Origin of the sequence: Citrobacter sp. H12-3-2 (assembly GCF_009649895.1) — a bacterium.
In the GTDB taxonomy this organism is placed as follows: Bacteria; Pseudomonadota; Gammaproteobacteria; order Enterobacterales; family Enterobacteriaceae; genus Citrobacter; species Citrobacter portucalensis.
The window spans coordinates 3,742,349-3,857,691 of the sequence record NZ_CP045837.1 but is presented as its reverse complement, the minus strand read 5'-3'; the positions used below and the strand labels follow the sequence as shown (position 1 = coordinate 3,857,691).

Here is a 115,343-nt window from a genome sequence, read left to right as displayed (position 1 = left end):
ACTATCGTAATAAGTGCATTGTTGGCTAGCGTCAGTCTGGCGATGATACTGCATACCGCGTGGCAGATGCGGAAGAAACGTACGACGCTAAACCCACTGCATGCAGAGAAATCGACCACACTTGTTACTGGCGGATGTTATGCCTGGAGCCGCAATCCAATCTATCTTGGAATGAGTGGACTCCAGTTAGCTTTTTCTCTCTACGTTGGTAGCCTGATTGGAATATTGGCTGCACCGCTGTTTATACTGGTGGTTGCCAGATTACATATTGATTTTGAAGAGGAACAACTGCGAAAACATTTCGGGCCGGAATGGATACGCTATGAGCAGCGTGTTCGCCGCTGGTTATAGAATTCCCTTGCCGCGAACAAGGACGCCTGTGACGACACGATTCGTGCGTAATTGAATCCGGATGATGCAAAAATAGGCGTTTGATTCGCAAGGCCATTGACGCATCGCCCGGTTAGTTTTAACCTTCTACCCCGTGTTCACATTCGTGGGCATGTCCTTATCAGGGCCGATATAGCTCAGTTGGTAGAGCAGCGCATTCGTAATGCGAAGGTCGTAGGTTCGACTCCTATTATCGGCACCATTTCAAACTCTTCCCAGGTCTACCGAAATCAACGCAAACCCCGTTTACTGCGGTTTTCAGTGCGCATCTTATTTTTTCCGGGTAACCTGCACCACGTTCTTCGCATCGCCATTCTTGGTTGGTAGTTCAGAGGTCGTTAATCAGGCCTCGTCGAAATGGCTGATAATATCGAGCGGCCCTGTGCCAGGGCCGATTCATTTACTGAGCAGATTCAGCAGGATGTAAATGCAATACGCTTCAACCCCTCTACCGCTTTTTCGAGGTAGGCGCGTGGACATCCCATGTTCAGGCGGATAAAACCATTTCCAGCAGGACCAAAGCCATTTCCCATTGAAGGCGCAATACCGGCAACATCAAGCATTACCCATTTGAGCTGCTCATCATCCAGTCCAAGCGCTTTGCAATCTATCCACAGTAGATACGTTGCCTGGGAAGGAACAACCCGAGCCCATGGGAGATATTCATCAATTTGTTGAATAAACCAGCGTCGATTTTCAGCCAGATAGCCAAGTAAATCGTCTAACCATGGTGCACCATGTTGCCATGCAGCCGTACTCGCCTCGACGGATAGCGCATTGAATACATCCAGTCCATGCGCATCCAGACGGCGTAAAAAGTGTTCACGCAATGCCGGTGCCGGTATCAGAAAATTAGCAATACGCAATGTCGACAAACCAAACGTTTTACTGGCTGAAGTGGCTGAAATTACACGTGAATGCCAGCGTTCTCCCAGATGCAGAACTGAAGTAAATTGTTCTCCAGGAAGCAATAAATCTGCCCATATCTCATCAGACAGCAACGTTACATCATAGGTCTCGCATAGCGTAAGTAGCTGTTCCAGCTCCTGTGCAGACCAACAACGACCGGTTGGATTATGCGGATTACATAAAATCATCAACGGCGGACGTTCAGTCCGGAATAACATTTCCAGGTGAGCAAAATCCATTTGATAACCGGTAGCCGGGTCCTCATACAACGGAGTTTCCAGCAGCTGTCTGCCGTTCAGAGAGATAATTTTAGCGAATGAGCCATAATAAGGCCCCTGAACGACCACGCCTTCACCGGGTTGACTTAGCATTTGTACGAGTAGCGATAATCCCGGAACAACACCTTCAATACTGCAGATCCACTCTTGCTTGATTTCCAGCTGATGCCGGGTTGAGAACCATGAAATTAATGAATCAAAGTAGCTTTGTGGTCGTTCGCTGTAACCAAAAATACCGTGCCCGACGCGGTGAGTTAAAGCCTCCTGAACAGCGGGCGGGCAAGTAAAGTCAAAATCAGACACCCACATTGGCAACAGTTGATGTGTATCCTCGCCGAAATATCGCGCCATAAAGTCCCATTTCAACGAGGCGGTATCGTGACGATCGATAATCTTATTAAAATCCATTACATGCTCTCCCTATTCTGCTGCCGTAATATTTTTTTCTGTTTCTGCCACTGATGGCGCCTTCGCAATACCGATTCCCGTGAAACCGTAAATCAAGGCGAAGAAGATTGCGGCATAGCACTGAATCGCCCATGGCAATAAATCCAGCGTGCTCACTCCTAATGTCGTGGCCATATAAACTCCGGCAGCGGTCCACGGCAACAACGGCTCAATGACGGTGCCAGCGTCTTCAATGGTGCGGGACAGATTTTTGGTATCCAGTCCCATACGTCGATATGCGTCTTTAAACAGTTCAGCTGGAACCAGAAGAGCCAGCTTGCCGTCGCTTGTCGCTCCGGTCACCAGAAGGGTGGTACCAATGGTTGCCGCAATTAACTGACCGACACTGTGAATGACCGTCAGTAAGCGGTTAATGATAATGTTGAGTGCGCCGGTTAACGTTAAGGCACCGGCAAAAGAGAATGCGCAAAATACCAGAAGGATAGTGCTCATCATTGAGAACATTCCGCCGCGGTTCAGCAGGCGCGGAACATCAGCAATAATGCCCTCACTCCCTTGCGGGAACATAGTAATGTTGAATCCATCTATAAAGGCATCCAGTCCCTGCTTGATGCTGAGTCCTTGCATGACAACGCCCAGAATCAGGGCTAATACGCATGCACTCAGCATTAAAGGAATGACCGGCTTTTTACGAATCGCGCCCCACAACACAATAACCGGTGGCAAAATCAGAATGATATTGAAGTGGTATAGCGACTCCAGAGCGTTGACAATATCGGTAACCCGTTGCGGCGTGGCGACCTCGCCCAGCATATTGCTGTGGCCGGCAATAAGATAAACCACGGCGGCAAGCAGAAAGCTGGGAATGGTGGTCCATAATAAGTGCTGGATATGCTCGAAAAGGGTGGTATCTGCAACAATGGCCGCAAAGTTGGTGGAGTCTGACAGCGGCGATATCTTGTCACCGAAGTAAGCGCCAGAAACAACGGCACCTGCCGCTGCTGCCATCGAAACATCCAGTCCGGCGGCAACGCCCATCAATGCTACGCCAACCGTTCCGGCGGAACCCCAGGAGGTTCCGGTACACACCGATACGACGCTGGTCAAAAAGAACGCGGCGATGAGAATGTATTCGGGGCTGATGAGTTTAAGTCCCCAGTACACCATATAAGGGATGGTGCCGCTGAACATCCATGTACCAATCAGACCGCCGACACAGATAAGAATCATGATAACCGGCATTGCTTTGGCGAGTTTATCAACCACCGAATTAATGATGTCTTCCCAGCAATACCCTTGCCACCAGGCCATACCCGCGGCGACTGCAGCAGAACATAGCAACAAAGGCTCAATACGTAGCCCCATGATGCCGTAGCCAATAATTAACAGCAGTAGCATGGCTAAAATAGGGATTACTGCCAGTCCAAATGAGAGTGTTTTTTTCTGATTTTGAGAGGCATTCATTCATGAATCTCCAGTCTGTAAGGTCGCTCAAGAGTAGAGAACACCCTTTTGCCTGACTGTGATCGCTCATTGGCCCTCATGTAAGCGATTACATGAAAACGTTAAACTTGAAGTCGATCACAATTCAGGGGCTTGACGATTTACGCATTGATTTCAGAGAGAGGGGGGAAGAACAGAATCGCGGATCACTAAATCCGCAGTGAAACTATTCACGCTGGGACGCTGAGTTGCGCCCTTAAAAAGCTGTATCGCCAGCTGCGAAGCGCAGCGAGCCATGCGCTCAACGGGATAATGCATTGTTGTGAGTGCGGGGTAGAGATAGCGGGCCATCACCACATCATCAAATCCAACGATCGAAAGCTGCTGCGGAAGTGTAATTCCCTGCTGATGGAGGATGCGCATAATCCCGGCGGCCATTACATCATTAAATGTCACCGCTGCGGTGAAAGGAATGCCGCAATTAAGCAACTGATGTGCAGCGCGTTCGCCACCTTCTTCATTAAAGGGCACGCTAATCACCCAGTTTTTATCTGGCGTAATGCCATATTCGGCCAGCGCCTGGCGATAGCCTTCCAGCCGCTCACGGCGATCGATAATCGGTAAATCACTTGTCACGCAGGCAATACAACGGTGCCCCTGTTCCAGGAGATGTAGCGTGGCTGTTTTAGCTGCCTGACTATTTTCCAGCCACACGCAGCGATTGGCCATCCCGGCAATATAGCGGTTCACGACCACCATGGCAGGAAAATGAGCGGCATATCTCAACAGTTCCTTTTCAGAAAGCCTACTGGCATGGACCACAATAGCTTCACAGCCCTGGTTTATCAGGAAATCGAGTCCTGATTTTTCCATTCCTTCATCGTGGCCACCGCTGCATACCATCAGCCGAAATTGCTGCTGGCGTGATACTTCTTCCACGCCTCGGGCAAGCCTGGCAAAAAAGGGATCGGCAAGGTTGCCGGTCAATAACCCGAGCATGTCACCGCTGCGTTTCGCTAATGCAATAGCGGCGGCATTGCGATGATAGTTCAGTTCGCGCATGGCTTTTTCAACACGCTCACGCGTCACGGGTTCAACCCATGCGGTTTGATTAATAACACGTGAAACTGTTGCGGTGGACACTCCCGCTAACTCTGCAACATCCTTTATCGTTGCCATGCTGGCTCTTTACCTTTTTGATTCTTAAGAATTTGCTTATCGCTGGGTCTTTTCCTTATCTTATTCAGGTTGGGGGGATTTGTCACCGAGACATCCTCTGAGTATATCTACTCAGAGGCTTATTTTTAGTACTGAATAATTAAATACTATCCTGAGTATTATTATCCTTACATACGATATTCGATCATCCCGCTCTTTTGGGCCACCCAGTCATACAGACGTTGTCCACGGAGATTGGTTTCATGCGTATGCCAGTATAATCTTGACGCGTGGTGTTTTTTGGCTTGTTGTTGGACATACTCGATAAGCTGTTTACCGATATGTTGACCACGTACCTCTTCGCTAATAAATAAATCTTCGAGATAGCAATAGTTGGATTCTGCCCATGTTGAACGGTGAAAGAGATAATGCACCAGTCCCACTATTTTTCCATCATATTTGGCAACAGCACAATAAACAGGTTCGCTCGGGGTAAGGAAACGCTCCCACGTTAATTTTGTTACTTCATCTGAAATTTTAGTGCGATAAAATGTTTGATAGTTTATCCATAAAGGAAGCCAGCAGGCGTAGTCTTTTTGTTCTGCACTTTCAATAGTAACGGTATTCATGTTAGTCATATATATCCTGATATTTTATACGAGTAATGTGTTAGTATGATGATACTAAGAACTTTATAAATTCTCGTAAAGAGACACTTTCGATATATTGATAGGATCCACTTTTAGTATAAAGGTTAATACAATGAAGAAAAACAATGCGCCTTTATTTCAAGGATTTGTTTTAGGAAAAGGCGCGGTTAAGGAGCAGGTTTACCACATCCTCCGCGATCACATCCTCGAAGGGCGATTGCCGCCAGGAACAAAAATGCCGTCAACCAGGGCATTGTCCGAGATGATGTCAATTTCACGAAACTCAGCGATCGCCGGTTATGACAGGCTATTAGATGAAGGGTATATCCAGACCCGTAAAGGGTCTGGAACATATGTCTCACATAATATTCCGGATCGGAGTATCAGCAATAGCTATCCAAAGATGGCGTCGGGGGGCGTCGTCTCGCCTGATGAACAGGTTCACAGCCGAAATAATCCTGTTCGCGATTTGTGGTCAAATGAGTATGAAGGGCGCGGCATGAACCGCCTATTTGCGGTTGGTGTCGGGTGTACGGATCTCTTCCCGCATGCGTTATGGGGAAAGCTACTGCAACGTGTCTGGAGACAATCCCGGCATCAACTGGGCGCTCACACTCATCCTTGCGGGTACTTTCCATTGAGAAAAGCGGTTTGCCGCTACATTAAAACAACGCGTGGAGTGAACTGTAACGAAGAACAGATAATCATCGTAAATGGTATTCAACAGGCATTGAACATTACTGCACGAGCATTGCTGTCGGCAGGAAGTGACGTTTGGCTGGACGACCCGGGTTACAAAGGCGCCCGCGGAGCCTTCATGTCAGTTGGCGCGATGGTGAGGCCAGTACCGGTAGATAGCGAGGGAATGAACGTCCGCTATGGTATTGATCATTTTCCTGACGCTAAGCTGGCCTATGTCGTCCCGTCGGATCAATATCCATTAAGTGGAACGTTGTGTTTATCCCGACGTTTTGAGTTGCTGGAATGGGCGAAGTCGAATCAGGCATGGATATTTGAAGATGACTATAATAGCGAGTTCCGTTATGCCGACCGTTCTTTACAAGCTCTGCAAGGATTAGATCAGAATCAACGCGTAATCTACGCCGGAACATTTTCTAAAATGATGTACCCGGAATTCCGTTTAGGTTTTTTAGTTGTCCCGCCGGGTTTACAAGAACAGATTATGGTGACGAAATATTTTTCCGATCTTGGCACCAGTTATCTTGAACAGGCTGTGATGGCGAATTTTATTGAGGATGGTCACTATGCCAGTCATGTGCGCCGAATTCGTAAGGCATGCTATGAAAGAAGAACTGCGCTGGTCAATGCTATTCAAGAATACCTGGCTGATAAAATGATTGTGCAGCCTTCTGACTCTGGCGTCCATATTGTGTGCTGGCTACAAAACGGATTAACCGGAAATGAAGTTGAGGAGCAAGCCAGATTACTAGGGATGGGAATACTATCACTAAGTCGTTATTACCAGAGAGATGTATCACGACAGGGGATTTTGATTGGTTTTGCAAATCATCCGGTAGAGGCAATTGTTGATGGGATTCGCCGTTTGGCTCAGGTTATTTAAATTAAAATTTATTCCGCTCTTAGCATTAATGCAGTAAATACGTTTCTTTCGCTACGGGCAAAAATATAGCGCCTGTTTTTTGTACAATTAAAGAGTGTGGATCCGTTAAAAACACGCATTGTGGTTCTTTTGGGCCGCTCAGTTTGATCATACCCTGCGCTGGTTTAGTTCTGTTTTGTAAGAGGTACAGATATGCCGGGCGTCTTTAATCAATTCCAACAACCCGTAGGTATGACTTTGTCTGACTGGAAAGGCGCACCCTTTCCACAGGCTCAGCAAATTACAGGTCGCTATTGTAAGCTTGAACGCATTAACACCGAACGTCATGCAAAAGAGTTGTATGAAGCGTACTGCGAAGCAAGCGATTGTCGCGACTGGACATATCTGGCGGTCGGGCCTTTTGAAACTTTTGATGCCTTCCTGGTTTATTTAAAAAACATGGAAGAACAGACAGATCCGATGCATTTTGCCGTGATCGATTTAACCAGTATGAAACCTGTTGGGACGTTTGCTCTTATGCGGATTGATCCCGCAAATGGTGTGATTGAGGTAGGGCATGTTTCTTACTCAGTACGCATGAAACGCACACGAATTTCAACGGAAGTCATCTCATTGCTTTTAAAGTACGTTTTTGAGGATCTGGGCTATCGCCGCTTTGAATGGAAATGTGATGCCTTCAATGCGCCTTCCCGTAGGGCGGCAGAGCGCTTTGGCTTCAGTTTTGAAGGTATATTTCGGCAGGCTATCGTTACCCGTGGACGAAATCGTGATACCGCATGGTACTCAATCATCGACGGCGAGTACCCGACACTTCGACCTGCCTACGATCTGTGGCTCGATGAGGGTAATTTCGATAGCCAGGGACGGCAGATTCGGCGCCTTGGCGAACTGATGGAAAGGGGATAAAAAAGCTCCCCGAATAAACCGGGGAGCCAGAAAGCGTAGCGCACGCGCAGTATTATTTCTGCCGCGACTCCAGCCAGACCAGTGCCAGCGTGGAGAGTGCGCACATCAGCAGAATGCCGACAAACCAAAACAGATACCACATCGTACGGTCCTCCCTAGTAAAGTTCGTGATTGTGGCGGCGGATCGTTTCTACATTGATTCGTCCCAGCATTTTGTAATAACTCCACACGGTATAAAGCAGAACGATCGGTAGAAAAATCAGCACAATAACCAGCATGATACTGAGCGTCATCTGGCTGGAGGTACTGTCCCACACCGTCAGGCTAGAGAGCGGATACGCGCTTGAAGGCATCACAAACGGAAACAGGGTGATTCCGGCGGTGAAGATCACGCAGGCCTGGGTCAGTGAAGCGCACAGAAATCCCCATACGGCCCGACGTTGCCCGCAGGCATAGATCGCGAGCATCGGGAACATCATGCCAAGCAGCGGAATAATTAACAGCAGTGGTGACTGATAAAAGTGCGCCATCCACGCGCCCGGTGAGGTCGTTACCATTTTTAATAGCGGGTTGGAAGGACCATTCGGATCCTGGCTAAGTAGCACATAGCCGTCGATCCCCGTCCATAGCCAGTAACCGGCTAACAGAAAGCAGAGCACGACCAGCATTGCGCTACGACGGGTAGCAGAGAGCGCGCGTTGGTGAAGAATGCCGTCGGTCTTCAACTGGAGCCACACGCCCCCTTGCAGAATAACCAGCATCAGGCTTAATGCGCCGCACAGCAGCGCAAAGGGTGAGAGTAATTGCCAGAAAGTGCCCAGGTATTGCACATGAAGCTGTGGTGTGAAGATAAAAGGCACGCCCAGGAACAGGTTGCCGAACGCGACGCCGAAGATAACAGGAGGGACCAGGCTCCCGATAACCAACCCGGTGTCCCACATAGCACGCCAGTGCGCATTGGCTATTTTGCCGCGATAATCAAAGGCCAACGGGCGAAAGAAAAGAGCACACAGCACCAGGATCATCGCTACATAAAACCCCGAAAATGCGGCGGCATAGACCCGCGGCCAGGCCGCGAATAATGCACCGCCCGCCAGAATGAGCCACACCTGGTTACCTTCCCAGTGCGCCCCGACGCTATTAATCAACACCCGACGCTCATCATCGTTTCGCGCGATCAGCGGTAACAGGCAGCCGACCCCCATATCAAACCCGTCAGTGACCATAAAGGCCACCAGAATGATGCCAATCAGCAGCCACCAAATGAGCCGCAACGTTTCATAATCCAACATGATTGTCTCCTTTATCCCTGTTGTTGCGTTGGTTGCTGGTTATGCATTGCATCTGGACCAAGGCGCGCGTATTTCTGCATCAGGTAGACCTCAGCAATTAAAAACAGGGTGTAAAGCGTGAGAATTAGCCCCATCGAGAAGGCCAGTTGGCCTGCGCTCAGCGCGGAGTGGGCGTACCATGTCGGCAAAATATCCTGAATCGCCCACGGCTGGCGGCCAAACTCCGTCATAAACCAGCCAGTTTCGATGGCAATCCATGGTAGCGGCAGGCTCCACAGCGTCATGCGCAGTACCCAGCGATGCTGGTCGATACGCCAGCGTAAGGTCTGTATCAACGCAATCGCCATCACCAGTAGCAGCAGCGAACCGCAAGCAATCATGATGCGAAAGCTCCAGAACACGGGGGCCACTTGCGGAATGGCGCCGCGTTGCGCGGCCTGATATTGCGCTGGCGTAACGTGGTTCATGTCAGGCGCGTAGTTCGCCAGCAGGATGCCGTAACCCAGATCTTTCTCCACAGCGTGAAAAGCGTTCAGTACCTGAGGCGTTCGGTTACCTTTGGCAATTTCCTGCATCAGTAACCATGCCTCCCGGCCTCGCTGCAGGCGTGGGAGCGCGTCCGCCATCAGATTTTTGAGTCCTGGAACCGGGGTATCTAACGAGTGAGTCGCCAGGATACCCAGCAGGGCCGGTATCTTCACGGCAAAGGCGTTACGCTCTTGCTCCTGCTGCGGCCAGGCGATGACATGAAAGGGCGCGGGGGCCGGTTCGGTTTGCCATTCGCCCTCCATTGCCGCCAGTTTTACCGGCTGGAGCTGGGCGACCTCATAGGCTGAGCTATCACCCAGTTGTAGCGTGCCGAGGATAGCCAGCGTGCCAAAGACGGAACCCACCGCGAAGGAGCGCCGGGCGAACTCGCGATTGCGACCACGCAGCAAATACCAGGCGCTGATGGACATCACAAACATGGCGCCGGTGACATAACCGGACATCACGGTATGCACAAATTTCACCTGGCTGACGGGGTTAAAGACCAGCTCGCTAAAGCTGGTCATCTCCATGCGCAGGGTATCAATATTAAAGTGAGCGCCAGTTGGATATTGCATCCAGCCGTTGGCGTTGAGGATCCACAGGGCCGAGATGTTAGAGCCAAACGCAACCAGCCAGGTCACCAGTAAATGCTGATACTTGTTTAAGCACTGCCAGCCAAAAAAGAACAGCCCCACGAAGGTGGATTCAAGAAAGAAAGCCATCAGGGCTTCCATCGCCAGCGGGGCACCGAAAATATCACCCACATAGTTGGAATAAAGCGACCAGTTAGTACCGAACTGAAACTCCATGGTCAGGCCGGTTGCCACGCCGAGCGCAAAGTTAATACCGAATAGCTTTCCCCAGAAACGCGTCATGTCGCGGTAGACTGTTTTGCCGGTCACCACGAACAGGGTTTCCATGATGGCCAGCAAAAAAATCAGCCCCAGCGTCAGGGGAACAAACAGAAAATGGTACAGCGCGGTCAGCGCAAACTGCCAGCGCGATAAGTCAATGACGTCCCACATGCGAACTCCATCAGGCATTAGAGAGTGAATAGGTAAGGAAGAAAACGCCAGACCCGCAGTAGAAAAGTACGCGGGTCTAAAGAGGGGGATCAGGCAGGCGGGCCGGATGCCAGCCAGCCGCAGACTTCATCCAGGCGCTCGAGCGAGTCGAGCAGATCTTCCGGTGCGGCCAACACCAGTTCCGGCAACGGACAGATCTCATAACTCTCAAGCAGAAGCCCTTTCAGGGTATCCAGACAGCGAACATGCCAGACATGGCGCAGCGCCGTGGCGTCGATTTGGCTCTCGCCGTAGCCGATGGTGCGGATTTGAATGTGTCCTTCGCCGCACAGGCAGGCGAGGAACAGGCGATCCGCGTCGCTAATCGGCAGTTGGGTGAGATTAATGCTATGGGGTTGCGCTGCCGGATCGCGCACGTGCGCCAGCAGTTCCTGGGCCAGCGTCAGGCCATTCATCAACCCATCTATAGGCGGAGGCAGCAGGCTATCGTCCGGCAGCGTATTGATTGTTGCCGCCTGCCACAGCGCCCGTGGCGCGCTACCTGCTTCCAGATGTTCCTGCCATTGCCCCTTGTCATTCTGACAACGCACCCGCCAGATACCGCAGAAAATCGACTCCTGAATCTCGCTCGCCCTGCCGTCAGCATGCTGAATGCGCACGGAAACTTCGCCTTCGCCGAGTAGCGTATTCAGAAAGGTGAGATCGTCTGCATTGAGCGCGGATAAATCCCATCCCAGCACATCCTGTTTGGCGGGAATTCTCTGGGTGAGCTGGTGGCGCACATCGGCTAACAATGCCATCACCGCCGGGCTGTGCGGACAGTTTTCCAGTGTTGCCATGCTGGGGTCGCTGTTGACCTGGCAGGTGAGGGGCAAGGGGTTCATGCTGAAGCTGTCATCACCCGGCTGCGTTCCTGGCCCCAGCAGATGAAAAAAGGAATCGCTCATCATGCAGACTCCGGCGGTATACGTTCTTCAACGAGGGGACGCATCAGGTTGAGCAAGTCGGCCCACGGGTGGATACCGCTGAGAATGCCGCGCAGCTCACCTTGGGTAAACACCAGGGTAGCCGGAAAACGGAACACGCCAAAGCGATCGCCGATCTCCTCGCTGTGTTCAAGATCCGCCATAGCGATGTGCCAGTCAAACTGGGGAAACTCGCGGAGCAACTCGGCAATCATGACCGGGTTATCGCTGACTTCCGGTGTACGGCGAGGATCGCTACTGAGCAGGACCACGCCATCACCCACGCGGGTTATCCAGTCATCCAGTTCAGATGCGCTCAGCAGTTGCCAGCCCTTAGCCAGCATTCGCTGCCATAGCGCAGAAAACGGTTGGTCATTCAACATGTTAATTATCTCTCCAGCGTTACGCGATACTGGCGAATACGCACGCCTTCATAGTTTTCCATCGACAGGCAGTCATAGTTCAGGCAACGCGTTTCATCGCTTGTCTGTGGCGCAATGCCCCACGCGGCCAGTTGCGTAAGCGCGGCCTGTTCTGCCGCCGGGAGCTGAGCGCGCGCGATGTCGGTCAGGCTGCCGCCATAGTCGTCCAGCTGTACCGGCTGTAGTCCCACCAGAGCGATGTGCGCGGGGAGATGGCCGCGAATATCCGCCAGAGCCAGCACTTCAGAGAAGCTGTTCTGATGCAGACTCATTTTTTTAGCGCTGAGGTAACTCGGGACTTTGTCTCCGGCGTAAGTTTGCAGGGTTCCCGGCTCAAGCCCGTAGTCGATGGCGTCAAGCAGCAGCAAATGGCTGGCCTGCTCAACGTAGCCCAGCAGATTCAGTCCCTGCGTGCCGCCGTCAACAATCTCTACCGATTCTGGCCAGTGATAATGGGCGTACAGGCGCTCAGCGAGGCGAATACCAAACCCTTCATCTGCCCACAGCAGGTTGCCTAAGCCCATCACGATGACGTTAGGTTCGCTCATGACGCCTCCTTATCGTGCTGACCCTTGGGAAACTTATGGCTACGAAAGCCGTTAATCATGGTTGAGATGACGGTCTCGTCAGACATGATGTCCTCACGAATCGCCATATACACATGGCCTACGATGAAGGCGGCGATGAACCACATCCCTAACCGATGCCAACTGTGGATATCGAGAGAGTTCCCGCCGGTCCAGTAGAAAAACTCTGTCACATAGCGGAAAGGGGTAAAAATGGCGTACTGGCTATGTTCGCTGTATAAGGCAAAACCTGTGAGGATCATAAAAACGGAAAGCAGGAAATAACCGCACATCGCCGCCTGTGCGATGGGGTTATGACCGATATCATCTCCCGGTTTTTTTTCCAGAAACAGATACCAACGCACCACAGAATACGCACCCTGCCACCAACTGCGCCGCCAGACCGGCACGATAAACAGTTCGCGTGAATAGCGGTTACCGACGAAGGCCCAGTAAATGCGCATCAGCAGTATCACCGTGAACACCATGGCGGCGGCGAAATGCACCAGCCGAATGTCGCCCATATAGAACAGATAAGTGGCCTCACCGCTGACCGATGGCAGCGGTCGGCCAATGAAGTATCCGGTCACCATCAACACCAACATGCAGCCCACCGTCAGCCAGTGCCACAAGCGTACTGGCGCTTCAAACACATAGTGGCTGGTGGCGGTATCACGCGCCTCCCCGACGCGTGGGGATGTTTTTCCAGTCATCGTTCCGTTCCTTAACGCTTAGCGAACCTGGACGGCGATAAGCTCGCTGCCGTCGTCGCCGAGTACGTGGGTTGAACATGCCAGGCAGGGGTCGAAGCTGTGCAAGGTGCGCAGGATCTCCAACGGTTGATCCGGTATCGCCATTTGGGTGCCCATCAGCGCCGCCTCGTAAGCGCCAATTTGTCCCTTTGGATCGCGCGGGCTGGCATTCCAGGTGGTCGGCACCACGCATTGATACAGGTCGATCTTCTGGTCACGAATCGATGCCCAGTGGCCTAATGCTCCGCGCGGCGCTTCGGTAAAACCGATCCCGCGACAGTGCTGCGGCCAGCTTTCAGGCTCCCACTTTTCGGTATTTGCGGTAGCCAGATTGCCGTTTTTCAGGTTGGTCATCAGCTTGTCGAAGAAATATTGCAGCTTGCTCACGGCCCACTGCGCTTCGTGCGCGCGGCACAGAATACGTCCCAGCGTTGATTGCATACCCGACAGCGGCAGCTTGAGGGCGGACATCATGCGATCCACGGATTCAATCGTGGCGGCATCCCCTTTGTGATAGGCAATCAGCGTACGCGCCAACGGCCCAACTTCCATAGCGTGTCCCCGCCAGCGCGGGGCTTTAATCCACGAATAGCGTTCCTGTTCGTTGAGCTGCTTGATATCGGTATCGCTGCCTTTGACATCGCCCGGGTTGTACCAGGGTTCAGTAATCCCTTCGAACGGGTGGCGACCTAATTGATCGTCCGGATAACGATACCAGGCATGATCGACAAACTCCTGAATTTGCTGCTGATCGTTCAGGTCCACCGGCATGACGTTGTTAAAATCACCGTTAATCACCGCGCCGCCAGGCATCAATAGGCTCTTCGCGCTGAAGTCATTGGCGATATCCGGGAACGCGCCGTAGCTTAAGACGCACTTATCAGAAAGCCCGGTGCCAATCTGGCTCCAGGGTTTATTGAACTGGCCGATAGCCAGCGCGTCAGGCACCATGACGTTGTTGATGAAATCAGCGGTGCGGGTGATGATCGACTGCACCAGGTTCAGGCGTTCCATATCGACTGCGCCTACCGCGCCGCTCTGATCGATATTGATAGCGCACGGCATCCCGCCGACAATCCAGTTCGGATGCGGATTCTTACCGCCAAACACCGTATGGATTTTGATGATCTCGCGCTGAAAATCGAGCGCTTCCAGATAGTGGGCAAAGCCCATCAGGTTGGCCTCTGGCGACAGCTTGTACTGCGGATGTCCCCAATAACCGTTGCGGAAAATCCCCAACTGACCGCCTTCGACAAATTTCTTCAGGCGATTTTGAACGTCAAAGAAGTAGCCTGGAGAAGACATCGGCCAGGCTGAAAGGCTTTGTGCCAACTGCGATGTGGCGCGCGGGTCTGCTTTCAGTGCATTCAGCACGTCAATCCAGTCCATTCCGGCTAACTGGTAAAAATGCACCAGATGGTCGTGGCACCACAGCGTCGCCAGCATAATATTGCGAATGATGTTGGCGTTGTCGGGCACCTTTATGCCAATAGCGTCCTCAATGGCATAGACCGAGGCGAGCGCATGTACGCCGGTGCACACTCCGCAAATTCGTTCGACAAATGCCCAGGCATCGCGCGGGTCGCGCCCCTGTAGAATGATCTCCAGCCCGCGGAACATAGTGCCGCAGGAAACTGCGTTGGTGATGATGTTCTGCTCATTAATGTTCACTTCACAACGCATATGGCCTTCAATGCGCGTGATGGGGTCGACAACCAGGCGGCGACCGGCATTATTGACCGTATATCCCTGGGTTTGATACGAATTGCTCATGCCTGTTTATCCTTATTGTCTGGAGACTGTTGTCCGGCGTCGGCTAGTTGCTGTTTGTGGCGGTTGTGTTGATTGACGGCGCTGGCGACTGCGTGAACACCGACACCGGCCGCCACGACGCCTAGCGCGGTGAGGCCCACGGTATCGGCGGTTGAATGCGTCCCCATTTGTGGAATATCAACCACGCGGCTGTAGAACGAACCGCGATCCCAGAAGCCGTTTTCCGAACATCCCAGACAACCGTGGCCGGACTGGATGGGGAAAGAAACGCCACCATTCCAGCGGGTGGTGGAACAGGCGTTATAGGTGGTTGGCCCTTTGCAGCCCATTTTGTACAGGCAATAGCCTTTGCGGGCGGCGTCATCGTCCCAACTCTCAACGAACTCCCCGGCGTCAAAGTGGGCGCGGCGGTAGCATTTATCGTGAATACGCTGACCATAGAACATCAGCGGACGACCCAGACGATCGAGTTCAGGCAAACGATCAAATGTCACCATGTAGGTAATGATGGCGCTCATGACATCCGGAATCGGCGGGCAGCCGGGCACTTTCACGATCGGCTTATCGGTGATCACCTTATCGATCGGCGTAGCCTGGGTAGGGTTAGGCCGGGCAGCCTGCACGCAGCCCCAGGAGGCGCAGGTTCCCCAGGCGATAATCGCGCTGGCTCCTGCTGCGGCTCGTTTTAACTTTTCAATAAAAGGGCGCCCGCTGCTGATGCAAAACATCCCTTGCTCGCCCAGCGGAGGGTTGCCTTCGACGGCCAGAATGTAGCGGCCATGGTACTGGCGCAAAATGTCTTCAAATACCTCTTCGGCCTGCGTTCCGGCGGCGGCCATCAGCGTGTCGTCGTAATCGAGGGAAATCAGGGAGAGGATGACGTCTTTGGCAAGTGGGTGAGAGGAGCGGATAAATGATTCGGTGCAGCAGGTGCATTCCAGCCCGTGGATCCAGACTACCGGGATCCGGGGTTTGTTCTCTAGCGCCCAGGCAATTCTGGGCGTCATTCCGGCTCCCAACCCCAGCGATGTAGCCGCGAGGCTACAATATTTGAGAAAACTGCGTCTGCTTACGCCTTTGCGGCGCATCGCCTGATAAAAGGTCTCCTCGTTATTCGTATTCATAACACGCGTTTCTTCCCCCGTTGAGTTCTGGCGCATGCCGCCAGCGATATCTAAAAAAGCGTATCCGATCGGAAGGGAGAAACAATGCAAAGAGTGTGGTTATGTCCTATTGCGATATTTTCGTACCTGTTATCTGTTTTTCGCTTTCCAGGAATAAAAAAACGCACAGGGGGGATCGCCCTGTGCGTCGGGTTTATCGCGGAAGAACTTAAACCCCAAGGCGATCGCGTAAGCTGTAATATGCCGCCCCCATGGCGGTAAACGGAATGCGCAGGCTGCGGCCTCCCGGGAACGGGTAGTGCGGCAGGTTGGCGAACGCGTCAAAGCGCTCGGCATCCCCGCGCAGCAGTTCGGAAATCAGGCGTCCTGCCAGGTGAGTACAGGTCACGCCGTGGCCGCTGTAGCCCTGCATATAGTAAATGTTGGTATCAAGACGGCCGAACTGCGGCATACGAGACAGCGTTAACAGGAAATTACCGGTCCAGCGGTAATCAATTTTTACCCCCTGCAATTGCGGGAAGGTCTTCAGCAGTTTCGGCATTACCAGACGCTCAATATCGTCCGGATCACGAGCGCCGTAGACCACACCACCGCCGTACAGCAGGCGGTTATCCCCGGTCAGACGGTAGTAATCGAGCAGGTAGTTACAATCTTCCACACAGTAGTTTTTCGGGATCAGCGAGCGCGCCATCTCCGCCGACAGCGGTTCGGTGGTTAACACCTGCGTGCCGCACGGCATGCTGCTTTTTGCCAGCGCAGGTTCCAGTTTGTCACCGAGATAGGCGTTGCCCGCGACGATCACAAAGCGGGCCGTCACCTGGCCTTTTTCAGTGCTGACCACCGCCGGGCTGGTGTGCTGAATACGGGTGACTGGCGACTGTTCGTAGACGCGTCCGCCGTTCAGAGGAATGGCGTTAGCTTCGCCAATCGCCAGGTTCAGCGGGTGAATATGACCACCGCTGTGGTCGAGCAGCGCGCCGACATAACGATCGCTGCTGACTTCGCGACGAATTTCACTGCTGTCTAACAGTTCAAGCTGCGTGTTGCCGTAGCGTTCCCAGTTCGACTTCTGCTCTTCCAGCGTTTCCATCTGTTTGTGGTTCAGCGCTACAAACAGCCCGCCGGGACGATAGTCGCATTCGATCTGATAACGCTTGATGCGTTCGCGGATGATATTGCCGCCTTCAAACATCATTCCACCGAGCATTTTAGCGGCGTCCGGGCCATAGGTACGTTCGATGACGTCGATATCGCGACTGTAGGAGTTCACCAACTGACCGCCGTTACGTCCGCTGGCCCCGAAACCAATACGCGCGGATTCCAGTAGCACCACGTCATAACCCATTTCCGCTAAATGCAGGGCGGAGGAGAGTCCGGTATAACCACCGCCCACGACGCAAACATCACAGCTTACCGATTCGCTAAGGGGCGGAAACGGTTCGTACTGATTGGCGCTTGCGGCGTAATAACTGCTGGTATGTTCAGTCATGATTAAGACTCCAGGGAGATCCAGATGGTTTTCAGTTCGCTAAATTTTTCCAGCGCATGCAGGGATTTATCGCGTCCGTTACCGCTTTGCTTATAACCGCCGAACGGCACGGTCATATCACCGTCGTTGTAGTTATTCACGAAGACTGAGCCGGCTTTCAGGCGACGGCTCATACGATGGGCGCGCGACAAATCGCGGGTCCAGACCGCGGCGCCGAGGCCGTAGTCACTGTCGTTAGCCAGCGCCAGAGCTTCGGCTTCGCTGCTAAAACGGGTGACGACCAGTACCGGGCCGAAGATTTCATCACGGCTAACGTGGGCCTGCGGTGCGGTATCGACAAAAATCGTCGGGCCGATAGCGGCGGGATGTACGTGGCTGCGGCCATCCAGCGCCAGCGTGCCTTGCGCTTCACCGTCGCGAATAAACGTGTCTACGGTGTCGGCATGCGCATTGTCGATAAGCGTGCCCATCGTGGTTTCCGGATCCAGCGGGTTGCCAGGCTGCCAGTTTTTCGCCTGCTCTTTCAGCAGCGCGATAAATTCGTCGGCAATACTCTCTTCCAGCAGCAGGCGCGTACCGGCGATACAAACCTGGCCCTGGTTATAGAAGATACCTGCCGCTGCATTAGCGGCGGCTTTCGGCAGATCCGGGCAGTCGGCAAACACGATATTGGCGCTTTTACCTCCGGCCTCCAGCCAGACGCGTTTCATGTTGCTGTCGCCAGCATCTTTGAGCAGTTGCTTGCCGGTACGAGTCGAGCCGGTAAAGGTGATCACATCAACATCCGGATGTTGTGACAACGCCTGACCCGCTTCGTGACCATACCCGCTAACAACGCTGAGAACGCCATCGGGCAAACCTGCTTTTTTAGCCAGCGCAGCCAGGCGAATGGCGGTCAGCGGTGATTTCTCCGAGGGTTTGAGGATCACGCTGTTACCCGCAGCCAGTGCCGGGCCGAGTTTCCAGCAGGCCAGCAGCAGAGGAAAATTCCACGGTACGATGGCGGCAATCACGCCCACCGGTTCGCGCACAATCAGTGCCAGATCGTTCACCGAGGTAGTGGCAACTTCGCCATAGACTTTATCTATAGCTTCGGCATACCAGCGGATGGCGCGCGCCGCGCCGGGAATATCATCACGCAGGCTATGGCGAATCGGTTTACCGGTATCGAGCGTTTCCAGTAGCGCCAGCTCCTCGTGATGCTGCTCCATTAAATCGGCGAGTTTGTGCAGTACCGCTTTGCGCTCTGCGGGTGATGCTTGCGACCAGTCTCCGCGTTCAAAGACGGTACGGGCTGCGGTGACCGCGCGGTCCACATCCGCTTTTTTACCGCGGGCGACTTTAGCCAGAGGACGTTGTCCTGCCGGATCCAGCGTAATAAAGGTTTCGTTATCAGCGGCGGCACAATATTCGCCGTTAATAAATAAACGGGTCTCTGGTGAATAATGGCTGGCTTTCTCACGCCAATATTTAAGATTCTGAAAGTTCATAGCTACTCCTTTTATATCAATAAGATAAAGTTCGTTGCTGATCTTTTTCAGGCAAAATCAGGCTGCACGATGCCCCAGGGATGTACCCTGTTAATGCGCGTTATTTAAGAAGGCCTGAGAAACTCAGGCCGCTACTTATTAGAAAGTGGTGGGAGTGTGGGCACTGATGATGCGGCAGATCCCTGCCGAGGTGTTGCTGAAGCTGTGTGGTATGCCGGTGTTAATGGCATAGCTTTGCCCTGCAACAAGAGGATACGTTTGACCGTTGATGGTCAGTATCACTTCACCTTCCAGTATTGTGCCAATCTCTTCACCCTGATGTTTAATTCTCTCCCCGGTTGTCGTGCCTGGCTGATAGGTTTCAAACATCATTGCCAGCGTACGATTCGGATTTCCGTTGTGTACCAGCTTCATGGATACTCCCTGACTCCCGATCTCAATCAAATCATCCTGATTGATAACCACCTGCGGTTCGTCAGGCTTTTCCGGTTCCGCGAAGAACTCGGAGAGCGACAGCCCATATACTTTCAATAGCTTTTGCAGCGTACTGATGGCAGGACTGACTTTATCCTGCTCTATGGTGCTGATGGCGCTATGCGTTAACCCAGACAGTTCGGCGGCACGACGCTGCGAAAGACCCAATTGCTGGCGGATCTCTGACAAACGTTTACCCGGCGCCAGGCCGTCATCGCTCATAATTGCATTTCCTTAACTGTAGTGGTCAGAGTCGCTGTTTTTCAGCGAGGTGGTTCTGACAAGCGGTGATAAAACCTTCAAGTAACAAACGCGACAGGGCGTATTCGCTACTGTTCCATTCCGGGTGCCACTGCACGCCGAGCGCGAAAGGATGGTCATAGACGCTGGCAGCTTCCACTAATCCATCCTGCGAGCGTGCTTCCACGCGCAGCTGCGGGCCAAGGGTTTTTGCGCCCTGACCATGCAAGGAGTTGACCCAAAACGTGCTGCAACCTGGTATTAACTGAGATAGCAATCCTCCCTGTTGAACCTGGACTTCATGAGATGGTGCATATTGCTGCTCCACCGGGAGTTCCGCATCTTCACGATGTTCCAGGAACTGTGAGTGATCGCACAGGCGACGATACAGAGTCCCGCCAGTGGCGACAACTAATTCCTGCAAGCCCCGGCAGATGGCGAAAATGGGAATGCGCCTTTCGAGCCCGGCGGTAATTAGCGCCATGCTCAGAAGATCACGCCCGGGATCGGCGTCAGACTCATCGCCATTTTCACCATAGAGGTGCGGCTGCACATTGCTTGGGCTTCCTGGCAGGAAGATACCGTCCAGTTTCGGTAACAGCGCGTTCAACAATTCGGGTTCCGCAAGCGCATGGGGAAGCGCTATCGGTAATCCTCCGGCATTTAATACCGCATTCAGGTACTTTTCTTGCAGAGTCTGGGTCTGGTGACCCTTAAGCCTGTTCCTACACATCACTACACCAATAACTGGCTTGTCAAATATATTGCCCATGATCGACCTCACGTTTTGGAATAAATTATTGCCAAACGGTTCCTTGTTGTGCCATTCCGTTCATTATTTTCTCAATCTAGCAGCGGAATAACCTTCTAGCAAACTTAATTTAACATTTGACAAACAATTTGTTTGCATCCAGAGTCGAAGGGTGGACATTATATTTAACAGTCAAATCACAGAACAGCTTACCAGGCCAACGGCGGTGAATCATGGAAACCAATATCGTAGAAGTTGAGAATTTTGTTCAGCATTCTGAAGAGAGACGAAGTAGCGCGTTTGCGCGCGAAGTTAAGCAATATCTGGAACGCTATCCTAATACGCAGTATGTGGATGTGTTGTTAACCGACCTTAATGGCTGTTTTCGCGGTAAGCGCCTTCCCGTTGCGGGATTGCATAAGTTAGAGAAAGGCTGCTATTTCCCGGCATCCGTTTTCGCGATGGATATTCTGGGCAATGTGGTCGAAGAGGCGGGATTAGGCCAGGAGCTTGGCGAACCCGATCGGACCTGTGTACCCGTGGCAGGTACGTTAACCCCTTCGGCTGCCGATCCGGAATTTATGGCGCAGATGATGCTGACGATGCTGGATGAAGATGGCGCTCCCTTTGACGTTGAGCCGCGGAACGTACTAAACCGACTCTGGCAGAAACTTCGCCAGCGCGGTCTGTTCCCCGTCGTAGCGGTAGAGCTGGAGTTCTATTTACTCGATCGTAAGCGTGACCCCGAAGGTTATCTGCAGCCGCCATGCGCGCCGGGAACGGACGATCGTAATACCCAAAGTCAGGTTTATTCGGTTGATAACCTGAACCACTTTGCGGATGTGCTGAACGATATCGATGAACTGGCCCGTTTACAGCTGATCCCGGCTGACGGCGCGGTGGCTGAAGCCTCTCCTGGGCAGTTTGAAATCAACCTCTACCATACCGACAACGTGCTCGACGCCTGCGATGACGCGCTGGCGCTGAAACGTCTGGTACGGCTGGTGGCGGAGAAACATAAGATGCATGCCACTTTTATGGCAAAACCTTATGAGGAGCATGCCGGTAGCGGGATGCATATCCACATCAGCGTAATGAATAACAAAGGTGAGAACGTGCTGGCTGATGCGAATGGCGATGATTCCGCGTTATTAAAGCGTGCGCTTGCCGGGATGATTGATCTGATGCCCGCATCAATGGCGCTGCTGGCACCGAATGTGAACTCCTATCGCCGCTTCCAGCCGGGGATGTATGTTCCGACCCAGGCGTCCTGGGGGCACAACAATCGTACGGTGGCGCTGCGTATTCCCTGCGGCGACCGTGATAACCATCGGGTTGAATATCGCGTAGCGGGGGCTGATGCCAACCCGTATCTGGTGATGTCGACCATCCTGGCGGGGATCCTTCACGGTCTGGATAACGAACTGCCGTTACAAGAAGAAGTGGAGGGTAACGGTCTGGAGCAGGAAGGGCTGCCGTTCCCGATTCGCCAGAGCGATGCGCTGTGGGAGTTTATGCAAAATGACAGTCTGCGTGAACTATTGGGTGAGCGGTTTAGCCATGTGTATCACGCCTGTAAAAACGATGAGCTTATCCAGTTTGAACGTCTGATTACCGACACTGAAATTGAGTGGATGCTGAAAAACGCCTGACCGTTGTACAGGTCATTGAAAAGAAGTCGCATCATGCGGGCTGAGCGGAGCCAGCCCGTAAAAATTGCAGGAATACCTGCCATTTCCCGGATGTCGCGTAATGGAGCGCGGGCGACAACGGGTCTTCAGATAACCGACAGAGTTTGTGACGAGGAAATGTGATGATGCCAATGTTTAAAAACCCGCCCCGCGTGAGTATTCATGGCTCCCGCAGTAAATACGGACCGCATCTGTGCCGTACCCCATTGACGCCTTTTTTATGCCATTCCTCCCCGACACGACCCAGGTCTGCTGTACCCACGTTTCGAACGCAGATCTGGACTCGTAGCGGGGAGGAAAACTATGTCGACTAACTCTTCTGCGGATCATTCTGCCCAGCCGGGCAAAGCACAGCTGCGTAAATCCCTGAAGCTGTGGCAGGTGGTGGTGATGGGGCTTGCCTATCTCACGCCGATGACGGTGTTTGACACCTTTGGCATTGTTTCGGGTATTAGCAATGGCCATGTTCCGGCCTCCTACCTGCTGGCCCTGGCGGGAGTACTGTTTACCGCCATCAGTTATGGAAAGCTGGTGCGCCAGTTTCCACAGGCCGGTTCGGCTTATACCTATGCGCAAAAAGCGATCAACCCGCATGTCGGGTTTATGGTCGGCTGGTCGTCACTGCTTGACTACCTTTTCCTGCCGATGATTAACGTACTATTGGCGAAAATTTACCTTTCCGCGCTGTTCCCGGGGGTTGCGCCATGGATTTGGGTGGTGATGTTCGTCGCGATCCTCACCGCGGCCAATCTGAAAAGCGTTAATCTGGTAGCGAACTTCAATGCGCTTTTTGTACTGGTGCAGGTGGCGATCATCGTGGTGTTCATTTTCCTCGTGGTGCAGGGGCTGCACAAAGGGGAAGGGGTTGGGACCGTCTGGTCGCTGCAACCGTTTTTCAGCCAGAATGCGCATTTGATCCCGATTATCACCGGGGCGACCATTGTCTGCTTCTCGTTTCTCGGCTTTGACGCGGTGACGACCCTATCTGAAGAGACACCGGATGCTGCGCGCACCATTCCAAAAGCTATTTTTCTTACCGCGCTGTACGGTGGGCTGATCTTCATTGCTGCCTCGTTCTTTATGCAACTGTTCTTCCCGGACATTAGCCGATTCAAAGACCCGGATGCGGCGCTACCGGAGATTGCGCTATACGTCGGCGGCAAGCTGTTCCAGTCTATTTTCCTGTGTACCACCTTTGTGAATACGCTGGCTTCAGGTCTGGCGTCGCATGCCAGCGTTTCGCGTCTGCTGTACGTGATGGGCCGCGATAACGTCTTCCCGGAGAAGTACTTTGGTTATGTCCATCCCAAATGGCGTACTCCCGCGTTGAACGTCATCATGGTCGGGATTGTGGCGCTGTCGGCCCTGTTTTTTGACCTGGTGACTGCCACGGCGTTGATTAACTTTGGTGCGTTGGTGGCCTTTACGTTCGTTAATCTCTCCGTGTTTAACCACTTCTGGCGTCGTGAAGGACGCAAGCATACCTGGCAGGAGAAGCTGCACTATCTGGTATTGCCAATGGTCGGTGCCGCCACGGTTGCCGTACTGTGGGTGAATCTTGAGGTGACATCGCTGACGCTGGGTCTGGTATGGGCCGGCGTTGGGCTGGTGTATCTTGCCTGGCTGACCGGACGTTTTCGCAAACCGCCGCCGCAGTTTGACGCCGCGAAATCTGAGCGCGCCTGGGAGTGATGGAAGCTGAATAGGCCGTAGCATTCGGCTGAGTTGAGGTAAAAATGAAACACGGTATGTCGCGGCAAACGGTCGCGGCATACCTGCTTTAATTAAAGTCCCGCTTGTTTTAGGGAATAAAAAAACCGGCACGGGAGCCGGTAAGTAAATCAATGTAGGAATATAATTATTATTATAATTACTGAATTATAATTCAGCCAACTCAATAGGAACGGGTTTCCCTATATGGTATCCCTGTAACCAACCAATACCCATCGTAATTAGCATCTTTTCAATTTCCTCATTTTCAACAAACTCAGCGACTACTTCCATGTTTTTGAGTTTTGCTACTTCGCAGAAGGATCTGACGGCGCATCGACTAAATTCATCGGTCAGTATGTTACGGATGAAGGAACCATCAATTTTCAGAATATCTGCGTCTAACGTTCGTAGTCGTGAATAGCTTGATGCTCCTGTGCCAAAATCATCAATAGCAATTTTAGAACCGGCTTTACGTAGTGCTCTCAGAACATCAGTGACATTAGCGTTGTCAATAATATCTGATTCAATAACTTCAAATATTATACGTTCAGGTGTTATTGAGTATTTTCTGAACAATGTAAAAACATTATCAAGAAAATCAATTTTATTAAGCGAGTCAGGCGTCAGATTAATGGAGAAGTGACTGTTTGGGTCAGATTTCTGCCGTGACTGTATAAAACGAAATGTTTGCTCTATAACAGTGATATCCAGCGCAGGAAGTAATCCTGCCTCGCGAGCAACCGGTAGGATGGTGTCTGGAAAGATTAACTTGCCATCAACCATTTTTATCCGAATAAGTATCTCGTGATAACGTGTCAGTCCCGTGGTTGAAACGATCGGCTGAACAACCAGCATCGTTGATACGATGGGTTGAGCCATAAGCTCAAACGACTTTCTGTCAATTGCCTTTTGCAACATATGACGAATGACAGCCTGGCTGACAATTTTATCACCTGGCACTTGCGGGCTGAGTAACAACGGTTGCCCCTGCATTAACGAGATGTAGCTTTGGGTATTAAGATGCTTAATTGCTTGAGATAAATTTTTAATCAGGTTTTTCTCGGTGGTATACGCCACACCACAAGATAGCCCTAATTGGTAGTCCTTCCAGATAAAACGAAAAGAGTTTAGGTCTTTGTAGAGATCAGGAATGTCAGGGACAGCATTAAGGCGAAGAATTATTCCATGACCTGGTGCGTAATAAATGTCACCTGTACCCTTAATCAATTTACGTACATATGCACTTAGCGCTTTTACAAATTCAAAACGGAATTCTATTCCGTGAGTTTGCTCCAGCGTATTCAACTCTGTACAACGGATGTAACACAAGCACTCTGTTGCGTGTTTACGGATGTCCATTTGCAGGGCCTGAAAGTTAGGCAGTCCGGTGTTAGGCTCTGATCTAAAAAGTTGTTTGAGGCGGCGGAGATATTTTCGGTTATGAACCACAAGTACACCGGTAACAACAATCGTAATAGAAAAGACAAACACTATCGTGGAGGAAATCACGAGACTATGTACATAATTATTATAGTTAGCAGGTGGAATATAACTGTTTATATAATATCCCAACAGGATGAGCATTGTTACCCATACAGGGGATATCAAAGCATGGCCAATACAGATCACTCCCCATAGCATTACTGGAAGTAACCACAGTAATGAATAGTCTGTAAATATAAGAATATCCTCTCTGATGACGATCAAAGCGGACATAATGCACAGTAACAGCACCAGCCATAATACTTGATACAGAATAGGAGGGCCGGATTTTATCAGCGCCTTTACTTGTCTAATGTATAGAATGCACCATGCAGGATTTTGAACGCTTCTAAGCAACAGATAACAAAAAGGGATGCCAGTCAGGCAAGAGTTCATCAGCCACTGTAAGTTAATTAATGTTTGTAGTGTAAAAAGGTTTGCGATCGATGCAGAGGCTGTGTTCGATTGGAACCAGTGATCAATTGAGATGAATAGTAAGGCGTTGCAACACACGAGCCAGACAATACGCAGGGTTGTAAGCTGGCTACGACCAAAGCTAACCGCGCCTCGTTTGCCTGTCGAGAAAAAGTAGAGTGTCTGGCTAATGAGTGCAGCCAGTAGCTGAGCCGTTAGTGTGAATACCGAAGATAAAGAGTAAGAGTAAAGCGCATACAAGAAAAAGGCAGCCAAAATTGGCAGCGCCTTTTGCCGGTATAAAACCAGCAGTGCAGAAATGAGAGGTAAAGTGAGATCGTAAAAATGCAGTGTTATACCCGCAACATCCTCTTGCTTACTGAGATGACCTGCGACCAGCTGTAATGCAAAAAACGCGATGCCGACACAAAAATAGTCTCTAATTGTATTAATGAAATTTATATTTTCCGCTTTTCTTAGCAATATCATCATTCGCAATTCTCAGTGAGTTATCACCGTTCTCGATTTAAGTCATCTACTTAAAACAGGTTAGACTAGAGGTTCGAAATGTGTATTTTTGGATGTTTTCGCTAATTGAAAACCATTCTAAAATATGTTATGTGAATTTTTTAAAAGTAACCCTCGATAATTTCACTGTGTTTCACAACGCAGGGGAGAACAATCTTTGTGGCTATACTGATAATAAAAGTTCTGTCATTAGTCATTATTTAAGACAGAATATACGATCGATAATAACGATCAATATAGATCTTTTGATAGATTTTATCGATAGGTTTGGTAGATCATAAATACCATGAAAGATCGATGAAAGCTATTAAAGTGTTATCTTTTAATGGTATTTATTTCATAAATGTTAATTAAGTGCTTTGTTTATTAAAATTTAACCTACGGAGGCATCTTTCTAAGGGAATCATTCTGTTATTGTCAGGAAAGTGAGTTTCCCCACCTTCCCACAACACACTCAATTGTTAATCATTAACGAGGCTGCTGCTGTGTCGCGCAGTGAATACCGCCGCCACCGGCAGCGATACCGTCGATATTCAACTGAATAATTTCACGATCGGCAAACAGCTCCTGCAAAATAGCATGGGTATTACGATCGGTGCGCTTATCGCCAAATTGCGGTGCAATGATGGCATCATTACACAGATAAAAATTGATATACCCCGCGGCGAAATCATCGCTCGCATAAGTCTGGCGGATGGTAGAAGGTCCTTCCAGCGTGACTACCTCCAACCGTCGGCCTTTGGCATCCGTGGCGGCCCGTAATATGTCCAGATGACGTCGAGTGATCGCGTAATCAAAGGATGACGGATCCTGCTCAAGACCCGCCACCACCGTACCCGGATGCGTGAATCGGGCGTAAAAATCTGTATGGCCGTCGGTAATATCCTTGCCGGTAATACCCGGCAACCAGATGATTTTCTCCAGACCTAGCAGTCGCTTTAGTTCTTCTTCGCATTCGGCTTTGCTGACGCCAGGATTACGGTTGGAGTTAAGCACGCAGCTCTCGGTGATGATTGCTGTACCTTCACCATCTACCTCAATACCGCCACCTTCCAGAGTCAGCACCGAGCGGATAAACTCAGCATGAACGTAATCAGTAACAAATTCAGCCACATCGGCATCTCGTTCGTGCTCTTGCTTATTGCCCCAGCCGTTGAAATTAAATCCCACTCCGCCGAGCGCGCCGCTAGCGCTTTTCACAAATACCGGCCCGGTGTCGCGGATCCACAGATCGTCTATTGGGTGAACCAGAAGATTGACTGACGGCCCGCACAGACGCGCGGCGAGCTCGCTGTCTTCTTCGCGTACTAACATATTCACGGGTTCAAATGCGGCGATGGTTTTGGCAACTAACGCCAGGTTTTCCTGCACCACCGGTAGCAGATGAGGCTCCCAGATCTCCGCACTGGCACCAAACGCCATCCAGGTTGCCGCATGCGGTGCGCCTTCATCAGGCATTTGCCAGCGGCGGTTCTCTGTCGCGCGGGCAAATTGGCTAAAGCTGAAGCCCGTCATACCAGCGAGTAGCATACTCGTTGAAGTCACCAGGCCTTGTCTGACGAATGAACGTCTTGTCATCATAGGATTAACCTTTGCGTAATTTTACCTGATATCAGGTGAATAAAATAATAATAGATAATAAATATTCTGCGTATTTTAAATATTGAATAATAAATAAAGTGATCGCGGGTAAATTTCACGCGAAATATAGCACAGGAGATATACGTTGCAATCTCTTAGTTTTATATAATGAGTGAAACTGGCGACTATTAAAATTTCTCAACTATATATTTATATATAATTTATATTTATCAGCATGAACATATGGCACGCTGTTAGCTCTGAGCCCCGTCTGACGGGCCTTGCCGTGGATTGTGATCTGGCCGATTGTTCTGTTGTATTTATTAATGACATGAACCGTGTGGACTATAGTAAAGATGGCCGTTATTTCTCATCATTAATAACCGTGAGTGGGGGATGTGAATGAAGAAGATACTGATGCTGGTCGGAGATTATGTCGAAGATTATGAAACGATGGTGCCTTTTCAGGCTTTGCAAATGCTTGGGCATCGTGTGGATGCCGTCTGTCCGGATAAAAGTCAGGGTGACTACGTTCAAACCGCCATTCACGATTTTGATGGGGCGCAGACATACAGTGAAAAGCCGGGGCATCGTTTTACGTTAAATGCGAATTTTGCCGAGGCGCGGGCCGCCGATTACGACGCACTGTTGATCCCCGGCGGGCGTGCTCCGGAATATCTTCGACTGAATCCGGATGTCATTAAGCTGGTGCAAGATTTCAACACTGCCGGTAAGCCTATCGCCGCAGTTTGTCATGGGCCCCAACTGTTAGCGGCGGCGGGGGTGTTAGAAAACCGGACCTGTAGCGCTTATCCGGCCTGTGCGCCCGAGGTTCGTCTGAGCGGTGGACATTATGCCGATATTGGCATTGATCAGGCCCACGTTGATGGCAATCTGGTGACGGCACCAGCATGGCCCGCGCATCCGCAATGGTTAGCTAAATTTGTTGAAGTATTAATGAAGTAAGCGATGATGCGATGAAAAAGTCGGTATAACCTGCCAGGCTATACCGACTGCATTTATTACCTCTGCATGAGTGCGAACACGCCCCACCCGATATATTCCCGGGTGAATGCAACGTGGCGGACTGGTGAACTTCTCAGTTGCTCTCTGACTTCGGCGGCAAACTCATCGTCCGGATTTGCCTCCAGCCACCGGCGCATTGTCAACCATTTTGCCGCCTCGTATCTGTCCCAACCTTCCTGGTCAGCCAGTACCATTTCCACCACGTCATAACCGAGCAGGTCGAAAGACGAAACGAGTTCTGGCAGAGAAAGAAAATCGGCTACTGAAGCCGCGCCGCAAGCCATAGCGATCTCCTCCGTTGCGGGCATCTGACGCCAGTACGGTTCGCCGATGAGCAGGATCCCGCCTGGTTTGAGACTTTGTTCCAGCTGTTTGATCGTTCCGGCAACGCCGCCGGCAATCCAGGTTGCACCAACGCAGGCGGCAATATCGAATTTTTCTTCGGCGATATAACCTGTTGCATCGGCATGAATAAAACGCACGTGCTCAGTGACGCCCAATTCACTTGCCCGCAGGGTGGCTTGCTCACTGAATAACTGGCTCATATCGATACCAACGCCGGAAATTCCATGATCGCGTGCCCAGGTGCACAACATCTCGCCCGAGCCGCTGCCGAGATCCAGGATGCGGGTTCCTGGGGGCATCCGTAAAACCTGACCTAACGTCGCATATTTTTGCGCGGTGAACGGATTATGAATGCGATGTGCGCTTTCGCTGATCGTAAAAATCTTCGGGATATCCATCTCTCTCTCCTTAGCGATTATCCAGTTGGGCGCGAACGTTGTTCAGCCCGGTGGTATTGATGCGGTAGGGCTGACCATTAACGGATTTGATCAGCTTTTTCGTTCTGAGTTTTTTGAATACGTCGAGCGTGCAGTCGCAGAGCAGTAACCCTTCGCGGCTATAGCATTCGACGGAAATGACGCGACCAGACGCATCGCGGACGTGAGCAATACGGCCACCTTTGGCGAGAACGTGTAAGGTACGTTGTTCCTGACGGGATAAATTCATACTGGAAAACCTGTTTAATCATCATGTGCAAAACGTGCAAACACACAGCGGTGTCCGCATTCGATTTCGGCGCATTGATAACCAGTCCGGCCTGAAAAGGTCGGTAAGCTGATTATCTGATGATTACATTCTCCAGCATCAAAGCCTCGGGTTGAGTTGATAGGTATTTACCTGCTGAATCATACCAGCCTGGGCGAGTAGGGGAATCGTTCTGTCGGGAAAATGTGATCTATGACGAAAAATTGCGTTTAGCTTATTTTATAATTTTTTAACTCTCGTTAGCTGAGCAGTGTATGGATATATTAAATTTATTGAATATTCAGACATCATCAGTAGCGGCATTGTCCGTAATGATGTGTTGTGAGTCCCACTTGCGTCATACTATAGATTAGTGATATTTAATTTTTCCCTATCCTAATTTTGTTTTATTTGATAAACATGTCTTTATTATAAAAAGGATTTTTAATGGTGTTTACTTTTAATTCTTTTTAGGAATTTTCTTAACGTCGTGAAGTGTGTATACTCAATCCAGCAAGAAGCTCTTCTGTTATCATCAAAACTATAAAAATGTCCTTAACACCCGTATTACCTCTGCCCTGAATCTCTTCTCAGGGGAGAGGTTTTTTTTGCCTGTGTATAATTTTGATAATCGTCATATATAGATAATTTAATATTATTGTTCTTGTTGTTTTGCATTAGTGATGACGACAGGTTTTGTTCTGTGAACCATACGGTAATGTTGAAATAGTATCGCTATGAATCTATTTCATGGTGAATAGTATGATTTCATCTTTATTTATATGGGTATTATATAGTTTTTCTTATAACTATCTGTTTTTAAGCGTTATGTTAATTTTCGCTTTTGAAGTAATTGTGATTTTGTTCACGGATTTTAGTGCGTTAAGTGGCTATTTGTAGAGAGGTGCAAACGGTTGCATGTTGCTGTTACAGCATTTGTTCATTAAAAAAATATAGCGATGGTATGTCTTGTGTCGGTATCGGGGGCAAGAATCTAAATGATTTTTATTATCCCTTAGACATACGAATTCAGTTTATGACTTCTGTTAGCTTAACACCATGGAAAATGTAGTAAAAACAGACAGGGAATATGATTTTATCAATCAAAAGGAGTTTTTAATCACTGGTATAATTACTGGCCTTTTTTATCTTCCTTTATATAAATCGTTGTCGTAACACCCATAAAATCAGCGTTCTGGGATGAGCGCTGATTTTATTTTGTTCTCAGATTATTCAACCCACGCTGTATGCAGGTCTTCTCTTGCAGTACCTCGTAAATGATACATTAAAGGATCTCCTGGAATGGATATTGTTGAACGCTTTATTAACTACACGAAAATCAATACCACGACCTCAAGGGAAAATGGTGCTAATGGGATAATGCCTTCTTCACCTGGTCAAATGGAACTGGCAAAACTACTTGCAGTAGAACTTGAAGCATTAGGAATGGAAAACATTGAGGTCAGGGATACTGCTATTGTGACCGCGACCTTACCTGGAAATACCGATGACACCATCCCTGTCGTTTCCTTTTTTGGTCATCTGGATACCAGCGCAGAACAGACCGCGGACACAAATGCGCAACGTCTTCACTACAGCGGTGGGGATTTGTGTCTGAACAAGGAGCTGAATATTTATCTGCGTGAAAGTGAATTTCCGGAACTGAAAAATTATATCGGTGATGACCTGCTGGTGACGGATGGTACCAGTCTGCTAGGGGCTGATGATAAAGCCGCCATCGCCGCGATTATGAATGCCCTGGAGTACCTTGTAGCGCATCCGGAGATTAAGCATGGGCCGGTGAAGGTCGGTTTTGTTCCTGATGAAGAGCAGGGATTACGGGGAGCAAAAGCGTTTGATGTTGCGGCGTTTGGCGCTGATTTTGGCTATACCCTGGACTGCTGCGGCATTGGAGAGTTTGTCTATGAGAACTGGAACGCGGGTGATGCGGAAATCATCTTTACCGGCCAGTCCGCGCACCCTATGTCGGCCAAAGGTAAGCTGAAGAACTCTCTGCTGATGGCGCATAAGTTTATTGCGATGCTGCCCGGTGGAGAGGCGCCTGAGTATACGGAAGGACGCGAAGGGTATTACTGGGTAAAACAGCTTCAGGGCAACAGCGCCCGTACGGTACTTAAGCTGGATATCCGGGATTTTACCGAAGAAGGGTATAAGGCGCGTATGGCATATATCCGCCAGCTTGCCGTCAGCACCTGCGCGCTGTGGGGAGAAAACAGCGTGGTCTGTCATTTAACCGATCGCTATGCCAATGTGTTCAATAGCTTGCAGGGCGATGCACACTACCCGATTGATATTGCGTTACGCGCGTATCAGAAGTGTGGCATTACCCCGCAACCTGTCGCCATGCGTGGTGGGTATGATGGCGCAGTGCTATCGCAGAAAGGACTGCCTTGCCCGAATATTTTTACCGGTGCTCATAACTTTCATTCAATTTATGAATATCTACCGGTGCGTTCACTGCGAGCCGCCAGCGATGTGGTGGTAGCGGTCATTGAGGAAACCTTTGCTGAGTTCGCGCAGAGGAGAGCTCAGTCATGATTCAGGTGTTAATTGCCCTACTGGTTATCGTGGTGGTCGCGCGTCTGATACTGAAAGGTTATCGCGCTGAACCCGTGCTGTTCATTGCGGGCCTGGTGTTGATGATTTGTACGGCGTTAACCGGATGGGGTTCTGTATTACCGAAGGGCGTTGCCAGTACGGGGATTTCATTTCTCGATCCTTTCGAGGTGATGCGCGATCTCTTTAGTACGCGTGCTGCCGATCTCGGCCTGATGATTATGGCGCTCATGGGATTTGCGCATTACATGGATCATATCGGGGCAAATGAAGCGGTTGTGCGGGTCGTGACGAAGCCTTTGCGCGCGCTGCGTTCGCCCTATGTGCTTCTATTTTTCTCCTATCTGCTCGCCAGCCTCCTGCAGTTGGCCATCCCATCCGCTACCGGGCTTGCCGTGTTGCTGATGGGGACGATGTTCCCCATTATGCTGGGGTTAGGGCTTTCTGCGGCCTCGGCTGCTGGGGTTATTGCCACCTCGCTTGGTGTGGCGTATACCCCGACGGCCATCGATGCTATCAGGGGATCTAAAGCGGTCAATATGGATGTGGTGGAATACGTTGTTTACCACCAGGGACCCGCAGCGCTGGCAACCGTGCTGGTCGTCGGCGTCTGCCATTTCTTCTGGCAGCGGCATTGCGACCGTAAAGCGGGGACGCTTCCACGGGAAATCGGTAGCGCTGAGGTGACTGATTCAGGAAAAGCCCCGGCTTTTTATGCGCTGCTCCCGATGCTTCCGATATTGATGGCGGTGGGATCATCGGAAATGTTCGTCAGTGGTATTAACCTGAATATTATCACCATTGTGCTCATTTCAATGGCTGTCTGCATGTTGATTGAGTGGCTGCGGGTGCGTGATTTAAAGTCAGTATGCGAAGGATTCAGCCATTTCCTTAAAGGCATGGGCACCGCCTTTACCGGGGTGGTTGGGCTACTGGTTGCGGCAGGTGTTTTTGCTCACGGGATTAAAGTTATTGGTGCCATTGATCAATTAATCCTGATGGCGGAGCACGTGGGATTACCTCCATTTGCTATGGCGGTGGTGTTTGCGCTGGTGACGCTGGCGGCAGCAATTATTATGGGATCGGGTAATGCGCCATTCCTTGCTTTCGTTGAGCTGATCCCGCAAATCGCGGCAAGTATGGGCGCTAACGCTGTTGCCATGATCCTGCCGATGCAACAGGCATCACATATGGGGCGGGCAATTTCACCGGTTTCCGGCGTGGTGATTGCCGTTTCCAGTGGGGCGAAAATAACGCCATTTGATGTGGTTAAACGTACCGCCGTACCGTTGATTGTGGGCTTTGTAACGCATACCCTGATCATCGGTATTTTCTATTAACTTCGTCTGTAATAAGCAAACTTCCGGCATTGCTGAATGCCCGGTAGTTTGCTTTTTCTGTTTACAGGTCTCATCACAAAAGGTGATATTGATTACTGGTGATTATTATTAACCTTTATCTTTATCGCATTATTCTTATTAGTTATTGTTGAGCCACCCCGGATTAATGATTAATAAGTATGATGTATTATATTTGCACGTTTATTACATAGAGATAAGTTAATCTGGATCATATTTTGGCGATTTTAGTTGTAGTAATTTTTTAATAGAGTAATACAAGAATGACGTGGAATAACAATGATAATTTATTTGGGCAGGTTTAAGTGGTAAGGGATTCTGGAAGAGTTAGTACGTTACGACATCATTATCAGGATGATCTGGAAGCCTTTACCTGGAGTGCGTTAGTCGCAATTGGTATTGCAATAAAGGATCATAAAATCTACTCTAAAATGTCAGAGCATCTATTCATTATGCATTGGCTGGCTATTGCCAAAAAAAGAAAGATATTTTCGAAGAGCATTGTCAGTGAGCTTCAGTGGTTAATTGATGAGGGGAAGAAAAAAAGCCTCAATGCACAACTTAAATTTAAAATAGAATATTTGTACGCCACATCGAGTGGTGATGTGACAATGCAAAACGACTATTTTAAATTTACTCACACGATTGAAGTGTTGAGAAATAATGGATGGGAGAGCTTTCTGCTCACTCCGGAGAAGTGGCAAGGCCTTCATGAAAGTATTAAGGTCAGAAAAGGTGACTTTATTTTTATGGATGACACCCGGCTTCAGGAGTGCTTTGGCGTGCAGGGCGAGATAGTCAAACCTTTCTGTATTCGAGTGTACGGCGATATTGAGTTTGCAAAGTTAACGTTCATCAAACATAACCTGCCGGTTGAATTTGTGAAACATATTTCGAATGAGTTTTATTACTTCAATTTTCTTTCTGATAAGTAATGCTTAACTGATATGGGGGACAAATTTCTGTTTGTTCAAAGAGTGTATTGATCTACCTGTGAAGTTATCGGATATATACCACGCGCAAAGGACAGCGAATGTTTACTCGAAAGTTAGTGATTACAACCGAATGGATAAGGTTGTCGGATACGCCAGACAATGTATCCATTTCTTTTCGGGGCGTTCTTGAGATCGGTGAAAGCACGGTTGTGCCAGATGGCAACACACCTCTACTTCGCTTAGAAAATGAAATGGCACCTGTCGCCGTTGATGCATTGTCATGGGTGAGGGTGCCAGTTGAACGCCAGGAAAATGTTATCGTCTATATTTTCTGACTCCTGGTTTATAAATCCATTAATAATGTTAATGTCGATTTGTTCTTATTTTATTCCTCCCGGTGCAAGATGAGATGTCTGGCTGAACAATCTGTCGGGGATCACATCGCGGGTGAGAGCATTTGTAGCGCGTGTACATTATAAATAATGCCAAACACCGCCACCGCGAGCAGAAACAGGGAGGAGATAAAAACGCTGCGTCTGGCAAACCGCTCTGGCATCCAGCGTTTGAAAACCATGATGTAAAAAGACAGCACCGTAACATCAAAAATAACCCATACCAGCGTTAGCGTCACAATGCTGGTGGTGAAATCTTGCGTAATGGCAATGAACTGGGGAAAAAACGCTACGAAAAACAAAATGTCCTTTGGGTTAGCGACCCCTGTCAGAAATCCATGGATAAGCCCGCTGTTATCGCGTTTTGGCGCGCACAGTCCGGGGTTTGAGTCCCTGGCCCGCAGGCCGTTAATCGCCATCACACCGATATACAACGATCCCACAAGACCCAGTACGCCAAGCCATATCGCAGAGATTGAAACCACGCCAGCTAGCATCAGTGCAGCCAGAGCAATCAATACTAAAGAAGCGCCGTTAGTGCCAATCAGCGTGATAAAGGCCCGGCGATAGCCGTGCTGCGACGCGGTGGTGGTAATCAGCGCCACGACAGGACCCGGAGTTAACAGCAGGGTTACTACGCTGAGGCTATAGGTAGCCAGTAAAGTGAAATTCATACCTGATTATCCTGATGATATTTTCCATCAGTATTCCGCCTGCGTGGCGCATTGAAAAACGAATAAAACTGCGCTCTACTGTGAGTAAAACTCAACATAGAAGCTGAGAATGACGCTACCTCCGTTGTATGCCCTGAGGGCTTTTGAAGCCGCAGCCCGTCTGGGATCGTTCAGTAAAGCTGCTATTCAACTTAACGTGACGCCGGGCGCGGTAAGCCGTCATATTCGCACGCTGGAGGCATGGTTTGGTTGTGAGCTATTTGTCCGCAGCGGCCCGCGTATCGAGATAACGCCTTCTGGCCAAGGGTTGGCGCAGCAGTTGACGGCTGGGTTTCAGAGTCTGGAACATGCGTGTCATGCCTTTCGCAGCAGCAGTCATGAGCTACGGCTGAAAGCGCCGTCTACGTTGACGATGCGCTGGCTTCTGGACGTGCTGCGTCATTTCCGTGAAGCGCATCCGACCCCGGTTGTCGAAATTTCCAGCGTCTGGATGGATACCGATTCGGTATCCTTCGGTCGTGAACCGTATGACTGTGCGATCCTGTTAGGGAATGGCCATTTTGGTGACGATACCGACAGCCGGTTGCTGTTTCAGGAGTGGCTTATCCCGGTGTGCTCACCCGCACTGCTGGTGCAGGCGCAGCGCGATCTTTCTGCCTGTGAACTGATTCATCCCTCAGCGGATCGCCGTGACTGGCGTCGGTGGCTGCAACGCACCGGGAAGTTTACGGCGTTGAATCTTGCGCGAGGCAAAGTGTTCGACACCCTGGAGCAGGGCAGTCTTGCCGCGATGAGCGGTCATGGCGTGTCCGTTGCCGACCTGCTGTTAAGCCTGGCGGCCATTCAGGCAGGGATGTTGGCGTTACCGTTTAAAGATGCGGTGGCGACTGGCGAGGGGTATTACCTTGTCTGGCCAAAGGCTTCAATACGGCTTAGAAATATTGAGCTGCTGTATCGCTGGTTAAAAGAGGCTGCGCCGTGTGTCTCCTCGGCAGATCTAAACTGGCTGGATTAAGCTGTTTATTCTGCTAATCATAATATTGATAATGGTTCTCATTATTATTGTCGTATTGCGCAGGTAATGGTAATGTTGCTTCAGTTATAAACCGTTAATCCCATTTCCTGTGCAGAAGACAGCATGAACAATACCACCGCCCTGAATGCCTCCGGACGCGTCGCTCGCACTTTCTCCGTCAGCGAGTTTATGGATTTTGGTGAGCGCTACGGGATCGATTACCGCTTTCCCCAGTTGGCACAAAGGCCGGATTTACCGTCTGGCAGCCCTGTTCTGCAAGGTGAAATTGAGGAGATGACTCTCCCATGTGGGATGTGCGTGACTCACTCCGACGTACAGGTATTGCAACCCTACGAAACCACCTCTCGTCACGACAGCCCTCTGTATATGCTGGTGGTACTGGAAGGCTGCGTGATCCTCTCGCTTAACGGCCAGGAACACGTGGTGCGCTCCGGCATGGCGTTTAGCTCACGCCTGAGTGAGCACCAGACGATGCGTGCCCGTCATCATGCTGATTGTAAACTGCGGACATTATCGCTCGGTTTGTATCCCGACGGCGCGTGTCGCACGGGGTTGCTCGAATCGTTGATGCGTGAGTGGGAAAGATGCCAGACGCCGACGCTTATCTGGCAGGTGCCGGGGTTTTTACTCAGTGGACTACTGTACGCACAGCAGAGTACGATTAGCCATATTTCTCGTCAGCTGATGCTGGAAGGGCTGATATTACAACTGTTTGGTCATGGCCTCAGCGTGTGTCAGGTCGAGAGCGGTAAACGTCTTGCGGCGAGCGGTGAGCAGCAGCGGCTGGAGGTCGTTCGCCGACTGCTGGAGCAGAGTCCCGAAAAAGACTACACCCTTAATGAACTGGCCCAACGCGCAGCGATGAGTCCCAGCAGCCTGCGCAGTAAGTTTCGCGCAGCCTATGGCTGTTCGGTATTCGACTACCTGCGCGATTGCCGTCTGGAACGTGCGCGCGGCTATCTACTGGAAGGATATAGCGTACAGCAGGCGGCCTGGATGTCGGGTTATCAGCACGCCACCAACTTTTCTACCGCTTTTCGCCGCCGTTACGGCTTTTCACCCGGTGATTTGCTCAAACTTTGCTAATCCATATTTGCGTTTTACGCACGTGATTTCCTGACAATTTGGCACTGCGCATAGGCAACCTGGCATCCGGCATAGCTATCTCCGCCAGCAAAAAGGTAATAATTCTCACTTACAATTAGACATGCCTTTGGAGATATTCATGTTCGCGAAGACTCGCTTGGCGCTGCTGGTGGGATGGGTTACCGGCAGCGTGGCTTTTCCTCTGCTGGCGCAGGAAACAACAAAAAACGATACGGTGGTTGTCACCTCGCAGATGCAGAGCGGGGCCACGAAGCTTGCCACGCCGGATATTGAAACGCCGCAGTCGGTATCGATCGTTACCCGTGAACAGTTTGAAGAGCAGGGCGCAACCAGCGTGCGCCAGGCCGTCAGCTATACGCCGGGTGTGTACAGCAATCAGATTGGCGCCTCCAACCGCTTTGACTACATCGTGCTACGTGGCTTTTCTGACGGTAGCCTGGATAACGTCTATCTCGATGGTCTGAAGATGATGGGCGACACCAACTCACACAGCTCGCTGGTGGTCGATCCGTGGTTCCTCGAAGATATCGAAGTCGTACGTGGCCCGGCTTCCGTACTGTATGGCCGTTCCTCCCCGGGTGGCATTGTGGCGCTGACCTCACGTAAGCCGTCGTTTGATGCGGGCGGTGAGGTGAAGCTGTTTGCCGGCAACAATAACCAGCGCGGCGCGGCGTTTGACGTCACCGGGGCACTGGATGATAACGATCGCGTGGCGGCGCGACTGAGCGGGATGACGCGTTACGCGGACTCGCAGTTTGGTCCATTGAAGGAAGAGCGTTACGCGCTGATGCCCAGCCTGACCTGGCGTATCACCGACCAGACGCGTCTGGATCTGATGGCCTATCTGCACCGCGACCCGGAAGGCGGTAGCCACTCCGGTCTGCCGTATGACGGCACCGTGGTTCCGCATTACGGGCAAAAGATCTCCAACACCTTTTACGAAGGCGAGGATGATTACGACAAATACGATCGCCGTGAAAACATGGCGGGCTACAACATTGAGCATATGTTTGATAGCGGTTGGTCGGTGCGGCAAAAGCTGCGCTATCTGCATACCGACGTTGAGCTGAATCAGGTGTATGCGGCGGGCTGGCTGAATGAAACCGAGCTTAATCGCGGTTACTCCGGCTCCGATGAAAAAATGTCGGCGATTACGCTGGATAACCAGCTTGACGGCAGCTTTGATACCTGGCAGGTAAACCACCGTCTGCTGGTGGGGATCGACTATCAGGATCGCAGCAACAATACTACCGGTTACTACGGCGCTTTCCCGCCGATTGACGCTTTTAATCCAGTGTACGGCGCGAAGCCTGATTACATCGACATGTATGCGCGTGAGAAACACAAGCTGCGCCAGACGGGTTACTATTTGCAGGATCAGATGTCATGGGATCGCTGGCGTATTACGCTCGGTGGTCGCTACGATCAGGTCAGCGTTTCTAACATTGATAAGATCAAGGATACTCGCAGCGATCTGGATAAAAACAACTTCAGTACCCGTGCCGCGCTGCTCTATTTATTCGATAACGGCTTTGCGCCGTACGTGAGTTATTCCACTGCCTTTACGCCAACCAGTTTTGCCGATGAGAACGGCAATCTGCTGGATCCGATGAAAGGCAAGCAGTGGGAAGCCGGGCTGAAATATGAGCCGGAAGGACTCAACAGCCAGTTCAGCGCATCGGTATTCCGTATTAATCAGACGAATATAGCCACCAAAGAAGAGCCGACCGATCCGTACCGCTCGATTGGGGAAATTGAATCTGAAGGGGTGGAGCTGGAGGCAATTAGCCAACTGACGGATAGCTTCCGTTTGCAGGCGGCGTATACCTATACCGACATTCGCTATAAGAAAAGCAGCCCGGAAGAGCAGGGCAAGCGAGCAGTGTACGCCCCGCGTAACCAGGCCAGTACCTGGCTGAGCTACGATGTGAAAAGTGGTCCGCTGGACGGCCTGACGTTGGGTTCAGGCGTGCGCTACGTTAACGGTATTACCAGCGATCGCCTGAATACTCACACCCTGCCGTCCTACACGCTGGTGGATATGATTATTGGTTACGACTTAACGAATATCGGCATTAAAGGGTTGAGCGCGCAGTTGAACGTTAACAACCTGACCGACAAGCGCTACGTTGCAGCCTGTAACTCGCTCTCATACTGCTACTTCGGCGCCGAGCGCAGCATTGTCGGCAGTGTGTCCTGGAAATTCTGATGTTTTAGCCGGATGCGGCGCTGGCGCCTTATCCGGCCTACAGCAGCGTGCAAATCGTAGGTCTGATAAGCGCAGCGCATCAGGCTTTGTGATTACGGCTATTGTGTAAAACCGTTCTGCATACAACCTGCGCGCTGGCGCCTTATCCGGCCTACGGCAGCGTGCAAATCGTAGGCCTGATAAGCGCAGCGCATCAGGCTTTGTGATTGCGGCTATTGTGTAAAACCGTTCTGCAGACAAATCTGCGCGCTGGTTTTCAGCGTAAAGGCGACTTTGTCTGGGTACTGGCTGTAATAGTTATGCTCTTCTTCCAGCCCTTTTGCCTGCGCCAGACGTACCGTTTCCAGCGAGCAGGTACGGTAGATCAGGTCTTTATTCATATTGGTCTGCTTCTCGCGCTGTTTATCTGCGGACAGCGCCAGCCAGCTTTCGGACAGTGAGTAATCGTAGACCACCCGATTTCCTTTCGCCTGCACGTTCTCAATGGTAATGAATTCGTCGATTTTCAGTCTTGGCTGCCCACGCATTTTTTTCTTATCTTCTGCGGCGGCATATTGGGCCAGCGCATGAATATCCATACTGGCTATTTTCTGTTTATAAGCATCTACATAAGCGGTAGGTTGCTGATAATGCTGAGCGTAAGCGTTTCTTAATTCCCCGTCATTCATCGTACAACCTGCCAGAAACAGAGGTAATAGCAGTGCCAGTTTTATTTTAGTCATGATGTTATCCCGTTCATTATTTTGATCCCAGTCGCCCATAACAAAATAGAAAAATTATTACAGATGATATTTAAGGTTGTATAAACGAGAGCGCGATGGCACAAGTTCAATTGTCTTAAAATGGCAGGACAGGCGGGAAACCCTGCCAGAATTGGCAGGGTTTTGAACATACTGATAAAAAAATTAATGGCCGATCATCTTTGCCTTCGGGATCAGCTGGAAATACATATGATCAGGCACTGGTGTATCCCAGACATTGGCATAAACGGCATAACCAATGGTGGCAAACAGAATGCCAAGCACCAGTAGCGTCATGGCAACACCTGATAGCGTCTTCTGTCGCCATAACGGTTTACCGTTGTCTTGCGCCCCCGGCGGTGTTTGCAGTGAGAAACTCAGCGTTGAGGCCACCGGGCAGGATTCAACGCAGGTCATGCAGCCAGTGCATTCCACGGTACGCACCTGAATCAGTTTGTCGACCGGGATATTCGACGGGCAGTTTTTCGCGCATTTTCCGCAGTCGATGCAGCTGTCTGCGTTACGGCGGATTTTAAACGGCGAGAGCAGCGAGAACAGACCGAGCAGCGCACCATAAGGGCACAGATAGCGGCACCAGGCATTGCGAATAAACAGGCTCAGGACACTGATAACGACAACAAAGATGAGCGTAGCGGAGCCAATATGGCGAAAGAAATCGAGCATCTTCACGTCGATAATCATGCCATAGGCCGACATTAGAAAATACTGAATCCCCTGTGCAGGCATCGACAGGGCGATATACAAAAAGAAACTCAGCAGCAAATACTTCAGACTGAGCAGCGGGATATCCAGCCAGCGCGGCAGCGTGAAGTTGCGACCAAATACTTTTTTCCCCAGATTGCCGAGCAGTTCGGACAGCGTGCCCACCGGGCATAACCACGAACAGAAGGCTTTTTTTAACAACAGACTAATCAGGATAAACGCAACTAACAGCAGCATGGAGGCGGCATGGATAGGCGGAAGAAAACCAGTCTCCAACGTATAGCGGATATTCATCAAACCCGCGATTGGTAGCCATCCCTCAATACCACCTGGCCTTGGAATATAGACGCTGGTGCCGGCGGTTTCGAAATAGCGGACCCAGTAATAGAACGTTACGCCAATATAAATATTAATAGCCAGCAGGAGAAACTGTGTGGCTTTTCGCCAGCTGCTGGCGTTGCGCCAGTCATTCCACGGCAGTTTGCCTCCGATCGTGCCAGGACGGCGCTGCCAGCGCGTTCTTTTCTTCCCGTTCATGGTTTTATACTATCCCTCATATTTCCCCTTCTGCATTCAGAAGGCGTCATCACCGGGATATGCTAGCGCTATTCAGATTTGGTGTATTTGATTTGCATCTTATTACGTGGCTGTTATTTTCATCACGCAAATAGGCCTGAATAAAAATAACAGCTCGGTATTTATCGCCGATCAGATAAATACCCTGAACGGGGTATTTATTTCTCTGTGGCGGAGAAGGTTATTCCTGATATACCTCTATGCGATCGCGACCATTACTTTTCGCCAGATAAAGCGCGCGATCGGCTTTATCAACCAACTGTTTATAGTCGGGATGATAGTCATATTCGGCGATGCCAATGCTGACGGTAATAGAAAATGATTCTGCCGCCGATGCCGCCATGCACATCTCGGCAATCTTCATACGCAGCGTTTCGAGGATAATACTGGCCTGCGACTTGTCTGACTCGACGAGCAGGATCATAAATTCTTCACCACCATAGCGAAACACGTAATCGCTGCTACGGATATGATCATAAATGACCGCTGCGACGTTTTTGAGCGTCATATCACCAGTATTATGCCCATAGTTGTCGTTAATTTGCTTAAAGTAGTCGATATCCAGCATCGCCAGGGTGAAGGGCTTCCGCGCATGTAACGCTAACGAAATCTCACGCCGCATGATGGTTGGAATAAAGCGGCGGTTAAGTAACTGGGTCAGCGAGTCTTTACCATTTTCCTGTTTAACCAGTGCGTCAAACATTGAGGCGAGCAGGAAATGGATTTTTGCCGATAGCTGGCGGACATCCTGCAACAGGCTCATCCTCTCAGGTTCTGTTGGCTGATGCTGATGCGAAAAGGTGGTCGTCATGCGGTTGTCGATCTCTGCTATCAGCGATTCCATTTCTTTCAACAGATTGCTGTTGCCGAGAATGTGTTTTCCTTTATGTGAGAACCACATACCAAAATCAGAATTCGCCAGAAATACCATCTCACCGAAAGGCATACCGATGGCGATGTTATAGATAAACTGATTTTCCCAGTCGGTAAATGAGCGAATTTGCCGTTCGCGCTCGACGTTAACGTCATCGTAAATGGTCTGCAGGCGATACTGCTCCTGCGTATGCAGAGAGTTTTGGTGGCTTGGGGAATAGGAGACGGTCATGGCCTCCAGCGCAGTATCCATTGCCAGGCTGCTGAAACAGATAGCATTGCTCAACAGGGAAGACGAGTCGTCAGCTTTGGTTTTCAATACCCGATACAGCTCATCCTTGAGCTTACGCGCGCCGCGGTTTACCAGATCGATGGGCAGGCCGATACGGGCATGCACCACGCCAATTTCTCGCTGTTTGGTCAGCAGCTGCGGTAGATCTTCGTGCGCGCTGCCAAGCACGCTGCGTAACCAGTCAAACATACTGCCGCTGAGGCGGGTACTGACCTGTTCTGTATTGAGGAACAATGCGCTCTGGGCATGGGAGAGCATATAGTCATAAAAAACGGTCACTAAATGGCGGATCTCTTCATCGCTTAACGATGTGAGGAGCGTGTGAACGTCAGGCGATGTTTGTCGTATCAGCGCCTGCCATTCTGTATGGAGTAATGTGTCGTTTACCGGTTCAACCTGTTCCATCTCACTGCCACTCAACCTGCGATTAAAAATTCAGGCGGTATTACGGACAATTACCTCACAATGGTCAAGTTAAACTCTCTTATCGATGGCTAATACCTTCATAAATAAGTCTTAGCGCGAAAACACCTATTATTGCGCCAATCACCCGGCTGGCAACGCGTTGGATGCGACCATACGCCCGTCGCACGGCAGGCAAAGAAAATGCCTGGCTGAGAAAAATACGCCAGATAACGGAAGACAACACAATGCCTGCCCAGGCCATCAGTCTGGCCCACGTAGGCGTGTCTGCGCTTAAGGTGACCGAGAAGATACTAATAAAAAACAGTACGGTTTGCGGATTTGATAAATCCGTTAGTAATCCACGACGGAAAAACACATACCAGGGAGCGGAAAGCGGTTGCTGTAGAGTGGGCATTTGCGGCGTGGCCTGATGGCGGATGCTGTTCCAGGCAAACCACAGCAGATAGGCGCCGCCGACAATCTTAATCAATGAAAATATCTCTTCACACTGGGTGATTAGCGTTGCCATACCAAAAAGCCCAAGGCCGGAGTAAAACGCATCACCCAAGGCAACACCCAGACCGGTCATCACACCTGCGCGTCGTCCGGATGCCAGGCTAGTTTGTACTACCACGAACAGGTTTGCGCCGGGGTTAAAAAAGGTTAAAACAAAGAGGCTGATGGTAAGAACGACGGCGTGCAGAGGTTCCATAGACAACATTTCCATTAGTAAGCGCTTAAGTGACAGCTAACACTATAATTTTAGTGTGTTCATCATTCTGCGTATTCACTCACACTGCGCGGTGAAACGCGCTGAGATTTGCAAATGACTTCATAGACTATTTTGTGCAAGCCTGGCGCGTCAGATAACGCGGCGGCGCAGGTTTTCTGTTATCAACGATTCGCAAAATCTCTTTATATTTCCGCCTGCTCTGGATCTTTTTGCCAGGCTGAACTACTTATTAATCATCCTTGACTCGCATGTCGAATGTTCAGGGGTCGATGATGGCATATATAACAAAATCTGGAGCTTTTATATGAAAACTGGAATTAAAGTACTTATTGGTGCGTTAGCTTTTGTTGTGACCAACGCGTACGCCGCGGAATTTATGACGAAGGTTGAGTTTGAAAAGGTTGAGTCTCAGTATACAAAAATCGGTGATATTTCAACGAGTAATGAAGTCTCTACTTCGGATGCTAAAGAAGACCTTTTGAAGAAAGCTGAAGAGAAAGGTGCTGATGTGGTGGTATTAACCTCCGGCCAAACGGATAACAAAATCCATGGCACAGCGAATATTTACAAGAAAAAATAACGTGCAGCTGTAAAAAATACGACACCCGTCGGTCATTGTACCGGCGGGTTTTCTTTTAATCTGCGCCAGAACGTGGTTCTGCTAATTCCGAGATAGCGTGCAGCCGCGGTTTTATCACCATTGAATTGTGCCAACACCTGTTGTGGCGTCAGCAATGACGATGCTTGCGGTGAGTCTGCAACAATGGCCAGTTCCGGTAACAGCTGTTGTAAAAAGTCCACATTCAGCTCTGGCTGCGGCTCGACGCTTAAAAACAGTGCCAGACGTTCCATCATATTACGCAGTTCGCGGATATTCCCCGGCCAGCCATAATTCAGCAGCGTCGGCTGACTTAATCCCAACCCCTTGCGTACAGGCTCAGAAAACGGCACGTCCAGTTCCGCCAGCGATTGTTTTAAAAAGCCTTCCGCCAGTGGCAGAATATCGGGCAACCGCTCGCGCAGCGGCGGCAGCTTGAGGCGTAAAATGCTCAGGCGATAAAACAGATCGGTACGAAATTCCCCCAGTTTCATCTCCTGCTCCAGATTACAGTGTGTGGCGCTAATCACCCGGACATCGACCGGAATCGGCTGATGTCCACCGACCCGGGTAACCTCTTTTTCTTCCAGCACACGCAGCAGTCGGGTTTGTAACGGCAGCGGCATCTCGCCTATCTCGTCAAGAAACAGGGTTCCGCCGTGAGCGATTTCAAACAGGCCCGCGCGTCCCCCTCGGCGAGAGCCGGTAAAGGCGCCATCCTCATAGCCGAACAGCTCCGCTTCCAGCAATGACTCGGTGATTGCCCCGCAGTTGACGGCAACAAACGGCGGTGAGGGTTTACCGCGCCGATTCTCCTGACGGGTGAAAAACTCACGGTGAATGGCCTGTGCGGCCAGCTCTTTACCCGTTCCTGTTTCGCCCTGAATGAGGACCGGCGCACGCGAACGGGCGTACAGCATAATGGTGTGCCGTACCTGTTCCATCTGCGCAGAGTGACCGCGCATATCTCCGAGCGCGTAGCGAGTGCGCAACGTATCGCCAGAGGCGTACTGACCGTTTCTGCGTAATGTCAGGCGGGTCATATCCAACGCATCGACAAAGGCCTGGCGCACGGTGGCCGCCGAATAGATAAAGATGCCGGTCATGCCTGCTTCTTCTGCCAGATCGGTAATCAACCCCGCACCAACTACCGCTTGTGTACCGCCAGCCTTCAGCTCGTTGATTTGCCCACGAGCATCTTCCTCGGTGATATAGCTACGCTGTTCAAGCTGCAAATTGAAAGTTTTTTGAAACGCGAGAAGCGCCGGGAGGGGTTCCTGATAGGTAATGATGCCAATTGACGAGGTGAGTTTTCCCGCTTTTGCCAGTGCCTGTAGCACGTCGAATCCGCTGGGTTTAATCAGGATCACCGGAATAGACAAACGGCTTTTCAGATATGCGCCGTTGGAGCCTGCCGCAATGATGGCATCGCAACGCTCGGTGGCCAGCTTCTTACGGATATAGGCCACCGCTTTTTCGAAACCAAGCTGAATGGGGGTGATGGTCGCCAGATGGTCGAACTCCAGACTGATGTCGCGAAACAGTTCAAACAGGCGGGTGACCGAGACTGTCCAGATAACCGGTTTATCGTCGTTCACTCGCGGCGGTAGATGCGTATCTGCCATAACTAACCCCAAAAATTAAGGAACCGAGTAGTAGGGTTTAGTTGTGTTTCATAAATGTTGCAATGAAACGTGAAGGAACGTTTCATGAAACGATAGCTGACACGCTTTTGTGCAACAAAAATAGAAACATTGGATTTAATCTGTTGTTTTAAAAGATAAAAAATTAAATCGAAGAGAAAATAAGCTCCCTGGCATACCCCTTGCTTTAGAAATATCAACGAACGATAACAAGTTGATAACAAGAGGACGGGATATGTCTCTACACTCCCCAGGGCTGGCGTTTCGCGCTGCGCTCACTAAAGAAAACCCATTACAAATCGTTGGCACCATCAACGCCAACCACGCTCTGCTGGCTCAACGTGCCGGGTATCAAGCGATTTATCTCTCCGGCGGCGGTGTCGCTGCGGGGTCGCTGGGTCTGCCGGATCTCGGCATTTCTACCCTTGATGATGTGCTGACTGATATTCGTCGCATTACGGATGTTTGCCCGCTGCCGTTGCTGGTGGATGCGGATATTGGTTTTGGATCGTCTGCATTCAACGTGGCGCGTACCGTCAAGTCGATTTCCAAAGCGGGTGCTGCTGCGCTGCATATTGAAGATCAGATCGGCGCCAAGCGCTGCGGTCATCGCCCGAACAAGGCGATCGTCTCGAAAGAAGAGATGGTCGACAGGATCCGCGCAGCCGTTGATGCGCGCACCGATCCCAACTTTGTGATTATGGCGCGAACCGATGCACTGGCGGTGGAAGGGTTAGAGGCTGCCATCGATCGTGCCCAGGCGTATGTCGAAGCGGGCGCTGACATGCTGTTCCCGGAAGCCATTACCGAACTTGCGATGTACCGCCAGTTTGCCGATGCGGTACAGGTACCAATTCTCGCCAACATTACTGAATTTGGCGCCACACCGCTGTTTACCACCGATGAACTGCGCAGCGCGAACGTTGCGATGGCGCTATACCCGCTGTCAGCTTTCCGCGCCATGAACCGCGCGGCGGAGAAGGTTTACAACGTGCTGCGTCAGGAAGGTACGCAAAAGAACGTTATCGACATTATGCAGACGCGCAACGAGCTGTATGAAAGCATCAATTACTACCAGTTCGAAGAGAAACTCGACGCGTTGTACACAAAAAAGTAACCGTCGTAGGCCGGATAAGGCGTAGCCGCCATCCGGCAATAAATTAGTACCCTACATATTACAATAATGACGAGGACAACATGAGCGACACAACGATTCTGCAAAATAGTACCCATGTCATTAAACCCAAAAAATCGGTTGCGCTGTCAGGCGTCGCTGCCGGAAATACTGCCTTATGTACCGTGGGTAAAAGCGGTAACGATCTGCACTATCGTGGCTACGATATTCTTGACCTGGCGCAACAGTGTGAATTTGAAGAAGTTGCGCATCTGCTGATTCACGGGAAATTACCCACCCGCGATGAGCTCACCGCCTATAAAAGCAAACTGAAAGCGCTGCGCGGATTGCCCGCTAATGTGCGTACCGTACTGGAAGCGCTGCCTGCCGCCTCGCATCCGATGGACGTGATGCGCACTGGTGTTTCCGCGCTGGGTTGTACGCTGCCGGAAAAAGAAGGACATACCGTCTCCGGCGCACGCGATATTGCCGACAAACTGCTGGCTTCGCTCAGTTCTATCCTCCTGTACTGGTATCACTACAGCCATAACGGCGAGCGTATTCAGCCGGAGACCGATGATGATTCTATTGGCGGTCACTTCCTGCATTTGCTGCATGGTGAGAAGCCATCACAAAGCTGGGAAAAGGCGATGCACATTTCGCTAGTGCTGTACGCCGAGCACGAGTTTAACGCTTCTACCTTCACGGGGCGTGTGATTGCGGGAACTGGCTCTGATATGTACTCCGCGATTATCGGTGCGATTGGCGCACTGCGTGGGCCGAAACACGGCGGAGCGAATGAAGTATCGCTGGAGATCCAGCAACGCTATGAAACGCCGGATGAAGCCGAAGCAGATATCCGTAAACGCGTTGAAAATAAAGAAGTGGTGATTGGCTTTGGTCACCCGGTTTACACCATCGCCGACCCGCGTCACCAGGTGATCAAGAGCGTGGCGAAACAGCTTTCTCAGGAAGGCGGTTCGCTGAAAATGTACAACATCGCCGACCGTCTGGAAGAGGTGATGTGGGAAACGAAAAAGATGTTCCCCAACCTCGACTGGTTCTCGGCAGTCTCTTACAACATGATGGGCGTCCCCACTGAAATGTTCACACCGCTGTTCGTTATCGCCCGCGTCACTGGCTGGGCGGCGCACATCATCGAACAGCGTCAGGACAACAAAATTATCCGTCCTTCCGCCAACTATACCGGCCCGGAAGATCGCGTATTTGTCTCGATTGATCAGCGTTGCTAATGCAAAACCTCTAAAGATAAAAAAACAGGAAATGTACCCTATGTCTGCACATATTTCGAACGTCCGCCCTGAATTTGACCGTGAAATCGTTGATATCGTTAATTATGTCATGAACTACGAGATCACCTCGAAGGTGGCGTATGACACCGCGCATTATTGCCTGCTTGATACCCTTGGCTGTGGCCTGGAAGCGCTGGAATATCCGGCCTGTAAAAAACTTCTGGGGCCGGTTGTACCGGGTACCGTCGTCCCGAACGGTGTGCGCGTACCGGGTACCCAGTTCCAGCTCGATCCGGTGCAGGCGGCGTTTAACATCGGTGCGATGATCCGCTGGCTGGACTTTAACGACACGTGGCTGGCCGCAGAATGGGGTCATCCTTCCGATAACCTCGGCGGTATTCTGGCGACGGCTGACTGGCTGTCGCGCAATGCGGTGGCGGTGGGTAAAGCGCCGTTAACCATGAAAAAAGTGTTAACCGGAATGATTAAAGCCCATGAAATTCAGGGCTGTATCGCGCTGGAAAACTCCTTCAACCGCGTCGGTCTGGATCACGTCCTGCTGGTAAAAGTCGCCTCCACGGCGGTGGTTGCCGAGATGCTTGGCCTGAACCGGGATGAAATTCTCAACGCCGTCTCGCTGGCGTGGGTCGACGGTCAGTCGCTGCGTACCTATCGTCATGCGCCGAATACCGGCACGCGTAAATCCTGGGCGGCTGGCGATGCCACCTCACGTGCTGTACGTCTGGCGCTGATGGCGAAAACCGGTGAAATGGGATATCCATCTGCACTGACGGCGAAAACTTGGGGCTTCTATGATGTCTCTTTCAAAGGCGAATCTTTCCGCTTCCAGCGCCCGTACGGTTCGTACGTGATGGAAAACGTGTTGTTTAAAATTTCCTTCCCGGCAGAGTTCCACTCGCAGACCGCGGTAGAAGCGGCGATGACGCTGTACGAGCAGTTACAGGCCGCAGGTAAGACCGCTGCCGATATCGAAAAAGTGACCATTCGTACGCACGAAGCCTGTATCCGCATCATCGATAAAAAAGGCCCGCTGAATAACCCGGCGGATCGTGACCACTGCATCCAGTACATGGTGGCTATCCCGCTGCTGTTCGGACGCTTAACGGCGGCAGATTACGAAGACGGCGTGGCGCAGGATAAACGCATTGATGCACTGCGTGAAAAGATTAACTGCTTCGAAGATCCGGCCTTTACTGCCGATTACCACGACCCTGAAAAACGCGCCATCGCGAATGCCATCACGCTTGAATTCACCGACGGCTCACGCTTTGAAGAAGTGGTAGTGGAATACCCAATCGGCCACGCGCGCCGTCGTAACGACGGTATGCCGAAGCTGGTCGAGAAGTTCAAAATTAACCTGGCGCGTCAGTTCCCGACCCGTCAGCAGCAGCGCATCCTGGATGTCTCCCTGGACAGAACTCGCCTGGAGCAGATGCCGGTCAATGAGTATATGGACCTTTATGTAATCTAAACCTGCGTGCGGCAAGGCGTAAGTTCAACAGGAGAGCATTATGTCTTATAGCGAGTTTTATCAACGTTCTATTACGCAGCCGGAGTCGTTCTGGGCCGAGCAGGCCCAGCGTATTGACTGGCAGCAGCCGTATACGCAGGTACTGGACCACAGTAATCCGCCGTTTGCCCGCTGGTTTTGCGGTGGTACGACCAATCTGTGCCACAACGCCATTGACCGCTGGCTGGAGAAACAGCCTGACGCGCTGGCGCTGATTGCCGTTTCTTCAGAAACTGAAGAAGAACGCACGTTTACCTTTCGTCAGCTGTATGACGAAGTGAACGTCGCGGCGGCGATGTTGTTGTCGCTGGGCGTACAGCGTGGCGATCGGGTACTGGTTTATATGCCGATGATCGCCGAGGCGCACATTACGCTGCTGGCCTGCGCACGTATAGGGGCGATCCATTCGGTGGTGTTCGGTGGTTTCGCCTCGCACAGCGTAGCGGCGCGTATCGACGACGCCCGACCGGTGGTTATCGTGTCGGCGGATGCCGGGGCGCGCGGCGGTAAAGTCCTGCCGTATAAAAAGCTGCTCGATGATGCGATCGATCAGGCGCAGCATCAGCCGCGTCATGTGGTATTAGTCGATCGCGGTCTGGCGAATATGGCGCGGGTAGAGGGGCGAGACCTCGACTTTGCCACGCTGCGCCAGCAGCATCTCGGCGCACGGGTACCGGTTGCCTGGCTGGAGTCGAACGAAACGTCCTGCATTCTCTACACCTCCGGGACAACCGGTAAACCGAAAGGCGTCCAGCGCGACGTTGGCGGCTACGCGGTCGCGCTGGCGACCTCGATGGACACCATTTTCGGCGGTAAAGCGAGCGGTGTGTTCTTCTGCGCGTCGGATATCGGCTGGGTAGTTGGGCATTCGTATATCGTGTATGCCCCGCTGCTGGCGGGGATGGCGACAGTGGTTTACGAAGGGTTGCCAACGTATCCAGACTGTGGCGTATGGTGGAAAATTGTTGAGAAGTATCAGGTCAGCCGGATGTTCTCCGCCCCAACCGCCATCCGCGTGCTGAAGAAATTCCCGACCGCGCAAATCCGCAATCACGATCTTTCCTCGCTGGAGGTGCTGTATCTGGCGGGTGAGCCGCTGGATGAACCGACCGCCAGTTGGGTAACGGAAACGCTGGGCGTCCCGGTTATCGACAACTACTGGCAGACTGAATCCGGTTGGCCGATTATGGCGATCGCTCGCGGGCTGGACGACCGCCCGTCGCGGCTGGGTAGCCCAGGCGTGCCGATGTACGGATATAACGTGCAGTTGCTCAATGAGGTGACCGGTGAGCCCTGCGAAGCGAATGAAAAGGGCATGCTGGTGATTGAAGGGCCGCTGCCGCCGGGCTGTATCCAGACTATCTGGGGTGATGACGCGCGGTTTGTGAATACCTACTGGTCGCTGTTTTCTCGTCAGGTGTACGCCACCTTTGACTGGGGTATTCGCGATGCGGACGGCTATTACTTCATCCTTGGTCGTACGGATGATGTCATCAACGTGGCCGGGCATCGGTTGGGGACGCGTGAGATAGAGGAGAGTATTTCCAGCTATCCGAACGTTGCCGAAGTGGCTGTGGTCGGCGTGAAGGACGCGCTGAAGGGGCAGGTCGCGGTCGCGTTTGTCATTCCGAAACAGAGCGACAGCCTTGAAGATCGCGACATCGCACATTCGGAAGAGAAGGCGATTATGGCGCTGGTGGACAGTCAGATTGGTAATTTTGGCCGCCCGGCGCACGTCTGGTTTGTGTCGCAATTGCCGAAAACGCGCTCTGGCAAAATGCTCAGACGGACGATCCAGGCGATCTGTGAAGGCCGCGATCCTGGCGATCTAACGACCATTGACGATCCCGCGTCGTTGCAGCAAATCCGTCAGGCGATCGAAGAGTAACTCCATGCCGGATAGACCGCATAAGTGGTCTATCCGGCATGACTGCTTAAATTGACGGCTCTACTTTATAATTTTGGTAATAGAACTCTCTATCTCGCTCATTAATGGTTCTTAGAACCCGACAGGGAACTCCCACCGCCACGACATCTGCCGGAATGTCTTTTGTGACTATGCTCCCTGCGCCGATAACAGAATTATCGCCAATCGTTATGCCAGGATTGATCACCACATTACTGCCAATCCATACGTTATTGCCGATGGTGACTGGAAAGGAAAACATCTCTCCGGATTTTCTTAATTCATGATGAACAGGATGACCCGTTACTGAGATCGTGACGTTTGGTGCAATTAAAACGTTATCGCCAATGGTGACCGTGTAATCATCCACAATGGTAAAGTTAAAATTGGCGTAAAAGTTTTTGCCAATGTGAATATTGCTCCCGTATGAGAAATAAATAGGGGGTTCAATCCACGTATGTTCACCCACGCTTCCAAACATTTCACGAATCAGTCTTTCCCTCTTTTCAACCTCCGATGGACGCGTGTGGTTAAACTCATACATTAACTCTTTTCCATGCAATCTCTCTTCCGGCAGGCCCTCGCACATATCGGTATACAGTTTGCCTGCTTTTATTCTGTCTCTCATGGACATGCTCATCGAAGATATTCCCTCCTTGTTATTCGTTTTCAAACTTGTTTGCTTGCTGGGGTGAAAACGCGGGAAAAGGGCCCCGGACCGCTAAGGGTAAATACGGAAATCAGCGTGAAGCTCAGCGCAATAATCCCCAGCACCAGATAAGCTCCCTGGAAACCAATACTCTCATACATTTTCCCGGCCAGAACTGACATGAAAATCATGGCTAACTGTTTGAAGAAACAGAAACACACCAGATAAATCGTGGCCGAGAAACGTACTTCGAACTGGCTGGTGATGTACTTGAAGCAGCCGACGATCAGGAACGGTATCTCAAACATATGCAGCGTTTTGAGAATAACGACCTCCAGTGCAGTGGTGGCGAATGACGAGCCAATAATCCTTACCGACATAATCGTACCGGCCAGCAGCAGGGCGTTCTTTCCGCCAATTCGGTTCACAATCAGCGGTGCAAAGAACATGATCGAGGCGTTGAGTAATTCTCCCATCGTCGTGACGTAGCCAAACACGCGGGTACCCTGTTCGCCGGTGGCAAAGAATGAGGTAAAGAAGTTGGCGAACTGCTGGTCAAACACATCGTAAGTACAGGAAACGCCGACCACATACAGGGAGAGGAACCAAAGTTTCGGCTGTTTAAATAACTCCAGCGCCAGCTTCAGGCTGAATGCCGAGTTATTGGCGCCTACCGCATCCGCGACTTTTGCAGAAGAGGGGGCATCTGTTTTTGAAAATAACAGCAGCAATGCCAGAATGACCGCACAGCCAGAGCCTAACCAGAAGACGAATTGGTTATTGATGGTGAACATAATTCCGGCAATCGAGGCGCACAGCGCCCAGCCCACGCAGCCAAACATGCGCGCGCGACCAAATTCAAAGTTGCTTCTGCGGCTGGCTTTTTCAATATAGGCTTCAATCGCTGGGGCACCGGCATTGTAAATAAAGCCAAGGTAAATCCCGCCGACAATTGAACCCAGTAAAATATTAAACTGCAATAATGGGCCAAATACGTAAATAAAGAACGGGGCAAACATTACCAGCATGCCGGTAATTACCCACAGCAGATGTTTACGCAGGCCGAGCTTATCGGATAGTAGTCCGAAAATTGGCTGGAATAACAAAGAAAACAGTGAGATGCAGGCGAAGATGATGCCGGTATCGCCTTTGCTGATATGGTTTACATCGTGTAACCAGATAGGGAAGAAGGGGAAATACGCACCCATAATAAAAAAGTAAAAGAAGAAGAAAAAGCCGAACATCCAAAAGTTAGTGTTTTTTAAATAATACATAACAGACTTCCTATAAATGCGGGCAGGTATCAACCTGCCCTGCTTATATTATTATTTTTGGCCCCAGACGAACTGGAAGTGGTAGCGTCCGGCGCTCAGCTGGAATTCCGGCGACACGGAAGGACTCCACGAATCATCGCCGCCGACGCCCATATGGAAGCCATCAATATTGAGCCAGGTGCCCGCCTCAGGTTGCAGCAGATGGCGGTGGCTGGTTTCCATCAGTTGCTGCTGGCTAAAGCGGCTGATGTTGAACAGGAAGTCTCCGCGCCACTGGTGCGCACCGTAGTACAGTTCGCGCGTGCCGCAGCGCAGACCGTTTTCGCTCGGGAAAACATACGGGGTGTACATCTCATCAAGCGACAGATCCCAGCGATCGAAACAGGCGGCGCCCAGACGGTCCGGGTAGTTCTCATGTGGGCCGAGACCTAACCAGTTCACTCGCTCCGCAACCTGCGCCAGCTGGCAGCTCAGGCCGATGCGGGCCGGATGTGGCGTACTGCTGGCAACGTCGACATCCACCGTTACCTGCATTTCACCATTGCCGTCAATACGGTAGCTTTTTCGGCTGATGAACAGCGTTTCGCCCTGATACTGCCACGCATGTTCGGTGGCGATCAGTACCGCACTGCTCAGCGTATCGGCAGCACAGTGCAGTAACGTTGCTTCAGCCTGATAGTGACCGGCGGCCTTCCAGCGTTCAACCCAGGCATTAGGGTCGATGCGGGTTGACTCGCTCACGCCAATGTCGTTGTCCAGCGGCGCGCGGGTGAACTGGTCAGTAAGCGGGCTTACCAACTGGGCTTCATCGCTAATCCAGTATTGTGTTAGCAGACCGGACTGACGATCGAATTGCCAGCGTGTGTTGTTGGCCAGCACGGTAAAATTGCTCTCACTAACATCCAGCTGTGGTGCGCTGCTGGCGTGTGATGGACGTACCAGGCTGAGCTTCTCTTCCAGCTTCCACTGTTGCCAGGCGCTGATATGCCCGGCTTCTGACCATGCTGTCGACTGAGGCTGCTCTACGCGCACCGTCAACCACAATTCGCCTGCGGTGTCCGGCATCGGAACGTTCGGCAGGGTAATCACCTGGCGACCCTGTGGGGCGATATCCAGAATGATTTCTCCGGCGGCCAGCGGGTTGCCGTCCAGGGCAATCGACCAGTGCAGAACTTCGTTATCGCTGCGGCGGAACAGATATTCGCTGGTCACTTCAATCTGGCATTCAGCGCCCGGCAGTAACGTGAACTGGAAAAACTGCTGTTCATGTTTGGCCTCATATAACGCCGGATGCGGAGTGCGATCGGCGAACACCAGCCCGTTCATGCAAAACTGACGATCGTTAGGCGTGTCGCCAAAATCGCCACCGTAGGCTGACCATGCTTTGCCGTTCTCATCATATTTGGTCAGCGACTGATCCACCCAGTCCCAGACAAATCCGCCCTGCAGGCGCGGATACTGACGGAACGCTTGCCAGTATTTGGCGAAGCCGCCAAAGCTGTTGCCCATAGCGTGGGCGTATTCACAAAGGATCAGCGGACGCTGTTCGCCGGGCATCGACAGCCACTTTTTAATCGACCATTTGGGTACTGCGGGGAAGGGCTGATCCTGATCGACGCGGGCGTACATCGGGCAAATAATGTCGGTGGCGGCAGTATCAGCTCCACCGCCCTCGTACTGCACCGGACGTGACGGGTCTTCTGATTTTATCCAGCGGTAGAGCGCGTCGTGATTGACGCCATGGCCGGATTCATTGCCCAGTGACCAGATAATAATGCTCGGGTGGTTGCGATCGCGCTGCACCATGCGCGTGACGCGCTGGCTCATGGCAGGCAACCATGCGGGATCGTCGGTGAGGCGATTCATCGGCACCATGCCGTGGGTTTCAATGTTGGCTTCGTCGACCACATACAGGCCGTAACGATCGCACAGGGTGTACCACAACGGATGGTTCGGGTAATGGGAACAGCGCACGGCGTTGAAGTTATTCTGCTTCATCAGGATGATGTCCTGCACCATCGTCGCCTCATCCATCACCTGGCCGTTGACCGGATGGTGCTCATGGCGGTTGGTACCGCGAATCAACAGCGGCTTGCCGTTTAACAGCAACAGGCCGTTTTCGATACAAACCTGACGAAAACCAACGTCACAGGCTTCCGCTTCAATCAGTACTCCGCCTGCGGTGTGTAACTGCACAACGGCGCGGTACAGATTGGGCGTTTCGGCACTCCACAGCGCCGGTTTTTCGACGTTCAGACGCAGAGTCACCCGGTCATGATAAGCGCCGCGTTCATCAATGATCTCGCTGCCGAGCGGTGAGGTCGTTTCGTGGGTGAGCGTTTCACCTTCCCACAATTGCAGGGTGACGCGTAAATCTTCGCTCTCGTTGCCACCCACTCTGACTTCCGCTTCCAGCGTGGCGCGGCTGAAGTCGTCATTAAAACGGGTATTAATGCGCAGGTCGCGGATTTGCGTAGTGGGCTTATGTAGCAGGGAGACATCGCGAAAAATACCACTCATGCGCCACATGTCCTGGTCTTCCAGATAGCTGCCGTCGCTCCAGCGCAGCACCATCACAGCCAGACGGTTTTCGCCGCGCAGCAGATAATCGCTAAGATCAAACTCAGACGGCAGACGGCTATCCTGACCGTAGCCGACCCAGCGACCGTTGCACCACAGATGAAACGCGGAATTTACGCCGTCAAAAATAATGCGCGTCTGACCTTCCTCTAACCACGCGTCTTCAACATTAAATGTGAGCGAGTAACATCCTGTCGGGTTCTGTGCCGGAACGTACGGAGGATTCACCGGGATTGGGTAGGTGACGTTGGTATAAATTGGCGCATCATAACCGTCCATCTGCCAGTTAGAGGGGACGTTGATGATGTCTGCCTGTGGCAGATCGCTTGTCAGCCAGCTTTCTGGGACAGCCTCCGGCGCGGCAAACCAGGCAAATTGCCACTGGCCATTCAGCGAGCGTAACTGACTCGAACGCTGATTGGTACGTGCATCATCCGCTGAGCGCCAGCTACAGAACGGCGGATGTGCTTCCAGCCGGTTGAGCTGCGTGACGCCGGGATTCTCCCAGTCGCGGCGGGCCAGAACAGCGGAGAGTGAATCTGTGTTCAGGTTCATAATGGTATCCTGTTTGAATTTGTTACTCGCTCACAATTCCAATCAAAATACGAACAAGCGCTCCTTGCTGTAAAGGATGGGGCGTTCAATAAGTGAACTGACTCACACAATTGTTATGCGTTCACAATTTGGGGGTGAGCTGAGAAACTTGCCGCGCCAGCTGGATCAGTGAATCAGCCAGCGCCTGGGGAGTGGTGGTTTGCGTATCGGGAGGCAGAACCGTTTTGCGCTTGACCAGGGTGACGGGAAGCAGTTGGTTACCCACGCTGGAGCCGCCACGGGGGAGTTGCAATAGCCTGTCGACGCTGGTTTCACCCAGCAACGGAAAATCCTGCCTGATGGTGGTCAGCGGTGGGATGTAACAGGCGCTGTCTTCTGTGTCATCGTAGCCAATTACCGATATATCCACTGCAACCCGCAGACCGAACTCGCTGATTGCCCGCATCGCGCCCAGCGCCATTTGATCGTTAGCGACCAGCATGGCGGTAGGGAGGTTACCGTTATTCAGCATGTGCATCGTTTGCTGAAAACCAGACATCGCGCTCCAGTCGCCTTCCAGCTCCACAACGGGTTGTAGCTGGTAATGTGCCAGATACTTGTGCCAGCCCGCATGCCGAAGCCTTGCCGAAACGGAAGTGTGCGGCCCGCTCAGCAGGGCGATCCGTTGATGTCCGTGCTGCACCAGATGTTCAACGCCAAGGCGCGCGCCGTCGTCATGAGAGAAAATCACGCTGTTAATTGGCGTCAAGTCAGAGACATCGAGAAACAGCACCGGCACTGTACCGCAGGCAGCTGCCACGGCAATGGCATCTTCTTCATCCAGCGGATAGTTGATGATAAGCCCGGTTACGCGTTGAGAAAGCAGATTGTGGACCGCGGTTTTACAGGACTCAACGCCGCTGCGCTCGACCATGGCGATCACCACGCTGGCACCGGACTGGTCGGCGCGGGATTTTATGGCAGCAACGATTTGTGAGGGGGCATGCAGGGCAAGGTTTGCCGTCACAACGCCAATCAGTGGCGTCTGTTTGCCAGCCAGCTGCTGTGCAACGCGGTTAGGAATGTAATTGAGTTCCGCCATCGCGGCCTCAACTTTCTGTCGGGTTTTTGCGGAAACGTGGCTGGCCTGGTTCACGACGCGAGAGACGGTCTGGTAAGAGACACCTGCATGGTCTGCCACATCGTATAGCGTTACCGGTTTCACGTTTATCACCCCTGTCATGACGTTATCTGTGCGCTATGATGCCACAGCGGGACGGGTTTGGGGGATTTGCGCATGGGTTCTGCGAGGCGCATTCCAGGGTTTGAGGATAGCGTGCTGAAAGATTTATCGCCGTTATACCTAACAGAAGAAAAAAGTGAGGATATTGTGAGCGATTCTGCGGCTAAAAATATTCTGTCCATCTACCGACGCCATGCGGATGCTTTTGCCAGCCAGCGCTCGCGCACCTTGTTCGAGAAAAGCTGGCTCGATAAATTTATTTCCGTGATGGGCGGGCAGGGCAGCATTGTGGATATTGGCTGCGGCAACGGTCAGCCGATCGCCGGTTATTTTATCCAGCAAGGTTTTCAGCTTACCGGCGTTGATGGTTCCTCGGCGATGCTGGCGCGGGCCCGAAACACTTATCCTGCACAGCACTGGCTGGAACAGGATATGCGCGAGTTGGCACTCAATGAGACTTTCGATGGACTGATCGCCTGGGACAGCTTTTTCCATTTAACTCAGCAGGACCAGCAAAAGATGTTCCCGATTTTTGACCGCCTCAGCCATCCCGGTAGCGCGCTGATGTTTACCAGCGGTACGGACAACGGCATCGCGATGGGGCAATTTGAAGGTGAGCCGCTGTTTCACGCCAGCCTCGCGCCGGATGAATACCGCGCACTGCTGTCAGCACACGGTTTTGCGGTGGTCGAGGTGGTGATGGAAGATCCGCACTGCACCGGGCACACCATCTGGCTGGCGCAAAAAAGAGGCTAATCACCGCGAAAGGTTTTACGCCATTCAGCCGGGCTAACGCCAAAGTGGGATTTAAAATGCTGGCGCCAGGTGACGGGCGACTGAAAACCAACCTGTTCTGCGATGCGTTCAACGGGTAACTGGCTGGACTCCAGCAACGTCTGGCTACGGCGCAGGCGCTCGGCAATCAACCATTCGGCCACGCTTGACCCTGTGGCCTTCATAAAATGACGGGTGAGGGTGCGACGGCTCATCATCACCCGTTGCGCCAGCTCGTCAAGATTATGCGGTTCATGGAGATGCTGGCGCAAATAGTCGAGCAGGACGTTGATGCGCTGATCTTTGGTATTTTTCGCCACCGGTTGCTCGATAAACTGTGCCTGGCCGCCCTCGCGATGTGGCGGCACAATCATCCGTCTGGCAATCTGATTCGCCACCGTGCTGCCAAAACGCTGGCGGATGACGTACAGGCAGCAATCCAGCGCAGCGGCGGTGCCTGCCGAGGTAATAATACCGTCGTCATCCACGTACAGCGCGTTGATATCCAGATGAGCTGCCGGAAAGCGGGCCTGAAAATCCTGCTCGAACTCCCAGTGCGTAGCCGCCCGTTTGCCATCCAGCAGACCGGCGTAGCCGAGGACAAACGCACCCAGGCATAACCCAACAATCTGCGCGCCGTTTTGTCGCGCACGATTGAGCGCATCAAGCAGGCTTTGTGGTGGCCGATGTGCCGTGGTACCCCACCAGGGGATCACCACAATGTCGGCGGCCTCCACCGCTTCATAGCCGTAGGCTGCGTTAATGGAGAAGCCATCCTGCGAGGAAACGATGCCCGGCTGTTCTGCACACAGTTGCACCTCAAAACGCTTTTTCGTCGCCACTTTGTCACTGAAAATAATGCACGGCACCGAGAAGTGAAACGGGCTGAAATCTTCCACGGCAACAATGGCGACGTTAAGCGGTTGCATACGAGTCCTCTGTGGAGTTTAAAACGTCAGGGTTTCGCCATCTTCCGGCACGTTAACGAATTGCGCAATCTGGTTGTCGCAGGCGTACTCTTTCAAGGCTGCGCGGGTCAGCAGACAGTGGTTAATCGCCTCCATGTGGGTCGCCACAATTTGTGCTTCGGGCAGCGTGAAGTGGGTTTTTAGCACATCTTCCGCGCCCATGATAATTGGGCCAAACCCGATAACGTGAGCAAAGCCTGCGTTCAGAATGACCACGCCTGGCTGGAAAGTCCGCATGTTGGTTTCCACCTCGTCGCGCCAGATGGTGTCCCCGACCAGATACAGCGTTTTTTCCGCCGGATGCTGGAAGATAACTCCGCAGGCATCACCCAGACGCTCAGCCATTTGCGGGATGGCGTAAGCGCGATCCGAACCGTGCTGGCCGCCGGTTTTACGCAGGGTGATATCACCAAGCGCAGTGTTTTGCGTCAGTACGGTCAGTTGCGTGAAACCTTGTTCCCGCAGTACCTGCGCATCGCGATCGTTTTGCACATAAATCGGTTTGTCTTTCGGTACGACACGAGCCGCGGATTCATCCCAGTGGTCTTCATGCAGATGGGTCACGATCAGCGCATCAACGTTGAGCAGGGTGTCTATATCGACGGGCAGATCAACGGTCGGGTTGCGGATCTCGGCGCGTGCCGTTCCGGCAAATCCCGGATAAGTACCTTTTGCCGCCAGCATAGGGTCGATCAGAAAGGTTTTGCCACCAAAAGTGATGTGCTGCGTAGCGTTACGGATTTGCGTGATGTTCATGGTGTTTGCTCCACGTGTTGGGTCAGTGGTGTCATCGTAGAGTGTTGTCCAGAAGATGAATGTGGGCAAATGGGCGACTAGCGATGGGATTGGGCCAACTGCGGATTACAGATGTCGATAATGTAATTAGAATTAAAGTAATTTAATATTTCCTTGGTGGCTCGTTATTTAATAATCAGCCATTATATCGAACTGAATAAGAATGCTGTTATTTAAATACGGAAGGTTTATTAAATGCGAAGTGGTGCCGGAAAACATTATTGATATATGTAATGCATAGTGACCAATAAAACAGATCGCGAACCATGAAATAAGAATGCTATCATTCACACCAGACGCGGCAGGCAACTGCTGGCACACGCATTTACCCCGGAGCAACTGATGAACAACGACATTCCGCTAAAATATTATGATATCGCCGACGAGTACGCGACCGAGGCCGCAAAGCCGGTGAGCGACACAGAACGTGACGCGCTGGCGCACTACTTCCAGCAGCTGATCACCCGTTTGATGAACAACGAAGAGATCAGCGAAGAAGCGCAGCAGGAGATGGCTACCGTGGCAGGTGTCGACGCTCAGCGTATCGATGATATTGCGGAGTTTCTCAATCGTTGGGGTAACGAGTAGCCAAAGACATGGCCTGTGTTTTACACTGCGCGCAAATTGAGTAGGTATACTCTACAAGTAATAGGTTTAATCAGGCGGAAACAGCAATGAACGGAACAATCACAACGTGGTTTAAAGATAAAGGCTTTGGATTTATCAAAGATGAAAACGGCGACAACCGCTATTTTCATGTGATTAAGGTTGCTAATCCTGAGCTGATCAAGAAAGACGCGGCGGTGACTTTTGAGCCCACCACCAACAACAAAGGCTTGTCTGCCTACGCGGTAAAAGTCATACCAGACAGCAAGTACATCTATATTGCAGGCGAGCGTCTGAAGCTCACCTCGATCAAGTCATTCCTGGTCTACAGCGAAGAAGTCCCTGTAGAGACCCGTATCGACAAAGAAAATGCTGTGCTGTCTGTCGGCGTGCTGATGAACAGCATCCGACCGAAATCAGACGTCAAGCCTGGTGAATTGCGCACGCTGAAAAAGCTGGCTATCACCACCTTCCAGGGCACGACGCTGATCTTCTCGGAAGATGAAATCGACATCGACGCGACGGTGAAACTGCTTAAAGTCTGAAACCCTTCGAACTGAATAAAAACCGGAACGCCGCGCTTTCCAGGAGCGGGTTTCGGTTTTTTTTTTGATATGTGTAATTTACGTGATTCAGGTATGTAGTGATAAAATTAGTAGGTAGCAATCCGTTTCTGAATAGGTATATATTATCCGTATTAAATAAATATGATCGCCAACTATTTGCAGATTAGTAGCACGGTTAACTAATAGTGATTCACCGATATAACTAATGGGGTAATATAAGTGATTTTTAAAAAAATATGGAAAGCTATATCTTCTGAATATATACCATCGGCCATTTGCTTTTTTCTCCTTGCAAAAATGGATTATGAAATAATATCTATCTGGCCACAGAATGAATCGGTTGATGACAGAATTAAACTTTCTTTACTATTCATTCATTTGGTGATGATTTTAGTGATGTTTACTCCGCTAATTAATCGGTTTTTGTCACGAGTAGACAATGAGAAACTTGAAAAGTTTATAGCTCTTCCGCAGAAAGGTAAAAACATCACATACATCGATTATTATGATTTTCTGAGCGGGCTTGCTTTATCAGCATTTTACTTATCTATCCTTATTTTTACAATGAAGAGTATTTACGAAGAAGCAGGATGGATAATTTCTGGTATTTATATATTTACAATGTTTGTGTCTTCTATTTCTATTGCTGCATTGTCATTGCTTAGATTTATCTGGTTATTTACAAAGTTTAATAATTATATATATTGGTTTATTGTTTTACTTGCGAGCAGTATGTGTATGGCAGTTATTGGTGCCGCGATGAAAATGGCCTCGTAAAAATGCGCTTAATATCTGTAACAGTAATAATGGAGTATAAACTCTAAATAACAATACAGCTGGAACAGTGATGATTCCGTTTTGTAATCCGTGGGATGCATTGTTGCAAAGCTTAAAGCCTCTTTTGAAGAGGCTTTAAGCCCTCAGCGACCAGGGAAGTAAAAGACTGTCTTTCCTGGTGTTGAGCATTCTGCCAAAAACATAATTAACAGTATTCCAACTACTTTCTTCATTATCACGAGACTGCCGGATTTACCACGTCATCCATCAGTATGTAACGTGCTTCCTGGCGCGTGTATTGATCGATTAATGGTACAAGTCGCTGGAAATGCTCGCTGGCACAATGTTCATCGAGAGCCGCGTGGTTTGGCCATTCTTCGATAAAAATAAAATGCCCCGGATCTTTTTCATCAATATAGAGGTCGTAAGCAATGCAGTGCGGTTCTTTCTTCGTTGCCGCTATTAGCTCACGATACAACGGGAGAACAGTTTCAATATACTCAGGTTTGATGAAATCCTCAGCAATGACCTTTAACATGCAGCCTCCTGGCAGAAAACGAATGCACACTATGTAATGAAGATATTTTTTGGGCAAGAGGTCACAGAGTTTTATCGGCCGGATAGTGAGTTATGCCAGCTATCAATCAGATGATCCGCATAACTGTGATCCATCTCACCTCCCGGCAACCAAAATCTCCTGCGATTCGACGCCGTCCTCTATCTGTTTCGCCACCTTTTGTAAGGCCGGAAGATGCTTTTCCGCGGCCTGTTCGATGGTCATGGCGCTGGCCATATACACCAAATTCAGGCAGCCGATCACCCGCTGTTCGCTGCGGATGGGGACGGCGATAGAAGCGATTTTTTCCTCCTGATCCCAACCGCGAAAGTTCTGGCCAAAACCGTCTTTTCGCGCGCGGGTCAAAATGGCATTGAGCTTCAGCGGCTCGCGCGCAAGCTGGAACTCTTCTCCCGATCGGGAGGCAAGCATTTCAATCAGTTCCTGCCGTTCATTCTCCGGGCAAAATGCCAGCCAGGTCAGACCGGATGCGGTTTTCAGCAGTGGCAAACGACGCCCTACCATCGCCCGGTGAAACGACAGACGGCTGAAACGGTGGGTGGTTTCACGTACCACCATCGCGTCCACATCCAGCGTGGAAACGTCGGTCGGCCAGATGACCTCGCGCAGCAAATCTCCCAGCAGCGGGGCGGCGAGTGCAGAAATCCACTGCTCGTCACGAAACCCCTCGCTGAGCTGGCGGACTTTAATGGTTAAGCGAAAGCTGTCATCGGACAGGCTGCGCCGGACGTAACCCTCATCCTGCAGGGTTTCCAGCAGCCGTCTGACCGTGGTGCGATGCAGGCCGCTTAACTCAGCAAGCAAGCCAACACTGGCCCCACCATCGAGCCGGTTTAACATATTTAATAACATTAATCCGCGCGTTAATCCGCGTACGGTTTTGTACTCAGTGCTCTCGTCATTTTTCATATTTATTGACAAATCTACAGGTAAAACAACGTTGTGCACTTAGTGCACATCCTAGCATGTTTTGATTGTAGCGCAAAAACTCGCTTCTATACTGACCGCACAACAAAAAATTATTCACATATTTTTAACAAAACAAATTGCGCCTCACCAGGGTCCGCAATTGCGTTTTGTCCGAGTCGTGAGGTTCTGAAATGACAACAAAAAACCCGGATATCCAACCCGCTTTGCAGCATACCGCGCAGGTGGCGATTGCCGGTGCTGGTCCGGTAGGGCTGATGATGGCCAACTATCTTGGGCAGATGGGCATTGAGGTGTTGGTAGTGGAGAAGCTCGACACGCTGATCGACTATCCTCGCGCCATCGGCATTGATGATGAAGCGCTGCGCACTATGCAGTCTGTGGGGCTGGTCGAGAACGTTTTGCCGCACACCACGCCGTGGCACGCGATGCGCTTTCTCACCCCGAAAGGCCGCTGTTTTGCTGATATCCAGCCGATGACCGACGAATTTGGCTGGTCGCGCCGCAATGCTTTTATTCAGCCGCAGGTGGACGCGGTGATGTTGGAAGGGTTGTCGCGTTTTCCCAACGTGCGCTGCCTGTTCTCCCGCGAGCTGGAGGCCTTCAGCCAACAAAACGGCGAAGTGACGCTAAATCTGAAAGCGCCAGACGGTCAACGTGAAACGGTGAAGGCTCAGTGGCTGGTGGCCTGCGACGGCGGCGGCAGCAACGTCAGACGTTCTCTGAACGTGCCGTTTGAAGGTAAAACCGCGCCGAATCAGTGGATTGTGGTGGATATCGCCAACGATCCGCTCAGCACGCCGCATGTGTATTTGTGCTGCGATCCGGTGCGCCCGTATGTCTCTGCCGCGCTGCCGCACGCGGTGCGCCGTTTTGAGTTTATGGTTATGCCGGGGGAAACCGAAGCGCAGCTTAGCGAGCCGCAGAATATGCGCCAGTTACTGAGCAAAGTGCTGCCGAACCCGGACAACGTCGAGCTGATCCGCCAGCGCGTGTATACCCATAATGCTCGTCTGGCCGAACGTTTTCGTATTGACCGCGTGCTGCTGGCGGGCGATGCGGCGCACATTATGCCGGTCTGGCAGGGTCAGGGATACAACAGCGGCATGCGCGATGCTTTCAACCTGGCATGGAAACTGGCGCTGGTGATTAACGGTAAAGCCGACGATGCGCTGTTGGATACCTACCAGCAGGAACGCCGCGACCACGCCAAAGCGATGATCGACCTCTCCGTGACCGCTGGCAACGTACTTGCGCCGCCCAAACGCTGGCACGGCGCGGTACGCGATGGGGTTTCCTGGCTGTTGAACTATATTCCGCCGGTCAAACGTTACTTCCTTGAAATGCGGTTTAAGCCGATGCCGCAGTACCACGCCGGGGCGCTGGTGCGTGAAGGCGACGCGAAAACTTCACAGGTCGGCAAGATGTTTATCCAGCCGAAGGTGACGCTGGAATCGGGCGAAGTGACGTTGCTCGACAACGTCATCGGACCGAATTTCGCGGTGATTGGCTGGGGCTGTAACCCACTATGGGGCATGAGCGAGGCGCAGATCCAACAGTGGCAGGCGCTGGGGACGCGTTTTATCCAGGTCGTGCCGGATACGCAGATACATACCGATCAGGATAACCACGACGGCGTTACCCGCATAGGCGATACGCAAAACCGCCTGCGCGCGTGGTTTGCCCAGCACAACGCCGCGCTGGTAGTCATGCGCCCGGACCGCTTCGTGGCCGCCATCGCCATTCCGCAAACCCTGGGCAGCACCCTGAATAAACTGGCGTCGGTGATGACGCTCACTCACGCTACTGCCGACATTCCTGTTGAAAAGGTTGCCTGATATGCACGCTTATCTTCACTGTCTTTCCCACTCGCCGCTGGTGGGCTATGTCGACCCGGCACAGGCTGTGCTCGACGAGGTTAACGGCGTGATCGCCAGCGCTCGGGCACGTATTGCGGCGTTCGAACCTGAACTGGTCGTGCTGTTTGCCCCCGATCACTACAACGGATTTTTCTACGACGTGATGCCGCCGTTCTGTTTAGGCGTTGGAGCTACGGCGATCGGCGATTTTGGTAGCGCGGCGGGGGAATTACCGGTGCCGACAGATCTGGCTGAAGCCTGCGCCCACGCGGTAATGAAAAGCGGTATCGATCTCGCCGTGTCCTACAACATGCAGGTCGATCATGGCTTCGCGCAGCCGCTGGAGTTTTTGCTCGGCGGCCTGGATAAGGTGCCGGTGCTGCCAGTGTTTATTAACGGCGTCGCCACGCCGCTGCCGGGCTTTCAGCGTACCCGCATGCTCGGTGAAGCGATTGGCCGTTTCGCCAGCTCGCTGAATAAGCGCGTGCTGTTTTTAGGCTCCGGCGGGCTATCGCACCAGCCGCCGGTACCGGAGCTGGCGAAGGCCGATGCCCATATGCGTGACCGCCTGCTCGGCAGCGGCAAACAGTTACCTGAAAACGAGCGCGAGCTACGCCAGCAGCGGGTGATCAGCGCCGCCGAGAAGTTTGTGGTCGATCAAAACACGCTACACCCGCTTAACCCTGTCTGGGATAACCGTTTTATGACCCTGCTTGAGCAGGGGCGTTTGCAGGAGTTGGATGCGGTCAGTAACGAAGAGCTGTCCGCGATGGCGGGCAAATCAACGCACGAAGTTAAAACCTGGGTTGCCGCCTTTGCCGCCATTTCTGCCTTTGGCAACTGGCGCAGCGAAGGCCGTTATTACCGCCCGATCCCGGAGTGGATCGCCGGATTCGGCTCCCTGAGCGCCACTACGCAGAACTAAAACAGAACTGAATATGCAGGAGAACATCATGACTTACCAACCGCAAACCGAAGCCGCTACCAGTCGTTTTCTGGAGGTGCAGGAAGCAGGCGAAACCCTACGCGTGCATTTCAATGACTGTGGGCAGGGCGAAGAGACCGTCGTGCTGCTGCACGGATCCGGTCCTGGCGCGACGGGCTGGGCAAACTTCAGCCGCAATATCGATCCGCTGGTACAGGCCGGATACCGGGTGATCCTGTTGGATTGTCCTGGCTGGGGCAAAAGCGATGGGATCGTTAACCGCGGTTCGCGATCCGATCTCAACGCCCGCATCCTGAAAAGCGTGGTCGATCAGTTGGATATTCAAACAGTCCACCTGCTGGGTAACTCGATGGGCGGTCACAGTGCTGTGGCGTTTACCCTGAGCTGGCCGGAGCGCGTGGGCAAACTGGTGCTAATGGGTGGCGGAACGGGCGGCATGAGCCTGTTTACCCCGATGCCGACCGAAGGTATCAAGCGCCTGAATCAGCTGTATCGCGAGCCGACCATCGAGAATCTGAAGCTGATGATGGAGATCTTTGTCTTCGACACCAGCGACCTGACCGAGGCGTTGTTTGAGGCGCGCCTGAATAACATGCTGTCGCGTCGCGATCACCTGGAAAACTTTGTCCAGAGCCTGGAGGCCAACCCGAAACAGTTCCCGGATTTCAGCCCGCGTCTGGGTGAAATCAAAGCCCAGACTCTGATTGTCTGGGGACGCAATGACCGCTTTGTACCGATGGATGCCGGTCTGCGCCTGCTCTCCGGAATTGCCGGTTCTGAGCTGCATATCTACCGCGACTGCGGGCACTGGGCGCAGTGGGAACATGCGGATGCCTTTAACCAACTGGTGCTGAACTTCCTCGCACGCCCTTAAGGAACGGACATGACGAATCGTAATCTTGAGCAGCTAGCCGCCGATTTACGTCAGGCTGAAGAAAAAGGGGAAGCCATTGCCCCACTGCGTGAATTGATTGGTGTGGATAACGCCGAAGCGGCCTACGCCATTCAGCGCATCAACGTGCAGTACGACGTGGCGCGCGGGCGTCGCGTGGTCGGGCGCAAAGTGGGGCTGACGCACCCGAAAGTGCAGCAACAGCTGGGTGTCGATCAACCGGACTTCGGTACGCTGTTTGCTGATATGTGTTATGGCGATAACGAAACCATCCCGTTTTCCCGTGTGCTGCAACCGCGTATTGAAGCCGAAATTGCGCTGGTGCTGAACCGCGATCTGCCCAATACCGACACCACTTTTGACGAGCTTTACAACGCCATAGAGTGGGTACTTCCCGCGCTGGAAGTGGTCGGCAGCCGTATCCGCGACTGGTCGATCAAATTTGTTGATACCGTGGCGGATAACGCCTCCTGTGGCGTGTATGTGGTCGGCGGTCCGGCACAGCGTCCGGCAGGATTAGATCTGAAAAACTGCGCGATGAAAATGACGCGCAACAACGAAGAGGTCTCCAGCGGGCGCGGCAGCGAATGCCTGGGACATCCGATCAACGCCGCCGTCTGGCTAGCGCGCAAAATGGCCAGCCTCGGCGAGCCGCTGCGTGCGGGAGACATTATTCTCACCGGAGCGTTAGGCCCGATGGTGGCGGTGAATGCGGGCGATCGTTTCGAAGCCTATATCGACGGTATTGGTTCAGTCGCCGCCACCTTTTCAGCGGCGGTTACAAAAGGAAGTCAGTCATGAGTAAGCGTAAAGTCGCCATTATCGGCTCCGGCAACATCGGTACCGATTTGATGATAAAAATTTTGCGTCACGGCGTGCATCTGGAAATGGCGGTGATGGTCGGTATCGATCCAGAATCTGATGGCCTGGCGCGTGCCCGACGCATGGGCGTTGCCACCACCCATGAAGGGGTGAAAGGGCTTATCGACATGCCGGAATTCGCTGATATCGACATTGTGTTTGACGCCACCAGCGCAGGCGCGCATGTGAAGAACGACGCCGCGCTACGTGCCGTTAAACCAGGCATCCGCCTGATCGACCTGACGCCCGCGGCAATCGGTCCTTACTGCGTGCCGGTGGTGAATCTGGCAGCCAACGTTGATCAGCAGAACGTCAATATGGTGACCTGCGGCGGACAGGCGACCATCCCAATGGTGGCGGCAGTTTCTCGCGTGGCAAAAGTCCATTACGCCGAGATTATCGCCTCGATCGCCAGTAAATCGGCGGGGCCGGGTACCCGTGCCAATATCGACGAGTTTACCGAAACTACCTCGAAGGCGATTGAAGTGGTCGGCGGCGCGGCAAAAGGCAAAGCCATTATTGTCCTTAACCCGGCCGAGCCGCCGCTGATGATGCGTGACACGGTGTATGTGCTGAGCGAAGCGGCCTCTGAGGTTGAAGTTGAAGCGTCGATTAATGAGATGGCGGCGGCGGTGCAGGCCTACGTGCCGGGCTATCGCCTGAAACAGCGTGTCCAGTTTGAAGTCATCCCGGAGGATAAACCGGTGAATCTGCCGGGTATCGGCCAGTTCTCTGGGCTGAAAACCGCGGTGTATCTGGAAGTGGAAGGCGCGGCGCACTATTTACCAGCCTACGCGGGCAACCTCGACATTATGACCTCCAGCGCGCTGGCGACCGCTGAGAAGATGGCGCAGTCCCTCGCTCGTCAGGCAGGAGAAGCAGCATGAACGGTAAAAAACTCTATATCTCTGACGTGACCCTGCGCGACGGTATGCACGCTATTCGTCATCAATATTCGCTGGAGAATGTGCGCCAGATAGCCAAAGCGCTGGACGACGCACGGGTTGATTCTATTGAAGTGGCCCACGGCGACGGTTTACAAGGTTCCAGCTTTAACTACGGCTTTGGTGCGCACAGCGACCTGGAGTGGATTGAAGCGGCGGCGGACGTGGTGAAGCATGCCAAAATTGCCACGCTGTTGCTGCCGGGTATCGGCACTATTCATGACCTGAAAAATGCATATCAGGCCGGCGCACGGGTAGTGCGCGTGGCGACCCACTGCACTGAAGCGGATGTGTCGGCCCAGCATATTCAGTATGCGCGTGAGCTTGGCATGGATACCGTCGGCTTTCTGATGATGAGCCATATGACCACACCGGAGAACCTGGCACAGCAGGCGAAGCTGATGGAAAACTACGGCGCGACCTGTATTTATGTGGTCGATTCCGGCGGCGCAATGAACATGAGCGATATTCGCGCCCGCTTCCGCGCACTGAAAGCGGTGCTGAAGCCGGAAACAGAAACCGGAATGCATGCGCATCACAACCTGAGTCTTGGGGTGGCGAACTCCATTGCCGCGGTAGAAGAGGGGTGTGACCGTATCGACGCCAGCCTGGCCGGGATGGGCGCAGGCGCGGGCAACGCGCCATTGGAGGTATTTATCGCCGCTGCGGATAAGCTTGGTTGGCAGCACGGCACCGATCTCTATGCACTGATGGACGCCGCCGACGATTTAGTGCGTCCACTACAAGACCGCCCGGTGCGGGTGGATCGTGAAACGCTGGCGCTGGGCTATGCCGGGGTGTACTCCAGCTTCCTGCGTCATTGCGAAGTGGCGGCAGCACGTTATGACCTGAGCGCAGTAGATATTCTGGTGGAACTGGGCAAACGTCGGATGGTGGGCGGCCAGGAAGATATGATCGTCGACGTAGCGCTGGACCTGCGCAACCGCAAATAAAAAATGATAACGCGGCTGGCAACGTATCAGCCGCGATTCACCTGCATCGTGACCTCAGAGGGACATCTTATGACGACCCGTACCCCCGCATCTTACCGCCTGACGTTGACCGTTGGGCTTTGCTTTTTAGTTGCCCTGATGGAAGGGCTGGATTTACAGGCCGCCGGTATCGCTGCCGTCGGTATCGCCCACGCGTTTGCGCTGGATAAAATGCAGATGGGTTGGATCTTCAGTGCGGGCATTCTCGGACTGCTGCCCGGCGCGCTGGTGGGCGGCATGCTGGCTGACCGCTATGGGCGCAAGCGCATTCTCATTGCCTCTGTGGCGCTGTTCGGCCTGTTCTCGCTGGCGACGGCGATTTCCTGGGATTTCTCATCACTGGTGTTTGCCCGTCTGATGACCGGTGTCGGGCTGGGCGCGGCGTTGCCGAATCTGATCGCGCTGACCTCCGAGGCGGCGGGCCCGCGTTTTCGCGGTACGGCGGTGAGCCTGATGTACTGCGGTGTGCCAATTGGCGCGGCGCTGGCGGCAGCGCTCGGGTTTAGCGGCCTGGCCTCCGCCTGGCAAACGGTGTTCTGGGTAGGCGGGGTGATCCCGCTGCTGCTGGTGCCGCTGTTGATGCGCTGGCTGCCGGAATCTCAGGTTTATACCCAACAAACGCAAGTGGCCGCCGCACCGCTGCGTGCCCTGTTTGCGCCAGCGACGGCGAGTGCCACGCTGCTGCTGTGGTTGTGCTATTTCTTCACCCTGCTGGTGGTGTATATGCTGATCAACTGGCTGCCGATGCTGCTGGTGGAGCAGGGCTTTCGACCATCGCAGGCGGCAGGCGTAATGTTTGCTCTGCAAATTGGCGCGGCCAGCGGCACGTTAATTCTCGGGGCGTTAATGGATAAACTGCGCCCGGTGGTGATGTCGCTGCTGATCTACACTGGGATGTTGGCTTCGCTGTTGGCGCTGGGTACGGTGTCGTCATTGAGCGGCATGCTAGTGGCGGGATTTGTGGCCGGGATGTTCGCCACCGGCGGGCAAAGCGTGTTGTATGCGCTGGCGCCGCTGTTTTACAGCACGCAGATCCGCGCCACAGGTGTGGGCACCGCCGTCGCAGTCGGGCGTCTGGGGGCGATGAGCGGCCCGCTGCTGGCAGGGAAAATGTTAGCGCTCGGTACCGGAACGGTAGGGGTGATGGCGGCTTCTGCGCCGGGCATTTTGCTGGCAGGCCTGGCGGTATTTATTCTGATGAGCCGCAAATCGCAGATGCCGATCCCGGCCAGCGGTGCTTAAGCATTCATCCGGTTGTGTGAGTGGGGAGATTTGGTTCCTACTTCCGGGTGAACGCCGTCAGTCAACTGTGTTGCCAAAGTTTAGATAAAACATGGCAACGGAGGCGTTATGAGCTGGCGGCCCTTTTTGTATCTGATTATTAATCCCCACCCGCTATTAAGCGCCCGGCGCGGTCATCTGCGTCTGGTGCAGGGTTGACTTTGCATTTTGTTAACAAACGCGGTATAACAAACCTTCTTTGGATGTTTAGATGTCCATACGTTTAGAAGGTTACATGCAAACAACACAACAAAATGCGCCACTGAAGCGCACAATGAAAACGCGTCACCTGATTATGCTTTCCTTGGGCGGCGTGATTGGCACAGGATTATTCTTCAATACCGGGTACATCATTTCCACCACTGGAGCGGCGGGAACGCTGCTGGCCTATCTGATTGGCGCGCTGGTGGTCTGGCTGGTTATGCAGTGTCTGGGCGAGCTGTCGGTCGCGATGCCGGAGACCGGAGCGTTTCACGTTTATGCCGCGCGCTATCTTGGTCCGGCTACCGGGTATACCGTGGCCTGGCTCTACTGGCTGACCTGGACCGTGGCGCTGGGTTCGAGCTTTACCGCCGCTGGATTCTGTATGCAGTACTGGTTTCCACAGGTGCCGGTATGGGTCTGGTGCGTGGTGTTCTGCGCGATTATTTTTGGTCTGAATGTTATCTCCACGCGCTTTTTTGCCGAAGGGGAGTTCTGGTTCTCGCTGGTCAAAGTGGTCACTATCATCGCCTTTATCATCCTCGGTGGGGCGGCGATTTTCGGCTTTATTCCGATGCAGGATGGCTCGCCCGCGCCGGGGCTGAGTAATATCACGGCAGAAGGCTGGTTCCCGCACGGTGGCTTACCGATTTTGATGACTATGGTGGCAGTGAACTTTGCTTTTTCGGGTACCGAGCTTATCGGCATTGCCGCCGGTGAAACGGAAAACCCGCGCAAGGTTATCCCGGTAGCGATTCGTACTACCATCGCGCGACTGATTATTTTCTTTATCGGCACCGTGTTTGTGCTGGCAGCGCTGATCCCGATGCAGCAGGCGGGCGTGGAGAAAAGCCCGTTTGTGCTGGTGTTTGAGAAAGTAGGGATCCCGTACGCCGCTGATATTTTTAACTTCGTGATCCTGACGGCTATTCTTTCTGCAGCGAACTCCGGGTTATATGCCTCCGGGCGCATGCTGTGGTCGTTGTCGAATGAACGTACGCTACCGGCCTGTTTTGCGCGAGTAACGAAAAACGGCGTGCCACTGACGGCGCTGTCGGTCAGTATGCTCGGTGGTGTGCTGGCGCTGTTTTCCAGCGTGGTGGCCCCGGACACGGTATTTGTTGCGCTGTCGGCAATCTCCGGGTTTGCGGTGGTAGCGGTGTGGCTGAGTATCTGCGCCTCGCATTTTGTTTTTCGTCGCCGTCATCTGCAACAAGGTAAGGCATTGAGTGAATTACATTATCGCGCGCCGTGGTATCCGCTGGTGCCAGTATTAGGTTTTGTGCTGTGCCTGGTGGCCTGTGTAGGGCTGGCATTCGATCCAGCGCAGAGAATTGCGTTGTGGTGCGGGTTACCGTTTGTTGCGTTGTGCTATGGTGCTTATTTCCTTACTCAACCCCGAAACGCAAAACAGGAGCCAGAACATGTCGCAGAATAATCCGTTACGCGCTCTCCTTGATAAACAGGATATCCTGCTGCTGGATGGCGCGATGGCGACGGAGCTGGAAGCGCGAGGGTGTAACTTAGCCGACAGCCTGTGGTCAGCCAAAGTGCTGGTAGAAAACCCGGAGCTTATCCGCGAAGTGCATCTTGATTACTACCGGGCGGGGGCGCAATGCGCGATCACTGCCAGCTATCAGGCGACGCCGGCGGGCTTCGCCGCGCGAGGTCTGGATGAAGCGCAGTCGAAAGCGCTGATTGGCAAAAGCGTGGAGCTGGCTCGTAAAGCCCGTGAAGCGTATCTGGCAGAGAACCCGCAGGCGGGAACGCTTCTGGTGGCGGGATCCGTCGGGCCTTACGGCGCGTATCTGGCGGATGGCTCTGAATACCGTGGCGATTATCATTGTAGCGTTGAGGCATTTCAGGCGTTTCATCGCCCGCGCGTGGAAGCCTTGCTGGATGCCGGGGCCGATCTGCTGGCCTGCGAAACCCTGCCGAATTTCGCCGAGATTGAGGCGTTGGCTGAGCTGTTGACCGCATATCCGCGTGCGCGGGCATGGTTCTCATTTACCCTGCGCGACAGTGAGCACCTGAGCGACGGTACGCCGCTGCGTGACGTGGTTGCGTTGCTGGCGGGTTATCCGCAGGTGGTGGCGCTAGGCATTAACTGCATTGCGCTGGAAAACACCACCGCTGCGTTGCAGCATTTACACGGTTTAACGGCGCTGCCGCTGGTGGTGTATCCGAACTCGGGCGAGCATTACGATGCCGTGAGCAAAACCTGGCATCATCACGGTGAACATTGCGCGCAGCTGGCGGATTATCTGCCGCAGTGGCAGGCCGCTGGCGCACGGTTAATTGGCGGGTGCTGTCGCACCACGCCTGCGGATATCGCCGCGTTAAAAGCGCGAAGCTGAGGGTTTTATCGGGTCTACATCGTTCATTGTAGGCCTGATAAGCGCAGCGCATCAGGCATTGCCGGATGGCGGCACAAGCGCCTTATCCGGCCTACAAAGCCACAAAACGTTATGCCGCATCCGCCAGAACAAACATGCCGTACGGATGGATTTCGAGATAATACTGTTCGCCGACGTCCGGTTGCAGACGCGTAGCGTTGACCTGCAATAAAATCTCCTGCCCGTGCCATTCCACCGTCACTTCATACTGCGGCCCCATATAGGCGACATGGCGGATCACGCAGCGCTGGCTCTCTTCGCCGCGATCGCTGAGCGTGATCGCTTCCGGGCGCACACCGACCATCCCTTCGCCCTGTGTACCAAAGTGCAGCGGGCGCGGCAGATGATAGCCGTAGATATCAACATATCCGTCGCTGAAGGTTGCCGGGAACAGGTTGGCATCGCCCATAAAGCTCGCCATAAAGCGGGAGGCGGGCTGGCGGTAAAGATCCTGCGGTGAGCCGATCTGCATGATGTGTCCCTTGTTCATCACCAGCACGGTATCAGAAACCGCAAAGGCTTCGCTCTGATCGTGGGTGACGTACAGCGAGGTGATATCAAACTGCTTTTGCAGCTCGCGGATCTTGTCGCGCATGCTGCGACGCAGGTTGGCGTCGAGGTTACTCAACGGCTCATCAAACAGCAGCACTTTCGGCTTGAGGATTAGCGCGCGGGCCAGCGCCACGCGCTGCTGCTGACCGCCGGAGATCTGATCGACAAAGCGGTCTTCGAATCCTTCCAGATCCACCATCGCCAGCGCCTCTTTGACGCGGGCTTTCAGCTCTGCGCGCGGTACACCGAGCATTTTCAGGCCATAACCGACATTCTCTCCCAGCGACATATGCGGGAACAGGGCATAGGACTGAAACACCATGCAGATATCGCGCTGCTGAATAGAGCGATGGGTGACGTCTTCGCCATCAATGAAAATTTGCCCTTCGCTCGGTTTTTCCAGCCCGGCAACCAGGCGCAAAATAGTGGTTTTGCCGCAGCCGGACGGGCCGAGCAGCGTCACCATTTGCCCCTGCGGGATGGTGAGGTTGATATTGTCGATTACCGTATTACTGCCAAATCGTTTAGTGACGTTGCGCAGTTCAACGAAATTTTTCTGAGTCATAGTGCGCTCCATTACGCCTGGTTTTTGGCTTTTGAACGGGAGGTACGTGATTCACCGATCAGCCAGTCAAAGATGAAAATAATCGCCAGCATCACCACGATCAGAATGGAACCGTAGGCAATCGCCACACCGTATTCGCCATCTTCCACGCGGTTGAGGATGTAAGCCGTCGCTACGCGGGTATCCGGCGTGACGAGGAACACAATGGCGCTGACGGTGGTAATGGCGCGCACAAAGCTGTAAATCAGCGCCGAGAGGATCGCCGGGCGCAGCAGCGGCAGCAGGATGTGCGTAATGGTACGCAGGGAACCGGCGCGCAGGCTGAGTGAGGCTTCATCGAGCGATTTATCGATTTGGCCCAAGCCCGCGATGCCTGCGCGGATACCGACCGGGACGTTACGCATCACCATCGAGATAATCACGATGGCGGCGGTGCCGGTGAGATACACCGGGGCGCTGTTAAATGCCAGAATGTACGATACGCCCGCGACGGTGCCCGGAACGGCAAAGCACAGCATGGTGGTGAACTCGATGGTCTTCTTGCCTTTAAACTGCTGGCGCACCACGATCCATGCGATCAGCAGGCCGAAGATCGCGGTAATTGGCGCGGCAATCCCGGCGTAGAGCAGGGTGTCGAGCAGTGAAGGCCACGCGCCGTCGCTCATCCCCTGACCGAACAGTTTGGTAAAGTTCGCCAGCGTCAGGGTGTAGTCCACGCCCCAGTTGACGGTGAAACTGCCGTAGAAAATGCTGCCGTAGAGCAGGGCGTTAAAGGCAATCCACACTGCCAGCAGCGCGACCACACTCCATACCAGCGTTACCGGCAACGGCTGTACGTCGCCCCGGTAGGATTTGCCGGAAACGGTGACGTATGAGCGTTTACCAATCCACATATACTGCACGCAGAACACCAGCAGCGAAAACAGCAGCAGGAAGGCACCCAGCGTACTGGCGGCCTGGTAGTCAAGCTGCGAACCGGTGATGTAGAAGTAGATTTGCGTTGCCAGCACGTCGAAGTTACCGCCGAGCACCAGCGGGTTACTAAAGTCGGCCAGCGACTGCACGACCACAATCAAAAAGGCGTTCGCCAGTGCGGGTTTCAGCAGAGGGACAAACACGCCGTTAAAGGTCTGCCAGCGGCTGGCACGCAGGGTATATGACGCTTCTTCCAGCGACGGATGAATGGTTTTGATTGCTCCGTCGAGGATCATAAACGCCATCGGCGTAAAGGCCAGAACCTGCGCCAGCCAGATGCCGGTAAAGCCATACAGCCAGTTGGTGTTGGTTAAACCAAACCATTCGACCATAAACTCGGTGATGTAACCGGAGCGTCCCATCATCAGCGTGACGCCTAAACCGACGACAAACGGCGGAGTGACGATCGGCAAAATCGAGAAGATACGTCCGATTATGGCGCTGCGTCTGGCGATACGGGTGGTATAGATAGCCAGTACCAGACCAAAGAAGGTACAGCCGACGCCGACGGCAATCGACAGCATAATCGAGTTGAGGATCACCTGAATAATATGTGCCTGCGACAGCACATTCATAAACGCCAACGGGGCAAATTCCCCGGCGTCGTTGGTGAACATCGGAATGAAAATGGCGATACTCGGCCAGACGATAAAAATACCGATCAGCGCGACAATCGCGGTAAGCGAGCCGATGACGAAACGGTCACCGCCCAGCCATTCGAGGCGGGTGAGCGCCAGGGTCATGATTGCGCCAAGCGCGACAAACAGCACGATGGTGGCATAGCCTAAGCCGCGCCCCTCAAGGGTGGCGCTGGCGACAATAAAGGCCATACAGAAAAATGCCCAACCCGCGTCAAGATAATGGCGGCTGCGCTGTTCGCGCCTGGCTTCATGGAATGGGCGCACCAGCAGCAGGCTTGGCAGCAGATACCACAGCCAACTGATATTGAACTGCGACCAGCCGTAGGCGGCGAGTATTTCTTCCCGCGTTGACTCCAGCAGACCGTAGTCCAGGCTCCAGCTAGGCAGCAGGGCAAACGCCAGCCAGCCGAGCAAAACCCAAAGAAATATCGCATCCCGTTTTTTCACGGGATGGAGTGCAAGTGTGTGTGACATAGCGTTTCCGGTAATGTAGGCCGGGTAAGGCGTTTACGCCGTACCCGGCAAATGAACGCAATGTGGGCTTATTTACCCATCTTAACTTCGCTAACCCACTTATTGATCAACGCCTTACGTACGTCAGTCGAGCCGTACTTATCCATGTCGTAATTGATAAGCTTCAGGTCGTCGAGCTTCAGCGAGTTAGGAGAGGTCTCGGCAGTGGTGTTGGTCAGGATCTGATAGGATTTGCCTTTCTTCCACGCCAGCTCCTGCGCGTCTTTCGACAGCACCCAGTCAACGAACAGTTTGGCGTTGTCGACGTTGCGAGCGCCTTTCAGGATGCTGACGCCGCCGATTTCATAACCGGTGCCTTCGCATGGAGAAATCAGCTCCAGCGGTGCGCCCTGTTCTTTTTCCAGCGAATAGTCGTGCAGGAAGCCAATGCCGATAGCCGTTTCGCCGCGGGCGGCGTTACGCGCCGGGGCAATGCCGGATTTGGTGTATTGAGAGACGTTGGCGTTGAGCTGTTTCAGGTAATCAAAGGCCTGATCTTCACCCCACAGTTGAGCAAAGGTCGCCAGCGCGGTGTAGGCGGTACCGGAGCTTTGCGGGTCAGCAATCTGGATTTCGCCCTTGTATTCCGGTTTGGTCAGATCCTTCCAGCATTTTGGCACCGGCAGGTTTTTCTCTTTCAGGCGCTGGGTATTAACGCCAAAGCCCAGAATACCGACGTAAACCGCCGAAGAGAGATTACCTTTGACCTTCGCGGGATCGCGGAATTTCTCCATGATCTGTTCGAGGTTTGGTGATTTATACGGCTGCAGCAGACCCATTTCACCGGCCTGGGATTGCGGATCCAGCGTACCGCCGTACCACACATCCGCCTGCGGGTTTTTCTTCTCTGCATCCACTTTCGCCAGCGTACTGCCAGAGCCGTTGCGAATGAATGAGGTTTTCACATCATATTTTTCACCGAAGGCTTTGGTTTCGGTTTCGCACATCTCGTTGGTGGCGCTGCAATACACCACCAGACGGCCCTGCGCCTGGGCTGCGTTGCTGAAGGCTGCCAGCGTCAGAGCGGAAGCGATCAGGGTAGAGGTAAGCGTCAGTTTCATTGTTTTATCCTTTGACTGAGAGAAGGGGTAATGCCCGCAATGAGCAACGGCATCAGCAATAAACCCATAAAGACAGCGGCAACCGAGAGCAAACTGAACATTCCCGACCAGCCGTAATGTTCTATGACCAACGACAGCGGCCAACCCGCCAGCGCGGCCCCCAGATAGGCGAACAGCCCGAGAAAACCGGTAATTGAACCTGCCGCCGCTTTGTGTCCGCATTCAACGGCTGCGAGGCCAATTAGCATTTGTGGGCCAAACACAAAAAAGCCCACGGTAAAGAAACACACTGCCAGTAGCGCGTAGTGGTGCACTGGTGCCAGCCACAGTGCGGCGACGGAAACCATCAGCCCCAGCGTGAACAGCAAAATCATCGGCGCACGCTGACCGCTGAACAGCAGATCCGATCCCCATCCGGCAAACAGCGCCCCCAGCAAGCCGCCAACTTCAAACAGCATCACCGTGGCATTGGCGCTGAGCAGATTCACGCCGTGGCTTTCCGTCAGCCAGATGTTGCCCCAGTCGTTGAGCGCAATGCGGATCAAGTAGACCAATACATACGACACGCCGAGCAGCCAGATCATCGGGTTTTTCAGCATGGTGGTGCGCAACATTTGCCACAGCCCCATCGGCGGGCTTTGCTGTTCCTGACGCAGCTCCAGCGGGTCATGCCGCCATTCCCCAACCGTGGGTAATCCTTCTTCCTGGGGCGTGCCTTTCAATTGCAGGGTGAGCCAGATTCCCAGTGCCATACTGATTATCCCCGGTGCCAGCATGGCCGCCTGCCAGCCCCACCAGTGGGCGGCAAAAGCGCTAATCAGCGGGATAATGGCGCCACCGATGTTGATCGACATATTCCAGCAGCCCCACCAGAAGCCACGTTCGTTGCGCGAGTACCAGTGGGTCAGCAGTCGGGCACAGGGCGGCCAGCCCCAGCCCTGAAAAAATCCGTTCAGCGTCCAGACCACCAGCAGCAGCGTCAGCGATTCACCAAAGGCGAACAGCACGTTTAAAACGCCGGTGGCAAACAGACCAATACCCATAAACGCGCGCTGTCCGTGGCTGTCGTGCCACAGCCCGGCGGTGAATTTCGACAGACCATAGGTCAGATAAAACAGTGACCCAAGCAGGCCGATATCGCCTTTATCCAGACCCAGATCCGTTTGCAGCGCCGGGAGGACGTAGTTAACGCTTTTGCGCGTCAGATAAAACGCGGCGTAACCAATTACCATACACATCAGCAGCCGGGGGCGTAGCGCCCGGTATTGTTGGTCTGTTTCGCTGGCTGAGCGTGTATGCATGGCAGTCTCCGTTTGTGCTGACTATAGGAAAGTGAAAGCAAAAGGGGATGAGAGAAAGTCCGCAGTGACTAAGACTTTTTCCTGGTTAGCGGCTGGTTTGTTGCAAATTTGTGGGCAGGTTAACAATTACTCGCGTGCCGTTGCTTGATTCGAGCGTCAGTTCACCGCCAAGGGCGCTCACCCGCTCACGCATCCCCTGGATACCGAAACCGGGAATTTTTTCTGGCAGAATACCAACGCCGTTGTCAGCGACGTCCAGAAACAAGCAATGTTCCCGCTGGCGCAGCGTAATCGACACATCGCTGGCATCGGCATGTTTGCAGACGTTATTGAGTAACTCCTGCAACAGGCGATACAGCGTGAAGCGCACCGTTTCGTTTTCTGGCGTATTTTCTAGCTGATAATCAAAGCGACAGCGAATACCCCGTTCAGCAAAAGCAAATTCATTCACCAGATGATGTAGTGCATCTTTAAAAGACAGTTCATCGAGCGCGGGGGGGCGCAGCTGGCGCAGCAGCTGACGGGTGGAGTGGTGAATACGCCGGGCCAGGTCGTTGATTTGATTCGCAGCCTCAAGCGTTTGCTCACGACCCGGTGCGCGTTTGACCAGTTGCGACTGAATTTGAATGGCGGTGATGTTCTGACCAATTTCGTCGTGCAGTTCCCGCGCCAGGCTTTTGCGCGTGTTTTCTTCGGTGCGGATCAGCTGTTCGGTCAGCGCGCGACGCGCCGCCAGTTCGGTTTCCAGACGCTGGCGATAATGGTGCAGGTTTTGCGCCAGATGCTGCTGGCGGCTGATGGCGATCCCCAGCCCTATACCCAGCAGAGCCTGGGTGGCGAGGAAAATCTCCAGCTCCAGTAAATTACTGAACCCGACGCCGATTTGCCGGGCGATGGTGATCATCATACTGCCGAGCAATCCGGACAACACGCCACCCTGCCAGCCAAATTTCCACGCCATCACCACGTTTGGTAAAAACACCACGATCAGCAACAGGCGCTCGATCTCCGGCGACAGCACCATCTGAGTACCGATGCCAATAATAAAAAACAGGCTACACCAGATGATAAGCGAGGTGCGCAGCGGGGGATTGGTGGTATCCAGCCCGAGCAGATGATAGCGGTGCTGCTGGCGCAGAAATTCATAGATCAGATAGACAAACGGCGTCAGCAACACGCCGCCGGTAAACGACGCCAGGCCAATCAGCGTTGCCGGGCTCTGGATAAACGGTGAAAGCAGGGCAGTATTGAGCAATGAGGTGAGCGTTACGGCGGCCAGCAGCAGCGTTAAGCGTTGCCAGTAAAGGGGAAAGCGGTGCCAGTATGACTGGCCGATGCTCGCTGGAATCAGGCTAATTAACGGCGCAGCCAGCAGGATATAGCCATTCAGTAATTGCTCGCTGTGCAGCCAGAACAACATCAACACCGGCGGCAGTATCAGCGCGGGCCAGTAACGGCGAGAAAGCAGAATTAACAGCGCGAGATAGACGCCGTGTGGCAGAAATAGCGCCGCCTGCTGGCCGTTGTGGGTCAGATAAAACCCCAGCGTCCACAGCATCAGCCAGCCCGATCCCCAGGCCAGCAGAATAAACAGAGAAATAACCCAATGCCGAAGGTTACGCGACATTAATGCCCCGTCAATAGCTGGTGGTCGAGGGCAAAATGCACCAGATCGATGGTGCTGTGGCATTGCAGTTTTCCCAGCACGTTCGCCCGATGAACGTGCACCGTCTTGTGGCTGAGGTCGAGCTTGAAGGCGATCTCTTTTACGCTGTCACCTTTAACCAACAGATCAAACACTTCACGCTCGCGCGGGGTCAGAACTTCCAGAACCTGCGCGGGCTGCTCGCCGCCGCGTAGCGCCCGCAGCGCATCGGCGCACAGGTAATGGCCGCCCATGCCTACTGAGCGTACTGCCTGCACCAGCTCTTCCGGGCCGCAGCGTTTGGTCAGGTAGCCGCTGGCGCCTGCGTCCAGCGCGCTTTGCACAAACGTGGGCGAGTCATAAATGCTGAGAATAATGGCGCGAAAACCGGGCTTCTGCGCCCGCAGTCGTTTTAACAGGCTCAGGCCATTTTCATCCGGCATGGCGATATCCATTACCGCGACGCTGACGTCATCATGCAGAAGTGCAGGCCAGGCCTCCGCCGCGCTGCTGTACTGACCGGTAACGTTAAGATCGTCTTCGAGACTGAGTAATTGCGCAAAGCCGGAACGCACCACCACATGGTCATCCACCAGCACAACATGAATCATGATATTGCTCTCTTGCTGACAATGGCCTCTATGATGCCTGCCAGCGCCGCGCTGGCAATCATCGTGGCGCGGATATGTAACGAATGTAACAAAATCGCAATAATTTACAGCGAGTGTAGGCCTGATAAGCGCAGCGCATCAGGCATTGATTGCCGGATGGCGGCGCAAGCGCCTTATCCGGCCTACGTTCTGTAATGAGCGAAATAGCTAACTATTGCCGCTTTTTTTCTAAAAACGCTTTGTTCTTAGCCAGAATTTTTAATTCCTTTATCAAAATGTGCCGCAACGAAATACTGCCTCCATAACAAGACAGGGGAGCAGACAATCATGGCTATTTCATCGCGTAACGCACTTCTTGCCGTACTGGCATTCATCGCATTTCAGGCGCAGGCGGTGAACGTCACCGTTGCTTATCAGACCTCCGCCGAACCTGCCAAAGTGGCGCAGGCGGACAACTCGTTTGCCAAAGAGAGCGGGGCGACCGTTGACTGGCGCAAATTCGACAGCGGGGCGAGCATCGTTCGTGCGCTGGCATCCGGTGATGTGCAGATCGGTAATCTTGGCTCCAGCCCGCTGGCGGTCGCTGCCAGTCAGCAGGTGCCTATTGAGGTTTTCCTGCTGGCATCAAAGCTCGGCAATTCTGAGGCGCTGGTGGTGAAGAAAAACATCAGTAAACCGGAAGATTTGATTGGCAAACGCATTGCCGTGCCGTTTATTTCCACCACCCATTACAGCCTGCTGGCGGCGTTGAAACATTGGGGGATTAAACCCGGCCAGGTGGAGATTGTGAACCTGCAACCACCAGCGATCATTGCCGCATGGCAGCGCGGAGATATTGATGGTGCGTATGTCTGGGCACCTGCGGTCAACGCGTTGGAAAAAGACGGAAAGGTGTTAACCGACTCCTCGCAGGTTGGCGAGTGGGGGGCACCGACGCTGGACGTGTGGGTGGTGCGCAAAGATTTTGCCGAGAAGCATCCTGAGGTGGTGAAAGCCTTTGCCAAAAGCGCTATTGATGCCCAACAGCCTTATATCGCTAATCCTGATGAATGGCTGAAGCAGCCGGAGAATATCAGCAAACTGTCACGTTTGAGCGGCGTACCGGAGGCGGATGTTCCGGGGCTGGTGAAAGGTAACACTTACCTGACACCGCAACAGCAAACCGCTGAGCTAACCGGCCCGGTGAACAAAGCGATTATCGACACCGCGCAGTTCCTTAAAGAGCAGGGCAAAGTCCCCGCTGTCGCGACGGATTACAGCCAGTACGTGACCGATCGCTTCGTGCAATAAATAAGGAGGCGATGATGCTGCAAATCTCTCATCTTGCCGCCAGCTACGGTGGAAAACCGGCGCTGGAGGATATCAACCTGACGCTCGATAGCGGTGAACTGCTGGTGGTACTCGGGCCTTCCGGTTGCGGGAAAACCACGTTGTTAAATCTGATTGCTGGGTTTGTGCCGTATCAGCATGGCAGCATCACGCTGGCGGGTAACAGGGTTGATGGTCCGGGGGCAGATCGCGGGGTCGTGTTCCAGAACGAAGGACTGCTGCCCTGGCGCAACGTGCAGGACAACGTGGCTTTTGGGCTGCAGCTGGCGGGCGCGGACAAGCCGCAGCGTCAGCGTATTGCTCTGGAGATGTTGCAGAAAGTCGGGCTGGAGGGCGCGGGAAAACGCTTTATCTGGCAACTTTCCGGTGGACAACGTCAGCGCGTCGGCATTGCCCGGGCGCTGGCGGCCAACCCGCAGCTGTTGCTGCTGGATGAACCCTTTGGTGCGCTCGACGCCTTTACCCGCGAGCAGATGCAAACCCTGCTGCTGAAGCTGTGGCATGAGACTGGCAAACAGGTGCTGCTGATTACCCACGATATTGAAGAAGCGGTGTTTATGGCGACAGAACTGGTATTGCTGTCCCCAGGACCAGGCCGGGTACTGGAACGTCTGCCGCTCAATTTCGCCCGTCGCTTTGTGGCCGGAGAGTCGAGCCGCAGCATTAAGTCCGATCCGCAGTTTATCGCCATGCGCGAGTACGTGTTAGGTCGTGTCTTTGAACAACGGGAGGCATTCTCATGAGCGTGGTGATTAATGATAAACCCCGTCGCCAGCGGGTGCTGAACTGGCGCTGGCCGTTCTCGCGGCAGATTACCTTAAGCCTTGGTACGTTGGCCGTCATTCTGGCGGTGTGGTGGACGGTGGCGGCGCTGCAGTTAATCAGTCCGCTGTTTTTACCGCCGCCGGGACAGGTTTTACAAAAGTTGATCGTCATTGCCGGGCCGCAAGGGTTTATGGATGCCACGCTGTGGCAGCATCTGGCGGCGAGTCTGACGCGTATTGTTATCGCGCTGCTGGCGGCAGTGCTGCTGGGCGTTCCGGTTGGGATCGCGATGGGGCTGAGTCCGACAATGCGCGGCATTCTCGATCCGATCATTGAACTGTATCGTCCGGTTCCTCCCCTGGCCTATTTACCGCTGATGGTCATTTGGTTTGGCATCGGTGAAACCTCCAAGATCCTGCTGATCTATCTGGCGATTTTCGCCCCTGTGGCGATGTCGGCGTTGGCGGGGGTGAAAAGTGCGCAGCAGGTGAGAGTGCGCGCCGCGCAGTCGCTGGGGGCCAGCCGTGCGCAGGTGCTGTGGTTTGTTATTTTGCCGGGGGCATTACCGGAGATCCTCACCGGGTTACGCATCGGGCTTGGCGTGGGTTGGTCGACGCTGGTGGCAGCTGAACTGATCGCGGCCACGCGAGGGTTAGGATTTATGGTGCAGTCAGCCGGTGAGTTTCTGGCAACGGATGTGGTGCTGGCAGGGATCGCGGTCATTGCCGTTATCGCATTTATTTTAGAACTGGGTCTGCGCGCGCTTCAGCGTCGCCTGACGCCCTGGCATGGAGAAGTACAATGAGTGAACGTCTGAGCATTACCCCGCTGGGGCCGTACATTGGCGCACAAATCACTGGTGCGGATTTGACGCGTCCGCTGAGCGATAATCAGTTTGAACAGCTTTATCATGCGGTACTGCGCCACCAGGTGGTGTTTTTGCGGGAGCAGGTGATTACGCCACAACAGCAGTGGGCACTGGCGCTGCGTTTCGGCGATCTGCATATTCACCCTGTCTATCCGCATGCCGAAGGGGTAGAGGAAATTATCGTACTGGATACCCATAACGATAATCCGCCGGATAACGACAACTGGCACACCGATGTCACCTTTATCGACACGCCGCCTGCCGGGGCGATTCTGGCAGCAAAAGAGCTGCCATCGGCCGGGGGAGACACTCTATGGACCAGCGGAATTGCTGCTTATGAGGCATTGTCTGAGCCGTTTCGTCAGTTGCTGAGTGGCCTGCGGGCAGAGCATGATTTCCGTAAATCGTTCCAGGAATATAAATACCGCAAGACACCAGAGGAGCATCAGCGCTGGCTGGATGCGGTGGCGAAACATCCGCCGTTGCTACATCCGGTGGTGCGGACCCATCCGGTAAGCGGTAAACAGGCACTGTTTGTGAATGAGGGATTTACTACGCGAATTGTCGATGTGACGGAAAAAGAGAGCGAAGCGTTACTAAGCTTTTTATTCGCCCATATCACCAAACCGGAGTTTCAGGTGCGCTGGCGCTGGCAGCCCAACGATGTGGCGATTTGGGATAATCGCGTCACGCAACATTATGCCAATGCGGATTATCTGCCGCAGCGGCGTATTATGCACCGGGCGACGATCCTCGGGGATCAGCCTTTTTATCGGGCAGGGTGATTGTTGGTGGGGTTTTACTTATCGGGCATGGAACTGTTGGCCCGATAAGGCGAAGTCGCCATTCGGCAACAAAGTGGTTAGCGCAGGATTTTTTTCTCAGCCAGATCCAGTGCGAAGTAACTGAAGATCAGATCCGCGCCAGCGCGTTTGATCGAGCCTAAGCTTTCCAGAACCACTTTCTCTTCATCTATTGCACCTGCCATCGCCGCGAATTTGATCATCGCGTATTCACCGCTGACCTGATAAGCGCCAATCGGCAGCTCGGTGCGCTCGCGGATATCACGCAGAATATCGAGATACGCGCCAGCCGGTTTCACCATCAGGCAGTCTGCGCCCTGGGCTTCATCCAGCAGCGATTCGCGAATCGCTTCACGGCGATTCATCGGGTTCATTTGATACGTTTTACGATCGCCTTTCAGCGCCGTGCCTGCAGCTTCACGGAACGGGCCGTAGAAAGAAGAGGCAAACTTGGTGGAGTAGGACATGATCGCAGTATCGGTGAAGCCCGCGGCGTCCAGAGCCTGGCGAATCGCCTGTACCTGGCCGTCCATTGCGGCGGAAGGGGCGATGAAATCTGCGCCCGCTGCTGCGGCAACGACTGCCTGCTTGCCGAGGTTGGCAAGGGTTAAGTCGTTATCAACGCCGTGTTCGCATAATACGCCGCAGTGACCGTGCGAGGTGTATTCACAGAAACAGGTATCGGACATGACGATCATTTCCGGTACGGTCTGCTTACAGATACGCGACATGCGCGCCACCAGACCGTCTTCTTTCCAGGCATCGCTGCCGGTCTCATCGGTGTGATGAGAAATCCCGAAGGTCATGACCGAGCGGATGCCTGCATTAGCAATACGTTCGATTTCGCGCGCCAGGTGTTTCTCTGGTATGCGCATCACGCCGGGCATGGCGTCGATAGCTTTGTAATCGTCGAGTTCTTCTTCAACAAAGATCGGCAACACCAGGTCATTTAAGCTGAGTGTTGTCTCTTCAAACATAGCGCGCAGCGCAGGGGATTTGCGCAGGCGACGAGGGCGTTGGATTAGGTCTGTCATGGTATGCCTGATGTTTGTGGAATCGAAGGCCGTAGTATACCCGAACCTGAGGGCGAGGGGTTTACGAAAGTTGGCGTTATGCCGAGGTTATGTTGATGTTATCAATGCTTGGTATTATGTGTTATCTCTATTTTTGCAATTATGACTATTTTAAATAGTGATTAGTTTTATGGTGAATTTAGTTTAATTTAATTTTTAATTAAGTGGCGAGATTTAACGGTATTTATTTGCTGACGTTTGATTTTTAAGCTAATCATAATTTCAATATATTGTTTCGCCAATGGTTTTACATGTAACTGTCTAAAATAAAAATGATTTTTACGTTTATTTGCTGTTTCGAATAATTTGCATATCTATTGTCCGTAATCGGACTTAAACCAAAGAATAATTGAACCTTTCCTTTGTGAAACCGCATAATCTTCCCCGCGAAACATAAAATGTTTTCTTTGCATTGATAATTGATGGATCAACTATATTACGTCCCTGAGGAGGGATGACAAATGCACACTTGGAAAAAGAAACTTGTAGTCTCACAATTAGCATTAGCCTGCACTTTGGCAATCACTTCTCAGGCGAATGCTTCAACTGATATCTCTGGGACCACCTACACAACGTTTGCTCATTATAATGACGCATCTTATGCGGATGGCGTCTATTATGATGGATATGTTGGTTGGAACAATTACGACACCGATAGTATTTATAACGGTGATATTTATCCGGTAATCAATAACGCCACTGTCAACGGCGTTATTTCTACTTATTATCTGGATGATGGGCTGTCTACTAACACCAATAACAACAGCCTGACGATTAAAAACAGCACCATTCACGGTATGGTGACATCCGAATGTATGACCACGGATTGTACTAACCGTACGGGTACTGACTATTACTACGATCGCCTGGCGATGAACGTCATCAACTCAACTATCGATGACAACTACGAACATTATACCTACAACGGTACGTATAATGACGCAGCTGACACACACGTTGTCGACGTTTATAACCTGGGTACGGCTATCACGCTGGATCAAGAAGTTGATCTGTCTATCTCCGCCAACTCTCACGTCGCTGGCATTACCCTGACTCAGGGTTACGAGTGGCAGGATATTGACGATAACACCGTTAGTACCGGCGTAAACAGCAGTGAAGTGTTTAACAACACTATCGCTGTCAGCGATTCTACCCTGACCTCTGGTTCATGGACTGACGAAGGCACCACCGGTTGGTTTGGTAACACCAGCAATGCAAGCGACTACAGCGGCTCTTATACTGCAGACGATATTGCGTTAGCGGTTATTGCTAATCCAAATGCGGATAACGCGATGCAGACCACCGCAACGTTTAACAATTCCACACTGATGGGTGATGTGCTGTTCTCCAGCAACTTCGATGAGAACTTCTTCCCGAACGGTGCTGACACTTATCGTGATACCGATGCTGACCTGGATACCAATGGTTGGGACGGTACTGACCGTCTGGATCTGACCCTGAACAACGGCAGTAAGTGGGTCGGTGCGGCAATGTCTGTGCACCAGGTTGACACCGATGGTGACGGAGTTTATGACAGCTACGATGCAGGCACTGAAGCCACCGCTACGCTGATCGACATCACTGCTAACAGCCTGTGGCCGGATTCAACCTACGGTATTGATAGCGACACAACTTCTTATGACGAAAATGGTCATGTAGTTGGCAACGCTGTCTACCAGAGCGGCCTGTTCAACGTCACGCTGAACGGTGCTTCACAGTGGGATACCACCAAAACTTCCCTGATTGATACCCTGAGCATCAACAGCGGTTCTGTCGTCAACGTGGGTGATTCTGAGCTGGTTGCTGACTCCATCTCTCTGACTGGTGCTTCTGCACTGAACATCAACGAAGATGGTCATGTTGCAACTGATACGCTGTCTATCGACAACAGTACTGTCACAATCGCCGATGATGTTTCTGCTGGCTGGAATGTGCTTGAAGCTGCGCTGTATGCAAACACCATTAACGTCACTAACAACGGCGTTCTGGATGTGGGTAACAGTACCGGTAATGCACTGCAGGTTGATACCCTGAACCTGACTAGCTACACCGACGCTTATAACCATGTTAACGCGGGTGTTTTCGACATCAACAGCACTGACTATGTGCTGAATGCTGATCTGACCAACGATCGCACTAACGATAAATCTCAGTCTAACTACGGTTATGGCGTGATCGCGATGAACTCTGATGGTCATCTGACTATCAACGGTAACGGCGATTCCGACACATCAGGCGATCAGTCTGAAGTTGATAACTATGGTGACCATGTAGCGGCCGCAACCGGTAACTACAAAGTCCGTATCGACAACGCTACTGGCGCAGGTTCTGTTGCGGATTACAAAGGTAACGAGCTGGTCTACGTTAACGACGCGAACAGCACTGCGACCTTCTCTGCAGCTAACAAAGCTGACCTGGGTGCTTACACCTATCAGGCACAGCAGCAGGGTAACACCGTTGTTCTGCAGCAGATGGAACTGACAGACTACGCGAACATGGCGCTGAGCATTCCGTCTGCTAACACCAATATCTGGAACCTGGAACAAGATACCGTTGGTACTCGTCTGACTAACGCGCGTCATGGTCTGGTTGATAACGGTGGCGCATGGGTAAGCTACTTCGGTGGTAGCTTCGATGCAGATAACGGCACCATTAACTACGATCAGGATGTTAACGGCATCATGGTCGGTGTTGATTCCAAAATTGATGGTAACAACGCTAAGTGGATTGTCGGTGCTGCAGCAGGCTTCGCGAAAGGTGATATGAGCGACCGTACCGGTCAGGTGGATCAGGATAGCCAGACTGCCTACATCTACTCTTCTGCTCACTTTGCCAACAACATCTTTGTTGACGGTAACTTAAGCTACTCTCACTTCAACAACGATTTGACTGCTAACATGAGCAACGGTCAGTATGTTGATGGCAGCACCTCTTCTGATGCCTGGGGCTTTGGCTTGAAACTGGGTTATGACCTGAAGCTGGGTGACGCAGGTTACGTAACGCCATACGGCAGCGTATCCGGTCTGTTCCAGTCTGGTGATGACTATAAGCTGAGCAACGACATGAAAGTTGATAGCCAGTCTTATGACAGCATGCGTTATGAACTCGGTGTCGATGCAGGTTATACCTTCGCTTATAGCGACGACCAGGCGCTGACTCCGTACTTCAAACTGGCCTACGTTTACGACGACTCTAACAACGATTCTGACGTAAACGGCGACTCTATCGACAACGGTGTAGAAGGTTCTGCGGTACGTGTTGGACTGGGTACTCAGTTCAGCTTTACCAAAAACTTCAGCGCATACACCGATGCTAACTACCTCGGTGGTGGCGATGTTGATCAAGACTGGTCTGCAAATGTTGGTGTTAAATATACCTGGTAAGACATCTCTTGTTGTTAAAGAAAAGATAATCTAACTCAGAAAAATGCCCGTCACGGATTTGACGGGCATTTATTGCAAGGAATGCCCAAATGTTGTCTGCAAATAAACCGCTTGTGGAATTTGGTAAGCTTGATAAATGTTTGTCAAAATATGGCAAACACTTTGAGTGTGATAACGATAAAGAAATAATTTATTCCAGTGATATAAACAGTGACGATACCTTTATCATTTTAAATGGTGTAATTTCTCTGAGGCGAGGGGAGAATGTGCTGGTCGGTATTGCGCAGGCACCGTTTATAATGGGGCTTTCAGATGGTGTGATAAAAACAGATATACAATACAGATTAATCACGGAAAGCGATTGTACGGGATACCATCTACCTGCCTCGCAAACAATTAATATAATTGAAGAGTGCCAGCTTTGGCGTGAAGCTTTTTGTTGGTTGGCATGGCAAAACTCCATGCTTGAATTACGCGATCTGCAGTTGATCGGCAATAACTCCTACGATCAGATCCGCGCGACATTGATCTCTATGACGAAATGGGATGAAGCCCTTCGCTCACGCATCGGCGTTATGAACTATATTCACCAACGCACACGAATTTCACGCTCGGTTGTCGCTGAGGTTCTCGCAGCATTGCGTAAAGGCGGTTACATTGAAATGAATAAAGGCAAACTGGTGTGCATTAACCGTTTGCCTTTTGAGTATTGAATCAGGATGCAGGAATGACCTGTGGCTTGTACCCGCTCAACTCTGCAACCAGTTCGTTGATACCGTCGCTCATATTGGTAAAACGGGTCAGCGGAGAGCGCGTCACTACGACAAATGCCCCAACGTTTTGCTGTGGGATCATCGCCATATAGGTAATGAAGCCACCGCCGCCACCGGTTTTTTGAATAATTCCCGGTCTGCCATTCTTCGGCGCCATGTAGACCCAGCCCAAACCAAGCGCATCGGCTCTGCCTGGAACGTCCATTCCCACCACTTTAGTTAACTGCGTACGCTGGTAAATCAGCGTCTGCATCCGGTCGGCCTGCTGGCTACGATGATAAAAGTCAGAAGAAAGATACTGCTGCATCCAGCGCATCATATCGCCAGGCGTTGAATAGACGCCGCCGCTGCCCATCGCTGCCAGCGTATTGTTACAAGGACTGGCACCTTTTTCCGCGACCATCAGGCGTCGGCACTGATCGGGAGATGGCGTAAAGGTGGTGTCTTTCATCCCCAGCGGACGGGTGATTTTTTCTTCAAACAGCTGCGGATAAGGCTTACCGGACGCGGTACCCAGCGCATCGGCCAGCAGGTCAAACGCCAGGTTGGAATAAGAAGCCTGCGATCCTGGCGCGGCTTTAAGCGTAGCCGTCGAGAGATAGCTCCAGCGCTGCTCGCGGGTTGGCCAGACAAACACCGGGCGCTTGGCCGCGCCGCCTGGCTGTTCGCGCGGCAGTGCGCTGGTATGCGTCGCCAGATTCACCAGCGTAATTGGTGTTCCTTGATAAGTGGGTACGCGTGCGCCAGGAGGTGCATATTTACTCAATGGATCGTTGAGTTTGACCGTGCCCTGATCGAGTAATTTCACCAGCATTTCGCTGGTCATTAATTTGGTAATTGAGGCAATGCGGATTACGGAATCCAGTTGCGGGTGAACATTATTGCCGGGGCGTGTTTCACCAAAACTGCGAAATACACGCTGATTACCATCAATCACCACGAGCGCCATCCCCGTAGCACCACTGCCGTAAAATATATGGTCGGCATAACGATCAACGATATCAGAGGCGAAGACCGGATCGGTTATAGGCTGTGCCGCCTGGACAGATGTCAATGACGCCGCACACAGCGCGGCAGAAAAAAGCAGACTACGTTTCAACGGTGGTGTCCATGAGTTAGAGAAAGTGAAAAAGGATGTCGTGCGTATGCGTATTTATACTACTCATCGGCGTATTGCAAAGCGCTTATCAACCAATGATAGTGGGAAAAACGTAACGATGAGTAAACACAGGAGTTTCCTGGATTGCGGATGTTCGCTTTTGTGATCTCACGCTGTGATAATCTGCACATACTGGAACGTTGTCGAGTGTGAAAACCACAGAAACAATTCTTCATAACCGAGGTGCGAACTAAGTGCCTCGGTTTTGGTCACAATTGTCGGTTTCAGCTTGTGTTTTTGGGCGTAAGCCGTCTGGCCTCCGCACTCCACGGTGGCAAATGCACAGCAGTCGTCATAACGATAAGAAGTTAGCAGGAGAGCACTATGTTTAAGTCTTTTTTCCCAAAGCCGGGGCCGTTCTTTATTTCGGCATTTATTTGGGCACTGGTCGCCGTTGTATTCTGGCAAGCAGGTGGGGGAGCCTGGGTTGCACATATTACCGGCGCGTCGGGAGACGTACCTATTAGCGCAGCGCGTTTTTGGTCGTTAGATTACCTGATTTTTTATGCTTACTACATTCTTTGTGTCGGGGTGTTCGCGCTGTTCTGGTTTCTCTACAGTCCACACCGCTGGCAGTACTGGTCTATTCTGGGCACATCGCTGATTATTTTTGTGACCTGGTTTCTGGTTGAAGTCGGCGTCGCCGTCAACGCCTGGTATGCGCCATTTTATGACCTGATTCAAACTGCGCTCAGCGCACCACACAAGGTGAAGATTGAGCAGTTCTATCATGAAGTGGGCGTTTTTCTCGGCATTGCGCTGATAGCCGTGGTCATTGGTGTGATGAACAACTTCTTCGTTAGCCACTATGTGTTCCGCTGGCGTACCGCGATGAACGAACACTATATGGCACACTGGCAGCATTTGCGTCACATCGAAGGCGCAGCGCAGCGTGTGCAGGAAGACACCATGCGTTTTGCTTCTACGCTGGAAGATATGGGCGTCAGCTTTATCAACGCAATTATGACGCTGATTGCCTTCCTGCCTGTACTGGTTACACTCTCTGCCCATGTTCCTGACCTGCCGATTGTTGGACATGTGCCTTATGGCCTGGTGATTGCCGCGATTGTCTGGTCGCTGATGGGAACCGGTTTACTGGCCGTGGTCGGGATAAAACTTCCCGGGCTGGAGTTTAAAAACCAGCGCGTGGAAGCGGCCTATCGTAAAGAATTGGTCTATGGCGAAGATGATGGCAACCGTGCGACGCCACCGACGGTGCGTGAACTGTTCCATGCGGTACGGCAAAACTACTTCCGTCTCTATTTTCACTATATGTACTTCAATATCGCCCGTATTCTTTACCTGCAGGTTGATAACGTTTTCGGTTTGTTCCTGCTGTTTCCGTCAATTGTTGCCGGTACGATTACGCTCGGCCTGATGACGCAAATCACCAACGTATTTGGCCAGGTGCGCGGCTCGTTCCAGTATTTGATTAACTCCTGGACAACGTTAGTGGAACTGATGTCTATTTATAAGCGTCTGCGCAGCTTTGAGCGCGAGCTTGATGGTCAGGAAATTCAGGAAGTTACCCATACTCTTAGTTAACAAAAGGAGATGTTATGTCGACGGTTTCCCGTCTTTACCCCTTGTCCGGTCTGGCAGCATTAGTGCTGGTGGGATGCAGTAGTCAACCCGCGCAGCCGCTAAAAAAAGGGGAGAAAGCCGTCGATGTGGCGAGCGTGGTGCGCCAGAAAATGCCCGCCAGCGTGAAAGACCGGGACGCATGGGCGCAGGATTTGGCAAAGACCTTTGAAAGCCAGAAGCTGGCACCAACGGTTGAAAATATCTGTTCGGTGCTGGCGGTAGCGCAGCAGGAGTCAAACTTCCAGGCCGATCCGGCTGTTCCTGGTTTAAGCAAAATCGCCTGGAAAGAGATTGACCGTCGCGCAGAACGCATGCATATCCCGCTGTTTGTCGTGCATACCGCGCTAAAGATTAACTCGCCAACGGGGAAAAGCTACAGCGAGCGTCTGGATACGGTGAAGACGGAAAAACAGCTTAGTGCCATCTTTGATGATTTCATCAACATGGTACCGATGGGGCAGACATTGTTCGGATCGCTTAATCCGATACATACCGGTGGTCCAATGCAGGTCAGTATCGCGTTTGCTGAGCAGCACACCAGCGGGTATCCGTGGAAAATGGCGGGGACGGTACGTCAGGAAGTGTTTAGCCGCCGTGGTGGGTTGTGGTTCGGTACGTATCATCTGCTCAACTACCCGGCGAATTACAGTGCGCCAATCTTCCGCTTCGCCGATTTTAATGCCGGATGGTATGCGAGCCGCAATGCAGCTTTCCAGAATGCGGTCAGTAAAGCCAGCGGAGTGAAGCTGGCGATGGACGGGGATCTGATTCTCTATGGCAGCAGTGAGCCGGGCAAAACGGAGCTGGCGGTACGTAAACTGGCCGGGAAGCTAGGGATGAGCGAGAGTGAGATCCGCCGTCAACTGCAAAAAGGTGACAGCCTGGCCTTTGAAAAAACCGCATTGTACGAAAAGGTTTATAAGCTGGCGGAAGCGAAGACCGGGAAAACGTTACCCCGTGAAATGCTGCCGGGCATTCAACTGGAAAGCCCGAAGATCACGCGTAATCTGACTACTGCGTGGTTTGCTAAACGGGTGGACGATCGTCGGGCGAAGTGTATGAATCAGTCATCTTTATGATGACGGTGACGCCAGCGCATGACCGCCGCTATGACGCCAAGAATCAGGCTTCCGGCCAGGAAGGGGATCAGTCCAAAGAGGGTACCGACGCCTAAACCGATTTCAACCCGCGGGCGTCCTGTCTCCTGCATTTGCAGCTGCATCAGTTCTTCATAGATGCCGGGCGCGTGGGCCAACAGATTTAAAATCTGTGCACCCGCCCAGAAGCAAAACAGCACAAATACGGCATACGCAATGTTGCCGGGCAGGGAGGAGGGATCCCGATGCTTGCCCTTAAACAGGGATTTTGAGAGCGTAAAATCAGCCATAAAGACCTCCGGAAATAACCTGCTTTTTTTGACGTAATGCCTGGAACTGAGAGTGAGTCTGACAGGTGATCGGCAATGTCAATATCAGAATGATGGTAATTTCAGGTAGAGATTATTCCTGGATTTCGGTTTTTTGTTGGCGGTCACAATTATGTAACCTTAAGTTAAACTGAGTTACATTTAAGAAATTATGCACAGGCCACAGACGCCCTCGGGGAAATGTGCGAGGATGCCTCCCTGTGTTGTATTTTCACCGGAGCTGTTATGAACCTGCCTGTAAAAATCCGCCGAGACTGGCACTACTATGCCTTCGCTATTGGGCTTATCTTTATTCTGAATGGCGTGGTGGGGTTATTAGGTTTTAAAGCGCAGGGATGGCAAACTTATGCGGTGGGGCTGGTGAGCTGGGTGATTAGCTTTTGGCTGGCCGGATTAATCATCCGTCGCCGCGTTGAAGATGATGAAGCAAAGGATGCCCAATAGCTCTATCAGGCATCCTGACGGGTTTACATACTGGTTTTCAGCGCGCTATCCGCAGCATGGCGTTCCAGCGCCAGTTCGATCAGGCGAGTGATCAAATCGGTATAGCCTAAACCGCTCGCCTGCCACAGCTTCGGATACATACTGATGTTGGTAAAGCCAGGCAGCGTGTTGATCTCATTGATCACAACGTCGTTTTCAGCAGTTAAGAAGACGTCCACGCGCGCCATGCCGGCACAGCCCAGAGTCTGGTAGGCCTGAATGGCGATTTCGCGGATCTTATCGTTAATCTCTGGCGCAATTGCTGCTGGAACGACAACTTTGGCACCGTTATCGTCAATGTATTTAGTGTCGTAAGCGTAAAAATCGCTGTTCAGCACGATCTCACCACAGGTACTGGCCTGCGGATGATCGTTGCCCAGTACCGCACATTCGATCTCGCGACCTTTGATCCCTTGCTCCACAACGACTTTATGATCGAATTCAAATGCCAGCGCGACGGCCTGATCGTATTGGGCTTCGCTGGTTACTTTACTGACGCCAACGGACGATCCCTGGTTGGCCGGTTTTACAAACAGCGGCAGACCCAGGCGGGATTCCACTTCACTAAAGCTGATGCTGTTGCGATTCGCGCGAGTGAGCGTAATAAATGGCGCGATGTTTAACCCGGCATCACGCAGCAGACGTTTGGTCACGTCTTTATCCATACAGGCAGCAGAACCCAGCACATCAGAACCGACAAACGGCAGGTTCGCCACGCGCAGCATGCCCTGCAGAGAGCCATCTTCACCCAAAGTACCGTGTACGATTGGGAAAATAACATCGACCGTCGGCAGTGGTTGACCGTTTTGTGCATCGATCAACTGGTGCTCTTGTTTACCGGGTACCTGCGCCAGGCTGGTTTCAGAAGGCCGCAACGCAATATGCGCCGGATCGTCTGAATTGAGCAGATAGTTACTGGCATCGCTGACGTGCCATTGCCCTTGTTTATCAATACCTAACAGCACAACGTCAAAGCGAGTCTTGTCGATGGCATCGACAATATTTTTTGCCGATTGCAATGACACTTCATGTTCCGCTGATTTACCACCAAATACGATTCCTACCCGCAACTTTGCCATCTTAAAAACCCATTCCATGAATGCAAAGCACATACATTACCACGACAAAACGCAGGTTTCCTCGGCTTCTGGCAGATTGTTTTGGCGAATGACAGGGGATTAGAAGGGGACATACACGCAGATCGCGCGGGAAGCACAATCCCCTGTTTATAACATGGGTTTGATATGAGCTGTATCACAAATATGATGAGCGGGAAGATAAAATCCTAAACTGTGATTTATCGCACCTGTGGATCCTTATTCAGCTAAGTAATTTGTTAAGCTGCTCGCAGTTTTCAGCTACTTATCGTTATGAGTCCTTATGGAATCCTGGAGAGTTAACCTTATTTCCGTTTGGTTCGGGTGCTTTTTTACCGGACTGGCGATTAGCCAAATCTTGCCTTTTTTACCACTCTATATCTCCCAACTGGGCGTGACCTCGCATGAAGCGCTATCAATGTGGTCCGGATTAACGTTCAGCGTCACCTTCCTGATTTCAGCCATTGTTTCTCCGATGTGGGGCAGTCTGGCCGACCGCAAAGGACGCAAGCTGATGCTGCTGCGGGCCTCACTGGGGATGGCCATTGCGATTTTGCTACAGGCATTTGCCACTAACGTCTGGCAGCTTTTTCTGCTGCGCGGGGTGATGGGGTTAACCTCCGGCTATATTCCTAATGCGATGGCGCTGGTTGCGTCCCAGGTTCCACGCGAGCGCAGCGGCTGGGCGCTGAGTACGCTCTCTACGGCGCAAATTAGCGGCGTCATTGGCGGACCGCTGATGGGAGGCTTTATCGCCGATCATGTTGGCTTACGGGCGGTATTCTGTATTACCGCCGCCTTGCTGGTGGTGAGTTTTCTGGTCACACTGTTCTTGATCAAAGAGGGCGTTCGCCCGACGATTAAAAAAAGCGAACGTCTGAGTGGGAAGGCCGTGTTTGCCTCGCTTTTGCATCCGGCGTTGGTGATCAGCTTGTTTTTTACCACCATGGTGATTCAACTGTGTAACGGCTCAATTGGGCCTATTCTGGCGCTATTTATTAAATCAATGGTCCCGGACAGTTCGAATATTGCTTTTCTCAGTGGGCTGATTGCCTCAGTACCGGGCATTTCTGCTCTGATTTCCGCGCCTCGACTTGGTAAATTAGGCGACCGTATTGGTACTGAGCGGATTTTAATGGCGACGTTAATCTTCGCGGTGGTGCTGTTTTTCGCCATGTCGTGGGTCACCACGCCGTTGCAGTTGGGAATTTTACGTTTTCTGCTCGGCTTTGCTGATGGTGCGATGTTGCCGGCGGTGCAGACGCTGCTGGTGAAATACTCCAGCGACCAGATAACCGGACGCATCTTTGGCTATAACCAGTCATTTATGTACCTTGGCAACGTCGCCGGGCCATTGATGGGTGCAACGGTATCGGCTATGGCGGGATTTCGTTGGGTGTTCATTGCTACAGCAAGCATTGTGCTTATCAATATCTGGCAACTGGCTATCGCGTTGCGACGTCGGCGCGGGGTTCGTTGAGTTCCTGATTAACAACGCTGCCTGTCAGCGTTGTTAATTCATAAGTGTGTATTATATATTTGTGTGATTATTACTTTTCTTACCTTTTTATATTGAATCATTCTGCATCCAGACGCATTTACCCTTATTTTGTGTTGTGATTGTTTTCTCAAATCTTTTTATTCCTTATAAAAATACAACTTTCATCCTCTAGGCAGTCGTGAGCCTTAATGATAACGTGGCCCATATTTTGTTAAGGGAATAGGCAAATGAAAAACCTCGTCACAGAGTTGTTACTTAAGCTCGCGCAAAAAGAAGAAGAATCGCAAGATCTGGCGGCACAGGTCGAAACGTTAGAGCGGGTAATCATCGAAATGCTGCGCAATATGGCGTGGAACGATCGGCAAATATTTATTCGTCAAATTGAGGGGGCGCTGGCTGGCGGAAACCGCATGCCCGCGTTTCTGACGAACATACATAATGCTGGCGAGTGCGTACCAAAAGCGTTGTGATCCATCTGTGTTGGGGTAACCACAAATTATCATAAAAGTGTCACATCAAATACTTATAGTCGCTTTGTTTTAATTTTACCGTATTTATACATGGAGAATATAAAGTGAAACAAAGCGCTCTGGCTATTGCCCTGTTACCTTTGCTGTTTACCCCGGTTATTAATGCAGAAACATCTACTGTAGCGGTTATGGATAATCGTGCTGCTCAGGGAGATATCACCACGCCGGGTGGCGCTCGCCGATTGTCTGCCGATCAAACGGCGGCTCTGCGCGAATCCCTGAACGATAAACCAGCCAAAAATATAATTTTACTGATTGGCGATGGGATGGGCGATTCCGAAATAACGGCAGCGCGAAATTATGCTGAAGGCGCGGGCGGCTTTTTTAAAGGTATTGATGCTTTACCGCTGACCGGGCAATACACGCATTATGCGTTGGATAAGAAAACGGGCAAGCCCGATTATGTGACAGATTCAGCAGCATCTGCGACAGCATGGACAACCGGCGTGAAGACCTATAATGGGGCACTGGGTGTGGATATTCATGAAAAAGATCACACCACGATTCTGGAAATGGCCAAAGCGGCAGGTCTGGCGACAGGCAACGTTTCCACGGCTGAATTACAGGATGCCACGCCGGCCGCACTGGTTGCCCATGTCACTTCGCGTAAATGCTATGGCCCGAGCGTGACGGCTGAAAAATGCCCGACGAACGCGCTGGAAAAAGGCGGTAAAGGGTCAATTACCGAACAATTATTGAATGCTCGTGCGGATGTTACGTTAGGCGGCGGGGCAAAGACTTTTACTGAAACCGCTACGGCAGGTGAGTGGCAGGGTAAAACGCTGCGAGAACAAGCCCAGGCCCGTGGTTACCAGATGGTGAGTGATGCCGCGACGCTGGCGGCTGTTAGCGAAGCGAATCAGGATAAACCGCTGTTGGGTCTGTTCTCAGACGGTAATATGCCAGTGCGTTGGGAAGGGCCGAAAGCGTCTTATCACGGCAACCTGGATAAGCCGGTAGTGACCTGTACGCCAAATCCAAAACGTAACGACAGCGTGCCAACGCTGGCGCAGATGACGGATAAAGCGATTGAGCTGTTAAGCAAAAATGAGAAAGGTTTCTTCCTGCAAGTAGAAGGCGCGTCAATCGACAAACAAGATCATGCCGCTAACCCGTGTGGACAAATTGGTGAAACGGTCGATCTGGATGAAGCAGTGCAGCGTGCACTTGCCTTTGCGAAGAAAGATGGCAACACCCTGGTTGTGGTAACCGCTGACCACGCGCATGCCAGCCAGATCGTCGCACCGGATACCAAAGCGCCAGGTTTGACGCAGGCGCTGAACACTAAAGATGGCGCGGTGATGGTCATTAGCTATGGCAACTCTGAAGAAGAGTCCCAGGAGCACACCGGCAGCCAACTGCGTATTGCAGCCTATGGCCCTCATGCGGCGAATGTGGTTGGCCTGACCGATCAAACCGATCTGTTTTACACCATGAAAGCGGCGTTAGGACTGAAATAAGCTGATACCCGGCGGCAATACTTTTGCCGTCGGGTGGTATTTTTATCGTTAGCAGCCAAACTTACCTGTGTGTCGTCGTTCAGAAAAGGATGGTGCTATGAAAATTACATTATTAATGACGTTACTTTTTGGTCTGATTTTTTTAACTACCGTCGGTGCTGCCGAGAAGACGTTAACCCCGCAACAACAGCGTATGACCACCTGCAATCAGCAGGCCACGGCGCAGACCTTAAAAGGGGATGCGCGTAAGACCTATATGAGTGATTGCCTGAAAAACAGTAAATCTGCACCTGAGGAAAAGAGCCTGACGCCACAGCAACAGAAAATGCGTGAATGCAACGTCAAGGCGACGGAACAGTCTCTGAAAGGCGATGATCGTAATAAGTTTATGAGCGCTTGCCTGAAAAAATCTGCTTAGCACTTCCGGGTGAGCAGGTAAAATCGCTCACCCGAAATATCATACTTCCGCCACCAGACCCCTTCCTATAATTTGGGAAATTTGTTTCAGAATATTCCCAAATACGATGAATGATGAAAACTTTTATCAAAAGAAGGTCGTCCCGAATGAAGCATTTATATTGCTTCATCAAAATGACCACCAACGTTCCGGTCTGCGATTTGCCCGACGAATCAGGCTGCCGCGAGCGGTGGGACTGGGGGGAATGTTTTTCCCTATCGCGTCGGTATTAGTTTCTCAGCCAATAACCGGAGGCTGGTGGCTTTTGCTGGTGGGATGGGCGTTTGTCTGGCCGCATCTGGCATGGCAATTGGCAAGTAAAGCTATCGATCCACTGCATAGCGAATATACCAACTTAAAAGCCGATGCCATCCTCGCCGGGATGTGGATGGGGATTATGGGGATAAACTTGCTGCCATCCACGGCGCTGTTGATGATTATCTGTATCAACCTGATGGGCGCAGGGGGTATGCGTGTCTTCATCGCAGGCGCCGTGTTGATGGTGGTTTCCTGCCTGGTGACGTTACAGTTAACGGATATTCCCGTGGCTTTTAGCAGTACGCAACTGAGTGTGCTGCTGTCGCTGCCGGTGTTAGTGGTTTACCCGTTGCTATTTGCCTGGGTGAGTTACCAGACGCTCATCAGGCTGGCAGAACATAAACGTCGCTTACAGGTTATGAGTACGCGAGATGGGATGACCGGGGTTTATAACCGACGTCATTGGGAACTGTTGCTGCGGAATGAATTTGATAATTGCCGCCGCCATCAGCGTGATGCCACGCTCCTTATCATCGATATCGACCATTTTAAGAGTATCAATGATACCTGGGGCCATGACGTCGGGGATCAGGCCATTGTTGCACTGACCCGCCAGTTACAGATGACCTTACGCGGTAGCGATGTGATTGGTCGCTTTGGCGGTGATGAGTTTGCGGTAATCATGTGTGGCACGTCAGCGAGCAGCGCGATTGCAGCGATGTCTCGTGTTCACGAACGGCTTACCCAACTGCGTTTATCTTGCGCGCCGCAGGTTGACCTGCGCATTAGCGTGGGCGTTGCGCCGCTGACGTCTGAAACTGAACACTATCGAGAATGGTTAAAATCAGCAGATATGGCTCTCTACAAAGCAAAGAATTCCGGACGTAACCGCACTGAAGCGGCGGCCTGACGTCCGGCGGTGTTAACTCAGGAGCGGCTGAGTTTTTCCGACTGCTCCATGCACTTAATCATCGCTTCAATCACCGATGAACGGAAACCGCGTTCTTCCAGGACGCGTACCGCCTCAATGGTGGTTCCACCCGGCGAGCACACCATATCCTTCAATTCGCCAGGATGTTTACCCGTTTCCAGAACCATCTTCGCCGAACCCATTACCGCTTGTGCTGCAAATTTATAAGCCTGTGCGCGGGGCATCCCCCCCTGAACGGCGGCATCTGCCATCGCTTCGATAAACATAAATACATAGGCCGGTGCTGAACCGCTGACGCCAACGACCGGATGAATCATTGCCTCCGCAATGACTTCAGCTTCGCCAAAGCAGCGGAAGATATTGAGCACGTCGGCCGTATCTTCCGGCGTGACTAAGGCGTTTGGCGTGACGGAGGTCATTCCGGCGTTCACCAGCGATGGCGTGTTTGGCATCGCGCGAATGATTTTACGGTCATGACCCAGCGCGCGGGCAAGTTGATCGAGGGTAACACCGGCGGCAATCGAGACGACAAGGGAATCTTTGTTCAGGCTGGAGGTAATTTCGCTCAGCACCTTAATCATGATGCCTGGTTTTACGGCCCCAAAAACAATATCAGCGATTTGCGCGACTTCTTGTGCAGACTGCGCCGCATTAATGCCGTACTGGTCGTGTAGCGCGGCGACCTTATCGGGGGAAGGGGTGTAGACCCAGATTTGTCCGGGGAGAACCTGGCCGCTGGCGATCATGCCGCCAAGAATGGCTTTGCCCATATTACCGCAGCCGATAAAACCAATTTTCTTGTCCATCTTGTCACTCCCTATGGATGATATTCATTGTTTTATACCCGTCATACTTCAAGTTGCATGTGCGTTGGCTGCGTTCGCTCACCCGAATCACTTACCAGAGTAAGCTCATCGGGACTCACTCTCTTGCCGCCTGCCTGCAACCCGAATTATTTAGGGTAAATCTGGGAAAGCTAAGCTTAGCGCGGAATGAATATGTTCAGAAGGAGAAACAGCACTTTGCCTGAAAGTAAAAGCACGCGACAATGTGCGACAGCACACCAGTGGGGAGAAGCTATGACAATATGGGTGGATGCCGATGCGTGTCCGAATGTGATTAAAGACATTTTGTACCGCGCCTCTGAGCGCATGCAAATGCCGCTTGTTTTGGTGGCCAACCAAAGCCTGCGCGTCCCGCCTTCGCGTTTCATCAGCACATTACGTGTGCCTGCGGGCTTTGACGTGGCTGATAACGAGATTGTGCGTCAGTGCAGCGCCGGTGATTTAGTGATAACGGCAGATATTCCGCTGGCGGCTGAAGTGATTGAAAAAGGTGCGGCGGCGCTTAACCCGCGCGGCGAACGTTATACCGAAGCGACGATCCGTGAGCGTCTGATGATGCGTGATTTTATGGATACACTGCGTGCCAGCGGTATCCAGACCGGGGGGCCGGACAGCCTTTCGCCCCGCGACAGACAGCATTTTGCGGCTGAACTGGATAAGTGGTGGCTGGAAGTTCAGCGTAGAAAATAGAGTGTGTAATTTATTATTTACACTTTATTCATTGTGAATTCTTGTTATAGTAGGGGTTAACTCATCTTGCCATTCTTTCTGTAATTTTTTCTTTACGGTTTTGGCGATGTACTAGTTTGATGATATGATTATATTTTTAACCGCATCAGATCCCGCTTGTTGGCGGCTCTCTGGGGAAATTCTGTGATGACGCAACCTCTTTTTCTTGTTGGCCCCCGGGGGTGTGGTAAGACGACAACCGGTATGGCGCTGGCAAAGGCTATTGATTTCCAGTTCGTTGATACCGATCGCTGGTTGCAATCGCACGTGCAAATGACCGTGGCGGAAATCGTCGAAAGAGAAGGATGGGAAGGGTTTCGTGCCCAGGAAACGACCGCTCTGCAGGCTGTTACAGCTCCTGCCACGGTTGTTGCGACCGGCGGCGGTATCATTCTTACCGAATTTAATCGTCATTACATGCGCAGCCACGGCGTGGTTATCTATCTAAGCGCACCGGTATCGGTACTGGTTGATCGTCTGGAGGCCACGCCTGAAGAAGGATTACGACCGACTCTAACCGGCAAACCGTTGACCGAAGAGGTTCAGGAAGTGCTCGCCCAGCGTGATGTTCTGTATCGTGAGGCTGCGCACTATATCGTTGATGCCACCAATCCGCCTTCGCAGGTAGTGGAAGACATTCTTGGGATACTGGCGCAGGCAGCGCCACGGTTGCAGGGCGGTGTCTATACTTAATGTTCATCCAGTGAAAAGGAAGAACTATGCCGACACAACCACCTTACCCACGTCAAGCGACCATTGTTACGGTTGAAAAAGGGACGCCAGGCCAGACGGTAACCTGGTATCAACTTCGTGCCGACCACCCTAAACCGAATTCGTTGATCAGTGAGCATCCTTCAGCTCAGGAAGCGATGGATGCTAAAAAACGCTACGAAGACCCCGATAAAACCTGATATGAAGACCGCTCTGGCACGAGTCTTAAAAGTGCCAGTCCGGGCGTGCATCACATTATTTTAAATTTCGCCGTATACAGTAAAAATTGAAAATTAAACAATAACAATCCAGTACTGGAATGATCTGGAATCTTTACACAATACACCGCCGATCTACTGCTACGCTTTTGAGCATTTGTAGCACAGGTCAGCGCCCGGCACTTATCCGGGATTTCACAGCAAAGTAAGAAGACGGTGGAGCAACAAATGAGTACGTCGTTGGCTATCCTCACGATTGGCGTTGTGCCGATGTGTGAGATGTTACCGCTCCTGACGGAATATATTGATGAACAGCACATTACTCACCACAGTCTGCTGGGGCAGATGCAGCGAGAAGATGTGATGGCCGAGTACGGGGCTTCACCCGGTGACGAGCTGTTATTAACGCTGCTTAGCGACCACCAACTTGCTCATGTCTCACGTCAGAAAGTGGAACGCTCGCTGCAAAGCATTGTGGAGGTGCTCGATAATCAGGGATTTGATGTGATCCTGCTGATGAGTACCGCCTCAATCACCCGTCTGACCGCCCGCAATAGTATCTTGTTGGAACCTATACGCATTATTCCCCCGTTAGTGGCTTCGATTGTCGAAGGGCATCAGGTTGGGGTCATTGTACCTGTTGCTGAATTGCTCAAAGCCCAGACACAAAAGTGGCAGGTGTTACAAACTCCGCCAGTGTACGCCGTGGCGAATCCAGTAGAAGGTTCTGAACAACAGCTGATTGATGCCGGGAAATATCTCCTTGAGCAAGGTGCTGATGTTCTTATGCTGGACTGCCTGGGGTTTCATCAACGTCATCGTGATTTACTGCAAAAGTCGCTGGATGTCCCGGTTCTGCTGTCCAATGTGTTGATTGCCCGACTGGCTTCGGAATTGCTGGCGTAATTTTGCGTGACAGGTGGAACGTCAGCCCCCTATATTGGGTATTAACTTAATCACGAGATAGGGCCAGTTGTATGCTTCAAAGTAATGAATACTTTTCCGGCAAAGTAAAATCGATCGGTTTTACCAGCAGCAGTACTGGCCGCGCCAGTGTAGGCGTGATGGCTGAAGGTGAATATACCTTTGGTACTGCGGCGCCTGAAGAGATGACGGTAGTTAGTGGCGCACTGAACGTGCTGCTGCCAGGGGAAACCGAGTGGAAAGTGTATGCCGCAGGAGACGTGTTTAACGTACCGGGCAACAGCGAGTTTCATCTGCAGGTAGCAGAGCCAACATCCTATCTTTGCCGTTACCTGTAAGCGTAAAAATGACGAATGGCGATATTGAGTCGCCATTCGCTAAACACAGCTTAACGTTGCGCTTCGCCGCCTAATCCTTCCACCAGACTTTTAATCAGCGCCGCCAGTTCACCTGTCATCAGGATGAAATCGGCATCAAAACGCTGAGCATAATCTTCGCGGTCGATATCTTCATTCTGATCGCGCAGCTCGTCGCTGAACTTCAGGCGCTTAATGGAGCCGTCGTCACACATAACGAACTGAATGCGCTGCTGCCAGTCGAGGGCCAGCTTAGTGACCAGTTTGCCCGCTTCGATATGCACGGCGATTTCGTCGCAGACCAGATCCTGTTTTTTCGCGCGGATCACACCGCCGTCTTCAAGGATCGCTTTCAGTTCAGCTTCATCCAGCAGTTGGAAGCCCTGCGCCGTGGTGCCGGAGCGAACCCATTCAGTCAGCGTCAGCTCAATAGGGTTTTCCATCGTCAGCGGAACGACCGGCAGCGAACCGAGACTCTTACGCAGCAGCGCCAGCGTATCTTCGGCTTTTTTCGCGCTCGCACAATCAACCATGATCAGATCGTTGACGGTATCGATCCACATCATTGTCTGGCTGAAGCGGCTAAAGGCGCGCGGCAGCAATGAGTGCAGAACTTCATCTTTCAGCGAGTCTTTTTCGGTCTTCTTAAGTTTGCGACCTTGCTCAGCTTCCAGTTTGAATATTTTGGCTTCCAGCGCCTGTTTGATAACCGGCGACGGCAGAATTTTTTCTTCTTTGCGGGCGCAGATAATAATTTGGCCATTGGCGGTATGCGTTAATGCATCGCTGTGCGATCCCATCGGCGGAACCCAGCCCATTTTTGCCATATCCTGGCTACCGCAAGGGGTGAACGTCATTGATGCCAGCTGTTTTTCCATCTCTTCGGCTCGCAAAGAAACATCGCGGCTAAGACGGTAAACCATTAAATTTTTGAACCACAGCATGATAATTTCCACGGCCTTGTCGTTAAATCCAGCGGGCATGATAGCGAATTGTCGCTATGCTTGCATTGTTAATCGGGAAGAGGAGCAAACAGTGCGTATAGGTATCGATTTGGGCGGTACGAAAACGGAAGTTATTGCGCTTGGCGATGCGGGCGAACAGCTTTTTCGCCATCGCCTGCCCACGCCGCGTGATGATTATCGGCAAACGATAGAAACCATCGCCACGCTGGTGGAGATGGCGGAAAACGCCACCGGGCAGACGGGAACCGTGGGAATGGGCATTCCAGGTTCAATCTCGCCCTACACCGGGGTGGTAAAGAATGCCAACTCGACCTGGCTTAACGGACAACCTTTTGACAAAGACCTGAGTTCGCGTCTGAATCGTGAAGTGCGGTTGGCAAATGATGCCAACTGTCTGGCGGTTTCAGAAGCGGTGGATGGTGCGGCGGCCGGGGCGCAAACCGTGTTTGCGGTGATTATCGGCACTGGATGTGGCGCAGGCGTGGCACTGAATGGTCGGGCGCACACGGGCGGTAACGGTACCGCGGGTGAGTGGGGGCATAATCCGCTGCCATGGATGGACGAAGATGAGCTGCGTTTCCGACAGGAAGTCCCCTGTTATTGCGGTAAACAAGGCTGCATTGAAACCTTCATTTCCGGGACCGGCTTTGCCACCGACTACCAGCGTCTGAGCGGTAAGCAGCTCAAAGGCAATGAAATTATCAGCCTTGTTACTGCGCAGGATGCTCTTGCGGAGCAGGCGTTGAGCCGCTATGAGCGTCGTCTGGCGAAATCACTGGCACATGTGGTGAATATTCTCGATCCGGACGTCATTGTGCTGGGGGGCGGAATGAGCAATGTCGACCGGCTGTATCAAAACGTTCCGACGTTGATTAAGCAGTTTGTCTTTGGCGGCGAATGCGAAACGCCTCTACGCAAGGCGCTACACGGGGATTCCAGCGGTGTACGCGGTGCGGCCTGGCTGTGGCCGCAGGAGTAAGGTTCGCGTAGCCGGGTAGCGCAGATGCTATCCGGCAGCGTGTGTCATCTGGGGTACTGCGCGCTTCAGGCGACCGTACAGCAACAGTGACGACATCGCAGAAAACGACAGCAGTGCCGCCGGCAGCGTCACGTAGTTGTAGGCAAAGCCCAGTGTCAGCATCATGCCACCGCTGTAGGCGCCAATCGCGCTGCCGAGGTTAAAGGCAATTTGCCCGCCAGCAGCACCCAGCAGCTCCCCTCCTTTAGCATTTCGCAGCAATAAAATTTGCAGCGGTGCCGACAGGGCAAACAGGCCCGCGCAGCAAATAAAAGCGAAGGTCAGCGACGCGGCTTTGATCCCGCCAAAGGCAAAGAGCAACAGCAGAGCCAGCACAATCACGAAGTCGGTTATCACCGCAATGCGCAGCGGCGTATAGCGACCAGACAGCCGACCGCTCAGCAGATTTCCCAACACCATTCCTAATCCTACCAGCATCATGATGAAGGTCATCAGCGCTTCGGAAAAGCCGGAGATGAACATCATGTACGGTTTGACGTAGCTGAACCAGGCGAAAACCCCGGCGTTACCAAACATGGTGGCGGAGAAAATGAGCCACGGGGCGGGGCTTTTCAAAAAGTGAAATTGTTCGCGCAGGTTTCCTTTTGCTTCATCGCTGATGTTGGGTACCCAAAAAGCGACCGAGACCATCACGGCGATATTAAAGACGGCAATCAGCAGGAACGTATAGCGCCAGCTAAATTCCTGACTCAGCCAGGTGCCGACGGGAATGCCAACCAGATTGGCAACGGTCATCCCCGAAATCATGCCCGCGACAGCGGCGGTGACTTTTCCCGGGCGGGCGAGCTTCGACAGGATAATTGCGCCAACGCCAAAAAACGCGCCGTGCGGGAAGCCTGAAACCAGCCTGCCTACCGCCAGCATAAAATACGAGGAGGAGAGGGTGAAAATGGCGTTGCCAATCACACACAGCGTGACCAGAAACAGCAGAATATGCTTGAGCGAAAAGCGGCTGGAAAAGAGTGCAATAATGGGCGCGCCAAGCACCACGCCAAAGGCGTAAAACGAAATCATATGGCCAGCGGCAGGAATGGAGATTCCCACGTCCCGCGCCAATTCGGTGAGTACACCCATGATGCCAAACTCGGCCATGCCCAGCCCAAACGTCCCCAGGGCTAAAGAGAAAATGACTTTTTTCATACCACCTGTCATACACAGCAACAACAGCTAAGTAGGGCTAATGCTATCATATTTGTGAAGTCTGAACGAACGATTGCAATTATTCTTGAAAGCAATTATTTGCATGTTAGATGCCGATAACATACGGACTCGGAATTGTAGTCTTTTCAATATATAAAATACACTAAAATAATGTTTTATTGATGGGCGGTTTCTGGTTGGGAATGGGTTGTTGTATTCATAACGAATATGAATCGATAGTGATTTATTTTTTATATATAAAACGCATAGCTATAAATTATTTAAATATTGTTTTTCTTTGTGTGATTAATTTATTTTAACTTACTGTTTTATAATGGTATTGTTTTTTGTCTTTGTGCTATTGATGAAATAAAAATCATATTATATTATATATGCCGACCACAATATCCATTGGGTTAGAACGCATAAGATTCTATCTTTCGGACCTCTTCTGAGGACTGTTTGGGATTTTTATATGCAAAAGTCTTTGGCGGGAATTTCAGAGGCAGCATTCGAAAGATAATAAAATTTATTATAGGGAAATTTCATATGAAAAAGAAAGTACTCCTTTCTGCCTCTTTGTTGCTTGTTGCAGCTATCAATGTTGCGCATGCGGCAGACTTAACTGATGACCAGGGCACCGTCACTTTTACCGGTACCATTATTAACCCGCCTTGCCAGGTTGAGACAAACAGCGAAGATGTTCAGGTACCCTTTACCCCGCTGGGGACGAACGCCTTTGCTGGTATTGGCGAAGAAGCGTCTCAGGTTCAGCCGTTTGCAATTAAATTGACTAAGTGCCCGGAAAATACTGTGGTAAACCTGACCTTTGCAGGTGATACCGCAACGGAAAATACGCAGTTGAAAGCGCTTACTGGCGGCGTTGATACCGGTGTTGGCATTGTGGTTTATGGCGCTGATGCCAGCAATGATAAAGTCGTTTTTAACGACGAAGCGAACTCTGCTTTTGCTCAAACGACCGGGGCAAGCGAAGAAAATGACCTGACGTTTAACTTCACATCAAAAGTTGTGGCAACCGTTGATCCGGCGAGTATCAAAGGCGGCGAGTTTGCCGCAACCACAACCTATACCATTTACTATCCATAAGGGACGTAGAGTGGGTGTGACGTAAGTTCAGACAGGATATGCCATAGGATAATCAGGGTATGTCCTGTAATTCTTTTCGAGATTTAGCCATAAGGGATGAATGATGAATCTCAACATTTCTGGTTTGCTGTTTTCAGCAATATTCATTCTTTTTCAAAACACTGCTTCGGCGGGGGTGCAAATTAGTAATACGCGTATTATTTATCCTGGAGATGTGGATGAAGTTCAGGCAACGGTAAAAAATACGGGTAATGGAAATCAGCTTGTTCAGGCATGGGTTGATAACTTCGATAAGAATGATAAAAGTAAGCCTCCTCTTATTATTACTCCTCCGTTATTTAAACTTATTGGCGGACAGACGAATATCCTGCATTTTATCTCAGTCGATAAAAATGGCATCCTGACAAAAGATCGTGAACAAATTTTTTGGGCTAATATCAAGTCTATCGAAGCGACGCCTAAAGTGTTAGTACAACAAAGTAAGCTACAATTGGCTACCCGCAGTCGTATTAAGCTGATATGGCGACCAAAAGGATTAAATAAAAACGACGCGCAAGAAGCATACAAAAGTCTGATATTTTCTGTTTCAGGTGGACGTTTGGCTGTGGATAACCCGACGGCATACTATATTTCTTTGCATAATATGACCGTTGACGGCAAAGAGGTAAAGCCGCCGAAAGATACGCTTTCTGCTGTGTCTATGATGATTTCACCCTATTCAAAAATGATCTATTCCCTTCCTGGTGGGAACGCTAAGTTTGTTCGATGGAGTGCAATCGACGACTACGGCAATGCCACTTCCGAACAGGAAAAGTCACTTTAAATTTGGCGGATAAGGATATCCACAATATGCGGCCTATCAATAATAATCATGAAATTCTCTCATTGAAATTATCAGCTATTGCCACCGCGTTGATGTTGTGTAGTCCGTTTTGTATCGCTGAATCACAAGTTGCTGATGATGAGTTTAATATTGATGCGCTACGTTTTGATTCCCCAATAGACAGCGCAGAGGCGATCCGTACTTTTTTAGACGATAATGCACTTGCACCAGGCGTCTACCTCAGTTCTGTTTATTTTAATAATCATTTTGTTGAAAAAAAGAATGTGACGTATGTGCTTAATGAAGCCCATACCGCACTCATTCCCGTGTTAAAAAAATTAGAACTGGCCGCCTATGGCGTCAATGTCAGCAAAATGCCATTGATGAAAACGATGTCTGATGACGCCACGGTTGATGATATCGGACGTTACATTGAAGAGGCTTCCTGGACTTTCTCCACTCAGCAACAACGGTTGGATATTCGTGTACCGCAAGTTGCTGTTAATCAGGAAGTGCAGGGGTATATCGACCCTGATAATTGGGATGATGGAATACCTGCTGCACTGTTGGGTTATTACTATAGCGGCTCTAAAACACACTACAGCTCTCAGGGCTCGTCGACACAAAATTACCTGAGTTTAAACAGTGGGCTGAATGTAGGGCCGTGGCGCATACGAAACAATGGAAACTACCAAAGTGGAGACGGTTGGGAAAACATTTCGACGTATATTCAGCGGGATATAAAGCGCCTGCGTAGCCAACTGACGCTCGGCGATAGCTCTACAGCGGGAGATATTTTTGACAGCCTTCCGATTCGTGGTATTCGTCTGCAAACAGATACCGCTATGCTGCCCTATAGCCAACAAGGGTTTGCGCCGGTGATCCGGGGGATTGCGAAAAGCGATGCTAAGGTGACCATTAAGCAAAATGGCTACACTCTCTATCAAACCTATGTCAGCGCAGGGGCGTTTGAAATTACGGATGTACCGCAGGTATCTTCCGGCAGTGATTTCGATATAACAATCACGGAGGCTGATGGGAGTGAGCGTAGCTTCGTTCAGACGTCGTCTTCTTTACCTATCATGCAGCGACAGGGGGCATTGCAATATAGCGTTGCCGCCGGGCATTACCAAAATAATGATACATCAGAGGATCCTAATCTGGTCGAAGCGCAACTTATCTATGGGTTGCCTTATGGTTTTACCGTGTATAGCGGCGTGTTGGGCAGTGATTTTTATCGTTCCGCGGCATTAGGTTTTGGTATCGATCTTCATGATTTTGGCGCGTTTTCGTTTGATGCCACAACGGCCAGAAGCGAAGTGGCTGATAACGTCTGGCAGGGGATGTCTTATCGTGCCCAGTATGCGAAGAATATTGATACGACCAACACCAATCTTACGCTTGCGAGTTATCGATACTCTACCCGTAATTTTTATACGTTTACGGAAACGTTAAATAACCGAACTAACGATATTGATGACGACAGTTTTTATGCTTATCGCAATACCAATAACCGTCGTAGCCGCTTTCAGGTAAATATCAGCCAGAGCCTGAATGAGCTAGGTTCTTTCTATCTCTCAGGTTATCAGCAAGATTACTGGGGGCTGGCGGGTTATGAGCGCACGGTTTCTGTCGGTTATAACCAGAACTGGGAACGGATCCGATTTATGCTCAACTATTCGTTGACGCAAACGCCAACCTCACATCGTGATGAGCAGGTTTCATTTACTGTCAGTATTCCCTTAGATAAATGGTTACCCAGTGCCTGGGCGAATTATACTTATACAGATAACCGTCATCGTAGTCAGCAACATCTGATTGGGATCAGTGGTACTGCATTGCAGGATGATAACCTTAATTATAATCTCCAGCAGTCCTGGGGGAATAATGGAATGGGGGAGAATGGAAGTATGAATGCCACCTGGCAAGGCTCATTTGGCTCTGTTTCTGGTGGGTACAATTATGACAACAACAGCCGGCAAGTGAATTATAAGTTACAAGGTGGGATTATCGGCCATGCTGGCGGGATTACTTTAGCACAGTCGCTACCTGAAACGGTGACCTTAGTCGATGCCGACGATGGACCTGATATTAAAGTAGAAAACAGTACCGGTGTATATACTAATTCCTATGGCTACGCCGTTATTCCATATGCCTCACCCTATCGAACGAATAACATTATATTGAATACAGCGAGTAACCCTCAGGTTGATATCGCGGAACCCGTCAAACAGGTAATTCCTTCGCGTGGTGCGGTCACACTGGCAACATTTTCTGCACGCACCGGTATACGTGTTTTGTTATCGCTACAACATAATGGAAATAACGTTCCTTTCGGCGCGCTTGCGGCATTGGCAAGAGAAAACGAAAAAAATTATGCCAGTATCGTGGGTGATAACGGACAGGTTTATTTAACCGGTGTATCGGCAGGCGATCGCGTTATGGTGAAGTGGGGTGAGAAAGCGACACAGCAGTGTACCGCGCAGATTGCTATTCCTGCCGATGAACTTACCAACAAAGCCGTTGCTATATTAGCGGCAGAGTGTAAATAAAGGTGAAAGTGATAATGATATCCTTCATTAGGTATGTGATTGTATTTTTTGTACTAAACTGGTCAGTGGTAAGTTATGCTTCATGTTATTATAGAAATGATACGACAGCTGCAACCTATACGGTCACCGTTCCGACTATTAACGCTCAGCGCGATGTCCCTGCAGGAACTGTCCTATGGGATAGCGGTTATCTTAGTGCTCCAAATCAATCGGATATATTTTGTAATGGGGTGCACCCAATCTATCGTGGATATGATGACTCATCATTGACACTGGTAAATGGCGTTGAAGAATATGTTTATCAGACGAATAACCCAGGTATTGGGATTAAAATTTGGTGGTTGTCTGTTGAGAGTGGCAAAAGCTACTCACCAAGTGATGCCCGTATTTTTTATTCTCCGGCAAAGGCCGAGGGTAATAAAACATGTAAGGGGTGTGAATACATAAATGTATCGGCAATGTTTGAGGTGCGATTAATCTCAACCGGGCAACCTATTACAGATACTCCCTTGCAATTATCACGATTTAGTGCTTCCCGAATATATGAATCCGCCGCCCAACTTCATATTAACTTCACCGATGCAGATGTGGTAGTTAACAGTGCCAGTTGTGTACTTAATAGTAAGAATATTTCTGTTAATTTGGGACGTTACTTTAAAACTGTCAGTCTGAATAACCCGGGTGATACTGGTGATGCGGTTGATTTTAAAATTGATTTGACGTGCGATCCGGATACCAATGTCAATGTATTATTTTCTGGTACAACGGCAGCAGGCGATAGCACTATTCTG

General features: G+C 51.8%; 103 protein-coding genes and 1 tRNA gene (2 of these 104 running past the window's edge). 56 read left to right on the top strand and 48 right to left on the bottom strand.

The features are described from left to right. Both GHC22_RS18450 and GHC22_RS18445 read left to right on the top strand, forming a co-directional pair. A protein-coding gene (locus GHC22_RS18450; protein ID WP_153753699.1) for an isoprenylcysteine carboxylmethyltransferase family protein crosses the window boundary here: on the top strand, positions 1-351 show its 3' portion. Its footprint begins 114 nt before the window's first position; the window shows 351 of its 465 coding nt (coding positions 115-465); its start codon lies beyond the left edge, outside the window; its stop codon occupies positions 349-351. Positions 352-516: 165 nt separating this feature from the next. Next, positions 517-592, top strand: a tRNA-Thr gene (locus tag GHC22_RS18445). Positions 593-803: 211 nt separating this feature from the next. Here GHC22_RS18445 and GHC22_RS18440 read toward each other — a convergent pair. The 4 genes from GHC22_RS18440 to GHC22_RS18425 form a co-directional block, all read right to left on the bottom strand. After that, positions 804-1,985, bottom strand: coding sequence for a MalY/PatB family protein (locus GHC22_RS18440; protein WP_153753698.1), 1,182 nt, complete (start codon positions 1,983-1,985; stop codon positions 804-806). A gap of 12 nt (positions 1,986-1,997) precedes the next feature. Beyond that, the gene (gene nhaC, locus GHC22_RS18435; protein WP_048226419.1) at positions 1,998-3,449 is read right to left on the bottom strand and encodes a Na+/H+ antiporter NhaC; all 1,452 of its coding nucleotides are present in this window, start codon (positions 3,447-3,449) and stop codon (positions 1,998-2,000) included. A gap of 153 nt (positions 3,450-3,602) precedes the next feature. Beyond that, positions 3,603-4,607, bottom strand: a complete 1,005-nt coding sequence (locus GHC22_RS18430; protein WP_008783828.1) for a LacI family DNA-binding transcriptional regulator — start codon at positions 4,605-4,607, stop codon at positions 3,603-3,605. Positions 4,608-4,774: 167 nt separating this feature from the next. Next, positions 4,775-5,224 (bottom strand): GNAT family N-acetyltransferase, encoded by a 450-nt coding sequence (locus GHC22_RS18425; protein WP_153753697.1) that lies wholly within the window; start codon positions 5,222-5,224, stop codon positions 4,775-4,777. A 124-nt stretch (positions 5,225-5,348) separates the two neighbouring features. On the opposite strand from GHC22_RS18425, the gene GHC22_RS18420 reads away from it, so the two are divergent. Together GHC22_RS18420 and GHC22_RS18415 are read left to right on the top strand one after the other, a co-directional pair. Then, positions 5,349-6,818 (top strand): PLP-dependent aminotransferase family protein, encoded by a 1,470-nt coding sequence (locus GHC22_RS18420; protein WP_153753696.1) that lies wholly within the window; start codon positions 5,349-5,351, stop codon positions 6,816-6,818. A gap of 192 nt (positions 6,819-7,010) precedes the next feature. Then, positions 7,011-7,724, top strand: a complete 714-nt coding sequence (locus tag GHC22_RS18415) for a GNAT family N-acetyltransferase (RefSeq protein WP_032942443.1) — start codon at positions 7,011-7,013, stop codon at positions 7,722-7,724. A 52-nt stretch (positions 7,725-7,776) separates the two neighbouring features. Here GHC22_RS18415 and cbdX read toward each other — a convergent pair whose 3' ends face one another. The 13 genes from cbdX to puuD all read right to left on the bottom strand — a co-directional run bounded on the left by cbdX (position 7,777) and on the right by puuD (position 20,639). Continuing rightward, on the bottom strand, positions 7,777-7,866 hold the full coding sequence (cbdX, locus tag GHC22_RS18410) for a cytochrome bd-II oxidase subunit CbdX (RefSeq protein ID WP_003830863.1): 90 nt from the start codon (positions 7,864-7,866) through the stop codon (positions 7,777-7,779). Positions 7,867-7,879: 13 nt separating this feature from the next. Continuing rightward, positions 7,880-9,016: a cytochrome d ubiquinol oxidase subunit II gene (gene appB, locus GHC22_RS18405; RefSeq protein WP_032942444.1), complete on the bottom strand. Its 1,137-nt coding sequence runs from the start codon at positions 9,014-9,016 to the stop codon at positions 7,880-7,882. An 11-nt stretch (positions 9,017-9,027) separates the two neighbouring features. Continuing rightward, complete coding sequence (appC, locus tag GHC22_RS18400) at positions 9,028-10,572, bottom strand: cytochrome bd-II oxidase subunit 1 (RefSeq protein WP_153753695.1); 1,545 nt, start codon at positions 10,570-10,572, stop codon at positions 9,028-9,030. A gap of 89 nt (positions 10,573-10,661) precedes the next feature. Continuing rightward, on the bottom strand, positions 10,662-11,519 hold the full coding sequence (locus GHC22_RS18395) for a hydrogenase expression/formation protein (protein ID WP_153753999.1): 858 nt from the start codon (positions 11,517-11,519) through the stop codon (positions 10,662-10,664). Continuing rightward, positions 11,519-11,920, bottom strand: coding sequence for a hydrogenase-1 operon protein HyaE (gene hyaE / locus GHC22_RS18390; protein WP_153753694.1), 402 nt, complete (start codon positions 11,918-11,920; stop codon positions 11,519-11,521). Before hyaE ends, GHC22_RS18395 begins: the two co-directional genes overlap by 1 nt. Before the next feature lie 5 nt (positions 11,921-11,925). Beyond that, positions 11,926-12,507: a hydrogenase 1 maturation protease gene (hyaD, locus tag GHC22_RS18385; protein WP_128612361.1), complete on the bottom strand. Its 582-nt coding sequence runs from the start codon at positions 12,505-12,507 to the stop codon at positions 11,926-11,928. Beyond that, entirely contained in the window at positions 12,504-13,238 is a 735-nt protein-coding gene (gene hyaC / locus GHC22_RS18380) for a Ni/Fe-hydrogenase b-type cytochrome subunit (RefSeq protein WP_032942451.1), read from the bottom strand. The genes hyaD and hyaC overlap by 4 nt, the downstream gene beginning before the upstream one ends. A gap of 18 nt (positions 13,239-13,256) precedes the next feature. Beyond that, entirely contained in the window at positions 13,257-15,050 is a 1,794-nt protein-coding gene (gene hyaB, locus GHC22_RS18375) for a Ni/Fe-hydrogenase large subunit (RefSeq protein ID WP_048236028.1), read from the bottom strand. Then, on the bottom strand, positions 15,047-16,174 hold the full coding sequence (gene hyaA / locus GHC22_RS18370; protein WP_153753693.1) for a hydrogenase 1 small subunit: 1,128 nt from the start codon (positions 16,172-16,174) through the stop codon (positions 15,047-15,049). Before hyaA ends, hyaB begins: the two co-directional genes overlap by 4 nt. Positions 16,175-16,382: 208 nt before the next feature. Further along, positions 16,383-17,663 (bottom strand): FAD-binding oxidoreductase, encoded by a 1,281-nt coding sequence (locus GHC22_RS18365; RefSeq protein ID WP_153753692.1) that lies wholly within the window; start codon positions 17,661-17,663, stop codon positions 16,383-16,385. Between the two features lie 2 nt (positions 17,664-17,665). Continuing rightward, positions 17,666-19,153 carry an aldehyde dehydrogenase PuuC gene (gene puuC, locus GHC22_RS18360; protein ID WP_048236025.1) on the bottom strand — a complete coding sequence of 496 codons (1,488 nt, stop codon included), beginning with the start codon at positions 19,151-19,153 and terminating at the stop codon, positions 17,666-17,668. Between the two features lie 138 nt (positions 19,154-19,291). Further along, entirely contained in the window at positions 19,292-19,849 is a 558-nt protein-coding gene (gene puuR, locus GHC22_RS18355) for an HTH-type transcriptional regulator PuuR (protein ID WP_003830877.1), read from the bottom strand. Between the two features lie 25 nt (positions 19,850-19,874). After that, positions 19,875-20,639 (bottom strand): gamma-glutamyl-gamma-aminobutyrate hydrolase, encoded by a 765-nt coding sequence (puuD, locus tag GHC22_RS18350; RefSeq protein ID WP_149607802.1) that lies wholly within the window; start codon positions 20,637-20,639, stop codon positions 19,875-19,877. Positions 20,640-20,851: 212 nt separating this feature from the next. Between puuD and GHC22_RS18345 the strand changes: the two genes are divergently transcribed. After that, entirely contained in the window at positions 20,852-22,270 is a 1,419-nt protein-coding gene (locus GHC22_RS18345) for a glutamine synthetase family protein (protein WP_153753691.1), read from the top strand. Positions 22,271-22,612: 342 nt separating this feature from the next. Then, positions 22,613-24,001, top strand: coding sequence for an APC family permease (locus GHC22_RS18340; RefSeq protein WP_153753690.1), 1,389 nt, complete (start codon positions 22,613-22,615; stop codon positions 23,999-24,001). Positions 24,002-24,187: 186 nt separating this feature from the next. Here GHC22_RS18340 and GHC22_RS18335 read toward each other — a convergent pair whose 3' ends face one another. Both GHC22_RS18335 and GHC22_RS18330 read right to left on the bottom strand, forming a co-directional pair. Beyond that, complete coding sequence (locus GHC22_RS18335) at positions 24,188-26,410, bottom strand: EAL domain-containing protein (RefSeq protein ID WP_153753689.1); 2,223 nt, start codon at positions 26,408-26,410, stop codon at positions 24,188-24,190. Positions 26,411-26,914: 504 nt separating this feature from the next. Next, positions 26,915-28,027 carry an agmatine/peptidylarginine deiminase gene (locus tag GHC22_RS18330; protein WP_153753688.1) on the bottom strand — a complete coding sequence of 371 codons (1,113 nt, stop codon included), beginning with the start codon at positions 28,025-28,027 and terminating at the stop codon, positions 26,915-26,917. Positions 28,028-28,429: 402 nt separating this feature from the next. Here GHC22_RS18330 and GHC22_RS18325 point away from each other — a divergent pair, with 402 nt between their 5' ends. Further along, positions 28,430-28,993: a DJ-1/PfpI family protein gene (locus tag GHC22_RS18325; RefSeq protein WP_003830885.1), complete on the top strand. Its 564-nt coding sequence runs from the start codon at positions 28,430-28,432 to the stop codon at positions 28,991-28,993. A gap of 56 nt (positions 28,994-29,049) precedes the next feature. Here the strand turns inward: GHC22_RS18325 and GHC22_RS18320 are convergent, their stop codons facing one another. After that, the gene (locus GHC22_RS18320) at positions 29,050-29,796 is read right to left on the bottom strand and encodes a cyclopropane-fatty-acyl-phospholipid synthase family protein (RefSeq protein ID WP_008783845.1); all 747 of its coding nucleotides are present in this window, start codon (positions 29,794-29,796) and stop codon (positions 29,050-29,052) included. 10 nt (positions 29,797-29,806) lie between these two features. Next, a complete protein-coding gene (locus GHC22_RS18315) occupies positions 29,807-30,064 on the bottom strand; it encodes a YjhX family toxin (protein WP_008783846.1) in 258 nt (85 codons plus the stop codon). 1,320 nt (positions 30,065-31,384) lie between these two features. Here GHC22_RS18315 and pepT point away from each other — a divergent pair. The 4 genes from pepT (at position 31,385) to GHC22_RS18295 (ending at position 35,287) form a co-directional block, all read left to right on the top strand. After that, the gene (gene pepT / locus GHC22_RS18310; protein WP_128612359.1) at positions 31,385-32,641 is read left to right on the top strand and encodes a peptidase T; all 1,257 of its coding nucleotides are present in this window, start codon (positions 31,385-31,387) and stop codon (positions 32,639-32,641) included. Next, positions 32,638-33,999 carry a C4-dicarboxylate transporter DcuC gene (gene dcuC, locus GHC22_RS18305; RefSeq protein ID WP_003830889.1) on the top strand — a complete coding sequence of 454 codons (1,362 nt, stop codon included), beginning with the start codon at positions 32,638-32,640 and terminating at the stop codon, positions 33,997-33,999. Before pepT ends, dcuC begins: the two co-directional genes overlap by 4 nt. Before the next feature lie 323 nt (positions 34,000-34,322). Next, positions 34,323-34,952: a DUF2913 family protein gene (locus tag GHC22_RS18300; protein ID WP_153753687.1), complete on the top strand. Its 630-nt coding sequence runs from the start codon at positions 34,323-34,325 to the stop codon at positions 34,950-34,952. A 98-nt stretch (positions 34,953-35,050) separates the two neighbouring features. Continuing rightward, entirely contained in the window at positions 35,051-35,287 is a 237-nt protein-coding gene (locus tag GHC22_RS18295; RefSeq protein ID WP_020996594.1) for a hypothetical protein, read from the top strand. Between the two features lie 101 nt (positions 35,288-35,388). On the opposite strand, the gene GHC22_RS18290 is transcribed toward GHC22_RS18295, so the two are convergent. Next, entirely contained in the window at positions 35,389-36,018 is a 630-nt protein-coding gene (locus tag GHC22_RS18290; RefSeq protein WP_008783850.1) for a LysE family translocator, read from the bottom strand. 109 nt (positions 36,019-36,127) lie between these two features. On the opposite strand from GHC22_RS18290, the gene GHC22_RS18285 reads away from it, so the two are divergent. The 3 genes from GHC22_RS18285 to foxA all read left to right on the top strand — a co-directional run bounded on the left by GHC22_RS18285 (position 36,128) and on the right by foxA (position 40,370). Next, entirely contained in the window at positions 36,128-37,033 is a 906-nt protein-coding gene (locus GHC22_RS18285) for a LysR substrate-binding domain-containing protein (RefSeq protein ID WP_153753686.1), read from the top strand. 123 nt (positions 37,034-37,156) lie between these two features. Continuing rightward, complete coding sequence (locus GHC22_RS18280; RefSeq protein ID WP_153753685.1) at positions 37,157-38,140, top strand: helix-turn-helix transcriptional regulator; 984 nt, start codon at positions 37,157-37,159, stop codon at positions 38,138-38,140. 121 nt (positions 38,141-38,261) lie between these two features. Continuing rightward, on the top strand, positions 38,262-40,370 hold the full coding sequence (gene foxA / locus GHC22_RS18275; protein WP_153753684.1) for a ferrioxamine B receptor FoxA: 2,109 nt from the start codon (positions 38,262-38,264) through the stop codon (positions 40,368-40,370). Positions 40,371-40,582: 212 nt separating this feature from the next. On the opposite strand, the gene GHC22_RS18270 is transcribed toward foxA, so the two are convergent. From GHC22_RS18270 to GHC22_RS18255, 4 genes are all read right to left on the bottom strand, one after another. After that, a complete protein-coding gene (locus GHC22_RS18270; protein WP_228553201.1) occupies positions 40,583-41,092 on the bottom strand; it encodes a hypothetical protein in 510 nt (169 codons plus the stop codon). 183 nt (positions 41,093-41,275) lie between these two features. Continuing rightward, the gene (locus tag GHC22_RS18265) at positions 41,276-42,370 is read right to left on the bottom strand and encodes a 4Fe-4S binding protein (RefSeq protein WP_032942469.1); all 1,095 of its coding nucleotides are present in this window, start codon (positions 42,368-42,370) and stop codon (positions 41,276-41,278) included. Positions 42,371-42,590: 220 nt separating this feature from the next. Further along, the gene (locus GHC22_RS18260; RefSeq protein WP_153753682.1) at positions 42,591-43,979 is read right to left on the bottom strand and encodes a diguanylate cyclase; all 1,389 of its coding nucleotides are present in this window, start codon (positions 43,977-43,979) and stop codon (positions 42,591-42,593) included. A 79-nt stretch (positions 43,980-44,058) separates the two neighbouring features. Next, on the bottom strand, positions 44,059-44,691 hold the full coding sequence (locus GHC22_RS18255) for a LysE family transporter (RefSeq protein WP_008783857.1): 633 nt from the start codon (positions 44,689-44,691) through the stop codon (positions 44,059-44,061). Positions 44,692-45,016: 325 nt separating this feature from the next. On the opposite strand from GHC22_RS18255, the gene yahO reads away from it, so the two are divergent. Continuing rightward, positions 45,017-45,292: a DUF1471 family periplasmic protein YahO gene (gene yahO, locus GHC22_RS18250; RefSeq protein WP_032942474.1), complete on the top strand. Its 276-nt coding sequence runs from the start codon at positions 45,017-45,019 to the stop codon at positions 45,290-45,292. A 32-nt stretch (positions 45,293-45,324) separates the two neighbouring features. Here the strand turns inward: yahO and prpR are convergent, their stop codons facing one another. Further along, the gene (gene prpR, locus GHC22_RS18245; RefSeq protein ID WP_153753681.1) at positions 45,325-46,935 is read right to left on the bottom strand and encodes a propionate catabolism operon regulatory protein PrpR; all 1,611 of its coding nucleotides are present in this window, start codon (positions 46,933-46,935) and stop codon (positions 45,325-45,327) included. 253 nt (positions 46,936-47,188) lie between these two features. Between prpR and prpB the strand changes: the two genes are divergently transcribed. The 4 genes from prpB (at position 47,189) to prpE (ending at position 52,739) form a co-directional block, all read left to right on the top strand. Continuing rightward, the gene (gene prpB, locus GHC22_RS18240) at positions 47,189-48,070 is read left to right on the top strand and encodes a methylisocitrate lyase (RefSeq protein WP_003830903.1); all 882 of its coding nucleotides are present in this window, start codon (positions 47,189-47,191) and stop codon (positions 48,068-48,070) included. 80 nt (positions 48,071-48,150) lie between these two features. Beyond that, the gene (prpC, locus tag GHC22_RS18235; RefSeq protein WP_060682693.1) at positions 48,151-49,320 is read left to right on the top strand and encodes a 2-methylcitrate synthase; all 1,170 of its coding nucleotides are present in this window, start codon (positions 48,151-48,153) and stop codon (positions 49,318-49,320) included. Positions 49,321-49,360: 40 nt separating this feature from the next. Then, positions 49,361-50,812 carry a bifunctional 2-methylcitrate dehydratase/aconitate hydratase gene (locus tag GHC22_RS18230; RefSeq protein WP_153753680.1) on the top strand — a complete coding sequence of 484 codons (1,452 nt, stop codon included), beginning with the start codon at positions 49,361-49,363 and terminating at the stop codon, positions 50,810-50,812. A gap of 40 nt (positions 50,813-50,852) precedes the next feature. Further along, complete coding sequence (prpE, locus tag GHC22_RS18225; RefSeq protein WP_153753679.1) at positions 50,853-52,739, top strand: propionate--CoA ligase; 1,887 nt, start codon at positions 50,853-50,855, stop codon at positions 52,737-52,739. A gap of 46 nt (positions 52,740-52,785) precedes the next feature. Here prpE and lacA read toward each other — a convergent pair whose 3' ends face one another. The 4 genes from lacA to GHC22_RS18205 all read right to left on the bottom strand — a co-directional run bounded on the left by lacA (position 52,786) and on the right by GHC22_RS18205 (position 59,019). After that, positions 52,786-53,397 (bottom strand): galactoside O-acetyltransferase, encoded by a 612-nt coding sequence (gene lacA / locus GHC22_RS18220; protein WP_128612096.1) that lies wholly within the window; start codon positions 53,395-53,397, stop codon positions 52,786-52,788. 29 nt (positions 53,398-53,426) lie between these two features. Next, positions 53,427-54,680 carry an MFS transporter gene (locus GHC22_RS18215; protein ID WP_153753678.1) on the bottom strand — a complete coding sequence of 418 codons (1,254 nt, stop codon included), beginning with the start codon at positions 54,678-54,680 and terminating at the stop codon, positions 53,427-53,429. A 51-nt stretch (positions 54,681-54,731) separates the two neighbouring features. Continuing rightward, positions 54,732-57,815, bottom strand: coding sequence for a beta-galactosidase (locus GHC22_RS18210; protein ID WP_153753677.1), 3,084 nt, complete (start codon positions 57,813-57,815; stop codon positions 54,732-54,734). A gap of 121 nt (positions 57,816-57,936) precedes the next feature. Then, a complete protein-coding gene (locus GHC22_RS18205; RefSeq protein WP_137377175.1) occupies positions 57,937-59,019 on the bottom strand; it encodes a LacI family DNA-binding transcriptional regulator in 1,083 nt (360 codons plus the stop codon). A 165-nt stretch (positions 59,020-59,184) separates the two neighbouring features. Between GHC22_RS18205 and GHC22_RS18200 the strand changes: the two genes are divergently transcribed. Next, a complete protein-coding gene (locus tag GHC22_RS18200; RefSeq protein WP_370458821.1) occupies positions 59,185-59,793 on the top strand; it encodes a class I SAM-dependent methyltransferase in 609 nt (202 codons plus the stop codon). On the opposite strand, the gene GHC22_RS18195 is transcribed toward GHC22_RS18200, so the two are convergent. Next, complete coding sequence (locus GHC22_RS18195) at positions 59,790-60,740, bottom strand: GlxA family transcriptional regulator (protein ID WP_137377064.1); 951 nt, start codon at positions 60,738-60,740, stop codon at positions 59,790-59,792. The genes GHC22_RS18200 and GHC22_RS18195 overlap by 4 nt on opposite strands. Positions 60,741-60,758: 18 nt before the next feature. Beyond that, entirely contained in the window at positions 60,759-61,535 is a 777-nt protein-coding gene (locus GHC22_RS18190) for an MBL fold metallo-hydrolase (RefSeq protein WP_032942484.1), read from the bottom strand. Positions 61,536-61,916: 381 nt separating this feature from the next. Between GHC22_RS18190 and GHC22_RS18185 the strand changes: the two genes are divergently transcribed. From GHC22_RS18185 to GHC22_RS18175, 3 genes are all read left to right on the top strand, one after another. Beyond that, the gene (locus GHC22_RS18185) at positions 61,917-62,162 is read left to right on the top strand and encodes a YmjA family protein (RefSeq protein ID WP_003021350.1); all 246 of its coding nucleotides are present in this window, start codon (positions 61,917-61,919) and stop codon (positions 62,160-62,162) included. Positions 62,163-62,248: 86 nt separating this feature from the next. Further along, on the top strand, positions 62,249-62,725 hold the full coding sequence (locus tag GHC22_RS18180; protein WP_153753676.1) for a cold-shock protein: 477 nt from the start codon (positions 62,249-62,251) through the stop codon (positions 62,723-62,725). 240 nt (positions 62,726-62,965) lie between these two features. Beyond that, positions 62,966-63,523 carry a hypothetical protein gene (locus GHC22_RS18175; protein ID WP_228553199.1) on the top strand — a complete coding sequence of 186 codons (558 nt, stop codon included), beginning with the start codon at positions 62,966-62,968 and terminating at the stop codon, positions 63,521-63,523. A 235-nt stretch (positions 63,524-63,758) separates the two neighbouring features. Here the strand turns inward: GHC22_RS18175 and GHC22_RS18170 are convergent, their stop codons facing one another. Next, on the bottom strand, positions 63,759-64,061 hold the full coding sequence (locus GHC22_RS18170; protein ID WP_008783873.1) for a putative quinol monooxygenase: 303 nt from the start codon (positions 64,059-64,061) through the stop codon (positions 63,759-63,761). Between the two features lie 135 nt (positions 64,062-64,196). Beyond that, positions 64,197-65,009, bottom strand: a complete 813-nt coding sequence (locus GHC22_RS18165; protein ID WP_048226474.1) for a DNA-binding transcriptional regulator — start codon at positions 65,007-65,009, stop codon at positions 64,197-64,199. Between the two features lie 191 nt (positions 65,010-65,200). On the opposite strand from GHC22_RS18165, the gene GHC22_RS18160 reads away from it, so the two are divergent. From GHC22_RS18160 to mmuM, 9 genes are all read left to right on the top strand, one after another. Beyond that, a complete protein-coding gene (locus GHC22_RS18160; protein ID WP_153753675.1) occupies positions 65,201-66,865 on the top strand; it encodes a bifunctional 3-(3-hydroxy-phenyl)propionate/3-hydroxycinnamic acid hydroxylase in 1,665 nt (554 codons plus the stop codon). 1 nt (position 66,866) lies between these two features. Further along, positions 66,867-67,811 carry a 2,3-dihydroxyphenylpropionate/2,3-dihydroxicinnamic acid 1,2-dioxygenase gene (gene mhpB / locus GHC22_RS18155; RefSeq protein WP_048236000.1) on the top strand — a complete coding sequence of 315 codons (945 nt, stop codon included), beginning with the start codon at positions 66,867-66,869 and terminating at the stop codon, positions 67,809-67,811. Between the two features lie 28 nt (positions 67,812-67,839). Then, positions 67,840-68,706, top strand: a complete 867-nt coding sequence (mhpC, locus tag GHC22_RS18150; protein ID WP_016149676.1) for a 2-hydroxy-6-oxonona-2,4-dienedioate hydrolase — start codon at positions 67,840-67,842, stop codon at positions 68,704-68,706. 9 nt (positions 68,707-68,715) lie between these two features. After that, on the top strand, positions 68,716-69,525 hold the full coding sequence (mhpD, locus tag GHC22_RS18145) for a 2-keto-4-pentenoate hydratase (protein WP_008783878.1): 810 nt from the start codon (positions 68,716-68,718) through the stop codon (positions 69,523-69,525). Further along, complete coding sequence (gene mhpF, locus GHC22_RS18140; RefSeq protein WP_008783879.1) at positions 69,522-70,472, top strand: acetaldehyde dehydrogenase; 951 nt, start codon at positions 69,522-69,524, stop codon at positions 70,470-70,472. The genes mhpD and mhpF overlap by 4 nt, the downstream gene beginning before the upstream one ends. Continuing rightward, entirely contained in the window at positions 70,469-71,482 is a 1,014-nt protein-coding gene (gene mhpE / locus GHC22_RS18135; RefSeq protein WP_032942491.1) for a 4-hydroxy-2-oxovalerate aldolase, read from the top strand. The genes mhpF and mhpE overlap by 4 nt, the downstream gene beginning before the upstream one ends. Before the next feature lie 69 nt (positions 71,483-71,551). Further along, complete coding sequence (gene mhpT / locus GHC22_RS18130) at positions 71,552-72,763, top strand: 3-(3-hydroxy-phenyl)propionate transporter MhpT (RefSeq protein ID WP_153753674.1); 1,212 nt, start codon at positions 71,552-71,554, stop codon at positions 72,761-72,763. A 274-nt stretch (positions 72,764-73,037) separates the two neighbouring features. Continuing rightward, the gene (mmuP, locus tag GHC22_RS18125; protein WP_001373486.1) at positions 73,038-74,441 is read left to right on the top strand and encodes an S-methylmethionine permease; all 1,404 of its coding nucleotides are present in this window, start codon (positions 73,038-73,040) and stop codon (positions 74,439-74,441) included. Continuing rightward, positions 74,428-75,360, top strand: a complete 933-nt coding sequence (gene mmuM, locus GHC22_RS18120; RefSeq protein ID WP_048226349.1) for a homocysteine S-methyltransferase — start codon at positions 74,428-74,430, stop codon at positions 75,358-75,360. The genes mmuP and mmuM overlap by 14 nt, the downstream gene beginning before the upstream one ends. 109 nt (positions 75,361-75,469) lie before the next feature. Here the strand turns inward: mmuM and fbpC are convergent, their stop codons facing one another. The 6 genes from fbpC to GHC22_RS18090 all read right to left on the bottom strand — a co-directional run bounded on the left by fbpC (position 75,470) and on the right by GHC22_RS18090 (position 83,263). Beyond that, on the bottom strand, positions 75,470-76,516 hold the full coding sequence (gene fbpC, locus GHC22_RS18115) for a ferric ABC transporter ATP-binding protein (protein ID WP_000192349.1): 1,047 nt from the start codon (positions 76,514-76,516) through the stop codon (positions 75,470-75,472). An 11-nt stretch (positions 76,517-76,527) separates the two neighbouring features. Next, on the bottom strand, positions 76,528-78,606 hold the full coding sequence (locus GHC22_RS18110; RefSeq protein WP_008783887.1) for an iron ABC transporter permease: 2,079 nt from the start codon (positions 78,604-78,606) through the stop codon (positions 76,528-76,530). Between the two features lie 68 nt (positions 78,607-78,674). After that, entirely contained in the window at positions 78,675-79,706 is a 1,032-nt protein-coding gene (locus tag GHC22_RS18105; RefSeq protein ID WP_003830932.1) for an ABC transporter substrate-binding protein, read from the bottom strand. After that, positions 79,703-81,007 (bottom strand): MFS transporter family glucose-6-phosphate receptor UhpC, encoded by a 1,305-nt coding sequence (uhpC, locus tag GHC22_RS18100; protein ID WP_003830933.1) that lies wholly within the window; start codon positions 81,005-81,007, stop codon positions 79,703-79,705. The genes GHC22_RS18105 and uhpC overlap by 4 nt, the downstream gene beginning before the upstream one ends. Positions 81,008-81,092: 85 nt before the next feature. Further along, positions 81,093-82,634: an MASE1 domain-containing protein gene (locus GHC22_RS18095; RefSeq protein ID WP_153753673.1), complete on the bottom strand. Its 1,542-nt coding sequence runs from the start codon at positions 82,632-82,634 to the stop codon at positions 81,093-81,095. Continuing rightward, a complete protein-coding gene (locus GHC22_RS18090; protein WP_008783889.1) occupies positions 82,634-83,263 on the bottom strand; it encodes a response regulator transcription factor in 630 nt (209 codons plus the stop codon). The genes GHC22_RS18095 and GHC22_RS18090 overlap by 1 nt, the downstream gene beginning before the upstream one ends. A gap of 327 nt (positions 83,264-83,590) precedes the next feature. On the opposite strand from GHC22_RS18090, the gene tauA reads away from it, so the two are divergent. The 4 genes from tauA to tauD are packed head-to-tail and all read left to right on the top strand — an operon-like array spanning position 83,591 to position 87,010. Then, positions 83,591-84,553 carry a taurine ABC transporter substrate-binding protein gene (gene tauA, locus GHC22_RS18085; RefSeq protein WP_071444587.1) on the top strand — a complete coding sequence of 321 codons (963 nt, stop codon included), beginning with the start codon at positions 83,591-83,593 and terminating at the stop codon, positions 84,551-84,553. A gap of 14 nt (positions 84,554-84,567) precedes the next feature. Further along, positions 84,568-85,335: a taurine ABC transporter ATP-binding subunit gene (gene tauB / locus GHC22_RS18080; RefSeq protein WP_071444586.1), complete on the top strand. Its 768-nt coding sequence runs from the start codon at positions 84,568-84,570 to the stop codon at positions 85,333-85,335. After that, positions 85,332-86,162 (top strand): taurine ABC transporter permease TauC, encoded by an 831-nt coding sequence (gene tauC, locus GHC22_RS18075; RefSeq protein WP_008783892.1) that lies wholly within the window; start codon positions 85,332-85,334, stop codon positions 86,160-86,162. The genes tauB and tauC overlap by 4 nt, the downstream gene beginning before the upstream one ends. After that, positions 86,159-87,010 carry a taurine dioxygenase gene (gene tauD, locus GHC22_RS18070; RefSeq protein WP_153753672.1) on the top strand — a complete coding sequence of 284 codons (852 nt, stop codon included), beginning with the start codon at positions 86,159-86,161 and terminating at the stop codon, positions 87,008-87,010. Before tauC ends, tauD begins: the two co-directional genes overlap by 4 nt. Positions 87,011-87,087: 77 nt before the next feature. On the opposite strand, the gene hemB is transcribed toward tauD, so the two are convergent. Further along, complete coding sequence (hemB, locus tag GHC22_RS18065; protein ID WP_003830941.1) at positions 87,088-88,062, bottom strand: porphobilinogen synthase; 975 nt, start codon at positions 88,060-88,062, stop codon at positions 87,088-87,090. A gap of 500 nt (positions 88,063-88,562) precedes the next feature. Between hemB and ehaB the strand changes: the two genes are divergently transcribed. Further along, positions 88,563-91,484 carry an autotransporter adhesin EhaB gene (gene ehaB, locus GHC22_RS18060; protein ID WP_153753671.1) on the top strand — a complete coding sequence of 974 codons (2,922 nt, stop codon included), beginning with the start codon at positions 88,563-88,565 and terminating at the stop codon, positions 91,482-91,484. Between the two features lie 89 nt (positions 91,485-91,573). After that, complete coding sequence (iprA, locus tag GHC22_RS18055; protein WP_003830944.1) at positions 91,574-92,197, top strand: hydrogen peroxide resistance inhibitor IprA; 624 nt, start codon at positions 91,574-91,576, stop codon at positions 92,195-92,197. A gap of 1 nt (position 92,198) precedes the next feature. On the opposite strand, the gene ampH is transcribed toward iprA, so the two are convergent. Beyond that, positions 92,199-93,356, bottom strand: coding sequence for a D-alanyl-D-alanine-carboxypeptidase/endopeptidase AmpH (gene ampH / locus GHC22_RS18050; RefSeq protein WP_003830945.1), 1,158 nt, complete (start codon positions 93,354-93,356; stop codon positions 92,199-92,201). Between the two features lie 384 nt (positions 93,357-93,740). Here ampH and sbmA point away from each other — a divergent pair, with 384 nt between their 5' ends. Further along, the gene (gene sbmA, locus GHC22_RS18045; protein WP_057067136.1) at positions 93,741-94,961 is read left to right on the top strand and encodes a peptide antibiotic transporter SbmA; all 1,221 of its coding nucleotides are present in this window, start codon (positions 93,741-93,743) and stop codon (positions 94,959-94,961) included. Between the two features lie 14 nt (positions 94,962-94,975). Further along, entirely contained in the window at positions 94,976-96,079 is a 1,104-nt protein-coding gene (locus GHC22_RS18040; protein WP_153753670.1) for a DUF1615 domain-containing protein, read from the top strand. Here GHC22_RS18040 and GHC22_RS18035 read toward each other — a convergent pair. Continuing rightward, positions 96,064-96,387 carry a DUF2755 family protein gene (locus GHC22_RS18035; RefSeq protein WP_032942507.1) on the bottom strand — a complete coding sequence of 108 codons (324 nt, stop codon included), beginning with the start codon at positions 96,385-96,387 and terminating at the stop codon, positions 96,064-96,066. The genes GHC22_RS18040 and GHC22_RS18035 overlap by 16 nt on opposite strands. A 264-nt stretch (positions 96,388-96,651) precedes the next feature. Between GHC22_RS18035 and GHC22_RS18030 the strand changes: the two genes are divergently transcribed. Next, positions 96,652-96,870: a DUF2754 family protein gene (locus GHC22_RS18030; RefSeq protein ID WP_153753669.1), complete on the top strand. Its 219-nt coding sequence runs from the start codon at positions 96,652-96,654 to the stop codon at positions 96,868-96,870. Between the two features lie 23 nt (positions 96,871-96,893). Here GHC22_RS18030 and ddlA read toward each other — a convergent pair whose 3' ends face one another. Further along, entirely contained in the window at positions 96,894-97,988 is a 1,095-nt protein-coding gene (ddlA, locus tag GHC22_RS18025; protein ID WP_153753668.1) for a D-alanine--D-alanine ligase, read from the bottom strand. 301 nt (positions 97,989-98,289) lie between these two features. Here ddlA and GHC22_RS18020 point away from each other — a divergent pair, with 301 nt between their 5' ends. From GHC22_RS18020 to adrA, 5 genes are all read left to right on the top strand, one after another. Continuing rightward, a complete protein-coding gene (locus GHC22_RS18020) occupies positions 98,290-99,486 on the top strand; it encodes a multidrug efflux MFS transporter (protein ID WP_153753667.1) in 1,197 nt (398 codons plus the stop codon). Between the two features lie 248 nt (positions 99,487-99,734). Then, complete coding sequence (locus tag GHC22_RS18015; RefSeq protein ID WP_079935136.1) at positions 99,735-99,977, top strand: sigma-S stabilization anti-adapter protein IraP; 243 nt, start codon at positions 99,735-99,737, stop codon at positions 99,975-99,977. A gap of 104 nt (positions 99,978-100,081) precedes the next feature. After that, positions 100,082-101,497, top strand: a complete 1,416-nt coding sequence (gene phoA, locus GHC22_RS18010) for an alkaline phosphatase (RefSeq protein ID WP_008783904.1) — start codon at positions 100,082-100,084, stop codon at positions 101,495-101,497. Positions 101,498-101,594: 97 nt separating this feature from the next. Next, the gene (gene psiF / locus GHC22_RS18005) at positions 101,595-101,915 is read left to right on the top strand and encodes a phosphate starvation-inducible protein PsiF (protein ID WP_003830956.1); all 321 of its coding nucleotides are present in this window, start codon (positions 101,595-101,597) and stop codon (positions 101,913-101,915) included. Between the two features lie 91 nt (positions 101,916-102,006). After that, entirely contained in the window at positions 102,007-103,122 is a 1,116-nt protein-coding gene (adrA, locus tag GHC22_RS18000) for a diguanylate cyclase AdrA (RefSeq protein WP_095533161.1), read from the top strand. A 17-nt stretch (positions 103,123-103,139) separates the two neighbouring features. Here adrA and proC read toward each other — a convergent pair whose 3' ends face one another. Beyond that, entirely contained in the window at positions 103,140-103,949 is an 810-nt protein-coding gene (proC, locus tag GHC22_RS17995; protein WP_003021462.1) for a pyrroline-5-carboxylate reductase, read from the bottom strand. 273 nt (positions 103,950-104,222) lie between these two features. Between proC and GHC22_RS17990 the strand changes: the two genes are divergently transcribed. The 5 genes from GHC22_RS17990 (at position 104,223) to ppnP (ending at position 106,908) form a co-directional block, all read left to right on the top strand. Further along, positions 104,223-104,678 carry a YaiI/YqxD family protein gene (locus tag GHC22_RS17990; protein ID WP_008783909.1) on the top strand — a complete coding sequence of 152 codons (456 nt, stop codon included), beginning with the start codon at positions 104,223-104,225 and terminating at the stop codon, positions 104,676-104,678. Between the two features lie 186 nt (positions 104,679-104,864). Further along, positions 104,865-105,410 (top strand): shikimate kinase AroL, encoded by a 546-nt coding sequence (gene aroL / locus GHC22_RS17985; RefSeq protein ID WP_008783910.1) that lies wholly within the window; start codon positions 104,865-104,867, stop codon positions 105,408-105,410. A 26-nt stretch (positions 105,411-105,436) separates the two neighbouring features. Beyond that, positions 105,437-105,628 (top strand): protein YaiA, encoded by a 192-nt coding sequence (gene yaiA / locus GHC22_RS17980; RefSeq protein ID WP_003021472.1) that lies wholly within the window; start codon positions 105,437-105,439, stop codon positions 105,626-105,628. A 246-nt stretch (positions 105,629-105,874) separates the two neighbouring features. Beyond that, positions 105,875-106,552 (top strand): AroM family protein, encoded by a 678-nt coding sequence (locus tag GHC22_RS17975; protein WP_003830963.1) that lies wholly within the window; start codon positions 105,875-105,877, stop codon positions 106,550-106,552. 71 nt (positions 106,553-106,623) lie between these two features. After that, positions 106,624-106,908 carry a pyrimidine/purine nucleoside phosphorylase gene (ppnP, locus tag GHC22_RS17970; RefSeq protein WP_003021477.1) on the top strand — a complete coding sequence of 95 codons (285 nt, stop codon included), beginning with the start codon at positions 106,624-106,626 and terminating at the stop codon, positions 106,906-106,908. A gap of 50 nt (positions 106,909-106,958) precedes the next feature. Here the strand turns inward: ppnP and rdgC are convergent, their stop codons facing one another. After that, a complete protein-coding gene (gene rdgC / locus GHC22_RS17965) occupies positions 106,959-107,870 on the bottom strand; it encodes a recombination-associated protein RdgC (protein ID WP_003021479.1) in 912 nt (303 codons plus the stop codon). Positions 107,871-107,961: 91 nt separating this feature from the next. Between rdgC and mak the strand changes: the two genes are divergently transcribed. Further along, positions 107,962-108,870 (top strand): fructokinase, encoded by a 909-nt coding sequence (gene mak, locus GHC22_RS17960; RefSeq protein WP_100272848.1) that lies wholly within the window; start codon positions 107,962-107,964, stop codon positions 108,868-108,870. A gap of 27 nt (positions 108,871-108,897) precedes the next feature. Here the strand turns inward: mak and araJ are convergent, their stop codons facing one another. Further along, positions 108,898-110,070 (bottom strand): MFS transporter AraJ, encoded by a 1,173-nt coding sequence (gene araJ / locus GHC22_RS17955; protein WP_153753666.1) that lies wholly within the window; start codon positions 110,068-110,070, stop codon positions 108,898-108,900. A gap of 549 nt (positions 110,071-110,619) precedes the next feature. Between araJ and GHC22_RS17950 the strand changes: the two genes are divergently transcribed. From GHC22_RS17950 to GHC22_RS17935, 4 genes are all read left to right on the top strand, one after another. Beyond that, positions 110,620-111,177 (top strand): fimbrial protein, encoded by a 558-nt coding sequence (locus GHC22_RS17950; RefSeq protein WP_048235986.1) that lies wholly within the window; start codon positions 110,620-110,622, stop codon positions 111,175-111,177. Between the two features lie 100 nt (positions 111,178-111,277). Continuing rightward, on the top strand, positions 111,278-112,000 hold the full coding sequence (locus tag GHC22_RS17945) for a molecular chaperone (protein WP_228553197.1): 723 nt from the start codon (positions 111,278-111,280) through the stop codon (positions 111,998-112,000). 26 nt (positions 112,001-112,026) lie between these two features. After that, complete coding sequence (locus tag GHC22_RS17940; protein WP_153753665.1) at positions 112,027-114,552, top strand: fimbria/pilus outer membrane usher protein; 2,526 nt, start codon at positions 112,027-112,029, stop codon at positions 114,550-114,552. A gap of 14 nt (positions 114,553-114,566) precedes the next feature. Further along, a protein-coding gene (locus tag GHC22_RS17935) for a fimbrial protein (RefSeq protein ID WP_153753664.1) crosses the window boundary here: on the top strand, positions 114,567-115,343 show its 5' portion. Its footprint extends 222 nt past the window's final position; only the first 777 of its 999 coding nucleotides appear in the window; the start codon lies at positions 114,567-114,569; the stop codon falls past the right edge of the window.

Bases quoted from the DNA above. Each gene is read 5' to 3' on its own strand.
- nhaC (WP_048226419.1), bottom strand. From the start codon at position 3,449: ATGAATGCCTCTCAAAATCAGAAAAAAACACTCTCATTTGGACTGGCA.
- ehaB (WP_153753671.1), top strand. From the start codon at position 88,563: ATGCACACTTGGAAAAAGAAACTTGTAGTCTCACAATTAGCATTAGCC.
- GHC22_RS18315 (WP_008783846.1), bottom strand. From the start codon at position 30,064: ATGAATTTATCCCGTCAGGAACAACGTACCTTACACGTTCTCGCCAAA.
- mhpT (WP_153753674.1), top strand. From the start codon at position 71,552: ATGACGACCCGTACCCCCGCATCTTACCGCCTGACGTTGACCGTTGGG.
- GHC22_RS18260 (WP_153753682.1), bottom strand. From the start codon at position 43,979: ATGGAACAGGTTGAACCGGTAAACGACACATTACTCCATACAGAATGG.
- proC (WP_003021462.1), bottom strand. From the start codon at position 103,949: ATGGACAAGAAAATTGGTTTTATCGGCTGCGGTAATATGGGCAAAGCC.
- cbdX (WP_003830863.1), bottom strand. From the start codon at position 7,866: ATGTGGTATCTGTTTTGGTTTGTCGGCATTCTGCTGATGTGCGCACTC.
- prpC (WP_060682693.1), top strand. From the start codon at position 48,151: ATGAGCGACACAACGATTCTGCAAAATAGTACCCATGTCATTAAACCC.
- GHC22_RS18330 (WP_153753688.1), bottom strand. From the start codon at position 28,027: ATGATGACAAGACGTTCATTCGTCAGACAAGGCCTGGTGACTTCAACG.
- GHC22_RS18030 (WP_153753669.1), top strand. From the start codon at position 96,652: ATGAACCTGCCTGTAAAAATCCGCCGAGACTGGCACTACTATGCCTTC.
- fbpC (WP_000192349.1), bottom strand. From the start codon at position 76,516: ATGACTCAGAAAAATTTCGTTGAACTGCGCAACGTCACTAAACGATTT.
- GHC22_RS18345 (WP_153753691.1), top strand. From the start codon at position 20,852: ATGGAAACCAATATCGTAGAAGTTGAGAATTTTGTTCAGCATTCTGAA.
- mhpD (WP_008783878.1), top strand. From the start codon at position 68,716: ATGACGAATCGTAATCTTGAGCAGCTAGCCGCCGATTTACGTCAGGCT.
- GHC22_RS18335 (WP_153753689.1), bottom strand. From the start codon at position 26,410: ATGATGATATTGCTAAGAAAAGCGGAAAATATAAATTTCATTAATACA.
- iprA (WP_003830944.1), top strand. From the start codon at position 91,574: ATGTTGTCTGCAAATAAACCGCTTGTGGAATTTGGTAAGCTTGATAAA.
- GHC22_RS18340 (WP_153753690.1), top strand. From the start codon at position 22,613: ATGTCGACTAACTCTTCTGCGGATCATTCTGCCCAGCCGGGCAAAGCA.
- GHC22_RS18365 (WP_153753692.1), bottom strand. From the start codon at position 17,663: ATGACTGAACATACCAGCAGTTATTACGCCGCAAGCGCCAATCAGTAC.
- puuC (WP_048236025.1), bottom strand. From the start codon at position 19,153: ATGAACTTTCAGAATCTTAAATATTGGCGTGAGAAAGCCAGCCATTAT.
- GHC22_RS18425 (WP_153753697.1), bottom strand. From the start codon at position 5,224: ATGACTAACATGAATACCGTTACTATTGAAAGTGCAGAACAAAAAGAC.
- GHC22_RS18195 (WP_137377064.1), bottom strand. From the start codon at position 60,740: ATGCAACCGCTTAACGTCGCCATTGTTGCCGTGGAAGATTTCAGCCCG.
- GHC22_RS18170 (WP_008783873.1), bottom strand. From the start codon at position 64,061: ATGTTAAAGGTCATTGCTGAGGATTTCATCAAACCTGAGTATATTGAA.
- GHC22_RS18285 (WP_153753686.1), top strand. From the start codon at position 36,128: ATGACGCTACCTCCGTTGTATGCCCTGAGGGCTTTTGAAGCCGCAGCC.
- yaiA (WP_003021472.1), top strand. From the start codon at position 105,437: ATGCCGACACAACCACCTTACCCACGTCAAGCGACCATTGTTACGGTT.
- GHC22_RS18180 (WP_153753676.1), top strand. From the start codon at position 62,249: ATGAACGGAACAATCACAACGTGGTTTAAAGATAAAGGCTTTGGATTT.
- GHC22_RS17950 (WP_048235986.1), top strand. From the start codon at position 110,620: ATGAAAAAGAAAGTACTCCTTTCTGCCTCTTTGTTGCTTGTTGCAGCT.
- GHC22_RS18430 (WP_008783828.1), bottom strand. From the start codon at position 4,607: ATGGCAACGATAAAGGATGTTGCAGAGTTAGCGGGAGTGTCCACCGCA.
- rdgC (WP_003021479.1), bottom strand. From the start codon at position 107,870: ATGCTGTGGTTCAAAAATTTAATGGTTTACCGTCTTAGCCGCGATGTT.
- hyaE (WP_153753694.1), bottom strand. From the start codon at position 11,920: ATGTTGAATGACCAACCGTTTTCTGCGCTATGGCAGCGAATGCTGGCT.
- GHC22_RS18265 (WP_032942469.1), bottom strand. From the start codon at position 42,370: ATGAACGGGAAGAAAAGAACGCGCTGGCAGCGCCGTCCTGGCACGATC.
- hemB (WP_003830941.1), bottom strand. From the start codon at position 88,062: ATGACAGACCTAATCCAACGCCCTCGTCGCCTGCGCAAATCCCCTGCG.
- hyaC (WP_032942451.1), bottom strand. From the start codon at position 13,238: ATGACTGGAAAAACATCCCCACGCGTCGGGGAGGCGCGTGATACCGCC.
- GHC22_RS18270 (WP_228553201.1), bottom strand. From the start codon at position 41,092: ATGACTAAAATAAAACTGGCACTGCTATTACCTCTGTTTCTGGCAGGT.
- pepT (WP_128612359.1), top strand. From the start codon at position 31,385: ATGGATATTGTTGAACGCTTTATTAACTACACGAAAATCAATACCACG.
- tauC (WP_008783892.1), top strand. From the start codon at position 85,332: ATGAGCGTGGTGATTAATGATAAACCCCGTCGCCAGCGGGTGCTGAAC.
- mhpE (WP_032942491.1), top strand. From the start codon at position 70,469: ATGAACGGTAAAAAACTCTATATCTCTGACGTGACCCTGCGCGACGGT.
- lacA (WP_128612096.1), bottom strand. From the start codon at position 53,397: ATGAGCATGTCCATGAGAGACAGAATAAAAGCAGGCAAACTGTATACC.
- hyaD (WP_128612361.1), bottom strand. From the start codon at position 12,507: ATGAGCGAACCTAACGTCATCGTGATGGGCTTAGGCAACCTGCTGTGG.
- GHC22_RS18015 (WP_079935136.1), top strand. From the start codon at position 99,735: ATGAAAAACCTCGTCACAGAGTTGTTACTTAAGCTCGCGCAAAAAGAA.
- sbmA (WP_057067136.1), top strand. From the start codon at position 93,741: ATGTTTAAGTCTTTTTTCCCAAAGCCGGGGCCGTTCTTTATTTCGGCA.
- GHC22_RS17990 (WP_008783909.1), top strand. From the start codon at position 104,223: ATGACAATATGGGTGGATGCCGATGCGTGTCCGAATGTGATTAAAGAC.
- prpE (WP_153753679.1), top strand. From the start codon at position 50,853: ATGTCTTATAGCGAGTTTTATCAACGTTCTATTACGCAGCCGGAGTCG.
- tauD (WP_153753672.1), top strand. From the start codon at position 86,159: ATGAGTGAACGTCTGAGCATTACCCCGCTGGGGCCGTACATTGGCGCA.
- GHC22_RS18210 (WP_153753677.1), bottom strand. From the start codon at position 57,815: ATGAACCTGAACACAGATTCACTCTCCGCTGTTCTGGCCCGCCGCGAC.
- tauA (WP_071444587.1), top strand. From the start codon at position 83,591: ATGGCTATTTCATCGCGTAACGCACTTCTTGCCGTACTGGCATTCATC.
- GHC22_RS18325 (WP_003830885.1), top strand. From the start codon at position 28,430: ATGAAGAAGATACTGATGCTGGTCGGAGATTATGTCGAAGATTATGAA.
- appC (WP_153753695.1), bottom strand. From the start codon at position 10,572: ATGTGGGACGTCATTGACTTATCGCGCTGGCAGTTTGCGCTGACCGCG.
- ppnP (WP_003021477.1), top strand. From the start codon at position 106,624: ATGCTTCAAAGTAATGAATACTTTTCCGGCAAAGTAAAATCGATCGGT.
- GHC22_RS17975 (WP_003830963.1), top strand. From the start codon at position 105,875: ATGAGTACGTCGTTGGCTATCCTCACGATTGGCGTTGTGCCGATGTGT.
- GHC22_RS18160 (WP_153753675.1), top strand. From the start codon at position 65,201: ATGACAACAAAAAACCCGGATATCCAACCCGCTTTGCAGCATACCGCG.
- GHC22_RS18320 (WP_008783845.1), bottom strand. From the start codon at position 29,796: ATGGATATCCCGAAGATTTTTACGATCAGCGAAAGCGCACATCGCATT.
- hyaA (WP_153753693.1), bottom strand. From the start codon at position 16,174: ATGAATACGAATAACGAGGAGACCTTTTATCAGGCGATGCGCCGCAAA.
- psiF (WP_003830956.1), top strand. From the start codon at position 101,595: ATGAAAATTACATTATTAATGACGTTACTTTTTGGTCTGATTTTTTTA.
- GHC22_RS18185 (WP_003021350.1), top strand. From the start codon at position 61,917: ATGAACAACGACATTCCGCTAAAATATTATGATATCGCCGACGAGTAC.
- uhpC (WP_003830933.1), bottom strand. From the start codon at position 81,007: ATGCATACACGCTCAGCCAGCGAAACAGACCAACAATACCGGGCGCTA.
- GHC22_RS18440 (WP_153753698.1), bottom strand. From the start codon at position 1,985: ATGGATTTTAATAAGATTATCGATCGTCACGATACCGCCTCGTTGAAA.
- puuR (WP_003830877.1), bottom strand. From the start codon at position 19,849: ATGAGCGATGACGGCCTGGCGCCGGGTAAACGTTTGTCAGAGATCCGC.
- tauB (WP_071444586.1), top strand. From the start codon at position 84,568: ATGCTGCAAATCTCTCATCTTGCCGCCAGCTACGGTGGAAAACCGGCG.
- mhpC (WP_016149676.1), top strand. From the start codon at position 67,840: ATGACTTACCAACCGCAAACCGAAGCCGCTACCAGTCGTTTTCTGGAG.
- GHC22_RS18415 (WP_032942443.1), top strand. From the start codon at position 7,011: ATGCCGGGCGTCTTTAATCAATTCCAACAACCCGTAGGTATGACTTTG.
- mhpF (WP_008783879.1), top strand. From the start codon at position 69,522: ATGAGTAAGCGTAAAGTCGCCATTATCGGCTCCGGCAACATCGGTACC.
- puuD (WP_149607802.1), bottom strand. From the start codon at position 20,639: ATGGGCAATATATTTGACAAGCCAGTTATTGGTGTAGTGATGTGTAGG.
- GHC22_RS18165 (WP_048226474.1), bottom strand. From the start codon at position 65,009: ATGAAAAATGACGAGAGCACTGAGTACAAAACCGTACGCGGATTAACG.
- dcuC (WP_003830889.1), top strand. From the start codon at position 32,638: ATGATTCAGGTGTTAATTGCCCTACTGGTTATCGTGGTGGTCGCGCGT.
- yahO (WP_032942474.1), top strand. From the start codon at position 45,017: ATGAAAACTGGAATTAAAGTACTTATTGGTGCGTTAGCTTTTGTTGTG.
- mmuM (WP_048226349.1), top strand. From the start codon at position 74,428: ATGTCGCAGAATAATCCGTTACGCGCTCTCCTTGATAAACAGGATATC.
- hyaB (WP_048236028.1), bottom strand. From the start codon at position 15,050: ATGAGCAATTCGTATCAAACCCAGGGATATACGGTCAATAATGCCGGT.
- appB (WP_032942444.1), bottom strand. From the start codon at position 9,016: ATGTTGGATTATGAAACGTTGCGGCTCATTTGGTGGCTGCTGATTGGC.
- GHC22_RS18105 (WP_003830932.1), bottom strand. From the start codon at position 79,706: ATGAAACTGACGCTTACCTCTACCCTGATCGCTTCCGCTCTGACGCTG.
- GHC22_RS18280 (WP_153753685.1), top strand. From the start codon at position 37,157: ATGAACAATACCACCGCCCTGAATGCCTCCGGACGCGTCGCTCGCACT.
- GHC22_RS17945 (WP_228553197.1), top strand. From the start codon at position 111,278: ATGATGAATCTCAACATTTCTGGTTTGCTGTTTTCAGCAATATTCATT.
- GHC22_RS18110 (WP_008783887.1), bottom strand. From the start codon at position 78,606: ATGTCACACACACTTGCACTCCATCCCGTGAAAAAACGGGATGCGATA.
- prpR (WP_153753681.1), bottom strand. From the start codon at position 46,935: ATGGCAGATACGCATCTACCGCCGCGAGTGAACGACGATAAACCGGTT.
- prpB (WP_003830903.1), top strand. From the start codon at position 47,189: ATGTCTCTACACTCCCCAGGGCTGGCGTTTCGCGCTGCGCTCACTAAA.
- GHC22_RS18020 (WP_153753667.1), top strand. From the start codon at position 98,290: ATGGAATCCTGGAGAGTTAACCTTATTTCCGTTTGGTTCGGGTGCTTT.
- GHC22_RS18095 (WP_153753673.1), bottom strand. From the start codon at position 82,634: ATGTCGCGTAACCTTCGGCATTGGGTTATTTCTCTGTTTATTCTGCTG.
- GHC22_RS18090 (WP_008783889.1), bottom strand. From the start codon at position 83,263: ATGATTCATGTTGTGCTGGTGGATGACCATGTGGTGGTGCGTTCCGGC.
- GHC22_RS17940 (WP_153753665.1), top strand. From the start codon at position 112,027: ATGCGGCCTATCAATAATAATCATGAAATTCTCTCATTGAAATTATCA.
- GHC22_RS18040 (WP_153753670.1), top strand. From the start codon at position 94,976: ATGTCGACGGTTTCCCGTCTTTACCCCTTGTCCGGTCTGGCAGCATTA.
- araJ (WP_153753666.1), bottom strand. From the start codon at position 110,070: ATGAAAAAAGTCATTTTCTCTTTAGCCCTGGGGACGTTTGGGCTGGGC.
- ddlA (WP_153753668.1), bottom strand. From the start codon at position 97,988: ATGGCAAAGTTGCGGGTAGGAATCGTATTTGGTGGTAAATCAGCGGAA.
- GHC22_RS18295 (WP_020996594.1), top strand. From the start codon at position 35,051: ATGTTTACTCGAAAGTTAGTGATTACAACCGAATGGATAAGGTTGTCG.
- GHC22_RS18035 (WP_032942507.1), bottom strand. From the start codon at position 96,387: ATGGCTGATTTTACGCTCTCAAAATCCCTGTTTAAGGGCAAGCATCGG.
- aroL (WP_008783910.1), top strand. From the start codon at position 104,865: ATGACGCAACCTCTTTTTCTTGTTGGCCCCCGGGGGTGTGGTAAGACG.
- GHC22_RS18190 (WP_032942484.1), bottom strand. From the start codon at position 61,535: ATGAACATCACGCAAATCCGTAACGCTACGCAGCACATCACTTTTGGT.
- GHC22_RS18255 (WP_008783857.1), bottom strand. From the start codon at position 44,691: ATGGAACCTCTGCACGCCGTCGTTCTTACCATCAGCCTCTTTGTTTTA.
- foxA (WP_153753684.1), top strand. From the start codon at position 38,262: ATGCCTTTGGAGATATTCATGTTCGCGAAGACTCGCTTGGCGCTGCTG.
- GHC22_RS18290 (WP_008783850.1), bottom strand. From the start codon at position 36,018: ATGAATTTCACTTTACTGGCTACCTATAGCCTCAGCGTAGTAACCCTG.
- GHC22_RS18230 (WP_153753680.1), top strand. From the start codon at position 49,361: ATGTCTGCACATATTTCGAACGTCCGCCCTGAATTTGACCGTGAAATC.
- mmuP (WP_001373486.1), top strand. From the start codon at position 73,038: ATGCAAACAACACAACAAAATGCGCCACTGAAGCGCACAATGAAAACG.
- GHC22_RS18215 (WP_153753678.1), bottom strand. From the start codon at position 54,680: ATGTATTATTTAAAAAACACTAACTTTTGGATGTTCGGCTTTTTCTTC.
- GHC22_RS18420 (WP_153753696.1), top strand. From the start codon at position 5,349: ATGAAGAAAAACAATGCGCCTTTATTTCAAGGATTTGTTTTAGGAAAA.
- GHC22_RS18395 (WP_153753999.1), bottom strand. From the start codon at position 11,519: ATGAGCGATTCCTTTTTTCATCTGCTGGGGCCAGGAACGCAGCCGGGT.
- mhpB (WP_048236000.1), top strand. From the start codon at position 66,867: ATGCACGCTTATCTTCACTGTCTTTCCCACTCGCCGCTGGTGGGCTAT.